This window comes from Streptomyces sp. NPDC096324 (assembly GCF_044763015.1).
Classification (GTDB): domain Bacteria; phylum Actinomycetota; class Actinomycetes; order Streptomycetales; family Streptomycetaceae; genus Streptomyces.
In genome coordinates this window covers 570018-683033 of the sequence record NZ_JBIWFK010000002.1, presented here as the reverse complement: position 1 = coordinate 683033, position 113016 = coordinate 570018, and the positions used below count along the sequence as shown (strand labels likewise).

At 70.6% G+C, this 113016-nt stretch carries 103 protein-coding genes, 1 pseudogene and 1 riboswitch (2 of these 105 running past the window's edge); of the genes and pseudogenes, 40 read left to right on the top strand and 64 right to left on the bottom strand.

Features of this window, described 5'->3' with window-relative positions; all coding sequences use genetic code 11:
• The 3 genes from ACIQ7M_RS06485 to ACIQ7M_RS06475 all read right to left on the bottom strand — a co-directional run.
• Positions 1-737: the 5' portion of an ROK family transcriptional regulator gene (locus ACIQ7M_RS06485; protein ID WP_403640375.1), read on the bottom strand. It extends 421 nt beyond the left edge of the window; the window shows 737 of its 1158 coding nt (coding positions 1-737); it begins with the start codon at positions 735-737; the stop codon falls past the left edge of the window.
• Between the two features lie 97 nt (positions 738-834).
• Positions 835-1497 (bottom strand): response regulator transcription factor, encoded by a 663-nt coding sequence (locus tag ACIQ7M_RS06480; protein WP_355769195.1) that lies wholly within the window; start codon positions 1495-1497, stop codon positions 835-837.
• A 14-nt stretch (positions 1498-1511) separates the two neighbouring features.
• Positions 1512-2675 carry a sensor histidine kinase gene (locus tag ACIQ7M_RS06475; protein ID WP_403640372.1) on the bottom strand — a complete coding sequence of 388 codons (1164 nt, stop codon included), beginning with the start codon at positions 2673-2675 and terminating at the stop codon, positions 1512-1514.
• A gap of 108 nt (positions 2676-2783) precedes the next feature.
• On the opposite strand from ACIQ7M_RS06475, the gene ACIQ7M_RS06470 reads away from it, so the two are divergent.
• The 3 genes from ACIQ7M_RS06470 to ACIQ7M_RS06460 are packed head-to-tail and all read left to right on the top strand — an operon-like array spanning position 2784 to position 4955.
• Entirely contained in the window at positions 2784-3713 is a 930-nt protein-coding gene (locus tag ACIQ7M_RS06470; protein WP_403640369.1) for an ABC transporter ATP-binding protein, read from the top strand.
• Positions 3714-3715: 2 nt separating this feature from the next.
• Positions 3716-4441 carry an ABC transporter permease subunit gene (locus ACIQ7M_RS06465; RefSeq protein WP_403640366.1) on the top strand — a complete coding sequence of 242 codons (726 nt, stop codon included), beginning with the start codon at positions 3716-3718 and terminating at the stop codon, positions 4439-4441.
• Between the two features lie 58 nt (positions 4442-4499).
• Positions 4500-4955 carry a hypothetical protein gene (locus tag ACIQ7M_RS06460; RefSeq protein WP_355769184.1) on the top strand — a complete coding sequence of 152 codons (456 nt, stop codon included), beginning with the start codon at positions 4500-4502 and terminating at the stop codon, positions 4953-4955.
• A gap of 68 nt (positions 4956-5023) precedes the next feature.
• Here the strand turns inward: ACIQ7M_RS06460 and ACIQ7M_RS06455 are convergent, their stop codons facing one another.
• The 3 genes from ACIQ7M_RS06455 to ACIQ7M_RS06445 all read right to left on the bottom strand — a co-directional run bounded on the left by ACIQ7M_RS06455 (position 5024) and on the right by ACIQ7M_RS06445 (position 8245).
• Entirely contained in the window at positions 5024-5839 is an 816-nt protein-coding gene (locus ACIQ7M_RS06455) for a nucleotidyltransferase domain-containing protein (protein ID WP_403640362.1), read from the bottom strand.
• Positions 5840-6004: 165 nt separating this feature from the next.
• Complete coding sequence (gene purB, locus ACIQ7M_RS06450; RefSeq protein ID WP_386985642.1) at positions 6005-7447, bottom strand: adenylosuccinate lyase; 1443 nt, start codon at positions 7445-7447, stop codon at positions 6005-6007.
• A gap of 285 nt (positions 7448-7732) precedes the next feature.
• The gene (locus tag ACIQ7M_RS06445) at positions 7733-8245 is read right to left on the bottom strand and encodes a hypothetical protein (RefSeq protein ID WP_355769175.1); all 513 of its coding nucleotides are present in this window, start codon (positions 8243-8245) and stop codon (positions 7733-7735) included.
• A 965-nt stretch (positions 8246-9210) separates the two neighbouring features.
• Between ACIQ7M_RS06445 and ACIQ7M_RS06440 the strand changes: the two genes are divergently transcribed.
• Together ACIQ7M_RS06440 and ACIQ7M_RS06435 are read left to right on the top strand one after the other, a co-directional pair.
• Complete coding sequence (locus tag ACIQ7M_RS06440) at positions 9211-9792, top strand: sigma-70 family RNA polymerase sigma factor (protein WP_326789111.1); 582 nt, start codon at positions 9211-9213, stop codon at positions 9790-9792.
• A complete protein-coding gene (locus ACIQ7M_RS06435; RefSeq protein WP_403640358.1) occupies positions 9789-11159 on the top strand; it encodes a BN159_2729 family protein in 1371 nt (456 codons plus the stop codon). The genes ACIQ7M_RS06440 and ACIQ7M_RS06435 overlap by 4 nt, the downstream gene beginning before the upstream one ends.
• Before the next feature lie 668 nt (positions 11160-11827).
• Here ACIQ7M_RS06435 and ACIQ7M_RS06430 read toward each other — a convergent pair.
• The 7 genes from ACIQ7M_RS06430 to ACIQ7M_RS06400 form a co-directional block, all read right to left on the bottom strand.
• Entirely contained in the window at positions 11828-12625 is a 798-nt protein-coding gene (locus tag ACIQ7M_RS06430) for an SGNH/GDSL hydrolase family protein (protein WP_355769166.1), read from the bottom strand.
• 127 nt (positions 12626-12752) lie between these two features.
• Positions 12753-13766, bottom strand: a complete 1014-nt coding sequence (locus ACIQ7M_RS06425) for a hemolysin family protein (RefSeq protein ID WP_403640355.1) — start codon at positions 13764-13766, stop codon at positions 12753-12755.
• The gene (locus ACIQ7M_RS06420; protein WP_355769160.1) at positions 13763-15088 is read right to left on the bottom strand and encodes a hemolysin family protein; all 1326 of its coding nucleotides are present in this window, start codon (positions 15086-15088) and stop codon (positions 13763-13765) included. Before ACIQ7M_RS06420 ends, ACIQ7M_RS06425 begins: the two co-directional genes overlap by 4 nt.
• Positions 15089-15340: 252 nt before the next feature.
• Positions 15341-15766, bottom strand: coding sequence for a GNAT family N-acetyltransferase (locus tag ACIQ7M_RS06415; RefSeq protein ID WP_386985649.1), 426 nt, complete (start codon positions 15764-15766; stop codon positions 15341-15343).
• An 80-nt stretch (positions 15767-15846) separates the two neighbouring features.
• Entirely contained in the window at positions 15847-16764 is a 918-nt protein-coding gene (locus ACIQ7M_RS06410) for an LLM class F420-dependent oxidoreductase (protein WP_403640351.1), read from the bottom strand.
• Positions 16765-17096: 332 nt separating this feature from the next.
• On the bottom strand, positions 17097-19661 hold the full coding sequence (locus tag ACIQ7M_RS06405) for an ABC transporter permease (protein ID WP_403640348.1): 2565 nt from the start codon (positions 19659-19661) through the stop codon (positions 17097-17099).
• 7 nt (positions 19662-19668) lie between these two features.
• Positions 19669-20598 (bottom strand): ABC transporter ATP-binding protein, encoded by a 930-nt coding sequence (locus ACIQ7M_RS06400; protein ID WP_403640345.1) that lies wholly within the window; start codon positions 20596-20598, stop codon positions 19669-19671.
• A 207-nt stretch (positions 20599-20805) separates the two neighbouring features.
• On the opposite strand from ACIQ7M_RS06400, the gene ACIQ7M_RS06395 reads away from it, so the two are divergent.
• Together ACIQ7M_RS06395 and ACIQ7M_RS06390 are read left to right on the top strand one after the other, a co-directional pair.
• Positions 20806-21045, top strand: coding sequence for a toxin-antitoxin system HicB family antitoxin (locus tag ACIQ7M_RS06395; protein ID WP_339127977.1), 240 nt, complete (start codon positions 20806-20808; stop codon positions 21043-21045).
• Between the two features lie 40 nt (positions 21046-21085).
• The gene (locus tag ACIQ7M_RS06390) at positions 21086-21424 is read left to right on the top strand and encodes a fic family toxin-antitoxin system, toxin component (RefSeq protein ID WP_403640930.1); all 339 of its coding nucleotides are present in this window, start codon (positions 21086-21088) and stop codon (positions 21422-21424) included.
• A gap of 32 nt (positions 21425-21456) precedes the next feature.
• Here ACIQ7M_RS06390 and ACIQ7M_RS06385 read toward each other — a convergent pair whose 3' ends face one another.
• The 8 genes and pseudogenes from ACIQ7M_RS06385 to ACIQ7M_RS06350 all read right to left on the bottom strand — a co-directional run.
• A complete protein-coding gene (locus ACIQ7M_RS06385) occupies positions 21457-22146 on the bottom strand; it encodes a class I SAM-dependent methyltransferase (RefSeq protein ID WP_403640342.1) in 690 nt (229 codons plus the stop codon).
• Positions 22147-22697: 551 nt separating this feature from the next.
• Positions 22698-23414 carry a dethiobiotin synthase gene (gene bioD, locus ACIQ7M_RS06380; protein ID WP_355772632.1) on the bottom strand — a complete coding sequence of 239 codons (717 nt, stop codon included), beginning with the start codon at positions 23412-23414 and terminating at the stop codon, positions 22698-22700.
• Between the two features lies 1 nt (position 23415).
• Positions 23416-24696, bottom strand: a complete 1281-nt coding sequence (locus tag ACIQ7M_RS06375) for an adenosylmethionine--8-amino-7-oxononanoate transaminase (RefSeq protein ID WP_355772634.1) — start codon at positions 24694-24696, stop codon at positions 23416-23418.
• The gene (gene bioB, locus ACIQ7M_RS06370; RefSeq protein WP_403640337.1) at positions 24689-25912 is read right to left on the bottom strand and encodes a biotin synthase BioB; all 1224 of its coding nucleotides are present in this window, start codon (positions 25910-25912) and stop codon (positions 24689-24691) included. The genes ACIQ7M_RS06375 and bioB overlap by 8 nt, the downstream gene beginning before the upstream one ends.
• Positions 25913-26578: 666 nt before the next feature.
• Complete coding sequence (locus ACIQ7M_RS06365; protein WP_403640334.1) at positions 26579-26791, bottom strand: hypothetical protein; 213 nt, start codon at positions 26789-26791, stop codon at positions 26579-26581.
• Between the two features lie 46 nt (positions 26792-26837).
• Entirely contained in the window at positions 26838-27203 is a 366-nt protein-coding gene (locus ACIQ7M_RS06360) for a hypothetical protein (RefSeq protein WP_403640331.1), read from the bottom strand.
• Between the two features lie 174 nt (positions 27204-27377).
• The gene (locus tag ACIQ7M_RS06355; RefSeq protein ID WP_403640328.1) at positions 27378-27851 is read right to left on the bottom strand and encodes a hypothetical protein; all 474 of its coding nucleotides are present in this window, start codon (positions 27849-27851) and stop codon (positions 27378-27380) included.
• A gap of 629 nt (positions 27852-28480) precedes the next feature.
• A pseudogene (locus ACIQ7M_RS06350) lies at positions 28481-28711 on the bottom strand (transposase); the annotation flags it as partial.
• A 373-nt stretch (positions 28712-29084) separates the two neighbouring features.
• Between ACIQ7M_RS06350 and ACIQ7M_RS06345 the strand changes: the two are divergent.
• The 5 genes from ACIQ7M_RS06345 (at position 29085) to ACIQ7M_RS06325 (ending at position 43928) form a co-directional block, all read left to right on the top strand.
• On the top strand, positions 29085-32765 hold the full coding sequence (locus ACIQ7M_RS06345; RefSeq protein ID WP_403640325.1) for a LamG domain-containing protein: 3681 nt from the start codon (positions 29085-29087) through the stop codon (positions 32763-32765).
• A gap of 143 nt (positions 32766-32908) precedes the next feature.
• Positions 32909-39343, top strand: coding sequence for an RHS repeat-associated core domain-containing protein (locus ACIQ7M_RS06340; RefSeq protein WP_403640322.1), 6435 nt, complete (start codon positions 32909-32911; stop codon positions 39341-39343).
• A 77-nt stretch (positions 39344-39420) separates the two neighbouring features.
• The gene (locus tag ACIQ7M_RS06335; protein ID WP_403640319.1) at positions 39421-39852 is read left to right on the top strand and encodes a hypothetical protein; all 432 of its coding nucleotides are present in this window, start codon (positions 39421-39423) and stop codon (positions 39850-39852) included.
• A gap of 1598 nt (positions 39853-41450) precedes the next feature.
• Positions 41451-41672, top strand: a complete 222-nt coding sequence (locus tag ACIQ7M_RS06330) for a hypothetical protein (RefSeq protein ID WP_403640316.1) — start codon at positions 41451-41453, stop codon at positions 41670-41672.
• 1131 nt (positions 41673-42803) lie between these two features.
• Positions 42804-43928 (top strand): 8-amino-7-oxononanoate synthase, encoded by a 1125-nt coding sequence (locus ACIQ7M_RS06325; protein ID WP_386981252.1) that lies wholly within the window; start codon positions 42804-42806, stop codon positions 43926-43928.
• Positions 43929-44027: 99 nt separating this feature from the next.
• Here the strand turns inward: ACIQ7M_RS06325 and ACIQ7M_RS06320 are convergent, their stop codons facing one another.
• Together ACIQ7M_RS06320 and ACIQ7M_RS06315 are read right to left on the bottom strand one after the other, a co-directional pair.
• A complete protein-coding gene (locus ACIQ7M_RS06320) occupies positions 44028-44252 on the bottom strand; it encodes a DUF397 domain-containing protein (RefSeq protein WP_355772641.1) in 225 nt (74 codons plus the stop codon).
• 11 nt (positions 44253-44263) lie between these two features.
• Complete coding sequence (locus tag ACIQ7M_RS06315; RefSeq protein ID WP_355772644.1) at positions 44264-45121, bottom strand: helix-turn-helix transcriptional regulator; 858 nt, start codon at positions 45119-45121, stop codon at positions 44264-44266.
• Positions 45122-45332: 211 nt separating this feature from the next.
• On the opposite strand from ACIQ7M_RS06315, the gene ACIQ7M_RS06310 reads away from it, so the two are divergent.
• Complete coding sequence (locus tag ACIQ7M_RS06310) at positions 45333-45791, top strand: ATP-binding protein (RefSeq protein WP_355772647.1); 459 nt, start codon at positions 45333-45335, stop codon at positions 45789-45791.
• Positions 45792-45995: 204 nt separating this feature from the next.
• Here ACIQ7M_RS06310 and ACIQ7M_RS06305 read toward each other — a convergent pair whose 3' ends face one another.
• From ACIQ7M_RS06305 to ACIQ7M_RS06295, 3 genes are all read right to left on the bottom strand, one after another.
• Positions 45996-46469 carry a C40 family peptidase gene (locus ACIQ7M_RS06305; RefSeq protein ID WP_355772190.1) on the bottom strand — a complete coding sequence of 158 codons (474 nt, stop codon included), beginning with the start codon at positions 46467-46469 and terminating at the stop codon, positions 45996-45998.
• Positions 46470-46472: 3 nt separating this feature from the next.
• Positions 46473-46669, bottom strand: a riboswitch (cyclic di-AMP (ydaO/yuaA leader).
• 336 nt (positions 46670-47005) lie between these two features.
• Positions 47006-47311 (bottom strand): hypothetical protein, encoded by a 306-nt coding sequence (locus tag ACIQ7M_RS06300; protein WP_355772187.1) that lies wholly within the window; start codon positions 47309-47311, stop codon positions 47006-47008.
• 7 nt (positions 47312-47318) lie between these two features.
• A complete protein-coding gene (locus ACIQ7M_RS06295; RefSeq protein WP_355772184.1) occupies positions 47319-47954 on the bottom strand; it encodes an ATP-dependent Clp protease proteolytic subunit in 636 nt (211 codons plus the stop codon).
• 188 nt (positions 47955-48142) lie between these two features.
• On the opposite strand from ACIQ7M_RS06295, the gene ACIQ7M_RS06290 reads away from it, so the two are divergent.
• From ACIQ7M_RS06290 to ACIQ7M_RS06255, 8 genes are all read left to right on the top strand, one after another.
• Positions 48143-48421 (top strand): type II toxin-antitoxin system Phd/YefM family antitoxin, encoded by a 279-nt coding sequence (locus ACIQ7M_RS06290; protein WP_384800817.1) that lies wholly within the window; start codon positions 48143-48145, stop codon positions 48419-48421.
• Between the two features lie 315 nt (positions 48422-48736).
• Positions 48737-49039, top strand: a complete 303-nt coding sequence (locus ACIQ7M_RS06285; RefSeq protein ID WP_103550668.1) for an urease subunit gamma — start codon at positions 48737-48739, stop codon at positions 49037-49039.
• Positions 49040-49054: 15 nt separating this feature from the next.
• A complete protein-coding gene (locus ACIQ7M_RS06280) occupies positions 49055-49366 on the top strand; it encodes an urease subunit beta (RefSeq protein WP_326789137.1) in 312 nt (103 codons plus the stop codon).
• The gene (locus ACIQ7M_RS06275; protein WP_355772176.1) at positions 49359-51080 is read left to right on the top strand and encodes an urease subunit alpha; all 1722 of its coding nucleotides are present in this window, start codon (positions 49359-49361) and stop codon (positions 51078-51080) included. The genes ACIQ7M_RS06280 and ACIQ7M_RS06275 overlap by 8 nt, the downstream gene beginning before the upstream one ends.
• On the top strand, positions 51080-51754 hold the full coding sequence (locus ACIQ7M_RS06270; RefSeq protein WP_403640306.1) for an urease accessory protein UreF: 675 nt from the start codon (positions 51080-51082) through the stop codon (positions 51752-51754). Before ACIQ7M_RS06275 ends, ACIQ7M_RS06270 begins: the two co-directional genes overlap by 1 nt.
• A 331-nt stretch (positions 51755-52085) precedes the next feature.
• Complete coding sequence (ureG, locus tag ACIQ7M_RS06265; RefSeq protein WP_355772171.1) at positions 52086-52763, top strand: urease accessory protein UreG; 678 nt, start codon at positions 52086-52088, stop codon at positions 52761-52763.
• Complete coding sequence (locus ACIQ7M_RS06260; RefSeq protein WP_403640927.1) at positions 52760-53518, top strand: urease accessory protein UreD; 759 nt, start codon at positions 52760-52762, stop codon at positions 53516-53518. Before ureG ends, ACIQ7M_RS06260 begins: the two co-directional genes overlap by 4 nt.
• A gap of 167 nt (positions 53519-53685) precedes the next feature.
• Positions 53686-55296, top strand: coding sequence for an alpha/beta hydrolase (locus ACIQ7M_RS06255; protein ID WP_386981244.1), 1611 nt, complete (start codon positions 53686-53688; stop codon positions 55294-55296).
• 84 nt (positions 55297-55380) lie between these two features.
• On the opposite strand, the gene ACIQ7M_RS06250 is transcribed toward ACIQ7M_RS06255, so the two are convergent.
• The 4 genes from ACIQ7M_RS06250 to ACIQ7M_RS06235 form a co-directional block, all read right to left on the bottom strand.
• Positions 55381-56106, bottom strand: a complete 726-nt coding sequence (locus ACIQ7M_RS06250) for a lysophospholipid acyltransferase family protein (protein WP_386981242.1) — start codon at positions 56104-56106, stop codon at positions 55381-55383.
• A 100-nt stretch (positions 56107-56206) separates the two neighbouring features.
• On the bottom strand, positions 56207-57457 hold the full coding sequence (rocD, locus tag ACIQ7M_RS06245; protein ID WP_355772162.1) for an ornithine--oxo-acid transaminase: 1251 nt from the start codon (positions 57455-57457) through the stop codon (positions 56207-56209).
• Positions 57454-58266 (bottom strand): dimethylargininase, encoded by an 813-nt coding sequence (gene ddaH / locus ACIQ7M_RS06240; RefSeq protein ID WP_403640301.1) that lies wholly within the window; start codon positions 58264-58266, stop codon positions 57454-57456. Before ddaH ends, rocD begins: the two co-directional genes overlap by 4 nt.
• A gap of 125 nt (positions 58267-58391) precedes the next feature.
• Positions 58392-58895 carry an Lrp/AsnC family transcriptional regulator gene (locus ACIQ7M_RS06235; RefSeq protein ID WP_151470518.1) on the bottom strand — a complete coding sequence of 168 codons (504 nt, stop codon included), beginning with the start codon at positions 58893-58895 and terminating at the stop codon, positions 58392-58394.
• Between the two features lie 98 nt (positions 58896-58993).
• Here ACIQ7M_RS06235 and ACIQ7M_RS06230 point away from each other — a divergent pair, with 98 nt between their 5' ends.
• The 4 genes from ACIQ7M_RS06230 to ACIQ7M_RS06215 are packed head-to-tail and all read left to right on the top strand — an operon-like array spanning position 58994 to position 63107.
• The gene (locus ACIQ7M_RS06230; protein WP_403640298.1) at positions 58994-59749 is read left to right on the top strand and encodes a LytR/AlgR family response regulator transcription factor; all 756 of its coding nucleotides are present in this window, start codon (positions 58994-58996) and stop codon (positions 59747-59749) included.
• An 11-nt stretch (positions 59750-59760) separates the two neighbouring features.
• Entirely contained in the window at positions 59761-60120 is a 360-nt protein-coding gene (locus ACIQ7M_RS06225) for a hypothetical protein (protein ID WP_403640295.1), read from the top strand.
• A gap of 3 nt (positions 60121-60123) precedes the next feature.
• The gene (locus ACIQ7M_RS06220; RefSeq protein WP_403640292.1) at positions 60124-61905 is read left to right on the top strand and encodes a cation acetate symporter; all 1782 of its coding nucleotides are present in this window, start codon (positions 60124-60126) and stop codon (positions 61903-61905) included.
• Positions 61902-63107 (top strand): sensor histidine kinase, encoded by a 1206-nt coding sequence (locus tag ACIQ7M_RS06215; protein WP_403640289.1) that lies wholly within the window; start codon positions 61902-61904, stop codon positions 63105-63107. Before ACIQ7M_RS06220 ends, ACIQ7M_RS06215 begins: the two co-directional genes overlap by 4 nt.
• A gap of 49 nt (positions 63108-63156) precedes the next feature.
• On the opposite strand, the gene ACIQ7M_RS06210 is transcribed toward ACIQ7M_RS06215, so the two are convergent.
• From ACIQ7M_RS06210 to ACIQ7M_RS06190, 5 genes are all read right to left on the bottom strand, one after another.
• Positions 63157-63315 (bottom strand): hypothetical protein, encoded by a 159-nt coding sequence (locus tag ACIQ7M_RS06210; RefSeq protein WP_355773678.1) that lies wholly within the window; start codon positions 63313-63315, stop codon positions 63157-63159.
• Positions 63316-63436: 121 nt separating this feature from the next.
• The gene (locus ACIQ7M_RS06205) at positions 63437-64390 is read right to left on the bottom strand and encodes a cytochrome c oxidase assembly protein (RefSeq protein ID WP_386981228.1); all 954 of its coding nucleotides are present in this window, start codon (positions 64388-64390) and stop codon (positions 63437-63439) included.
• Between the two features lie 136 nt (positions 64391-64526).
• On the bottom strand, positions 64527-65552 hold the full coding sequence (locus tag ACIQ7M_RS06200) for a 6-phosphofructokinase (RefSeq protein WP_339127949.1): 1026 nt from the start codon (positions 65550-65552) through the stop codon (positions 64527-64529).
• A 308-nt stretch (positions 65553-65860) separates the two neighbouring features.
• Positions 65861-66589: a glutamine amidotransferase gene (locus ACIQ7M_RS06195; protein ID WP_355773674.1), complete on the bottom strand. Its 729-nt coding sequence runs from the start codon at positions 66587-66589 to the stop codon at positions 65861-65863.
• A 19-nt stretch (positions 66590-66608) separates the two neighbouring features.
• Positions 66609-67847: a MurT ligase domain-containing protein gene (locus ACIQ7M_RS06190; protein WP_339127947.1), complete on the bottom strand. Its 1239-nt coding sequence runs from the start codon at positions 67845-67847 to the stop codon at positions 66609-66611.
• 153 nt (positions 67848-68000) lie between these two features.
• Between ACIQ7M_RS06190 and def the strand changes: the two genes are divergently transcribed.
• The gene (gene def, locus ACIQ7M_RS06185) at positions 68001-68540 is read left to right on the top strand and encodes a peptide deformylase (RefSeq protein ID WP_386981225.1); all 540 of its coding nucleotides are present in this window, start codon (positions 68001-68003) and stop codon (positions 68538-68540) included.
• 74 nt (positions 68541-68614) lie between these two features.
• Here def and ACIQ7M_RS06180 read toward each other — a convergent pair whose 3' ends face one another.
• A complete protein-coding gene (locus ACIQ7M_RS06180; protein ID WP_355775933.1) occupies positions 68615-69259 on the bottom strand; it encodes a TetR family transcriptional regulator in 645 nt (214 codons plus the stop codon).
• A gap of 169 nt (positions 69260-69428) precedes the next feature.
• Here ACIQ7M_RS06180 and ACIQ7M_RS06175 point away from each other — a divergent pair, with 169 nt between their 5' ends.
• Together ACIQ7M_RS06175 and ACIQ7M_RS06170 are read left to right on the top strand one after the other, a co-directional pair.
• Positions 69429-70658, top strand: a complete 1230-nt coding sequence (locus tag ACIQ7M_RS06175) for an acyl-CoA dehydrogenase family protein (protein ID WP_403640282.1) — start codon at positions 69429-69431, stop codon at positions 70656-70658.
• 220 nt (positions 70659-70878) lie between these two features.
• Positions 70879-71574 carry a transcriptional regulator gene (locus tag ACIQ7M_RS06170; protein ID WP_403640279.1) on the top strand — a complete coding sequence of 232 codons (696 nt, stop codon included), beginning with the start codon at positions 70879-70881 and terminating at the stop codon, positions 71572-71574.
• 65 nt (positions 71575-71639) lie between these two features.
• Here the strand turns inward: ACIQ7M_RS06170 and ACIQ7M_RS06165 are convergent, their stop codons facing one another.
• The 5 genes from ACIQ7M_RS06165 to ACIQ7M_RS06145 all read right to left on the bottom strand — a co-directional run bounded on the left by ACIQ7M_RS06165 (position 71640) and on the right by ACIQ7M_RS06145 (position 76767).
• A complete protein-coding gene (locus tag ACIQ7M_RS06165; RefSeq protein WP_326789160.1) occupies positions 71640-71879 on the bottom strand; it encodes a DUF6213 family protein in 240 nt (79 codons plus the stop codon).
• Between the two features lie 25 nt (positions 71880-71904).
• On the bottom strand, positions 71905-73296 hold the full coding sequence (locus ACIQ7M_RS06160; protein WP_403640275.1) for an NADP-dependent succinic semialdehyde dehydrogenase: 1392 nt from the start codon (positions 73294-73296) through the stop codon (positions 71905-71907).
• Positions 73297-73406: 110 nt separating this feature from the next.
• Positions 73407-73883: an NUDIX domain-containing protein gene (locus ACIQ7M_RS06155; protein WP_403640272.1), complete on the bottom strand. Its 477-nt coding sequence runs from the start codon at positions 73881-73883 to the stop codon at positions 73407-73409.
• On the bottom strand, positions 73880-75418 hold the full coding sequence (locus ACIQ7M_RS06150; RefSeq protein ID WP_403640269.1) for an ATP-dependent DNA ligase: 1539 nt from the start codon (positions 75416-75418) through the stop codon (positions 73880-73882). The genes ACIQ7M_RS06155 and ACIQ7M_RS06150 overlap by 4 nt, the downstream gene beginning before the upstream one ends.
• 356 nt (positions 75419-75774) lie before the next feature.
• Complete coding sequence (locus tag ACIQ7M_RS06145) at positions 75775-76767, bottom strand: NAD(P)/FAD-dependent oxidoreductase (protein WP_389837551.1); 993 nt, start codon at positions 76765-76767, stop codon at positions 75775-75777.
• Between the two features lie 89 nt (positions 76768-76856).
• Between ACIQ7M_RS06145 and ACIQ7M_RS06140 the strand changes: the two genes are divergently transcribed.
• From ACIQ7M_RS06140 to ACIQ7M_RS06115, 6 genes are all read left to right on the top strand, one after another.
• On the top strand, positions 76857-77501 hold the full coding sequence (locus ACIQ7M_RS06140; protein ID WP_355772368.1) for an XRE family transcriptional regulator: 645 nt from the start codon (positions 76857-76859) through the stop codon (positions 77499-77501).
• 236 nt (positions 77502-77737) lie between these two features.
• Complete coding sequence (locus ACIQ7M_RS06135) at positions 77738-78715, top strand: NADPH:quinone oxidoreductase family protein (protein WP_355772371.1); 978 nt, start codon at positions 77738-77740, stop codon at positions 78713-78715.
• Positions 78712-79902 (top strand): acyl-CoA dehydrogenase family protein, encoded by a 1191-nt coding sequence (locus ACIQ7M_RS06130; protein ID WP_403640265.1) that lies wholly within the window; start codon positions 78712-78714, stop codon positions 79900-79902. The genes ACIQ7M_RS06135 and ACIQ7M_RS06130 overlap by 4 nt, the downstream gene beginning before the upstream one ends.
• Entirely contained in the window at positions 79899-81005 is a 1107-nt protein-coding gene (locus tag ACIQ7M_RS06125) for an acyl-CoA dehydrogenase family protein (RefSeq protein ID WP_403640262.1), read from the top strand. Before ACIQ7M_RS06130 ends, ACIQ7M_RS06125 begins: the two co-directional genes overlap by 4 nt.
• A 267-nt stretch (positions 81006-81272) precedes the next feature.
• On the top strand, positions 81273-82136 hold the full coding sequence (locus tag ACIQ7M_RS06120) for a phosphatidylinositol-specific phospholipase C/glycerophosphodiester phosphodiesterase family protein (protein ID WP_403640259.1): 864 nt from the start codon (positions 81273-81275) through the stop codon (positions 82134-82136).
• A 104-nt stretch (positions 82137-82240) separates the two neighbouring features.
• On the top strand, positions 82241-82435 hold the full coding sequence (locus ACIQ7M_RS06115; protein ID WP_355772382.1) for a hypothetical protein: 195 nt from the start codon (positions 82241-82243) through the stop codon (positions 82433-82435).
• A gap of 39 nt (positions 82436-82474) precedes the next feature.
• Here the strand turns inward: ACIQ7M_RS06115 and ACIQ7M_RS06110 are convergent, their stop codons facing one another.
• From ACIQ7M_RS06110 to ACIQ7M_RS06075, 8 genes are all read right to left on the bottom strand, one after another.
• Positions 82475-83704: a phosphodiester glycosidase family protein gene (locus ACIQ7M_RS06110; protein WP_403640255.1), complete on the bottom strand. Its 1230-nt coding sequence runs from the start codon at positions 83702-83704 to the stop codon at positions 82475-82477.
• Between the two features lie 75 nt (positions 83705-83779).
• Positions 83780-84136: a DUF779 domain-containing protein gene (locus ACIQ7M_RS06105; RefSeq protein ID WP_355772386.1), complete on the bottom strand. Its 357-nt coding sequence runs from the start codon at positions 84134-84136 to the stop codon at positions 83780-83782.
• A 201-nt stretch (positions 84137-84337) separates the two neighbouring features.
• Entirely contained in the window at positions 84338-85327 is a 990-nt protein-coding gene (gene hypE, locus ACIQ7M_RS06100) for a hydrogenase expression/formation protein HypE (protein ID WP_403640924.1), read from the bottom strand.
• Positions 85328-85400: 73 nt separating this feature from the next.
• Positions 85401-86519, bottom strand: a complete 1119-nt coding sequence (gene hypD, locus ACIQ7M_RS06095) for a hydrogenase formation protein HypD (RefSeq protein ID WP_355774389.1) — start codon at positions 86517-86519, stop codon at positions 85401-85403.
• Positions 86516-86854 carry a HypC/HybG/HupF family hydrogenase formation chaperone gene (locus ACIQ7M_RS06090; RefSeq protein WP_328455029.1) on the bottom strand — a complete coding sequence of 113 codons (339 nt, stop codon included), beginning with the start codon at positions 86852-86854 and terminating at the stop codon, positions 86516-86518. Before ACIQ7M_RS06090 ends, hypD begins: the two co-directional genes overlap by 4 nt.
• 45 nt (positions 86855-86899) lie before the next feature.
• Positions 86900-89260 (bottom strand): carbamoyltransferase HypF, encoded by a 2361-nt coding sequence (gene hypF, locus ACIQ7M_RS06085; RefSeq protein ID WP_403640250.1) that lies wholly within the window; start codon positions 89258-89260, stop codon positions 86900-86902.
• Entirely contained in the window at positions 89257-90084 is an 828-nt protein-coding gene (gene hypB, locus ACIQ7M_RS06080; protein ID WP_403640247.1) for a hydrogenase nickel incorporation protein HypB, read from the bottom strand. Before hypB ends, hypF begins: the two co-directional genes overlap by 4 nt.
• Positions 90068-90559, bottom strand: coding sequence for a hydrogenase maturation nickel metallochaperone HypA (locus ACIQ7M_RS06075; RefSeq protein ID WP_403640244.1), 492 nt, complete (start codon positions 90557-90559; stop codon positions 90068-90070). Before ACIQ7M_RS06075 ends, hypB begins: the two co-directional genes overlap by 17 nt.
• A gap of 88 nt (positions 90560-90647) precedes the next feature.
• Here ACIQ7M_RS06075 and ACIQ7M_RS06070 point away from each other — a divergent pair, with 88 nt between their 5' ends.
• Positions 90648-91103, top strand: a complete 456-nt coding sequence (locus tag ACIQ7M_RS06070) for a helix-turn-helix transcriptional regulator (protein ID WP_403640241.1) — start codon at positions 90648-90650, stop codon at positions 91101-91103.
• Here the strand turns inward: ACIQ7M_RS06070 and ACIQ7M_RS06065 are convergent.
• From ACIQ7M_RS06065 to ACIQ7M_RS06030, 8 genes are all read right to left on the bottom strand, one after another.
• Positions 91079-91183, bottom strand: coding sequence for a DUF6893 family small protein (locus ACIQ7M_RS06065; protein ID WP_386981260.1), 105 nt, complete (start codon positions 91181-91183; stop codon positions 91079-91081). The two genes, ACIQ7M_RS06070 and ACIQ7M_RS06065, sit on opposite strands and share 25 nt — an antisense overlap.
• A gap of 17 nt (positions 91184-91200) precedes the next feature.
• Positions 91201-91761, bottom strand: a complete 561-nt coding sequence (locus ACIQ7M_RS06060; RefSeq protein ID WP_355774373.1) for a hydrogenase maturation protease — start codon at positions 91759-91761, stop codon at positions 91201-91203.
• The gene (locus ACIQ7M_RS06055) at positions 91758-93197 is read right to left on the bottom strand and encodes a hypothetical protein (RefSeq protein WP_403640238.1); all 1440 of its coding nucleotides are present in this window, start codon (positions 93195-93197) and stop codon (positions 91758-91760) included. The genes ACIQ7M_RS06060 and ACIQ7M_RS06055 overlap by 4 nt, the downstream gene beginning before the upstream one ends.
• A gap of 1 nt (position 93198) precedes the next feature.
• Entirely contained in the window at positions 93199-93840 is a 642-nt protein-coding gene (locus ACIQ7M_RS06050) for a DUF6084 family protein (RefSeq protein ID WP_403640235.1), read from the bottom strand.
• Complete coding sequence (locus ACIQ7M_RS06045; RefSeq protein ID WP_403640232.1) at positions 93837-94538, bottom strand: DUF5947 family protein; 702 nt, start codon at positions 94536-94538, stop codon at positions 93837-93839. The genes ACIQ7M_RS06050 and ACIQ7M_RS06045 overlap by 4 nt, the downstream gene beginning before the upstream one ends.
• On the bottom strand, positions 94535-95446 hold the full coding sequence (locus ACIQ7M_RS06040) for a NifU family protein (RefSeq protein ID WP_403640229.1): 912 nt from the start codon (positions 95444-95446) through the stop codon (positions 94535-94537). Before ACIQ7M_RS06040 ends, ACIQ7M_RS06045 begins: the two co-directional genes overlap by 4 nt.
• 73 nt (positions 95447-95519) lie before the next feature.
• Positions 95520-97301: a nickel-dependent hydrogenase large subunit gene (locus tag ACIQ7M_RS06035; protein WP_386981187.1), complete on the bottom strand. Its 1782-nt coding sequence runs from the start codon at positions 97299-97301 to the stop codon at positions 95520-95522.
• Positions 97302-97351: 50 nt separating this feature from the next.
• Entirely contained in the window at positions 97352-98434 is a 1083-nt protein-coding gene (locus ACIQ7M_RS06030; RefSeq protein ID WP_382786989.1) for a hydrogenase expression protein HypE, read from the bottom strand.
• 384 nt (positions 98435-98818) lie between these two features.
• Here ACIQ7M_RS06030 and ACIQ7M_RS06025 point away from each other — a divergent pair, with 384 nt between their 5' ends.
• A complete protein-coding gene (locus tag ACIQ7M_RS06025; protein ID WP_403640225.1) occupies positions 98819-100525 on the top strand; it encodes a subtype B tannase in 1707 nt (568 codons plus the stop codon).
• A gap of 156 nt (positions 100526-100681) precedes the next feature.
• Here the strand turns inward: ACIQ7M_RS06025 and ACIQ7M_RS06020 are convergent, their stop codons facing one another.
• Together ACIQ7M_RS06020 and ACIQ7M_RS06015 are read right to left on the bottom strand one after the other, a co-directional pair.
• Complete coding sequence (locus tag ACIQ7M_RS06020; RefSeq protein ID WP_403640222.1) at positions 100682-102628, bottom strand: SMI1/KNR4 family protein; 1947 nt, start codon at positions 102626-102628, stop codon at positions 100682-100684.
• A 728-nt stretch (positions 102629-103356) separates the two neighbouring features.
• Positions 103357-103653: a hypothetical protein gene (locus ACIQ7M_RS06015; RefSeq protein WP_403640220.1), complete on the bottom strand. Its 297-nt coding sequence runs from the start codon at positions 103651-103653 to the stop codon at positions 103357-103359.
• Here ACIQ7M_RS06015 and ACIQ7M_RS06010 point away from each other — a divergent pair.
• Complete coding sequence (locus tag ACIQ7M_RS06010; RefSeq protein ID WP_403640217.1) at positions 103652-104338, top strand: family 16 glycosylhydrolase; 687 nt, start codon at positions 103652-103654, stop codon at positions 104336-104338. The two genes, ACIQ7M_RS06015 and ACIQ7M_RS06010, sit on opposite strands and share 2 nt — an antisense overlap.
• An 87-nt stretch (positions 104339-104425) precedes the next feature.
• Here ACIQ7M_RS06010 and ACIQ7M_RS06005 read toward each other — a convergent pair whose 3' ends face one another.
• The gene (locus tag ACIQ7M_RS06005) at positions 104426-105658 is read right to left on the bottom strand and encodes an ATP-grasp domain-containing protein (protein WP_403640214.1); all 1233 of its coding nucleotides are present in this window, start codon (positions 105656-105658) and stop codon (positions 104426-104428) included.
• Between the two features lie 157 nt (positions 105659-105815).
• Here ACIQ7M_RS06005 and ACIQ7M_RS06000 point away from each other — a divergent pair, with 157 nt between their 5' ends.
• From ACIQ7M_RS06000 to ACIQ7M_RS05990, 3 genes are read left to right on the top strand one after another with little or no spacing between them, the layout of a single operon-like run.
• A complete protein-coding gene (locus ACIQ7M_RS06000) occupies positions 105816-106871 on the top strand; it encodes a phosphotransferase family protein (RefSeq protein WP_403640211.1) in 1056 nt (351 codons plus the stop codon).
• Positions 106868-108085: an NAD(P)-binding domain-containing protein gene (locus tag ACIQ7M_RS05995; protein ID WP_403640208.1), complete on the top strand. Its 1218-nt coding sequence runs from the start codon at positions 106868-106870 to the stop codon at positions 108083-108085. Before ACIQ7M_RS06000 ends, ACIQ7M_RS05995 begins: the two co-directional genes overlap by 4 nt.
• Positions 108082-108912: a family 16 glycosylhydrolase gene (locus ACIQ7M_RS05990; protein ID WP_403640205.1), complete on the top strand. Its 831-nt coding sequence runs from the start codon at positions 108082-108084 to the stop codon at positions 108910-108912. Before ACIQ7M_RS05995 ends, ACIQ7M_RS05990 begins: the two co-directional genes overlap by 4 nt.
• Before the next feature lie 63 nt (positions 108913-108975).
• Here ACIQ7M_RS05990 and ACIQ7M_RS05985 read toward each other — a convergent pair whose 3' ends face one another.
• The 4 genes in view from ACIQ7M_RS05985 to ACIQ7M_RS05970 are tightly spaced (at most 28 nt apart) and all read right to left on the bottom strand, a layout consistent with a single transcriptional unit that may run on beyond the window.
• Positions 108976-109779 carry a polysaccharide deacetylase family protein gene (locus tag ACIQ7M_RS05985; RefSeq protein ID WP_403640202.1) on the bottom strand — a complete coding sequence of 268 codons (804 nt, stop codon included), beginning with the start codon at positions 109777-109779 and terminating at the stop codon, positions 108976-108978.
• A gap of 28 nt (positions 109780-109807) precedes the next feature.
• Positions 109808-110815, bottom strand: a complete 1008-nt coding sequence (locus ACIQ7M_RS05980) for a glycosyltransferase family 2 protein (RefSeq protein WP_355769996.1) — start codon at positions 110813-110815, stop codon at positions 109808-109810.
• The gene (locus tag ACIQ7M_RS05975; RefSeq protein WP_403640199.1) at positions 110812-112149 is read right to left on the bottom strand and encodes a lipopolysaccharide biosynthesis protein; all 1338 of its coding nucleotides are present in this window, start codon (positions 112147-112149) and stop codon (positions 110812-110814) included. Before ACIQ7M_RS05975 ends, ACIQ7M_RS05980 begins: the two co-directional genes overlap by 4 nt.
• Positions 112150-112159: 10 nt before the next feature.
• Positions 112160-113016: the 3' portion of a glycosyltransferase gene (locus tag ACIQ7M_RS05970; protein WP_403640196.1), read on the bottom strand. The gene runs 415 nt beyond the window's last position; only the last 857 of its 1272 coding nucleotides appear in the window; its start codon lies beyond the right edge, outside the window; it ends in the stop codon at positions 112160-112162.

Sequence of the window (113016 nt, the reverse complement as noted above, 5' to 3'; positions counted from 1 at the left end):
ATCTCACCGGCCGCGCCGCCGAACCCCCGGTGCAGCCGTCCGCCGATCAACGCGCCGGCGCCCGGGCTGAGTCCCGCCAGGACGAACACGACGTCGTCGGACTCGGTCGCCGCGCCCTTCCAGTGCTCGGCGACCGCCGCCGCGTTGGCGTCGTTCTCCACCAGCACCGGGCACTTGAAGGAACGGCTGAGCCGCTCGCCCAGCGGCAGACCCGTCCACTCCGGGAGCGCCGTGCCCAGGCGTACGGTGCCGTCCGCCTCCACGATCCCGGGGCTGCCCACACCCACCGCGCGCAGGGAGCTGCGGGCGACACCCGCCCTGCGCAGCAGTTCGGCGACCGCCACCCGCAGGCGCTCCAGCCGCTCGTCGGCGGACGCCCTCTCGTCCACGTCCTTGGCCATCGCGCCCAGCACACGCCCGTCCAGGTCCGCGAGCAGCGCCGCGACGCGGTGCGGGCCGATCTCCAGGCCCAGCAGATGCCCCGCCTCGGCCCGGAACCGGAACCTGCGCGCCGGACGCCCCTGGCGCCGCGTGGCACCCTCCTCGGCCGCCTTCTCGACGACGAGGCCGTTCTCGATGAGCCCCTCGACGACCCCTTCGACCGTCGGCCGCGACAGTCCGGTCACCCGGGTGATCTCGGTGAGGGTCGCGCAGTCCGTGGCACGCAAGGCGTGCAGGACCACCGCGGAATTGATCCGTCGCAGCAGAGAGGGATCCCCGCCGGTCAACTGCCCCAACGTCCGTCCTCCCAGCTTGTACGCGTGTTGGCCGGATCGTACTCGTCGTGGGGGACCCCGGCGAGGGCCGGGGACCCTTTCGGTCCGCGGGCCGCCGTCAGCCCGGCGCCACGAACCCCGATTCGTAGGCCGCGATGACCGCCTGAGTGCGGTCCCGGGCCCCCAGCTTCGCCAGTACGGAGCTGACGTGCGACTTGACCGTCTCCGTGCCGACGATCAGCCGCCCGGCGATCTCGGCGTTGGACATCCCCCGGGCCATCAGCCGCAACACGTCCGCCTCGCGCTCGGTCAGCGCGGCCCGCTCCATGGCCGCCCGCGCAGCCGGACTGGCCCCGCCCTCCCCGTAGTCGGCCGCCAACTGCCGTACGGAGGCGGGGAACAACAGGGACTCGCCCTCGGCCACCAGCCGCACCGCGTGCACGATCTCGGCCGGCCGCGCCCGCTTCAGCAGGAACCCGTCGGCTCCCGCGCGCAGCGCCTCGTAGACGTATTCGTCGTTCTCGAACGTCGTCACCACAAGGATCTTGGGCGGGTCCGCGACCGTCCGCAGCAGCGCGCGGGTGGCCTCGATGCCGTCCATCAGGGGCATCCGGACATCCATGGCGACCACGTCCGGCCGCAACCGCCGGACCAGCGGGATCACGGCGGCGCCGTCGGCGGCCTCACCGACGACCTCGATGTCGGGCTGCGCCTCCAGAACGGCGCGCAGTCCCGCGCGTACGAGGGGTTCGTCGTCGACGAGCAGAACGGTGACCGGCATCCGGCCAGCGTAGATCAGTGCAACGGCAACTCTGCATGCACCTGCCAGTCACCTTCGTGCGGGCCCGTCCGGGCGCTGCCGCCGAGCAGCGCGGCCCGCTCCCGTATGCCGCGCAGACCACTGCCCCGCCCGGCCACCACTCTGCCGTCCGGCAGCGGATTGCGGACCTCCAGGGAGAGCGCGCCGTCCCTGACATCGATACGCACCCGCACCGGGACGCTTCCCGCGTGCCGGAGCACGTTGGTGAGCGACTCCTGGAGGATGCGGTAGCCCTCCCTGGACACCGGACCGGCCACCGTCTCCAAGGGACCCGTCACCTCGGCGTCCACCTTGGCCCCCGAGGTGCGCGCCGACTCCAGCAGCCGGTCGGCGTCGGTCAGCGTGGGGCGGCCGCTCGCCGGGCGTTCCGACTCGCGCAGCACCCCGAGCACCCGCTCCAGGTCCTCCAGAGCGGCTCGTCCGGTCTCCTCGATGGCGGTCAGGGCACGGGCGGTGAACGCCGGGTCGCCGGCCGCGCGCGCGGCGCCCGCCTGCACCACCGCGACGGTGAGCGCGTGGCCGATGGAGTCGTGCAGCTCCCGGGCTATGCGATTGCGCTCCAGGAGTTGCTCGGTGCGCTCCTCCAGCGCGGCGAGCCGCTCGGTGGGGGAGGGACCGAGGAGCCGCCGAGCGAGCGCCGTGGTCAGCTCGCCCAGGCCGACCACCGCGCCGTACAGGGCGAGCAGGGGCAGGGGAATGAGCAGCGCGCAGCTCCAGTGCGGGTCCAGGAGCCGGATCACGGGGTCGCCGGACGGCCAGTGGCCGAGGGCCGCTCGCGTGAGGTCGACGGCGAACATGGGCAGCCACACGGTGACCACGGAGGTCGCCACGCTCAGCAGCAGGCGCGCCTCCAGCCAGAGCACGGTCCGCCACCGGTCCTTCAGGCCGGCCGAGGGAGCGACCGAGAACGCCGTGTCCTCGCCGCCCCGCTCGCCCGGCGCGAGCATGTACCGGGCCTGCACCCCCTCGCCCCGCCGGACGGCCGGGAACAGCCCCAGCGGAATGAGCATCAGCGCGGGTACCCACGGCCTCGTCATGTCGATGAACAGCCACACGCTGACGAACAGCATCGGCACCCACAGGTGCAGCAAACGCGTGTACGTCGTCCCCCACAGCAGCGGGCGCAGAAATCGGGCCATTGCGCCATCCTGCCAGCGGGCACTGACAACGGACCTCCCCCGGGCGGGGGAGACGATCTCCACCCACGGGGGAGGCGAACGGCGGCCGACGGCGGCCAGGCTGGGCCCATGACCAGCATCGACGTCCAAGACCTGACCAAGGAGTACGGCGGCAAGCGCGCCGTGGACCAACTGACCTTCAGCGTTCTCCCGGGCCGTGTCACCGGATTCCTCGGCCCCAACGGTGCCGGAAAGTCCACCACCATGCGGCTCGTGCTGGGCCTGGACCGGCCCACCTCCGGCACCGCGACCATCGGCGGCCGCACGTACGCGACGCTCGACGAACCGCTCCGGAAGGTGGGCGCCCTCCTCGACGCGGGAGCGGCCCACGGATCGCGGACCGCCCGGAACCACCTGCGGGCGCTCGCCGCCACCAACCGGATCCCCGAACGCCGGGTCGACGAGGTGCTGGAGGAGACGGGGCTCGCCGAAGTGGCCCGGCGCCGGGTGAAGACGTACTCCCTGGGCATGCGTCAGCGTCTGGGCATCGCGGCCGCCCTCCTCGGCGACCCGCCCGTGGTGCTCCTGGACGAACCGTCGAACGGGCTGGACCCCGAAGGGATCATCTGGATCCGGGAGTTGCTGCGCCGGCTGGCCCGGGAGGGGCGCACCGTCCTCGTCTCCAGCCACCTCATGAACGAGACCGCCTCCTTCGCCGATCAACTCGTCGTCCTCGGCCGCGGCAGACTGCTGGCCGACATGCCGATGCGTGAGTTCATCGACGCGCGCGTGCAGCCCCGCGTCCGGGTGCGCAGTACGGACAGCCGCGCGCTGGGGGGCCTGCTCGCGGAACACGGCATCAAGGCCGTCGAGGACGAGGAGGGCCGCTGGACCGCGCACGACGCACGGCTGGAGGACATCGGGCGCCTCACCTCGGCCGCGGGCCTCTCCATCCTCGAACTCGCCGCGGAGGAAGCCACGTTGGAGCAGGCCTATCTGGACCTGACCGCCACCGAGACCGAGTTCGCCGCCGCCCCGCCCCAGACTCAGGAGGCCTGACCATGTCCTTCGCACCCGCACTCCGCGCGGAATGGATCAAGATCCGGACCCTGCGCCCGCTCCTGTGGGGCCTGCTGGCCACCATCCTGGCCACGGTCGTGTTCTCCGCGCTCGCCGGCCTCGACGACTCCGACGGCCCGGATTTCGACCCGCTGTTCTCGACGTTCTTCGGTGTCACTTTCGGCCAGATCGCGGCCATCACCTTCGGAGCCCAGGCGGTCTCGGCCGAGTATCAGAGCGGCGCGCTCCGTGTGTCGCTGGCCGCGGTTCCGGACCGGGGGCGCTGGTTCCTGGCGAAGACGGTGGCGATCGGCGTACCGGCGCTGGGGATCGGCCTGGTCACCGGCCTGCTCAGTCTCGTGGTCGGGACGTCGGTGCTCGGGTCCCGGGCGGACGCCCTGACCTGGACGGCGGAACTCCGGGGCGTGGTGGGCTGCGCGGTCTACCTGTCCTTGATGGCCCTGTTCGCGGCGGGACTGGCGGCCGTCCTGCGCAGCGGAGTCGCCACCCTGAGCACCCTGATCCCGTTCCTCCTGATCGTGTCCTTCGTCGTCGGGTCGGCGTCGGGCGGCGTGGCGGACTTCCTGCCGGACAAGGCCGGTCAGACGGTTCTGCACGCCTCGTGGGACGGCGCGCTCGGACCCTGGAGCGGGCTCGCGGTGACGGCGTTGTGGACGGCGGCGGCTCTGGGAGCGGGCGCCTGGTGCGTCCGGCGCAGGGACGCCTGACCACGGTGGCCACCTGACGCCTCACCAATTGTCAGTGGTGGCGGCTTTACTGGACGTCATGACCATCGCGCGGCAACTCGCCACGATCGACCGGCTGTGCGCCGAGGACTTTCCCACGGGGCACGGCGGGCCGGTCGCCGGGTCGTACGGCGGTCCCGGGGGACCCGGATTCCATGTCGTCGAGTTGGAGCGGAGCGGAGATTCCGCAGGGGGCCGGCACGGCGAACGGGAGGAGGCCGAGCAGTACGAGGCACTGCGCGAAGCGCTCGCGCAGCGGCTCGCCGACCGGTGGGGGGAGCCGCAGTGGACAAGCCTCGACGGCGTGTTCCTGCGCGCCCAGCAGGGCGACGAGCACATACCGGAGCCCTGGGCCTCCCTGGGCGCGCACATGAGGAACGCGCAGATGTGGCGAGCGGAGGAGACGGGGCGGTGGGTCGTCCTCGGCGTGTCCCGACTCGGGGAGGGCCAGGAGTTCAGACTGCTCGCGGTGATCACGGACATCGACCCGCCGTGACACGGGGAGCGCGCTGACGCGACGGCCGTGTCCCGCGGATACCGAGGCATGCCCGGCCGGCGGGCTGATCAGCGGTCGAGGCGATCGCGCACGTCGGCGACCAGCCGGTCGGCGTCGTCGAGCGCGGCGGCCAGCGTCTCGGGGGTGGTGCCGAGTGCGGAGAACAGCCCGTGAGCCCGCCCGGCGAAGTCCGCCGGGGCGACGGCGAGTTCTCCCGCGGCCCGAATCGCCCCCTTCTCGTTGAGCACCCAGCGTCGGGCATGGGCATGGAGGGCCTGCGCGAGAAGGCCGACCGCGCGGAAGAGACAGCCGGCGACGTAGAAGACATCACCGCGAGTGGCCCCCTTGCGGGCGGTGGCCAGGATGAACGGCGCCTCCCATCGCGCGTTGTCCATGAGCGCTTCGCGCAGCGGCTCGGGGTAGGTGCCTGTCAGCTCCCGCAGCTTCCGGAGCTCACCGCCGGGGTCGGCGAGGACCTGCCCGACGGCCACCTCACCGGCATAGGAGTGGGAGTACACGCCCAGGGGATGGCCGGGCTGGACCCCGATCTCGAACCGACCGGCCAGGCAGTCCCGCCAGACGCGGTGCACCCGGTCCAGGTCGCGGTAGATCCAGTCGACGCGGTGGCTGTCGACGGTCAGCCATCCGCCACCGTCCACCCACGGCCCCCAGCCGCCCGGCTCGGTCACCTCCACCGGGCCACCGGTCAGCCGGGCCGCGAGCAGGCGCAGCGCCGCGGTGTCCAGCGGGGGCCGGTAGTACAGGCCCAGATCGAAGTCGGAGTCAGGACGGTGCGTACCACTGGCCCGGCTGCCTCCCAGACACACACCGACGATGCCGTCGACCTCGGCCAGCCGGTTCGCGATCTCCGTCAGACGCTCCATGTCCGGGATTCTGCCGAGGCGGATCTCCGTACGCGACCCATTTCGGCGCGGCCGCACACCGCCTTGAGCGCGGCTGCACACCGCCGGAGAACGCCGGAAGGCCACCCGCGACGACGGCATGAGCCGGTCGCGGGCGGCCTCCAGGTCCGCTTTGTGCGAGGGGTGTCAGAGGATCGCGCCGGGCGTGTAGCCCGCGGCCTCCGGGTGCTGCTTCACGATCTCCTCGACACGACCCACGACGACGGCCACCTGGTCGGCCGCGGCTCCCGTGAACGACAGCTTGTCGGCCATCAGCTCGTCGAGCTGCGCGCGGTCCAGCGGGATCCGCTCGTCCGCCGCGAGCTTGTCGAGCAGCTCGTTGCGTTCGGTGCCCTGCTCACGCATGGCCAGGGCGGAGGCGACGGCGTTCTCCTTGATGGCCTCGTGGGCGACCTCGCGGCCGACACCGGCGCGCACCGCGCCCATGAGGACCTTGGTCGTCGCGAGGAACGGCAGGTAGCGGTCCAGCTCGCGGGCGACGACGGCCGGGAAGGCGCCGAACTCGTCGAGGACGGTCAGGAAGGTCTCCAGCAGACCGTCGAGCGCGAAGAACGCGTCCGGCAGAGCGACCCGGCGCACCACCGAGCACGACACGTCGCCCTCGTTCCACTGGTCGCCGGCCAGCTCGCCGGTCATCGACGCGTAGCCGCGCAGGATGACCATCAGACCGTTGACACGCTCGCAGGAGCGGGTGTTCATCTTGTGCGGCATCGCGGAGGAGCCGACCTGGCCGGGCTTGAAGCCCTCGGTGACCAGCTCGTGCCCGGCCATCAGCCGGATGGTCTTGGCGGTCGAGGACGGGGCGGCCGCGACCTGCACCAGCGCGGTCACGACGTCGTAGTCCAGCGAGCGCGGGTAGACCTGGCCGACGGAGGTGAAGGCCTGCGAGAAGCCGAGGTGCCCGGCGATCCGCCGCTCCAGGTCGGCGAGCTTGGCCGCGTCGCCGCCCAGCAGGTCGAGCATGTCCTGGGCCGTGCCGACCGGGCCCTTGATGCCGCGCAGCGGGTAGCGGCCGAGCAGCTCCTCGACGCGGCCGTACGCGACGAGCATCTCGTCCGCGGCGGTCGCGAAGCGCTTGCCGAGGGTGGTGGCCTGCGCGGCCACGTTGTGCGAGCGGCCGGCCATGACCAGCTCGGCGTACTCGCCGGCGAGCTTGGCCAGCCGGGCGAGGACCGCCACCGTACGGTCGCGCGTCAGCTCCAGCGAGAGCCGGATCTGAAGCTGCTCGACGTTCTCGGTGAGATCGCGGGAGGTCATGCCCTTGTGCACGTGCTCGTGGCCGGCGAGGTCGTTGAACTCCTCGATCCGCGCCTTCACATCGTGCCGGGTGATCTTCTCGCGCTCGGCGATGGAGGCGAGGTCGACCTGGTCGAGGACCCGCTCGTAATCGGCGATGGCGGCGTCCGGCACCTCGATCCCGAGGTCCTTCTGGGCCCGCAGCACGGCGAGCCAGAGCTGACGCTCCAGCTTGACCTTCTGCTCGGGCGACCAGAGCGTGGCGAGCTCGGCGGAGGCGTAGCGTCCGGCGAGAACGTTGGGGATACGGGGCTTAGCAGGCGCGGTGGTCACGTGTATGGAGCATACCGGCAGTCCGGCGGGGCTCCTGTTATGTCCGCGGCGTCCCGGATGCGCAGGTCGTCGCGGAGCGGCACCCCCCGGCGGACCGGGGCGTGCGTGAGGAGTGCGGGGACGGGACGGCGGTGTCGCGCTCGGGTGCGCACCACAGACCGCGTCGTCGCTCCTGCGCCCGCCGGTCATCGCGGCGGATTGACGCTCAACTCCTTTGAACGGAGGGGAGTTGTTCTCCGTATGAAGGGATGGATGGCTCGGTGGAACGTTTTCGCAGGGTGGTGCTCATGATCCGGAACGCGGGGGGCGGCTTCCGTAGCCCGCCTGCGCGTGCGGATCGGGGTGGGGCTGCTCGCTGCCGACTACAGCGCGCAGACCCCCGTACGTCTTCGACGTGAAGCGGTCGTGGGCGAAGGTGAGCTCTGCCGTGATCAGTTGGTTGCGCTCGTCGTTGACTTCCTCGATCTCCTGCATGAGCTGGGAGTTCTTGGCGCGCAGTGCCGTGTTCGCGTTGCGCGCCTCGTCGAGGGCTCGGGCATGACTGCCGAGTCTGATGGCGGTGATGGTGGCCCGGCGGGCCATGGCTTTCTCTCGCTGGGCCAGGTCCAGCTCGCGTTTTTGGATGTCCAGCTCGAGGCGTCGTCGGTGTTCCGCCAGGACGCTGAGATCGTGTCGTGTCCGGGTATCGACCTGCGTCACCGTGTGACGGAGCAGGGCCGCGAGTGCCCCGGCCACGCCCATGGTCAACAGGCCGATCCCGACTGTCGCCGCTTCCCATGCATGGTGCCAGACGCCCACGCCCACGAATGTCCAGCCGGCTGTGCAGCTGGCGGCGGACGCGGTTGCCAGTCTGTACGCCACGTTTTGTTACCCCCTTGCAGTGGCCCCCCGGCTGTCGTCGGCATCGAGATCCTTTTGAAGCTCGATAGCTTGGACGATGTTCCCGCTGAGCATTGTGCGGATTCTGAGATCAGTGATTCCCCATGCGTCCATGGCCTCCTCCGGGGTGAGTGTTACTGAGGCTACCCTCCGTGTCGCAGGCTGAGGCCCCTGTTCCGGCGGAAGCATGCCGCTGTTCACCAACATCTCTCGCTGGTCGAGGCCAAGTACTGACGCCCATGTGGTCAGTTGCGAGGGAAGGGGGAGGGTCTTTCCTTCCAACGTTCTGCTGATCGTCGTCAGGCTCACTCCTATCGCGATGGCCAGTTGAGCCCGGCCACCGGCTCGTGGGCGTACGTCGTACCCGGCCGCTGTCGCGGCATTCGTGAGGTACTCGCCCACCTTCCTTGCGAGAGCTTGTCGCTCACCGCGGGACTCGTGGGGGGACTCTTCCATGCTCCGCATGTTCCGGAGAGTAGCGCGCGTGTATGCAACTTGCACGCGACTTGCATGCGTGCATCTTCGCAGGTCAATTGGCGTTTAACAGTCATGGCAGGCCAAGGGGGACGGGTCGCACGTCAGTTCCCCACAAAAAGTCTCGTCTTCATACCGGCGAAGCAACTTGCGTACGTGTACGCAAGTTGCATATGTTGCATGACTGTGAGTTAGTCGCACGTATGCAAGTCCCTTTGAGGGGACCCTATTTGCACCGCCTCGGCATCAGCTCGACCAGGCTCCGGAGCTGCGAGGCAACCGCGGGGGGGCGCCTCGAAACCTTCGGACACGACGACCCGGTCATCCGGCGCCCGAGCCCGGCCATGGCCGGAGCGGACCGTCGCAGCACCTGCCCACCACAGTTCATCCACTCATGAACGGAGTAGGCCTTGATCGCCGAGGCTAACGCCGCCACACCGCGGTTCGACACCAGAGAACCGGCCCTTATCGCCCGCGCGCTCGCGGGCGACCGGGACGCTTTCGGGGAGCTCTACGCCCTGCATCACCCCGCGGTACTGGCTTACGTACAACGCCGTGTACGCAATCGGCAGGTCGCCGAGGACATCACCGGCGAGACCTTTCTCAACGCCTGGATGAAACGCGAGACCTTCACCTATCGCGGCATCGGTTTTGTCGGGTGGCTGATCACCATCGCCCGGAACAAGGTCATCGACCATTGCAAGAGTGCCCAGCGCCGCGAGTTCGTCGTCGAGGACATGCTCGGCTTCGACGAAGATCTCACGGTCAGCACCGAGGACACCGTATTGATCAGTCTGGACGAGGAGTTGCTGCGCCGGGCTCTGGAGCAACTGCGGCCACCGCAACGCGAAGTCCTCACGCGACGCTTCTTGATGGAGTTCTCGGTGCTGGAGACGGCACGCCAGATGTCACGGTCCGAAGGCGCGGTGAAGACCCTGCAGTTCAGGGCTCTGGCCAAGCTGCGCAGCGAGTATCTGGGGGTGGCGGCATGACCACAGTGCCCGAGATCCGTTCGGTCGTCGAAGCCAATCTTGCCGAGCAACTCAGCGCGCTCGCACGGGAGTTCGTCGCCGACCTGGAGGCGCAGGGGCGTCTGGTGGAGGCCGGCGGGGCCGGTGTCCTCGAACGGCTGCGGACACAGGTCGAGGCCGTGCAGAACTGCCCGGAGGCCTACCACGCGGCCGTGGACACGATCGTGGAGGACTGCGGCTACCCGAGCGAGGTCGCGATGCGGATCGCCACCGCGCTGAACCGCAAGGGGCTGATCCCCGGCGACGACGTCGAGCCGCGCCAGCAGGGTGTGTCCGCCTCCGAGCCGAACGGCGCGGGACGGATCCCCGGCGACGACATCGAGCCGCGGCACGACCGGGCGCCCCTGCCAGTGCCAGTGCCAGTGCCCGCGTCCACGCCCGCGTCCGTGCCCGCGTTCCTGCCCGCGTCCGCGTCGGAGTCCGCGCCGGATCGCGAGGAGCGGGGTCTCGGCGCCGGCGGTCCCGAGCCGCGCCACGACCACGCCCCGGCGGCAGGGCCGGACCGTGCGGAACCCGTGCCCGTCGGCGAGGAGTCCGAGCCGCGGCACGATCGTGCCCCGGCGTCCGTGCCGGACCACCCGGAGCCGGGCACCGGCGCCGAGAACCCCGAGCCGCGGCACGACCGTGCCTCCCTGTCCTCGCCGCTCGTGCCGCCCGCGCGCGGTGCGATCGTCCTGCATCTCGCCGACCGCGGCGCCGGACGGGTCATGGCGGAGCACGGGGTGGCGCCGGTGCCGCAGCGCGTCGACGGCCAGGTTCCGCGGGTGCGGCCGGTCGCCGCCCGGTCGCGCCAGGTCGGATGGGGCAGCGCCTCCGCCCGCGCGGTCTCGGTCGCCGCGAGCCTGCAGTCCGACCACCTCGCACGCCTGGAGGCCATGCAGATCACGGCGGACGGCGAGCGGGTCACGGTGGCGGTCAAGGCCACCTGCCTGGACGACTGGGAGTACTGGCTCGACGCGATCGGCGCTCCCCGCAACGTCCGGACCAGGACGGCCGGGCACGCTCAGGTGGCCGCGGGAACCCTCGACGGAGTCGCCGTCCACCTCACCGCGCACGGTGTCCCCGAGCTCCTCCAGGAGGCGAGCGACACGGCCGCCGATCCGTTCTTCCTCTGGGGGCGGATCTACGACCTCGGGGTGGGACAGGTCGACCGCACCGACCGGATCTGGCTGTCGCTCGGGCGGCGCCAGGACGAGCGCGGGATGCCGCTGCTGGTCCTGCGCGGCACGGACGGACCCCCGTATCCACTCGCCTCGATCGTCATGGCGCACGGCCCGTTGACGCCGACCCCCCTGCCCTCCGGCGGAATCACCGGGGACAGTGCGTGATCGTCGCCGGGGGCGCCGCCTCGACTGGCTGTTTCTCACTCGTGACGCCCCGCGCCTCTGCATGAGGCGAACCAGGGCGACGCGTCCACACATGCTCACGTTCTGTGTACTGAACCTGGCGCAGAGCGATATCGGCCGGTAGTAGGCGCGGCCCTCGGGGATGGCCGGTTTCCCACCCTGTCGGCAGTCCGCCGCAAGGGTGCCGATGGGGCACATCGGCCCTGATCGGTCCACCGGTGGCGTGTCGGTGCCAAAAGGTACGCACGTGCCTTTGACCCGGCCACGCCCATGGGCGGGCACCCGCAAGTTCCCCGGTTGGTGCTCTGGGGCGTACTTCTCAGGCCAAGGCTCGAGTGCTTTGATGTTGATTCCAGCGGGAACTCCCGGCTGGCCTGTTACTTGCCATCCCCGCGGGATGGCAAGACGGCTCCTCTCCATGCTCCGCAAAGCTGGAGGAGTCGTCGGCGGGGCCCGGCGTACGCGCCGGGCCCCGCCGTACTTACGGGCGCGTGAGCGGGCGCGTCAACTGCATACCCGCGCTGTCGAGCGCCCCCCGTGCGCCCTGTGGCGACCGAGGGACGATCCGGTAGCGTCCTCCTCCATGCGGAGCATGGGCCGCCGTGCCACTCGAGAGAGCGACACGGCGGAAGCCGCCCCTTCGGGTCGGCTCAGCCGAGGTGCCCGCCCGTGACAGGACCCTCGTAGGGCAGGAGCTCCGGGCGCTTCGCCGGCAGTCCGTCGCCGGACGAGCGGCCCGTCAGCCGTCGCCCGATCCACGGCAGCAGGTGCTGCCGGGCGAAGCGGGCGTCGGCCGTGCGGCGGGAGACCCACCCAGGGGGTGCGGTGGGCGCCGACGGGACGCGCCAGTCCGGGTCCTCGGCCTCGTATCCGAGGGTCTGCCACACGGCTTCCGCGACCCGGCGGTGTCCGTCGGCGGTCAGATGCAGCCGGTCGACGTCCCATGAACGCGGGTCGGCGAGCGAAGGTGCCCCGTAGAGGTCCACCACCAGCGCGCCGTGCCGCTCGGCGAGCTCGTCGACGACGGTGAAGAGCTCCTCCATGCGAGGCCGGAATCGTTCGAGGACCGGGCCGTTGCGGCCGGGGCTGCGCATCAGGACGAGTTGCTCGCAGGCCGGGGCGAGCCGCTCCACGGCCTCCTCCAGGAGACCGCGCACGCGTCCCATGTCGACCTTGGGCCGCAAGGTGTCGTTGAGGCCGCCGACCAACGTGATCACATCGGGCCGCATGGCGGCGGCCACGTCCACCTGCTCGTCGACGATCTGTCCGATCAGCTTGCCGCGCACCGCGAGGTTGGCGTAGCGGAAACCGGGTGTCCGGGCCGCCATGCGGCTCGCGAGGAGGTCGGCCCATCCTCGGTAGGAACCGTCGGGCAACAGGTCCGACATGCCCTCGGTGAAGGAGTCGCCGACCGCGACGAGGCTGGTGTGTGAGGCATTCATCTGCATGGCGTGAAAGATGGTAACCCGAACACATACCCATCGGTCGGTCGGACCGTCCTGCCGGGGCCGCGGCTCCCCCGAGCCCCCCGCGGCGGCCCCCGAACGTCCCCCACGCCGGCTGCCCGAACATCCCCTACGCCGGCTGTCCGAACAGTTCTCTCAGGACGTCCTCCATCGTCACCAGTCCCGTGAGCCGTCCGTCGCTGCCCATGACCGCGGCGAGATGGGTGCGGCTGCGGCGCATCGCGGTCAGGACGTCGTCCAGGGGGGTGCTCTCGCGGACGCGGGCGATGGGCCGCATGTCCTCCACGCGGAACGGCACCTCGCGAGGGGCCGCGTCCAGGGCGTCCTTGACGTGGAGATAGCCGACGATCCGGCGCCCCTCGTCGACGACGGGGAAGCGGGAGAACCCCGAATCGGCCGACAGCCGCTCCAGTTCCTCCGGGGTGACGCCCACGCGCGCGTAGACGACGCGTTCCACCGGGAGCACGACGTCGTGCACGGGGCGGCGGCCCAGCTCCAGGGCGTCCCGCAGCCGCTCCTGGGCACGGTGGTCGATGAGCCCCGCCGCACTGGAGTCCTTGACCAGGCGGGAGAGTTCGTCGTCGGAGAAGGTCGCCGCGACCTCGTCCTTCACCTCGACCCGCAGCAGCTTCAGCAGCCCGTTGGCGAAGGCGTTGACCGCGAAGATCACCGGGCGCAGCGCGCGGGAGAGCGCGACCAGCGGCGGCCCGAGGACCAGCGCCGTCCGCACGGGCTCCGCGAGTGCCACGTTCTTCGGCACCATCTCGCCGAGCAGCATGTGCAGATACGTCGCCAGGGTGAGCGCGATGACGAAGGAGACCACGTGACCCGCGCCGGAGGGGACACCCACCGCGTGGAACACCGGCTCCAGCAGGTGCGCGATGGCGGGTTCGGCCACGATGCCGAGCACCAGGGTGCACAGCGTGATGCCGAGCTGCGCGGTCGCGAGCAGCGCCGAGACGTGTTCGAGGCCCCAGAGCACACTGCGCGCCCGCCGGTCGCCCCGCTCGGCGTGCGGTTCGATCTGGCTGCGGCGCACCGAGATCAGCCCGAACTCGGCGCCGACGAAGAAGCCGTTCACGACGAGGGTCGCGAGTCCGATCAGCAGTTGCACGACGGTCATCGCGTGCTCTCCTCGGCGTCGTCCGGGGCGTGCAGCAGCACCCGCGCTGCTCGCCGCCCCGAGGCGTCCACGACGTCGAGCCGCCAGCCGTCGGCCTCGACGCTGTCCCCCTCGGCGGGGATCCGGCCGAGCTCGGTCGCGATGAACCCGGCCAGGGTCTCGTACGGTCCGTCGGGCACCCGCAGTCCGACCCGGGCGAGCTGGTCGGTACGGGCGGACCCGTCGGCCGAGTACAGCGTCCGGCCGGCGGCGTCCGTGCCGGCCGGGGCGAGGTCGGGCGTCTCGTGCGGATCGTGCTCGTCGCGCACCTCGCCGACGACCTCCTCCACGATGTCCTCCAGGGTGGCGACGCCGGCCGTGCCGCCGTACTCGTCGATGACCACGGCCATGGTGCGCTTGCCGGCCAGCCGGTCCAGAAGCCTGTCCACGGTCAGCGACTCCGGTACGAGCAGCGCCTCGCGCATGATCCGGGAGACGGGCGTCTGTGTCCGGCTCGTGGCGTGCACGGTCAGCACGTCCCTGATGTGCGCGACGCCGACGACCTCGTCGAGGCTCTCGTGGTAGACCGGGAAGCGGGACAGACCGGTCGCCCGGGTCGCGTTCGCCACGTCCTCGCAGGTCGCCTGGACGTCCAGCGCGATGACCTGGACGCGCGGTGTCATGACGTTCTCCGCGGTCAGGTCGGCGAGGTTCAGGGTGCGCACGAACAGCTCGGCGGTGTCCGCCTCCAGGGCGCCCTCCTTGGCGGAGTGCCGGGCGAGCGCCACCAGCTCCTGGGGTCCGCGGGCGGAGGCCAGCTCCTCGGCGGGTTCGAGGCCGAAGCGGCGGACGACGTGGTTCGCGGTGTTGTTCAGATGGGCGATGAAGGGGCGGAACGCGGCGCTGAACCAGCGCTGCGGCGTCGCCACCCGTTTGGCCACGGCCAGCGGTGCCGAGATCGCCCAGTTCTTGGGCACCAGCTCGCCGACGACCATCAGGAAGACCGTCGAGAGCGCCGTACCGATGACCAGTGCCACCGAGTTCGACGCGGAGGGCGGGACGCCCAGTGATTCCAGGGGGCCCGCGATGAGCTTGGCGATCGACGACTCGGAGAGCATGCCGACCACAAGGTTCGTCACGGTGATGCCGAGCTGGGCGCCGGAGAGCTGGAAGGTGAGGTTCCGTGCGGCTTTGAGGGCTCCGGAGGCGCCCCGCTCGCCGCGCTCCACGGCCCGCTCCAGCTCGCTGCGCTCGACCGTGGTCAGGGAGAACTCGGCCGCCACGAACACGCCGCACATCAGCGACAGCAGAACTGCGACCAGCAGGAGGAACACTTCGGTCATCGGGTCACCTCCGTCCCATGATCGGCCAGGGACAGGGGGATCGCGCGATGTCCGCTGCCACCGTGCGCAACACGGCCGCGGGTACTGGGAGGCTCGCCCATGGGCGGACGCTCACACCTTTCGTCGGAGGAACGATGGTCGGGTCCAACAAGGGTAAAGGATCGGCAAAGCAGTCTCCTTGAGGGTGCCGCCGCCGTCCCCTGCCGCCGCTCGGTGCCGGCCTCCCCCTGACTCCCGACGCCCCCGGGAGCCCTAGTCGGTGAGCGGCTTCACCCAGCGCCGCCAGTGCTCCTCCGGCGTATACCCGGCGGCCCGCCAGGCATGGTGGGCGGTTTCGTTCCGTGCCAGCACCATCGCGTCACCACGCCGACCGCCCAGCCGTACGAAACGTTCCTCCGCCGCGGCCAGCAGCGCGGAGCCGATGCCGAGGCGCCGCCGGTCCGGACGGACCGCCAGCCGGTACAGATGGCAGCGCCAGCCGTCGAAGCCGGCGATCACCGTGCCCACCAGCTCTTCCTCGCGCTCCGCGAGCAGCAGCGCCCCGGGATCGCGGTCGACCAGACGCTCCACACCGCTCCGGTCGTCACTGATGCTGGTGCCCTCGGCGGCCACCTTCCAGAAGGCGAGCACGGTGTCGAGGTCCTCGGGCCGCGCGGCCCGTATCCGCAAGTCGGTCATGCTCCGATCCCATCACGGGGGACCAGGTGCCGGAACGGGATTTCCGACATGCGGACGATCAACGGCGAGCAGGGCGACGATCACCGGCCGCGCAGGGCGCGGACCACGGGAGCGAAGACCTCCAGGTTCGGCTCCAGCACGGTCAGATACGAGAATCCGAAGCGTTCGCGCAGGTCCCGGACCTGACCGGTGATCTGTTCCACGGAACCGATCAGGACGATGGGCAGGTCCAGCACCTCGCGCTCGGTCAGGTGCGGGAGCCGGGACAGCCACGGCCGGACGGCGGCACCGCGGTCGTCGGTCACGGCTACGATCTGGATCAGCAGGTTGAGCTCGGCGGGTTCCTCGCGTCCGGCGGCCGCCTTCCGGTAGAGCGTGACGCGTCCGTCGAGCTCGCCGGCCGAGAGCGGTTCCAGGGTGCCGTTCCGCCCGGTGCGCGCTCCCGTGAACGAGGCGATGTCCGCGTGCTCCGCTGCGACACGGAGCATCCGGTCGCCGTTGGCCCCGATCAACAGGGGCACCCGCGGCGGTCCGCCGCCCGATGTCTCCGGCGCCTTCCCACCCGGCCACGGGGTGCCGTGGGAGAGTCCGTCCGGGCCGAGCAGGCGCTCCAACTCCTCGACCGCGCGCAGGAGATGGTCGACCCTCTCGCGCGGGGTGCCGAAGGGCAGGCCCGCCGCCTCGTGTTCGGCCGGTACGTATCCGGTGCCGAGGCCGAGTTCGAGACGGCCGCCCGTCAGCGCGTCCGTGGTGGCCACCTCGCGGGCGAGCGACGCGGGGTTCCAGAAGGCCGCGTTGAGGACGAACGTGCCGAGCCGGGGCCGCCGGGTCGCCTGCGCGGCGGCGACCAGCGAGGGGAAGGGGGCGGGCATCCCCAGATGGTCGGCGACGGTGATCACGTCGTAGCCGAGCTCCTCGGCACGGCGGCACCTGGCGGCCCACTCGGCACCGGTCGCGGGAGCGATGAGGCTGACACCGAACCGGAACGGGCGTGACATCGGCTGTTCCTTCCAACGGGCGGACCCACCCCGGCCCGGCGCGGGCCTGAGCGGGCGAACGGGCGAGCGGGCGAGCGACCCGGCCCGGGGACGGGGGCAGGGGCAGGGGCGGGCAGGTGCCCGGCTCCTGGCCCCGGCGGACCGGGGAGAACGGTCGTCGCTTCCCGGCCCTGGGGACCGGGGGAGGCGGTCGATTGGGCCCGGGGGACCGGGGGGAGAGACAGTGCCGTTCGCCGGGCTCCGGGCGGGTGCGTGATCCGCTTCCGCCCCGCGGGTCGGGGGTGGGCAGGAGTCCGGCTCGGCCCCGGGGTCGGGGCCGAGCCGGGGTGTGGTCACTCGTGCGCGATCGCCGCCAGGACGTTCATGCGCGAAGCGCGCAGGGCCGGGAGCAGTGCCGCGACGATGCCCACGACGGCCGAGCCGATCACGACCGCGACGATCGTCGTCCACGGGATGGCGAGCGCCTTCATGCCCTGCAGCGCGAGCACCTGCTGGACACAGACACCCCAGATGATCCCGAGCGCCAGCCCGAGCACCGCGCCGAACACGGCGATCACCACGGACTCCAGACGGATCATCCGGCGCAGTTGACGCCGGCCGAGACCGATGGCGCGCAGCAGCCCGATCTCGCGGGTGCGCTCCACGACGGACAGGGCGAGGGTGTTGACCACGCCGAGCACGGCGATGACGATCGCGAGCCCGAGCAGCGCGTACACGAGGTAGAGCAGCACGGCGATCTGGTCGTGGACGAGCTTCTTGTAGTCGGCCTGGTCGCGGACCTGAACCTGAGGGTACGGCTCGAGGGTCTTCTCCAGAAGCGGGCGTAGCCGGTCCGGGGCCGTGCCCGGGGCCGCGTTGACGTACAGCGCCGAGTCCTGCCCGCCGGGCACGTACTTCTCGATCGTGCCGAAGCCGAAGAAGAGTCCGCCCTGCGTCCCGAACCCGCCGCCGTCCTGGTCGGTGAGCGCGCCCACGGTCAGGGTCGTCGTGCGGCCGGCGGGGAACTCGACGGGAATCGTGCTGCCGACCCGCACGTCGTGGTCCTCGGCGAACGTCGCGTCCATCGCGATACGCCCCTCGCCGAGCGCCGCCGCCGAGTCGCCCCGCGTGTACGTGAGGTGGGCGACGTCGTCGAGCCGCGGATCGTAGGCCGAGGCGGTCGTCTCCACCCGCTTGCCGTCGGGCAGCTTGACCGCGACCGGGGTGAACCGCTGCCGGACGACCAGCCCGACCCCCTCGGTGGCGCGCACCTTGTCCGTGACCTCGTGCGAGAACGGCACGTAATTGGCGTTCTGGAGCACGAAGTCGGCGCCGAGCGTTTTGTCGATCTGCTGGTCGAAGGACTTGCTCATGGACGCGCTGGCCACGGACATCCCGCCGACCAGGGCGAGACCGACCATCAGGGCTGCCGCGGTGGCGCCGGTGCGCCGGGGATTGCGCAGCGCGTTGCGCTGGCTCATCCGGCCCACCGGACCGAAGATCGCCGGGAACGCGCCGCCGAGGACCCGGATCACGGGCCGTACGAGCAACGGACCGGCGATCACCGTGGCGATCAGGGTGAGGACGACACCGAGTCCCAGCAGCGAGGCCGAGGTCGAGGTCTTCGACGAGGCCGCGCATCCCGCCAGGGCCGCGGCCCCGGCCGCGCCGACGACCCCGCCGACCACGGCCCGTACCCGCAACGGCCGTCCCACGCCCGCGACTTCGGCGTCCGAGAGGGCCGCCATGGGGGAGACGCCCGCCGCCCGCCTGGCCGGAAGATAGGCCGCGATGTACGTGACGCCGACGCCGACGACGTACGCCGCCACGGGGGTTCCCCAACCGACCACCATCTCCGTGGACTTGAGGTTCATGCCGAAGGCGGACATCAGCTTGATCAGCCCGATCGCCAGCCCGATCCCGGCCGCGAGGCCGAGCGTCGAACCCACCAGGCCGAGGAGCAGCGCCTCGGTGAGCACCGACCGGCGGACCTGCCGGCGGTCGGCGCCCAGCGCCCGCAGCAGCCCGAGTTCACGGGTGCGCTGGGCGATCAGCATGGAGAAGGTGTTGACGATGAGGAATATGCCGACGAGCACCGCGATCCCGGCGAAGCCGAGCATCACGTACTTGATGACGTCGAGGAAGCCGCCGAGCTGCTCGGCGGACGACTTCGCCTGCTCCTCGGCCGTCTTCACCTCGTAGGGCCCGGCGCCGAGTTCCGCGGAGACGCGCTTCTTGAGCACGGCGTCGTCGACACCCGGCGCGGCGTCCACGGAGATGCTCGTGGCGGCGTCGGGGCGGCCGAGCAGCCTGGACTGCGCGGTCGGGGTGTCGAGGAAGATCAGCGCGGCACCGGGGTTGGTGGTGGTGAAGGTGGCGATGCCGACGATCCGCACCTTGAAGGAGCCGGGCTGCGCCTGCACCGTGAGGGTGTCGCCGATGCCGAGGTGCTTCTTGTCGGCGGTGTCCGCGTCGAGCAGTGCCTCGCCGGCGCCGTGCGGTTCGTGACCGGAGGTCAGCTTCACCGGACTGCGTTCGGTGAGCTCCCAGTTGGTGACGATCGTGGGGGCGCCCGTCGTCGGTCCGACCGACTTGTTCGCGCTGTCGACGACCGGGGCGTTCTCCACCGACGCGTCCACGTGGGTCGCGGCGACCCCGTCGACGCCGGCGAGCCGGTCCGTGAGGGAGGCGGGGACGGTTTCGGTGGCGCCGGTGGGCAGTTGGGACGTCAGGTCGTTCTTCGGTTCCACGGTCACATCGGCCGCGGTGGAGGCGAAGAGCCGGTCGAACGTACGGGTCACCGTGTCCGAGAAGATGAGACTGCCCGCGACGAAGGCCACGGACAGCACGATGGCCAGGGCCGAGAGCAGCAGTCGCCCTTTGTGCGCGAAAAAGCTTCGCAGTGTCGCCTTGAGCACGACCGCCTCAGTCCTTGTCGGGGGTTGCGTCGCCGGAGCCGCCCTGGGCCGTGTCACCGGTGACGGGAGCCGTGTCACCCGCGCCGCGGGCGTCCGCCGAGGGACCCCCGTCGCCGTCGGCGGCCGCTCCACCGGGCTCGCCGCGCCCGCCGTCGAAGGTCACGCGGACGGTGTCGAAACGCTTCATCCGTTCCAGCACGGCGTCCGCGGAGGGCCGCTCCATCTCGTCGACGATCCGCCCGTCCGCGAGGAAGAGCACGAGGTCGGAGTGGGCGGCCGCGCCGGGATCGTGGGTGACCATGACGACGGTCTGGCCCAGCTCGTCCACGGCCTCGCGCAGGAATCCGAGGACTTCGAGGCCCGCCCGCGAGTCCAGATTGCCGGTCGGCTCGTCCGCGAAGATCAGCTCGGGCCGGGAGGCGAGCGCCCGCGCGCAGGCGACGCGCTGCTGCTGTCCTCCGGAGAGCTGGGCGGGCCGGTGCTTCAGCCGGTCGCGGAGCCCGAGGGTGTCGATGACCTGGTCGAGCCACTTCTGGTCGGGCTTCTGGCCCGCGATGTCCATGGGCAGCGTGATGTTCTCGGCCGCGTTGAGGGTGGGGATCAGGTTGAACGACTGGAACATGAAGCCGATCCGGTCCCGCCGCAGCCGGGTCAGCTCGCGGTCCTTCAGCCCGGTGATCTCGGTGTCGCCCAGCCACACCTGCCCCGCCGAGACGGTGTCCAGGCCCGCGAGACAGTGCATGAGGGTGGACTTCCCGGAGCCCGAGGGACCCATGACGGCGGTGAACCGGCCGCGCGCGATGTCCACGTCGACCGAGTCGAGGGCCAGTACCGCGGTCTCGCCGGAACCGTACGCCTTGGTCAGGCCGCGGGCGCGGGCGGCGATCCCGTCCCCTTCCGCGCGGCCGGGAATCTGCTCGGCAGCAGCTGTGGACAAGACCGCCTCCTCCTGGGATGGATGTCCGGACACATGGTCGGCCCGAGCGTAGTGTGATCGGACGCACACCCGGTATCCCCCCGAGGTGCCACACGGTCTCCGTCCCAGGGTGTGGCCCTGATATCGATGTAAGGGGCAATCTCCACCGCGGTTCTCCACCCCCGGCCCCTCTTGCCTGTGCTAGCGATATCGCGCTAGCTTCGAAGGATGGCGAAGACACAGCTGAACGTCCGGGTGGACGAAGGCACCGCGCGCGCCGCCCGGGAGAGAGCCCTGGAACGGGGGATGAGCGTGAACCGCTACATCGAGGAACTGGTCCGCCAGGACACCGGGGAAGTGGGCCACACTTTCGTGGAGGCCGCCGCGGACTTCATGAAGCAGTACGAGTCCGTCTTCGCCGAGGAGTTCGGCGCGGAGCGTGAAGGCACCAGCGAAGGTCGTCGTTGATCCCTTGAGCAGTATCAGAGTCGACCTTGCCTGGCTCCTCATGATCGCCGAACAGAAGACACCGGGAGACCCCCCGGTCACCGACTGGGGAGCCCTCGTCGCCGCGGTCAGCCGGCACGAGGCGGAGATCCTCGGCATTCCCGTGTACGACAGTCCGCACGCCCGCGCCGCCGCGCTGCTCCAACTCCTGCTGCACGTCCCGGCGCTCGAACGCTCCAACGCGATGTTCGCCTCGGCCGTCGCCTACGCCTATCTCGTCGCCAGCGGCCTGAAGGTCGTCACCTCGCCCGAACAGGTGAGGGAACTGGCCCGCCTGGTGAAGAACGGTCAGGCGACCGTGCACGACATCGCCCACGAACTGCGCCGCTGGAGTCTGTGACCCCCGGCGCGAGAGGCCCGGGGGCGCGCTCGTCAGTCGAGCGGCCGACGGGCCGTGCCCAGGACGCAGTACGACGTGGGCAGGCGCGGGCCCTTCTCGGGCAGCGACAGCCGCCGGTACGGGCCCAGTTCGAATCCCGCCGCACGCAGCGCGGCGATCGGGTCGCGGGCCACGTGGCAACCGCCGCACAGTCGCGGCCACACCGTGGCGTCGAGGCCCCGCTGGACGGCACCCATGACCCGTCCGCCGCCCCGGCCGTGCTCGAAGAACCGCACCGTGCCGCCCGGGCGGAGCACCCGCCGCGCCTCGGCGAGCGCCTTCGGCACGTCCCGCACGCTGCACAGCACGAGTGAGAGCACGGCGGCGTCGTACGCCTCGCTCTTGACCGGCAGGGCCTCCGCGGCGCCCGGCGCCACGTCGACGGGCACCTCGCAGCGCAGCGCCGCCTCCATCGCCAACTGCCGCAGCAGTCGCTCGGGTTCGATGGCCACGACCTCCGACACGGTGCCCGGATAGTGCGCGAAGTTCAGGCCGTTGCCCGCGCCGATCTCGATCACCCGCCCGGACAGTCCGTCGAGCAGCCGTTCGCGCAGCCCGCCGATCCCCATCCGGGTCTCGGCGCCGACGCTGAGACGGGCGTAGTAGCGGGCGAACACCGGATGGTGCACGGCGTCCGCGGAGATCTTGCCGGAGTCGGCCGACCGGAGCGGCTTGAACGGCATCTCGGACCTCCCGGGAGACAGGGTTCACCGGAATTGTCCCCCTCGGGAGCCCGCCGCACGCCCGGCGCGTCGCCCGGAGGGCGAGTTCACCCGGCGGGAAGCCACCCGGGCCGTCCCACCCCGGCCGAGCCGTGACGGCTCCCGGGCCCGCGGTGGCCGGAGGCCGATGGGCGGAGACCGGTGGCCGGGGACCGGCGCCCAATGAGCGGCGAGCGGCGACGGGCGCGGGCCACGGGGGTGCGTCGTGCCCCCGTGGCCGGCGCGGCCGTCCAGCACCGGCGTCCGGCTGCCGGCATCCGATGGCCGGCGTCCGAGTGCCGACGGGCAAGGGGAGTTCGGCCGGCGGCCCCGGCCGGCGACGCGGGGCGGCGTGCCTCCACCGGCGGTTCGGTGAGCGGCAGTTGGAGGCCGGGAGAGGCGCCTTCCCCGGCCGGCGTCAAGCCCTGCGTGTCGGCGAGGCGTCTGCCGGGGCCGGGGCCCGTGCCGGGTGAGGTGCCTGCCGCGACCGGGGCCTGTGCCGGGCGAGGCGCTTGCCGGGGCCTCGCCCGATGTCAGGCCGTGTGCGCCGCCGCGAAGACCCCGGCGTTCCAGCGTCCGCCCAGCCGGTGATCCAGCCAACCCGGCGCCCCGGCACGGAAGTCGGCGGGCGAGAGGCCGCCCACGCCCGCCGGGACGGCACCCAGCAGGGGCGCCCCGGACACCGCCGGCAGGTCCGCGAGATTGCACCGCATCGCCAGATCGGGGGAGTCCGGCCAGCTCCCGATCACCACTCCCGCCAACTCCAGCTCCCGAAGCCGCAGTTCACGAGCTGTCAGTTCCGTCGTGTTGAGCGTTCCCAGCCCCGCCGAAGCGACGACCAGGACGGGCGCGTCCAGCATCCGGGCCACGTCCGCGAGCGTCCCGTCCTCGTGGTCGAACCGGACGAGCAGACCGCCCGCGCCCTCGACCAGCACCAGATCGTGCTCGGTGGCCAGCTTCGCCGCGGCCTCCGCCGCCGACTCCGGCGACACGGGCGGCAGTCCGGCCCGCCGGGCGGCCGTCGCGGGTGCCAACGGCTCGGGATAGCGGCCCAGTTCGAGCGTCGTGACGGCACCGGCGAGCCGGGCCACCTCGTCCGCGTCGCCGCGCTCGTCCGGTCGTACACCCGTCTGCGCGGGCTTCAGCACGGCCACGGACCGTCCGGCCGCGAGGGCCGTGGCGGCGACAGCGGCCGTGACGACCGTCTTGCCCACCTCCGTGCCCGTACCCGTGATCACCAGTACCGTCATCTCAGCCCTCCCGCGCCGCGGCGCACACCGCGCGCGCGATCCGTACCAGGTCCGTGTCGCCGGTGACGTACGGCGGCATCGTGTAGACGAGGTCGCGGAACGGCCGCAGCCACACGCCCTCGCGTACCGCGGCCGCCGTCGCCGCCTTCATGTCCACCTCGTGGTCGAGCTGGACGACTCCGATCGCGCCGAGCACCCGAACGTCCCGCACGCCCGGCAGCGTGGCGGCCTCCGCGAGGCCCTCCGTCAGTCCCGCCTCGATCCGCTTCACCTCGGTCCGCCAGTCCTGTCCGAGCAGCAGGTCGACCGAGGCGCAGGCCACCGCGGCGGCGAGCGGATTGCCCATGAACGTCGGGCCGTGCGCGAGCACGGGCACCTCGCCGCGCGAGATGCCGTCGGCCACCCGCGAGGTGCACAGCGTCGCCGCCATCGTCAGATAGCCGCCGGTCAGCGCCTTCCCGACACACATCACGTCGGGGGTCACGCCCGCGTGGTCCGCCGCGAACAGCTCACCCGTGCGGCCGAAACCCGTCGCGATCTCGTCGAAGACGAGCAGGACGTCGTGCTCGTCGCAGGCCTCGCGCAGCACCCGCAGATACGCGGGGGAGTGGAAGCGCATCCCGCCCGCGCCCTGCACCACCGGCTCCACGATGACGGCGGCGAGCTCGTCGGCGTGCCGCCCGATCAGCTCGCGCAGATGGTCCGCGTACGACTCCTCGTACGCGGCCGGTGGCGCGTCGGCGAACACCTGGCGCTGGAGCACGCCCTGCCACAGCTCGTGCATCCCGCCCTCGGGGTCGCACACCGACATGGGCTGCCAGGTGTCCCCGTGGTAGCCGCCGCGCCAGGTCAGCAGCCGCTGCTTGCCCGGACGGCCGAGCGAGCGCCAGTGCTGGAGGCACATCTTGACGGCGACCTCGACCGAGACCGAGCCGGAGTCGGCGAGGAAGACGTGCTCCAGACCGTCCGGCGAGATGTCGACCAGTCGCTTCGCCAGCCGGACGGCGGGCTCGTGGGTGAGCCCGCCGAACATCACATGGCTCATCCGTTCGAGCTGACCGCGTGCCGCGTCGTTCAGGACCGGGTGGTTGTAGCCGTGGATGGCCGACCACCAGGACGACATGCCGTCGACCAGCTCGCCCGTGCCGTCGGCCAGCCGCAGCCGGACCCCGCTCGCCGACTCCACGACCAGCGGCTCCTGGCGGCCGGGCATGGGCCCGTACGGATGCCAGACGTGCCGCCGGTCGAGGTCGAGCAGTTCTCGCACGGACAGATCAGGCATTGGGCGCGAGATCCGTTCCGGCGCCGCGGCGGCGCACGGAGACCAGGTCCGTACGGGCGTCGGCGGGCGCCTCGACCGGAGCCACGGGCGCCGAACCGCACACGCCGCCGCCCTCGTGGGACCCGCAGCCCGCCTCGGCGTGCGATCCGCATCCCGCCGCCTCGTGCGATCCGCACCCCGCTTCCGCGTGCGAACCGCAGCCGCCGGACGGCGCCCGGTGCTCGGGCAGCGTCACCTCGCCCGCGTTCTCCACCTCGAAGCCGGCGTCCGCGATCATCTCCAGGTCGGCCTTGCCCGCCTGGCCCTCGCTGGTGAGGTAGTCACCGAGGAAGATCGAGTTGGCGAGGTTCAGGGCCAGCGGCTGGAGGGTGCGCAGATGCACCTCGCGGCCGCCCGCGATGCGGACCTCGACGTCCGGGCAGACGAAGCGGACCATAGCCAGGATGCGCAGACAGCGCTGCGGGGTGAGGTTCCACTCCTTGGCGAGGGGGGTTCCCTCGAACGGGATCAGGAAATTCACCGGAACGGAGTCGGGGTCGAGCTCGCGCAGCGCGTAGACGACGTCGACGAGGTCCTCGTCCGACTCGCCCATGCCGGCGATCAGGCCCGAGCAGGCGGACAGTCCCGCCGCGTGCGCCTTCTGGACGGTGTCCACCCGGTCGGCGTACGTGTGGGTGGTCGTGATCTCCCCGTACGTCCCCTCGGACGTGTTCAGGTTGTGGTTGTAGGCGTCCGCGCCCGCCTCGCGCAGCCGCTCGGCCTGGCCGTCGGAGAGCAGACCGAGGCAGGCGCACACCTCGACGTTCTCGTTCTGCTCCTTGATGGCCTTGATCGTGTCGGACACCCGGTCCACGTCACGGTCCGTCGGGCCGCGCCCGCTGGCCACCAGGCAGACCCGCTTGGCGCCCCCGGCGAGCCCGGCCGCCGCGGCCTTGGAGGCCTCGTCGGGCTTGAGCCAGCTGTACTTGAGGATGCCGGCCGTGGAGCCGAGACGCTGCGAGCAGTACGAGCAGTCCTCCGGGCACAGGCCCGACTTCAGGTTGACGAGATAGTTCAGTTTCACCCGTCGGCCGAACCAGTGCCGGCGTACCTTTCCGGCCGCGGCCACCACGTCGAGTACGTCGTCGTCGGAGGTGGCCAGTACGGCCAGCGCCTCGTCGCGGGTCGGCAGCTCGCGCCGAAGCCCCTTGTCCACCAGCGTGTTCAGCAGGTCCATGAGGTCCGATCCTGGACCATGCGACCGCTCCCGGCCAAGGAGAGTTTGCACAACAGAGATGGTTCGACGTGTGGGGTATGTAACACGAGCACCACCGCACGTAGGGTCCACAGAGAGCACGGAAGACCAGGTCAGAGGCCCAAAATCCGCATCTTGCCGCCGATTTGGTGAGAGACGTGAGTGAGACGAAAGGGCCAGTGGATCAGTATGGAGGGTTCCTACAACACCCCCGAAGGGGCTGTTCCCTCAAACGCCGGGCGTGACGTGGTGCGGCTGTTCCGGAAGCTCCCGGCATCCCCACCCTGCGATCGTAGGGGACCGCGAGGCGCACGACCGGATCTTGAGCGACCGGGCCACGCACGCGCCAATCACGCTCCGCAGCACGCTGGACGGGTGCCCCCTCGGAATCGAGGTGACAACCGGATATCTGCGGGAACGGCTCGCTGAGCATCCCGCTACCGGCTATGGCTGGCGGGCTGGTCGGTAGCCACAGAGGCTCTGTACGACTCTCTGAGACGCAGAGGAACCCCTGCTTTGCCCCGCTCTGGGGGTTCCTCTGCGTGAAGTCCCTGCAGGGGCTCTCCAGGCCCTTGGGCCCCGGTACGGCGTTATGCCGTGCCTGCTGAGCACGGATGGTTGGAGCGTCGTTCGTCGTACGGTATTCCCCTACTGCTGGTGCCGGGTGGCGGAGTCGTCGATCTCGTTAGTTGCCGAGAGATGTCCGTGCTGCTGGTAGGGCATATCGTCTGGGTGCTTGTCGAGCCTGGTGCGCCGCCACGCTGCGTCGAAGGACAGGTTGCCGCGGCTGGCCCGTGCCTGCTGCCACGCCCGCCAGCTGGTCCAGGGCGAGAGCAGCCATCGCCAGATTGACGTGCTCACCGGCCCACCATGCTTTCGAGGCTGAGGAGGCCAGCCGCCGCTCTGCTTACGACGCGCCCTCCGGTTCCGCTGCGGCGTGACCATTCACCAAGGCTTGTGCTTTCGCGGAGTGGTGCGGCCGCTGGGCGCTGTCCATTCCCGCGGCCATAAGGGTGTAGAGCATGCGTTTCTGGGTGTGGTCAGGGAAGCTGGCAAGGAATTCACGCAGCACTTCGACGGCCTCGTACTCGACGCTCCGCTCGTTCTCGGGGCGATGCCGGATGAGGTGCGTCAGTTCCGCGGCAAGTGCATCGGTCTTCTGCTGCCGCAGTATGTCGCTCACGGACTGCCGCCTCTGAGCGGCCAACAGCGCAGCCACTGCGGCGCGGTCGTCCGGCAGCAGCTCGAGTGCGAGCTGGGCCGTGAACTCCACGGGAGGCTCTGTAGGTAGTTGACGCAGTCGGGCGAGGTGCTGGCCGCAGACATCCCGCGCCGAGGCGAGGCCGGGCCGGGTCGTACGTTTTCGAGACCTCGTTCGCAGTATCCCTGAGCGTGGTGCGCACCGCCCCAGTGATCTCCTCGACGGAGCTGGGATAGGGCGGCTCCGTTAGCACTGTGGCTGTGATCCGGGCGGTGAAGCCGATCCCCGGACAGGGACTGCGCAGCCGGACCTCGAAGCGGATAGGCGCCGCCGTACCGCTTTGCGCGCACGGCGGCGCGCCCGTCGTGTAGAGGCCATCGATCGGAACCCCGCCGAGGCGTGCTCGTGCCCGGACACGAGGGAAGACAACGCCGGCGGCAGCCGGAGATTCTTGCGCAGGTCGATGACGGCCTCACCGTCGGCCACTCCCGGCTCACCGAAGATGAGGGCCGAGACCGGAGAAGCAACCAGGTGCCCCAGGATGATCTGGTTGAGGAAATCTGTCAGCAGCTCGGTTGGCATGTCCGTTGCTTTCCGAGCCTCGGCCCAGGCCGTCAGCAACTGCCGGCATTCGGCCTCGACCCGGGTGTCGGCCAGGGCGGCGTTCCAGCCGTCCGACAGCGCTTCCCGGACGTCGCGCTGCTGCTCGGCTGCCGCCATGCATGACCTGCAGAAGGTACGGGTCCACGCGTGGATCTAGCAGCGACAGGAAGGCTCGATGCCCCGCCAGGTGCATTCTCTCGGTGGCCCATCTGATGATCGTGCTCCATACCCGTGGCAGCTGGCCGTCGCGAGCGGCGATGTCCCGTAGTGCCTCTTGCGCTGTCTGTACGGCCTCGTCCGGCTCGGGCCGATCGAGGATGTGCCGCAACCGGACGAGGGCCTGCTGCGGATAGTGATCCGCGAACTCCCCCTGGCAGAACAGGGCGACGACGGTAGCTACTGCTTTCGAAGGCTCCTTGCTCCATGTCCGGCACGTACTTCCTCACCGAGGAGCGCACGGCGGCAGGGCATCACCGCAGCCCGCTGCACCATCGAGCGTCTCGTGCGCAAGGACGGCCTGGGCCCTCGCCTCGCAGGTGGCGGTGGATCCGTCGGGCTCCCGGGCTCCGTGGGTCTCACCGGATGCGTCATGGATGCGGTGGATGTGCTGGATGGGCTGCTCGTCGAGCTGTCGCCGGACAGACTTCGGGCGTCGGCGGCGGGCGTTGTATGCCGAGACCGAAAGGTCCAGTTCCCGGCATGCGGGCTCGACCCCGTCGTCGTCGCGGAGGTGGTTGATCACCGCATCAGCCTCGTGCGGACTGGTCGAGTTCCTTCGCGAAAAACACCGAAGCGGCTTTGAGGATCTCGTTCGCCCGGCGCAACTCGGCTACTTCCTCACGGAGTTGGCCCAGCTCGGCCCGTTCGGCGGTGGTCAGCAGATCAGGCCGGTCACCCTTGTCGGCCTCGGCCTGGCGGACCCATCCGCACAGAGCCTCCTTTTGGATGCCCAAGTCCTTCGCGACGTGAGCCACCGGACGGCCGGAGTTCTGGACTCACGGACGGCTCGCTCGCGGAGCTCGTCGGGGTACTTCCGTCGTGCAGGCATCGGACCTGTGTTCTCCCACCTGCCGAGGCGATCATGCCTGGCTTCAAGGCCGCTACAAGATCCGGTTCAGCTCACAATGCGTCAGGCCTGCCCAGCACAAGGCGAAGAGACCTGTGCGTGAGCTGTGACACGTCCGGTTGACCGCCCCCGTAGCGTGAACATTTACTGTCCGGGACCGCTTATCAAAATTCCATATATGGGGGAACTCCGTGAAACCGGAGTGGGGCTCCGTGGCGCCCGCGTACAAGCCGCGAAGAACCCGCAGACTCGTAGGAGGCGTAGCCGCTACGTTCGTCCTGTCGATGCTGCCGACGTTGCCCACTGTGATGGCACACCAGGCGGCTGCGGCCGGCGCCTCAACCGTTCCGGTGGACGCAACGACTGCCTCGGCTCGGGCGCACGCTTCCGGCGAACCGGTGGAGGTGACAGCTGACCGCTCGGAATACTCCACGACCAAGGCGAATCCGGACGGCTCGTTCACGCTGACGCAGTCCACAACGCCTAAGCGCGTAAGGGAGGACGATGGGCGTTGGGGTCCCGTCGACCCTGTCCTGGAAGTTCGGGCCGACGGACGGATCGCGCCCAAAGGCGCTGTTGTGGACCTGTCGTTCTCCGGTGGTGGCTCGGGATCGGACATGATCCACCTGGGAAGGAGCGGCCGATCCGTCACCCTCGGCTGGGAGAACTCCCTTCCCAAGCCGACGTTGGAGGGTCCGACGGCAACCTACGCAAACGTCTTCGACGGGGTAGACCTTCAACTGACGGCCACGGCCGAGGGCTACCGCGAAGTCCTGGTGGTCAAGACACCTGATGCCGCACAGAACCCCGCACTTGAGCAGGTACAGCTTGCGGCATCGGGCGATGGGCTGACAGTTGCGCCAGGTTCCGGAGGTGGTTTGCGGGCCGTGGACGAAGACGGCAACGCCGTCTTCCGCGGTCCGGCCGGACAGATGTGGGACTCCGCCGGTGACGACACGTCAGGTCCGGCAACGCAGCTGATGCGTACTGCGCCCGCGACGCCGAGCGACGGGCAAGGACCAGACGATCCATCGCAGCCCGGACAGGGCGATGCTACTGCGGTTCTGCCCGTAAGGGTCGACGACGGCGCTGTCGCCGTGCATCCCGATCTCGGCCTGCTGCGCGGCAAAGACACCGTTTACCCCGTCTATATCGACCCGTCGGTCGGCCTCGGTGTCTCGGAGCGTACGAAGCTGTCTTCTGACGGTGACAAGTTCTGGATGTTCGACGGGAGCAAGGGCGTCGGCAAGTGCGGCACCGCAGACGGCTACTACTGCGGCGGCGGCTATGTCGACCGGATGTACTTCGAGTTCGCGCCCACCAAACTGGCTGGCAAGCGCGTACTCGATGCCACGTTCCGAGCCCACGAGACCTGGTCGTTCAACTGCAACAAGCATCCCCTCGACTTGGTGCGCACCGAAAACATCTCGGAGGGAACCCGCTGGCCAGGACCCAAGCAGCTGGACCTGATGGGTGACCAGGACGTGGCAGCCGGTCGCGGTGATCTGTGCAGCCCGGAACAGCCGGACAAGTGGATCGAGTTCAACGACAACGCGAAGGAATCGGACGAAAACCTGACCAGCACCGTCCGGTCCTTCGCGGACGGCAAGTTCAGTCGTCTCACGCTCATGCTGCGGGCCAAGGATGAGAGCGATCCGCGCGCCTGGAAGCGATTCGACGACAGCGCCGAACTGCAGGTGGTCTTCGCCTACAAGCCGGGCCTACCTGGCGACGTCGGTCTCATCCCGGGGGATGGAAGGACAGGCTACTGCAACAAGTCCGCCTCCAACCCCCTGGTCGTAACCCGCAAGGACCCGATGGTTCAGGCCCGTGTCGAGACACAGGTCGAATCGCACAAGGGTGATGAGGAAGGCTCATTGCAGGCCGAGTACGTTGTCGAGCGGGGTGACGACGCGGCCTGGCACCCGGTGTGGAGCGGGCACATGCCAGATACTGGCTGGCACTCTGACGGGACACTGGAGAAGATGCGTACCAGCGACCGTGCCGACAAGGGCCTGTACCGCTACAAGGCACGCACCCAATCCCACTGGTCCTACGCCGGCAAGAGCGGCGATCTGTGGTCCTCCTACAGCCCATGGTGCTACTTCAAGATCGACTCTTCGGCGCCGAAGGCTCCGCGAGTCACCCCCGGCTCCCCATACACCGAGTGCGACGCGACGGTGTGTGAGGGCAAGGGTGGTCCTGGCATCCCCGGATCCTTCACCTTCCAGCCGAATACCGCGGACATCGACACCGCCGGGCACACCGACATCACTGGCTACGAGTACAAACTCCTCTCCACACGAGCAAAGACGGTCACCACCAGTCCCCTCAAATCCCAGGTCAAGGACGTGACACCGCCCTTGGGAGGCACGCAGGTGCTGTCGGTGCGGGCCAAGGACGTGCACGATCGGTGGGGGACACCCCAGGAGTTCGTCTTCAAGGTGTCACCCGCCCAGGAGGCGGTGGGCCGCTGGCACCTCGATGGCGTCCCCGGTTCAGGCACCATGACAGCCAAGGACACCGCCACCGAAGGCACCCGTCACGACGCCACCCTGGTGGGCGCGGCAGGGACGGGCTGGTCGACACGCGCCCGCCGCGGCGAGTCCGACTACTCGCTGCGCCTGAACGACAACACCACAGATCCTGCTCAGCAGACGGGATACGCGGCGACCGCCGCCCCGGCGATCAACACGCAGGACTCGTTCACCGTCTCGGCCTGGGTGCAGTTGGCGAACGCCTCCGCCAGCCGAGTCGTACTGTCCGAGCCCGGCAGCGACGGCAGCTCGTTCACCCTGTACTACTCCGCCTCCTACAAGAAGTGGGTGTTCAACCGGACGGACAAGGATTCGAAGAGTCCCGTCTATGTGCGCTCGCTCGCGGACCGCGACAACCCGCCGCTCAACGTGTGGACACACGTGGTGGGGGTCTTCAAGACCGAGGGTGACGACAACCTTCCCGACAGCGACCCGACCAACGACACCATCCAGTTGTTCATAAACGGCCAGCCGCAAGGAGACCCGGTACTGCTCTCCAAGGCGGCTCCCGACTACACACCGTGGGCGGCCACCGGCGGCCTGCAGTTCGGCCGCTCGAAGACAGGAGGCACGTACGGCGACTACCACTTCGGCCTCCTCGACGAAGTTGCCGTGTGGCAACGCGCCCTGCAGCCCGCCGAGGTGGCCGACGAGGCCCAGCTGCGCCAGAACGGTGTACCGGTCAGTGAGCTGGTCGCTCAGTGGGATGCCACTTCGGCCAAGGGCAGCGACATCCCAGAGAGCACGGCCTACCCACTGCCGCCCATGAAGCTGTCGCCCAGCGGAGCCACGGTGAACGAGGACGACAACGCCCTCTTCCTGGACGGCGCAACGCAGTACGCCGCCGCTACAGGCCCCGCGGTGGACGAAACCGGATCGTTTACGGTGTCGGCCACCGTACGTCTGGACTCGAAGGCGCTTATGGCGAAACCTGCCGGCTATCAGGCCCAAGTGGCTGCTCAGCGCATGGGTGGGGAATCGTCATGGGCTTTGTGGGTGGTCAAGCCTGCCGATGAGACCTACCAGTGGAAGTTCACCCGCACGTCAGTGGACTCGTCCGGCAAGGTGACCCAGCAGGCCGACGTACCCGCCGCAGACGCGGCGGTCACCGACTCATGGGTCCAGATCACCGGCGTCTTCGATGCTCAGGAGCCCTGGGAGTGGACCGATCCTTCCGACGGCACTAAGACGGAGACCCGCTACGGCAAACTCCACCTCTACGTCGGTGAATTCGACCAACCTGCTGACGCGGCCGCGTTTGCGACACCGCAGCAGGGCAGCGGCGAGCTCAGCCTGGGACGCGGTACCACGGGCGGCAAATCCGGCAACTACCTACTCGGTGGCCTGCAGGAACTGAGGATCTGGGCCGGAGCCATGACCACCGACCAGATCCGGTCCCAGGTTCTGGACAGCCCCGACACCACCTGACGCACAACGCTTTGGCACAGGCGGCCCGCTCACCGAGCGGGCCGCCCGGGCCGCCCTGCTCCAGCGCGGTCCGATCTGTCCCCCTCGTTTCCAGCCGCACGCGTCCGAACCGACCGGTCAGACGCTGTGCAGGAAGAACCACGATGAATCTCTTTGGCACACCCAGGCCTCCCGCAGGCCGCAGCGATAGGCCCAGACGACGCTGGCCTCGCCGCATCGCCGCATCCACAGTCCTCGCACTTCTGCCCGGCCTGCTCACACCCGTCGCCTTCGCGACGAACACCGACCCGCTGGGCCGCCCGCATCTCAGGGCCCCGCACTCCACCAAGGTCAGCCCGTTCACCGCCCAGGTCAATAAGAAGACCGCGGCTGTGGTCGCGAAAGCAGCCGCCGCCGACCGGACCGCTGCCGCCCGGGCTCGTCATGACCAGCAGCGCGACGTCACCTGGCCGAAACCGGGCACGGCTTCGCTGGTCGTCCCGCGCAAAGGCACCAGCAAGGCCAGTCCCGGATCACTGCCGATCACCGTTACCGCCCCGGGCAAGGACAAAGCAGTCGGCTCCGTCACTGTCGAGGTTCTCAGCCAGAAGACGGCCGCCGAACTCGGCGTCAAAGGCGTGGTCCTCCAGGTCACTTCCACCAGGAACAGGACTGGTGGCAAGGTGAGGCTCGGCGTCGACTACTCGGCCTTCGCCGCCGCCTACGGCGGAGACTGGGCCGGTCGGCTCCAGCTGACGCGCCTGCCCGACTGCGCGCTGAAGGAACCATCCGCCGCGAAGTGCCGTAACCGCAGCGGTCTGAACGCCGTCAACAACCGCGCGAAGGACAGCATTTCGGCACCGCTGAGCCTGGCTGCGCATGGGCGTTCATTGATGCTGGCCCTTGCAGCGGGCGCCCAGTCGGGCGCTGGCTCCTACAAGGCCACACCACTGTCAGCCTCCTCCACCTGGGAAGCCGGCGGCTCGTCGGGCTCGTTCACCTGGTCCTACCCCCTACGGATGCCGTCGGCTGCTGCGGGCCCTCAGCCGGACCTGTCCATCTCGTACGACTCCAGTACTGTCGATGGGCAGACAGCCAGCTCCAACAACCAGGGCAGCCAGATCGGCACCGGCTTCGATCTGACATCGTCCTACATCGAGCGCAGGTACGGCTCCTGCGACGACGACGGCCAGGAAGGCAAGGACGACCTGTGCTGGAAGTACGACAACGCCTCTCTCGTCCTCAATGGCAAGGCCAGCGAGCTCGTCAAGGACGACACGACTGGCAAGTGGCACCTGAAGGACGACGACGCCTCCACCGTCACCAGGTCCACGGGCGCCGACAACGGTGACGACAACGGCGAGTACTGGACGGTCGTCACGGGCGACGGCACGAAGTACGACTTCGGCCTGAACAAACTGGACGGGGCTGGCAACACCGACCGCACCAACTCGGTGTGGAGTGTGCCTGTGTTCGGCGACGACGAGGGCGAACCCGGATACGTGAACGGCAGCTCCTTCTCGGAGCGTGGCAAGACCCAAGCCTGGCGCTGGAACCTCGACGAAGTCGAGGACATCCACGACAACGCCATGTCCTACTGGTACACCGCTGAGCACAACAATTACGACAAGCTCGGCGACGACAACACCGGCACGGACTACGTGCGCGGCGGCTACCTGAAAGAGATCCGATACGGACAGCGCGCCGATGCACTGTTCTCCGGTTCCCCTACTGCCTCGGACAAGGTGGTTCTGAGCTACGACGAGCGCTGCCTGGCTGCCGGCACGGGCTGTGACTCGCTGACCGAGGACACCCGGGACAGCTGGCCGGACGTGCCGTTCGACGCGATCTGCAAGGACGGCGACAAGTGCACGGGCAACGTCGGACCGTCCTTCTTCACCCGTAAGCGGCTGACAGGCATCACCACATATGCATGGAATGCGGCTGCTTCCGCGCCCGCCTTCGAGCCAGTGGACACCTGGGCGCTCAAGCAGATGTACCTCGACCCGGGCGACACGGGTGACTCCACCGACCAGTCTCTGTGGCTGGACGAGATCAAGCACACCGGCAAGCGTGGCGCCGACCTCTCGCTCGACCCGGTCCAGTTCAGCCACGTCATGCTGGCCAACCGCGTCGACGGCAAAGCCGACAACATCCTGCCGCTCAACAAGCCCCGCCTGAAGACAGTCACCTCGGAAACCGGCGCGCAGACCATCGTCACCTACATGGACGCCGACTGTACAGACGCTGGCACCAAGCCCAGGGTGGACGAGAACACCAAGCGCTGCTATCCCGTGTACTGGGCACCCAACGGGGAGAAGGAACCGATCCTCGACTGGTTCCAGAAATACCCGGTCAGCTCGGTATCCACCACCGACCCACAGGGCGGCTCCGAGGCGGTCCAGCACAACTACCGGTACTCAGGCGGCGGAGCCTGGCACTACGACGACAACCCGCTGACGCCGACCAAGGAGCGCACTTGGTCCATCTGGCGGGGCTTCCAGCAGGTCAGCCACCTCACCGGCATCTCCACCGGCACGCAGAGTAGGGAAGTCACTGTCTACCTGCGCGGTATGAACGGCGACCGTGTCCTCGGCTCCGACGGGAAAACCCTGGATCCGGACAGGCACAAGAGCATCAAGGTCGCCGGCGTCAAGGCAGACGAGATCACCGATGCCGACCAATACGCGGGCTACACCCGTGAGTCGGTGACGTACAACGGTGACACGGAAGTCGGCGGCACGATCAGCGACCCCTGGTCGAAGCGGACGGCGACCCAGCACAAGTCGTACGCGGACGCCGAGTCGTACTACGTGCGCACCGCCGACACCCACACACGCACCAACGTCACCAGCAGGGTCGCTCCCTTTGACCGCGTGCACAGCGTAAAGACGACCTATGACGACTACGGGATGGCCGCTACAGTCGAGGACGAAGGCGATGACGCGGTCAAGGACGACGAGAAGTGCACCCACACCTGGTACGCACGCAACGACGACGCGGGAATCAACACCCTCGTCTCCCGCACCCGCACAGTGACCGCCACCTGCGCCACCGCGGACTCGGCACTTGATCTCCCCGCCGACGTCAAGCGAGCCGGTGACGTCATCTCCGATGTCGCCACCGTCTACGACGACGCGACGGCCACGGCCTGGTCGGCCTCACAAAAGCCCACCAAGGGCGACGCCAACTGGACCGGTCGGGCGAAGGGATACGGCGGCGACAACGCCCCGATCTGGCAGAAGGTGTCCACGACCACGTACGACACCCTCGGCCGCCCGAAGACAGTGAAAGACACGCACGACCTGCCGGTATCCTCCACCACCTACTTCCCCACGGGAGTCGGGCCTCTCACCTCCGTGGCAGTCAGTGACGCGAAGACGTACAAGTCCACCACGGCGCTCGACTTCGCGACCGGCGCTACGCTCAAGGTCACCGACCCCAACAGCAAGGTCACCGAGAGCGAGTACGACAGCCTCGGCCGCGTCACCAAGATGTGGCTCCCCAACCGCCTCAAGGCGCTGGGCAAGACACCGAACTACGTCTACGACTACCACGTCACCAGTGCGGACCTGTCCTGGACCTCCACTGCGGCCCTCAAGAACGACGGCTCCGGCTACAACACCGCCTACGAGTTCTACGACTCCCTCCTGCGCCCCCGCCAGGCGCAGGTGCCGACACCACAGGGCGGACGGCTCGTCTCCTTGTCGCTCTACGACGCACGAGGCCTGGTAGTCAGCCAGCAGTCCGAGATCTGGGACAGCACGTCGCTGCCCAGCTCCAAGGCCACTGAGATCTCCGGAAGCCAGGCGCCCCTCCAGACCGACACGACGTATGACGGCGCAGGCCGGGCCACGAAGGCCGCGACCAAGGTCCACGGCATCACCCGCTGGGCCATCGACACCACCTACACCGGCGACACCGTCGCCACCACCGCTCCGAACGGCGGCCAGGCGACCGCTGTGGTCACCAATACGCTCGGCCAGACAACACAGCGACGTGAATACGCTGGTGCGACGCCGACCGGAGCGGACTACACCACGACCGATTACACCTACACCCCAGCCGGTCAACCGGAGTCGGTCACTGGACCCGACCAGACGAAGTGGTCCTACACCTACGACTTGTTCGGCCGACAGACCACAGCCACAGACCCTGACAAGGGCAAGAGCAGCACCGAGTATAACGATCTCGACCAGGTCGTCAGCACCACCCCGAGCAACGATGCCTCGAAGAAGCTGCTTTTCGCGTATGACGAGCTGGGCCGCAAGACCGGTATGTGGCAGCTCGAGAAGACAGACGCCAACAAGCTTGCCGCCTGGGGATTCGACTCGGTGGCAAAAGGACAGCCGGACACCGCGACCCGATACGACGGCGGCGTATCCGGCAACGCATACACCAGCAAGGTCACGTCCTACGACCCGATGTACCACGTGACCGGCAGCCAGCTACTCCTGCCCGACACCGACCCCCTGGTCTCTGGCGGTTACGTCCCGAAGGCACTGTCGTTCAGCACGGGCTACAACCTGGACGGCACAGTCAGCCAGTACTCCGTACCCGCTGCGGGTGGCCTGGCGGCCGAAACGATCTCCTACACCTCCAACGCCCTCGGAGGACAACTCACCGCGAAGGGCACCACCGGCTACCTGCAAGGGGCCACCTTCTCCCCACAGGGCGACCTGCGTCAGCTCACTCTGGGCATGGACGGCGCGTCGTCGGCGAAGAAGGCATACCTCAACTGGGACTACGAGGAGGGCACCGGTCGCCTGATCCGCTCCTACGCCACCGATGACGTGCACGGCTACATGCCGCAGGAGCTGAAGTTCACCCAGGACGACGCAGGCAACGTCACCTCCATCTTCGACGCCACCACGCAAGGCGGCACCGGCAAGGCCGACCACCAGTGCTTCTCCTACGACGGCAACCGCCGCATGACCGAGGCCTGGACACCGAAGACCGCCAACTGCGCCGCCTCCGGTCGTACGGTCGCCAACCTTGATGGCGCCGCCCCGTACTGGACGTCGTACACGTACAACGATGCTGGCCAGCGCAAGACCGAGACCAAGCACACCACGTCGGGCGACGAGGCGACCGCATACACCTACGACGACACGACGGACACCAAGCCACACACACTGGACAAGACGACAGGCGCCCGCGCCGGCACTTACCACTACGACAGCAGCGGCAACACCACCTCCCGCCCCGGACCCGATGCCCAGCAAACACTGGCCTGGAACACCGAAGGCGACCTGAGCAAGCTCACCGAAAACAAGAAGGAGACCAGCTACCTCTACGACGCCAACGGCGAACTACTGATCCGCAGGGCCAAAGGCGACGGAAACACGATCCTCTACCTGGGCGCCGGCACGGAACTCCGCCTGACCACCAAGGGCACGACGAAGACCGCGTCCGGCACGCGCTACTACACCGCGAACGGTCAGACCATCGCCGTCCGCACGGCAACCTCCGGAGTCCCCAGCGCGACGCTCAGCTTCCTGGCCGGCGATCACCACGGCACTTCGAACATCACCCTGGACGCCAGCACATACGCCGTGGCAAAGCGCTACAGCACGCCGTTCGGGGGCCCGCGCAGCACCAAGCCCCCAACGTGGCCGGACGACAAGGCGTTCCTCGGCAAGCCGGCCGACGACGCGACAGGCCTCACCCATGTGGGCGCCCGCGAATACGATCCCGGCATCGGCCAGTTCATCAGCGTGGACCCGCTCCTCACGCTCGACCAGCACCAGTCGCTCAACGGCTACGCCTACGCGAACAACACACCGGTCACTTCCAGCGACCCGTCCGGTGAGGCCGTTTGCCTGCAGGACGGCGTGTGCGGTGGCACTAAAACTGTCGAAGAATACGCAAAAAAGCAGAAGAAACTCAATCCCAAACAATATGACGGAATAGACGACCTAACCGGGAAGCCCATCAGTTGGGCCAACGGGTTTAGCTACTACAGCGTCTCCTCCGATACCCCGATTTTCATGGGCGCGGCTGCCCCTGAGGGTGTGCCGGCCCTCAAGGGTTGGGACAAACCGGAACATCGAACCTGGCTGCAGTACCTCTTCGGCGGCGACGTCAAGAAGTCCTTCAAGAGCTTCATGGGGGAAGTGACCGGACCGCCTTGCTCTCCCGAAGTCGCATGCGGAATCGTCATGGCCCCGGATGGCCCATCCGGCGGTCGCCCTGGGGCCGGCAAGCAGGGGCCAGAGGCTCCTGTGTCCAGAGGCCGTCTGCAGCAATTGAGCGGTGACGCTTACGAAGTTTCTCTGATGGAGCGCTTTGGTGGAAAGGCTGGGCCGGACGGGAAGCCGGGGTTCAAGGTGGGCAAAAGGCAGTTCGATGGACGTTACACTCCCGAGGGGTCTCCGCGAGAGGTGTGGTATGAGGCAAAGAGCGGGGAATACTGGGACCGCCTCAATCGCGACCCCGACGAGATGCTCACCTTCAAGTCGAAACTTGGCGAATCTCGGAAGATCGCGGCAGAAAATAGTGCAGATTTCCGAGTGATTTCCGAGAATCCGGTCCCGCAAAACATGCAAGACTATTTCAACAAGAAGGGGTTTGAGTGGGAAGTCGTTTCCCGGGGATGACGTGGGAATTTAGTTAGAGTGCAACCCGGAGGGGTGCCGTCGGCGCCCCTCCGGTGTTCTAGTGGGGAGCGGTTTTCATGAGCAGGCGTGTCAGTATTAAGTTCGAATTCAGCAACAGACTGTCAATCCCGGAAATCATCGAATCGCTCACGCGGGGTGCTTGGCGATTGGATGACGGCGGTCGTATCAACTACCTCGTAGAATCGGATATGACTGATTGGGACACCAAGCCCCTTGATGCCGCCCCTACTGTTGTCCAAGAGATGGAACGAGCTCGACAGGCTCATGGGGCCTGTGCAGTGATCCTCACCTGGGGGGCCACGGGGATCGGAGGCTCCTTCCTCATTCTGTCTGGCGGGCAAAGAATCATAGTGGATCCGAGAGTCGACACTGTTTACCGCAAGGATGCCGACAGCTATGTCGATTTCGAGTGGTACCTCGCGAAAATCCTTCCTCTGGTCAGTGGCCTCGGACTAGTCGGCTACACAGCCACAGATTTGCCAACTTGACCATGACGCCATCTCGCTTGGCCAGTCTCCCCGCGTGTGCCCCTCTTCGCAGGCCGCCCGCCGCTGAGTAGCGGCCATCCTCTGACCCGGCACACCGGCTCGGAGGATGGCAAAAACAGGGTGCCCCCGGCGCTCTTCGCGCCGTCGGGCGAATTGCATTGGGGATGCCTGCCTCCGTCGGAGCCAGGCATGGGAAAGCCTCCAGAACAGGAATCCTGGAGGCTTCGCTGGCACCGCTTGGAGGTCGGTTCCGGGCGCCACCCATGGTCTTTTGCGGGTCTGGGTGGTGTCCGTGTCTTTGCGAGACGGCTCCCAGAATTCCAAATGATGCACGCTCTCCGCACGACTCCCAGAAGACTTCAGGTCCAGCAAATCCCCAACCAGAGGCGGTCACAGGGGTTCAGACCGGACCGCTGGGGCTCGTCAAGGTCCAGCCGACCACCGCTGAGCTGATACTTCTCGGTGACCTAACGCGTCGCCAAGCGGCCGACTGCCACAGGAAGCTCGATCGTGACGGGCAGGTCGCCCGGTGGGAGGAACGGGAGGGTCTTGCCGAACACGGGCATCGCATCACCGTAGCCATAGACTGCCACTTGGCCCGCGTCGGCGGCAGCGGCAACCAGTCGGCGCACCGGCATGAGGGTGGGTGGCCACTCAGAACATGTCGCGGCGCTCCGGACCGGCACGCGCTCCCTTCCAACGTCCATCGGGTCTGGGAGAGCCTGTGTGCGGCGGTGGTTGGCGCGGCAGGGGTGGAGTCCCGCCAGCACCCCGTGAGGTATCGGCGGCCGTGCGTGACCGCATTGAGGTCACGCCGTGGCGTGGGGAGCGAAGACGCGCACTGCCTCGCGGGTCTACGCGCATACCTGACATTTGCTGAGACCGGGGTGGTCGTCTCCGCGAGCGAGCGCCAGACAGCGCAGGAGGCCGGGATTCCCGGCAGGCGCTGCGGCTTGGGTACGAGGCTGTTCTGAAGCCGGGTGGATGGCTTCGCCGGCTGCGGAGAGGTCATCGCAGGGAGGGCGCTACCTGGTATTTCGGTTGCGGCCCCGGAGCAGTCACAGTTCGTCCTTTCTCATCACCAGACCGCGCAGTTCGCCCGGCTGGGCACTTGAGGAGTGGTCGCCTTTCGAGGCGACTGTCTCGGGAGGCATCGACTCCACTGTCATGTCTGTGTGCTTGGGACAGTGCATCGAGCGCGGCTCCGGCCGCTGTGGCGCAGCTGTCGGCGTCGGCGGCCTCGAGCAGCACCGTGGCCGCCTCCAGCTGTGCCGCCTGCAACTCCGCGCGGGCTTCCGTAGCGGCCTCTTCGAGGTTGGTCAGGGGCCATTCTCGTTCCCGGATCACGTCAGCTTCGTCGGAGACGTCGGGCTCGACGAGGTCTGCCCGCCGGGCGTCGACGTTGCCCGCTACCTGAACTACCACGAGGATCCGGGAGGGCTCTCGCTCGCGTTGGGGAGGGACGCGATCACCAGCGTTCAGCGGATCGCTGTTCCGCTCCCCGGCACCTGGGATGGCGGCTGGGTGTGCGATGTCGTTACGGCTTTCGAAGGCGTGAGAGCGGCACCGTCGTCCCGGCGACCGGCAAGCTGGGCCTCTTGCTGCAGTCGTCGCCACGCGTAGTTCTGGGCCGAGAGCTCAGTGCGTCCCTGGCCGACCGGTTGCCGGCCGACCTTCGGGGCCAGTTCGCGTCGGCTGCGGCGTTCGCTGAGGGGGATGCCAAGCAGTGGGCGCGCTGCACGAGCAGCCTATTCGACCTGATCGACGATCCGACTCGCGTGCTGGCTGCGCTCGACCAGCAAGATCCCTGGGATGTCTGAGAACGGCCTCGTCCGCTCCTGAGGGGCGGGAACCGGAGGTCACTGTCGGTCTTCCAGGTTGGACTGCCCTGAGTCGGGAGAGCGGGAGCAGGGGCTTTGGGGCTGGCTGCCGTCCCGAGGAACCAGGTTGAGCTCTGCCGCGCTTGCCCGACCCGCAGGCGCCGCAGCCAATCGCTGGTTGGAGGACCGTCTCGTAGACGGCCGGGAGTGCCGTCCGGGAGATGCTGGCTTCTTCCGCGGTCTGCCGCTCACCGGCGTGATGCAGGAGGCCGCCCGCTATCTCCGCGAGGTTCAGGCGCGCTCGCAGTACCCGCAGCGCGGTGAGGACCTCGTAGGCGCGCTCGAGCCTCTCCGCGGTTCTTGTACTGGTGACTGAGGATGAGGAGCTGGCCCACACCCCGGTGGATAGTCCAGATGGAGGCCGATGCGTGTCCCGGCTGGTGCACTTACGGATCTCAGTGGTGTCCTCTTGGGGTTTCAGTCATCAGCGGCGTTGTCACGTCCGGCCGATGGCAGCAAAGGGTCTCCTCAGGGACACCACCGGGACTCGAAGATGTCCATGTCGGCAGAAGAGCAGGTCAGGCTCAACTTCCGAGAAGCATCCTGCGCGGTCATCCACAGCGAGGACCCAGGGGGCGACGGTCGGCGATTCCGGGTCGGCGAAGAGCGCGACGACACCGACGGCCTCCGCTGACCTGAGCGCGCACAAGGGAACACCCCAGTGGGCGTCAGGGAAGTCACAAGGGTCGCCCGGGCCTCGCAGGGCGACTGTCCGCAGGCTCGTTCCTAGCGGCCTGTACGGGTCGGTGCAGGGACTGCCTCGACGGCGTCCTGGGTGGCTGGCGCGCAAAGTGCGGCTGCAGCTGGTGCGCCGGTTATAGGCGCTTGGCTGTGCGGTCGCGCAGCAGCAGCCACTGAGTCGCGTCGGAGCTCCCCGGGCGCACGGCCGTCCGTGCTGTGAGAAACGATCTTCAGGCCAGGGCGTGAAACGGCCTCTGACCTGCGCTGATCCGGTGCTTGATATTTCTACGTGTGGGTATTGCCACATCATGCGCCGTCGGGGCGACCGCTAGGGTCTGTTCACTGCCTACAAATCACCGCCACCGCACCGCAGCGAGACCCGGAGGACACATGGCGTTCGGCTGGATCGACGAGCAGGCCGAGGCGCGCCGCCGGGCCGGACTCGTGCGTACGTTGCGCCCGCGCCCCGCCGAGTCGCCGCTCCTCGATCTCGCGAGCAACGACTACCTCGGGCTCGCCCGCCATCCGGAGGTCACCGAGGGCGCGGCCGCGGCAGCGCGCCGGTGGGGCGGCGGCGCGACCGGTTCCCGGCTCGTCACCGGCACCACCGAACTCCACGGCGAGCTGGAACGAGAACTGGCCGACTTCTGCGGTTTCGAGTCCGCGCTCGTCCTGTCCTCGGGCTACGCGGCCAACCTCGCCGCCGTCACCGCCCTCGCGCCGCACGGCTCGCTGATCGTCTCGGACGCGGGCAACCACGCCTCCCTGATCGACGGCTGCCGGCTGGCCCGCGGCACGACCCAGGTGGTCTCCCACGTGGACCCCGACGCCGTGCGCAAGGCGCTCGGCACCCACGACGGACCTGCCGTCACCGTCTCCGACACGGTCTTCTCGGTGGACGGTGACGCGGCCCCGCTCGCCGAACTGGCCCTCGCGAGCCGGGAGTACGGTGCCGGTCTGATCGTCGACGACGCGCACGGGCTCGGGGTCCTGGGCGACGGCGGCAGGGGCGCTCCGCACGCCGCTGGGCTCGCGGGGGACCCGGACGTCGTCGTGACCGTCACGCTGTCCAAGTCGCTCGGGAGTCAGGGCGGCGCGGTCCTCGGCCCGGCGGCCGTCATCGACCATCTGATCAACGCGGCGCGCACCTTCATCTTCGACACCGGCCTGGCGCCGGCGGCGGCGGGCGCGGCACTCGCGGCCCTGCGCCTGCTGCGCCGTGAGCCCGAGCGGGCGGCGCGGGCACGCGAGGTGGCCAGGGCGCTGCACACGCGGCTGACGGCGGAGGGTCTCTCCGCGGTACGACCGGACGCCGCGGTCGTCTCCGTGCGGGCACCGTCCCCCGAACGGGCGGTGCGATGGGCGGCCGACTGCCGCGAGGCGGGCCTCGCCGTCGGCTGTTTCCGTCCCCCGTCGGTGCCCGACGGTGTTTCGCGGCTGCGGCTGACGGCCCGCGCGGACCTCACGGAGGAGCAGATCGAGCACGCGGTGGACGTGATCAGCCGGAACCGGTGAACCGGTGGAGCGATCGGTCGACGAGCGGGTGGGGCGATCGGCCGGTGGTCCGCAGGGGCGGCCGGCCGGTTGTGCGGTGGAGCGGTGAACCGTGCGGGGTCAGTTCAGCCCGGTGATGAACCCCTCCCAGACGTCCGGGGTGAACAGCAGGGCGGGGCCCGCCGTGTTCTTGGAATCGCGCACCGCGACCATTCCGGACCAGGGTCCGGTGCCCGGGCGTGCCGTCTCGACGCAGTTGTTCATCCCGGTACTGCGGCTGCTGCGCAGCCAGCGCACATGGCGCAGTGAAGTACTGGAGGGTACGTACCGAGGCATTGCAGACATGACGTGCCTCCTTACGTGTCGTCGCCTATCGCGGCGATGTAGTCCAACGAGTCCTCGGGTGAAAGGGCGTGGAACTGAAGGGCGTTGAAGGCCTCGGCGTAGGCCTGGAGGTCTTCTTTCCGTTCGAGATAGAGGCTACTCGTCAAGTGGTCGAGAACAACCACATCCAGATCGGTTGTGTTCGGAAATGAGAAAATAACGAAAGGACCGGTCACGCCGATGTGTGCGCCGGCGGCGAACGGCAGCACCTGGAGCCGTACTTGAGGCAGGACGGCGGCCTCGCGCAGCCGGCGGAGCTGGCGTGCCATGACATCGGGGCCGCCCACCTCCCGGCGCAGCACGGCTTCGTCCAGGACGGCGGACAGTTCGAGCGGCGGGTCCGAGCGCAGCACGTCCTGCCGGGCCAGGCGCACTTCGACCAGGGTGTCGAGCTTGCTCTCCTCCAGTCCGTCCACGGCGGCCCGGGTCACCGCGCGGGCGTACTCCGGCGTCTGCAGCAGACCGGGTACGACAGAGGTCTCCAGGGTGCGCATGGCGCTGGCGCCGGACTCCAGGCTGATGAAGTCGCGGTACTCCGGCGGGAGCACCCCGCGGTACGCGTGCCACCAGTGGTGCCGGCCGTTGACCTCGGAGCCCGCCAACACGACCAGAAGTCGCCGCAGTTCGGGGTCCTCGACGCCGTACGCGTGCAACAGGCGTTCCACATCGGCCGGTTTCACCCCGCTGGTGCCGGTCTCGATGCGGCTCACCTTCGACTGGTGCCAGCCGAGGAGGCGGGCCGCCTCCCCGCTCGTGAGACCCGTGCCCGCGCGCAGCGCGCGCAGTTCGGCACCGAGCTTGCGGCGGCGCACCGCGGGACCGTGCTGCATGGCTGTTCTCCTTACTCCTTCCAAGTCGTCCGAATACGCTCTGCCGACGCAGAGTTCACCGCATCGAGCGACAGATATATGCATTACTCGGTGGATCGCACCCGCGACCGGCCCGGTAATGGCAGTCTGGCGCAAGCACCAGTCCGGGACCGTACTCGAACCATCCGCTCGGTGTCGGGCTCCGGTCCCGTGGAAAGGGACGAACGTCGCCATGGCAGACCATCAGGAAGCATCCGTCACCCTGCCGAGCGAACCGGTCTCGGTTTCCGTGGCCCGAACATTCGTCGCCGATGTGCTGTCCGAATGGGGCCTGCCGGGGGACTGCGAAGTCGCCGAGACCGTGCGGCTGATCGTGTCCGAACTGGCCACCAACGCGGTGCAGCACACGTTCGGGCAGTCGCCCACCTTCACGGTCGGCGTGCGTCTCGACCGGGAGGAGCGGCTGCGTATCGGTGTCACCGACAGCCATCCGCGCTTCCCGAAGAGGCTGCCCGCGGCTGTCCAGCAGGACAACGGCCGCGGCATGGTGATCATCCGCTGGCTCACCGCCGAATGCGGCGGCAGGCTCACCGTCGTACCGACCCGGGAGGGCGGCAAGACGGTCTCCATCGAGCTCCCGTGGACGGTCCCCGCCCAGCCGGTGCCGGCCGGGGTGCCCCAGGAGCCCTGAGCCCCGACACCCCGAAGCGACCGGTCGTCATCAGCGCATGAGGGCCGTGCCGGTCGTCATCGGCCCGCGGGACCGCGCCGGCCGTTGCCGGTCCACGAGGGCCGCGCAGGCCCGGTAGGCCCACGAGGGGGCCGGGAGGGCGTCACAGCGGCCCTGAGAGGGCTCGCGCCGGGGCGGCGAGGTCCGCCGCCCCGGGCGAAAGGGTCAGCCGACCCTGCCGTACCAGACGCTTCTCGTCCAGATCTTCTGCAGCTTCACCACTTCCCCGGTCTTCGGGGAGTGCCAGATCTTTCCCTTACCGGCGTAGATGCCGACGTGGTACACGTTCCGGCCCGAGTGGAAGAACACGAGGTCACCGGCCTTGCGGTGCGAGGCCGAGACATGGTGTGTCTTGTTGTACTGCGCCGCGGCCGTACGAGGCAGCTTCTTGCCCGCCTTCTTGTACGAGTAGAGCGTGAGCCCCGAGCAGTCGAAGCGGTGCGGTCCGGTGGCGCCCCACTGGTAGGGGGAGCCGTGCTTCGACGCCGCGACCTGGAGTGCCCTCGTCGCGAGGGTGGCGGCCTCGGCATCGGGTGCGATGCCGGGAACCACCAGGCTGCCGCCCACGGCGGCGAGAGTGAGCGCCGAGGCCGTACCGGCCCGGGTCCACAGCGACGGGACACGATTGAGCGCAGTCATGCGCAACCCTTCGTCAGCCGCCTGTGAAGGATGACCTGTCGGATTCGGGCTGGCGAAGTTGCCCGGCCGCTGCTGCGGCTTCACCCCAAGGACCGCCCGGAACTGATCCGGCGGCCCGTCTAGCTGGGTCCTCCACTCCTGCCGATGCACTCCTGTCGACCGGGCATCCGGGAGGCGGCAGGACTCGGCGTCCACCCGGACCGCCCCGCCGCTGTGGCGGGGGCTTGTCGTCGGAAGGGATCTTCACTCATCAGAGTCGGAAAATCCGAGCGGAACCGGTGTTTTGTGGGCTTACTCACCACTCGGCTGTTCGAGTGAACACCCCTCTGTTCGAGCACGTGTTGGAGACACCGATGAGGCCCGCACCTGCGGCGACGGGTCCCATCCGGCGTCCGGACTCCGCGTGTTGCGCAACTCGGAGGGGTCGCAAAAAGGACCGATGAATACGCCGTCGGGGGGTACCCCATCCGGTCCGTTTGAGTCGCGGACCAGACGTCGCGGAGCTTTTCGCGTACCGGGTCGGCGGTGGGGGTCCGTCAACTTCCGGACTCGGGTGGCACGGTGACCCGGGCGGCCCGCCGCTCTCCGTCGAGCACCCGCAGGGCCTGCGCGAGCGTCGGGGCGTGCACCTCGCTCTCGCCCCGCTGATGCATCAGCGCGAGGGCGTCCCGCAGGGCCTCCGCCTTGCCGACGAGTGCCTGAGCCGCCCTCAGGCCGCGATAGGTGTCTCCGGGGCGGGACGGGTTGATGCGGCCGACCAGGTCGACCACGTCGAGATAGCGGTCGATCAGCTCGGCCTCGGCGCGGGTCAGCGCGGGCAGCGGGGGGAGGTCCGGGATCATCGGCCGCTCACCTCGCGCCGGACGTGTCGAGCGCGGCCCTGCGGCTCGGGACGATCCGGTCGATCAGCCCGTAGGCCCGGGCCGCCGGGGCGTCGAGGACCATGTCGCGCTCCAGGTCCGCCGCGACCCGTTCCGGGCTCCGGCCCGTGTGGCGCCCGAGCATCTCCTCCAGCGTCCGGCGGGTCCGCAGCAACTCCTCGGCCTGGATGAGCAGGTCACTCGTCCGTCCCTCGAACGGCTCGGCCGCCGACGGCTGACGCAGGAGAACGCGGGCCCCCGGCAGCGCGAGCCGCTTGCCCGGAGTCCCGCAGGCCAGCAGCACCGCGGCCACCGAGGCCGCCTGACCGAGGCAGACCGTCTCGACGTCGCAGGTGACGAACCGCATCGTGTCGTAGATCGCGGTCATCGCACCGAAGGAGCCGCCGGGGGAGTTGATGTACAGCGAGATGTCCTGTTCGGGCGCCTGGTGTTCGAGGTACATGAACTGGGCCGTCACGTCGTTCGCCGAGGTGTCGTCGATGGGCGTCCCGAGGAACACGATCCGTTCGCCGAGCAGCTTCGCGTACGGATCCAGGGTCCGGTGTCCCGCGCTCGTGCGTTCCGTGAACTCGGGCAGGACATAGCGGGCGGACGGGCTGTCCATGGCGCGCCTCCTCAGATCGACGTCTGTAAAAAATGTACAGGACGTACGTCTCTGGGGAAGGGGGCCATGCTGAGAGCAGAAACGGCGGCACGCCCGGCCGGGAAGGTGGCCGAGGGGTGCCGAGCGGCGTCGGCCGGCGGGATCTCGCGCCCCGCGGGGTGCGGGAGGCCCGGTCTAAGCTGGACGTCATGGCCTACGAGATTCCGGTGACGCAAGCCAGGGCTGAGCTCGCCGAACTGATCAACCGCGTCGTGTACGGCGGTGAGCGCGTCGTCGTGACGCGGCACGGCAAGCCACTCGTCGCCCTGGTCTCCGCGGCCGACCTGGAGCGACTCGAAGACCTCCCCGAGCCCGCGGACGACCAGGTGGTCAGCTCGCTGTCCAGCGTCCGTGACGTGGCGTCCGCGCCCCGCGAGCACCAGCGGTTCGGCATCGCCGCGGAGCACCGGGGGCCCAGCGCCTCCTGACCGCCGCGTGACCGTCCGCGCGGCCCCGGCTTCCCGCGACTCGGCGCCTCGCGCCGCACGCCGTATACGGTCCGGCCCCCGACGGCCGCACGGCGCCCCGGGGTGCCGCCAGGGGCCGGGCCGGCGGAACGGGGCAAGCGGGGCGGCATCGCGGGCCAGGGAGCGTTCCTCGGCCGGACCCGAAAGGGATCGTGGGCCGGTTAACGTCCTCGAAACTCCGGCCAACTAGCGTGCCCATCCACGCCACCAGGGGTTTCGGTGGCCGCGGCCGCCGGGCCCCGCACGGCCCGGAGCGAGGATGTGAGGTGGTACGCCGTGCAACTGACCCCGCACGAGCAGGAGAGGCTGCTGATCCATGTGGCGGCCGATGTCGCCGAGAAGCGCCGGGCCCGCGGACTGAGACTGAACCACCCCGAGGCCGTCGCCCTGATCACCTCGCACATCCTCGAAGGCGCCCGTGACGGCCGTACCGTCGCCGAACTGATGTCCTCCGGGCGCAAGATCCTCACCCGGGACGACGTCATGACGGGCATCCCCGAGATGATCCACGACGTCCAGGTCGAGGCCACCTTCCCGGACGGCACCAAGCTCGTCACCGTCCACGACCCGATCGTCTGACGGAGGGGGAGCGCCGTGATTCCCGGAGAGTTCCTGTTCGCCGACGAACCCGTCGTGTTCAACGAGGGGCGTGAGGCCACCCGGCTGACCGTCCTCAACGCCGCCGACCGCCCCGTCCAGGTCGGCTCCCACTACCACTTCGCCGAGGCCAATCCCGGTCTGGACTTCGACCGCGCCGCAGCCCGCGGGAAGCGGCTCAACGTCGCCGCCGGGACCGCCGTGCGCTTCGAGCCGGGGATCCCCGTCGAGGTCGAACTCGTCCCGCTCGCCGGCGCCCGCGTGGTGCCCGGACTGCGCGGGGAGACCGGAGGTGCCCTCGATGCCTGAGATCTCGCGTGCCGCGTACGCCGATCTGTTCGGTCCGACCACCGGTGACCGCATCCGCCTCGCCGACACGGACCTGCTGATCGAGATCGAGGAGGACCGCTGCGGCGGGCCCGGTCTCGCCGGTGACGAGGCGGTGTTCGGCGGCGGCAAGGTCATCCGGGAATCCATGGGCCAGGCACGCGCCACGCGCGCCGAAGGCACCCCGGACACCGTCGTCACCGGCGTCGTGATCGTCGACCACTGGGGGATCGTCAAGGCCGACGTCGGCATCCGTGACGGCCGGATCTCCGGCATCGGCAAGGCCGGCAACCCCGACACCATGGACGGCGTCCATCCCGACCTGGTGATCGGCCCCGAGACCGAGATCATCGCGGGCAACGGACGGATCATGACCGCGGGCGCCATCGACGCCCACGTCCATCTGATCTGTCCGCAGATCGCCGACGAGGCCCTCGCCTCCGGCATCACGACGCTCGTCGGCGGCGGCACGGGTCCCGCCGAGGGCTCCAAGGCGACCACCGTCACCCCCGGCCCCTGGCATCTGGCCCGGATGCTGGAGGCGATGGAGGGCTACCCGCTGAACTTCGGTCTGCTCGGAAAGGGCAACACCGTCTCGCACGAGGCGATGCTCTCGCAGATCCGGGGCGGCGCGCTCGGCCTGAAGATCCACGAGGACTGGGGCTCGACACCCGCCGCGATCGACGCCGCGCTCACCGTCGCCGACCGCACCGGCATCCAGGTCGCCATCCACACCGACACCCTGAACGAGTCCGGGTTCGTCGCCGACACCCTCGCCGCCATCGCCGGACGCGGGATCCACGCGTACCACACGGAGGGCGCGGGCGGCGGGCACGCGCCGGACATCATGACCGTGGTCTCCGAGCCGTACGTCCTGCCGAGTTCGACCAACCCGACCCGGCCCTACACCGTCAACACGGCCGAGGAACACCTCGACATGCTGATGGTCTGCCACCACCTGAACCCGGCCGTGCCCGAGGACCTGGCCTTCGCCGAGTCCCGCATCCGGCCGTCCACCATCGGGGCCGAGGACATACTCCACGACCTCGGAGCCATCTCGATCATCTCCTCCGACTCCCAGGCCATGGGCCGCGTCGGCGAGGTGATCCTGCGGACCTGGCAGACGGCCCATGTGATGAAGCGGCGCCGGGGCGCCCTGCCGGGTGACGGCCGTGCCGACAACCATCGTGTACGTCGCTATGTCGCCAAATACACGATCAACCCGGCGCTCGCGCAGGGACTCGCCCGTGAGATCGGCTCGGTGGAGACCGGCAAGCTCGCCGACCTGGTCCTGTGGGAGCCCGCGTTCTTCGGGGTCAAACCGCACCTGGTCGTCAAGGGCGGAATGATCGCGTACGCGCAGATGGGCGACGCCAACGCCTCCATCCCGACACCGCAACCGGTCCTGCCCCGGCCGATGTTCGGGGCGATCGGGCGGGCTCCCGCCGCGAACTCGTTCAACTTCGTGGCACCGCTGGCCATCGAGGACGGGCTGCCGGAACGGCTCTCGCTGGGCAAGCGGTTCGTCGCCATCGAGTCCACGCGGGCGGTGACCAAGGCCGACATGCGGGAGAACGACGCGCGGCCCGACGTACGGATCGATCCCGACAGCTTCGCCGTGCACATCGACGGGGAGCTCGTCGAGGCGACTCCGGCCGCCGAACTGCCCATGGCCCAGCGTTACTTCCTCTTCTGATGTCCAGGGCTGCACTTCTCGTCCTGGCCGACGGCCGCTTCCCCGCCGGAGGGCACGCGCACTCCGGCGGGGCCGAGGCCGCGGTCAGGGCCGGGCGGATCACCGGGGCGGCGAGCCTGGAGGACTTCTGCAGAGGCCGGCTGCACACGAGCGGACTCGTCTCGGCCGCGCTGGCCGCGGCGGGCGCGCTCGGGGTCGATCCGGTGGCCCTGGACGGGGCCGCCGACGCCCGCACGCCCTCGCTCGCCCTGCGGGTCACCGCGCGCCGTCTGGGCCGACAGCTCCTGCGGGCCGCCCGGGCGACCTGGCCGTCCGACGAACTCGACGCGCTGGCGCGGGAGTTCCCCAAGGGGGCGCATCAGCCGGTCGTGCTGGGCGTCGCCGCGCGGGCCGCGGGTCTCGGGCCCGAGGACGCCGCGTACTGCTCCGCGTACGAGTGTGTCAGCGGGCCCGCGTCGGCGACGGTCCGGTTGCTGAGCCTCGACCCGTTCGACGCGACGGCCGCGCTGGCCCGGCTCGCGCCGGAACTGGACATGGTCGCCCACGCGGCGGCGGGTGCGGCGCGGCGGGTCCTCGACGACGGGGTCGAGGCGCTTCCCGCCGCGTCGGCCCCGCTCCTGGAGATCGGCGCGGAGGCGCACGCGGCCTGGCCGGTACGGCTGTTCGCGTCCTGACGGCCGCACGCTCCCGGACCGCGGGAAGCCCGCGAACCTCGCCGTGGCCTGGTAGCCCGCCCGGGGCCGACTGGCTGGCCACCAGCCCGGTCGCCCGGGCACCCGGCAACCTGGGCACCCGGCAACCCGGGCACCCGGGTACAGGTCACTCGGGCAACCCGAGAGACCCGGCGACCCGGGCACCCGAACGACCCGGGTGACCAGGGCAACCCGAACGCCCCGGGTGACCGCGGTGTCCGCTCGCCGGATTCCTGGCCTCCGAAGCACCAGTTGCCGACCCGCCACCCGAACTCGATCACCCCGCCCCGCCTAACGAAGTTGGAGTCGTATCGTGCATCTCGATCACCTTCACCACGGACCGTCCGCCGTCAGTGCCGACGCCCGGCGGCCCGACGGAAGGCGCCGTGCCCTGCGTATCGGGCTGGGCGGCCCCGTCGGCTCCGGGAAGACCGCGACCGTCGCCGCCCTCTGCCGGGCGCTGCGCGACGAACTCTCCCTCGCCGTCGTCACCAACGACATCTACACCCGCGAGGACGCCGAGTTCCTGCTGCGGGAGGCGGTACTGCCGCCCGAGCGGATCACCGCCGTCGAGACCGGTGCCTGCCCGCACACCGCGATCCGGGACGACATCTCCGCCAACCTCGAAGCGGTCGAGGACCTGGAGGACGAGGTCGGCCCGCTCGACCTGATCCTCGTGGAGTCCGGCGGCGACAACCTCACCGCGACCTTCTCCAAGGGGCTCGTCGACGCCCAGGTCTTCGTGATCGACGTCGCGGGCGGGGACGACATCCCCCGCAAGGGCGGGCCCGGGGTCACGACGGCCGACCTGCTCGTGGTGAACAAGACCGACCTGGCGCCGTACGTCGGCTCCGACCTCGGGCGGATGGCGACCGACGCCAAGGCCCAGCGGGACGGACTTCCCGTGGTCTTCCAGTCGTTGCGCACCGAGGCCGGCGTCGCGGCGGTCGCCGACTGGGTGCGGGAGCGGCTCGCGGCGTGGACCGCGTGACGACGGCGGGAGTCCGCGCCACCGCGCGGATCGAGGCCAGGGACGACGGCCGGGGCGGGACCTCGCTGCCCGTGCTGGACGGAGAGGGACCGCTCGCCCTGCGCCGGGTGCGAAGCGGTGGGCTGGAGGCGCGCGTGATGCTCGTCGGGGCGATGAGCGGACCGCTCGGCGGCGATCGTCTCGCCGTCGAGGCCCGGGTCGGTCCGGGCGCGCGCCTGCGGGTCGGCTCGGCCGCCGCCACCATCGCCCTGCCCGGACAGGCCAAGGGGGAGGCCCGCTACGACATGCGCCTCGACGTCGCCGACGGAGGTGAACTGTGGTGGCTGCCGGAGCAGTTGATCTCAGCGGGAGGCAGTGACCTGTCCGTCTCCTCGCACATCGAGCTCCGGGGCGGTGCCCGCCTGGTCTTCCGGGAGGAACAGGTGCTCGGACGGGTGGGCGAGGAACCCGGGCGGCTGACCAGCCGTCTCACCGTGCGGCGCGACGGACGGACCCTGCTCGACCAGGAGTTGGCGTGCGGTCCCGGTGCACCCGGCGGCTGGGACGGGCCCGCCGTCCTCGCCGGGCATCGGGCACTCGGCCAACTCGTCATCGTGAAAGCGGAGTTCGAGAAGGATCCCCCGGCGGCCCGGCCGCTCGGGGAGTACGCCGCGCTCACCCCGCTCGCCGGACCCGCCGTGCTCGTGACGGCGCTCGCGCCCGACGCGCTGCTGCTGAGGAGGGTACTGGACGAAGCGCTCAACGAACTGACGTAATGTCAACTATGTTTGCCGGTAGACCTGTTCACACCGGCTGACCGCTCACCGGAACAGGCCGTACCGGCTATCGGATTGGTAAAGAACACCGGTCGCGTCTGTCCTCAGGGACCTCACAGCCGAAAGGATCCTCGTACCAATCGCAATGATGTACGGGGAGGTCACACTTGAGGTCCAAGAGACCGACGAAACGGGTGGCGGCACTGGGTTCGGCCGGTGTGCTCGTCACGGCGACCCTCATAGCCGGGGCCGTCGCGGCGCCGTCGGCCACCGCCGACTCGCGGCACGGGCAGGGCTACGGGCAGAGCCGCGAGCAGCGCGGCGCGGCCGTCGCCGCCGAGCGGGCCGCCAAGGCCGGGATCGACTGGCAGGACTGCCCGGCCGACTGGGGCTTCGAGAAGCCGATCCAGTGCGGCTGGGTGAGCGTGCCGCTGGACTACGCACACCCCCATGGCAAGCAGCTCAAGCTGGCCGTGGACCGCATCGGGAACACCGGTACCAAGGAGGAGCGCCAGGGCGCGCTCGTCTACAACCCGGGCGGCCCCGGCGGTTCCGGCATGCGCTTCCCGCGCCGTGTCACCACCAAGGCCCCGCTGTGGGCGAACACCGCCAAGGCGTACGACTTCGTGGGCTTCGACCCGCGCGGAGTCGGCCACTCGGCGCCCATCTCCTGCATCGACCCGCAGGAGTTCGTCAAGGCGCCCAAGGCGGACCCGGTCCCGGGTTCCGAGGCCGACAAGCGGGCCCAGCGCAAGCTGGCCGCGGAGTACGCCGACGGCTGCGCCGAGCGCAGCGGCAAGGCCGTGCTGGCGCAGATGACCACGCCCAACACGGCTCGCGACCTGGACGTCATCCGGGCCGCGCTCGGCGAGAAGAAGCTCAACTACCTGGGCGTCTCGTACGGCACCTACCTCGGGGCCGTCTACGGCACGCTCTTCCCGGGTCACGTGCGCCGCATGGTCGTCGACAGTGTCGTCAACCCGTCGCGCGAGAACATCTGGTACCAGGCCAACCTGGAGCAGGACATCGCCTTCGAGGGCCGCTGGAAGGACTGGGAGGACTGGGTCGCCAAGAACGACGCGACCTTCCACCTCGGTGACACCCGCGCCAAGGTGCAGGACCAGTGGCTGAAGCTGCGTGCCACCGCGAAGAAGGCCCCGCTGGGCGGAGTCGTCGGCCCCGCCGAGCTGATCTCCTTCTTCCAGAGCGCCCCGTACTACGACTCCTCGTGGGTGCCGACCGCCTCGGTGTTCAGCAAGTACGTCGCCGGTGACACCCAGGCGCTCGTCGACGCCGCGTCCCCCGACCTGTCGGACACGGCGGGCAACATCTCCTCGGAGAACGGGAACGCCGTGTACACGGCCGTCGAGTGCACCGACGCGCAGTGGCCCACGAGCTGGAGGAAGTGGGACCGCGACAACACGCGGCTCAACGCCCAGTACCCGTTCATGACCTGGGCCAACGCGTGGATGAACCTGCCGTGCGCCACCTGGCCGGTCAAGCAGCAGACCCCGGTGGAGGTGAGGACCGGCAAGGGCCTGCCCGCCGTCCTCATCGTCCAGTCCACCAATGACGCCGCCACGCCGTACGCCGGCGCCGTCGAGCTGCACAAGCGGTTCAAGGGCTCCCGCCTGATCACCGAGCAGGGCGCGGGCTCGCACGGTGTGACCGGACTGGTCAACCCGTGCATCAACGGGCGGGTGGACTCCTACCTGCTCACCGGCAAGACGGACGCCGCCGACGTGACGTGCACGCCGCACGCCACGCCGCAGCCGTAGTCCCGACAGCACGAGGGGGCGGCCGGAATCCCGGCCGCCCCCTCCGCCGTGCCCGGGGCGTCGTACGAGCCCGCCCCGGCTGCGTCAACTCAGGGGCATCCGGGGGAACTTGCGCCCCGCCTCGGCCTTCTCCGCAGCTTCCTCCGCCTTGGCTACGGCCGCGTACTGGTCGACGTACTCCTGCTCGGAGAGGGACAGGATGGCGTACATGATCTCGTCGGTGATGGCCCGAAGCACGGCCTTCTCTCCCTCCATCCCGGCATAGCGCGAGAAGTCGAGCGGCTTGCCGAAGCGGATCACCACGGGGTGGATCCGCGGGAGCTTCCGGCCCGGCGGCTGGGCCTCGAAGGTGCCGATCATCGCGCACGGGATGACGGGGGCCTCAGCCCGCAGGGCCATCACGGCGACGCCGACCTTGCCCTTGTAGAGGCGGCCGTCGTGCGAGCGGGTGCCCTCGGGGTAGATCCCGAGCAGCTCGTCCTTGTTCAGTACCCCGAGTCCCTCGCGGATCGCCGCCTGGCCCGCCTCCTTGCCGGAGCGGTCCACCGGAATCTGCCCGATGCTGCGGAAGAACGCCGCGGTCAGCCGCCCCTTGATGCCGGGTCCGGTGAAGTACTCGGCCTTCGCCAGGAAGGTGATCCGGCGCTTCAGGATCGCCGGCATCAGGAAATGGTCCGCGAAGGACAGATGGTTGCCGGCGACGATGGCGCGGCCCGACGACGGAACGTGCTCAAGGCCCTCGATCCGAGGCCGGAAGGTCACTCTCAGCAGCGGACCCAAAAGCACATATTTGAGCACGTGATAAAACACTGGGGCACTCCTCGTTTTCCCCGGGGAGCGATCAGTGTAGGCGCGGCCGTCGCCGGGCGTAACCATCGAGGTGTCACTCTCTGTGGCCTCTTGGCCGGTATCAGACCCCTTGCGTCAGCACTTTCTCAAGAGACCCGAGAGCCGACAGGAGTTCCTCCGCCGTGATGGTGAGCGGCGGCGCCAGCCGGATGGTCGAGCCATGGGTGTCCTTGACCAGAATCCCCTCGTGCATGAGGCCCTGACTGATCTCCCGGCCCGTGCCGATGGACGGGTCGATGTCGACGCCGGCCCACAGTCCCCGTGAGCGGAAGCCCTCGACGCCCCGGCCCACCAGGGCCGTCAGCCCGTCCCGCAGCAGGACGCCCAGCTCGGCCGCCCGTCGCTGGTACTCGCCGGTCTCCAGGAGGCCCACGACCGCCGAGCCGACCGCCGCGGCCAGCGGATTGCCGCCGAACGTCGAGCCGTGCTCGCCCGGACGCAGCACGCTCAGCACGTCACGGCGGCCGACGACCGCGGAGACGGGCACGATGCCGCCGCCGAGCGCCTTGCCGAGCAGCAGCAGGTCCGGGACGACCGACTCGTGCTCCACCGCCAGAGTGGCGCCGGTACGGCCGAGGCCGGACTGGATCTCGTCCGCGACGAACAGACAGCCGGTGCGGCGGGTGAGCTCGCGGACGCCGGCGAGATAGCCGTCGTCCGGGATGATCACGCCCGCCTCGCCCTGGATGGGTTCGAGCAGCACCGCGGCCGTCGTCTCGTCGATCGCCGCTTCGAGCGCGGCCAGGTCGTTGTACGGCACGACCCGGAAGCCGGGCGTGAAGGGGCCGAAGCCGGAGCGGGCCGTCTCGTCGGTGGAGAAGCTGACGATCGTCGTCGTACGGCCGTGGAAGTTGTCGGCCGCGACCACGATGGTGGCCGCACCGGGCTCGACGCCCTTCACCTCGTACGCCCACTTGCGGGCCACCTTGACGGCGCTCTCCACCGCCTCGGCGCCCGTGTTCATCGGCAGGACCATGTCCAGGCCCGTCAACGCGGACAGGGACTCCGCGAAACCGGCGAGCTGGTCGTTGTGGAAGGCCCGTGAGGTCAGGGTGAGCCGGTCGAGCTGGCGGTGCGCCGCCTCGATCAGCACCGGGTTGCGGTGGCCGAAGTTGAGCGCCGAGTAACCCGCCAGCATGTCGAGATAGCGGCGGCCCTCGACGTCCTCGACCCAGGTGCCCTCGGCGTGCGCGACGACCACGGGCAGCGGGTGGTAGTTGTGCGCCAGGACGGGGCCCTCGGCCCGGATCAGTTCCTCGGAGCTGCGGGCACCGGCGCCGGCGGGCGTGGTCGCACGGGCGGGAGCGGTCATGAACGGATCTCCTGTGTGCAGCACTTGATGCCGCCGCCGGCCTTGTGGAACTCGGACAGGTCGACGGGGACGGGGACGTACCCATGGTGGACGAGTTGCGCGGCGAGGGCCTCGGCACGCGGCGCGATGAAGACGTGACGGCCGTCCGAGACGGAGTTCAGGCCGAAGGCGAGGGCGTCCTCACGGGTGGCGATCACCGCGTCCGGGAACAGCCGGCCCAGCACCTCGCGGCTGCCCGGCGAGAAGGCCTCCGGGTAGTACGCGATGTTGTCGTCGTCGAGGACGAAGAGCGCGGTGTCCAGGTGGTAGAAGTGCGGGTCCACCAGGCGTAGGCCGATCACCGGGACGCCGAAGAACTCCTGGACCTCGCGATGGGCCTCGGGCGTGGTGCGAAATCCCGTACCGGCGAGGATGTGGCGGCGCGTCGGGACGAGGTCGCCCTCGCCCTCGCAGACCGACTCCGGGCGGTAGACGTCGAAACCGGCGGTCTTGAACCAGGTCTCGTACGCGGTGGACTCCGGGCGGCGCTCCGGTGCGTGGAAGGACGAGCCGAAGACGCGGCCCTCCAGGACGAGCGCGCAGTTCGCGGCGAAGACCATGTCGGGAAGGCCGGGGACCGGCTCGACGGAGTCGACGGTGTGGCCGTGGGCGCGATAGGCGCTGATCAGCGCCTGCCATTGATCGCGCGCGAGATCGACGTCCACGGGGGTGTCGGGACGCATCCAGGGGTTGATCGCGTACTGCACGGCGAAGTGTCTGGGTTCGCAGACGAGAAAGCGCCGGGGGCGCGGCACACGGCTTTCGGACACAGAGAGGTTCCTCCGCTTCCTGCGGTGTCATCTGGTGGGATGTCTCAACGGTAAGAAGCGGGGGACACGGGCGACAAGCGACGAGAGCTGCGCGTATACGCAGCACTGCTGCGTGATCGGCCGGGTCAGCGCACGTTTCCTGCGTCGTCCGGGGCGGCGTGCGTCGCCCCGGCCTCCGGGGCCTCGGGCAGCAGATGCGACAGCACCATGTAGCTGATCGTCTTCCGGATGAACGGCTCCACCCGGATGCGCTCCAGGACCTCCTCGAAGTGCTCCACATCGACGGCCCGCACGTGCAGCAGCGCGTCCGCGCCGCCGGTCACCGTCATCGCCGCGGTGATCTCCGGATGGTTGCGGACCACCTCCGCGAGCCGCCTGGGGGGCGCCGCGCCCTCGCAGTACACCTCCACGTAGGCCTCCGTGCGCCAGCCGAGCGCCGCGGGCTTCACCGTGGCCGTGAAGCCGGTGATCACCCCCGTCTCGCGCAGCCGGTCGACCCGGCGCTTGACCGCCGTCGCGGACAGTCCGATCGCCGCGCCGATCTCCGCGAAACTCGTCCGGGCATTGGCCATCAGGGCTGTGATGATCTTGCGATCGAGCTCGTCGAACATCGCGGGCTTGCTGTTCATGGCCGCACTGTATCCAGCGGCGGCCACCGGCCGGCCGGGGACGACGGCCGTGTCCGGCACATGTCCAGTCGTGCGATTGGCTCCTACACTCCACTCTCATGCTGCGCGCGCTCGCCGTCGACGACGAACAACCCTCCCTCGAAGAGCTGCTGTATCTGCTCAACGCCGATCCCCGGGTCGCCGGCGCCGAGGGAGCGAGCGACGCGACCGAGGCGCTGCGCCGGATCAACCGGGCCCTCCAGTCGGGCCCCGGCGGACCCGAGGCCATCGACGTCGTCTTCCTCGACATCCACATGCCCGGCCTGGACGGGCTCGACCTGGCCCGGCTGCTCGGCGGGTTCGCGCAGCCGCCGCTCGTCGTGTTCGTCACCGCCCACGAGGGATTCGCCGTGCAGGCCTTCGAACTCAAGGCCGTCGACTACGTCCTGAAGCCCGTACGCCGCGAACGGCTCGCCGAGGCCGTCCGCAGGGCCGCCCAACTCCGGGACACCGCACCCCTCATCCCCGTCCACGAGCCCGACCCCGACCACATATCCGTCGAACTCGGCGGAGTCACACGCTTCGTGGCCGTCGAGGACATCACCCACGTGGAGGCCCACGGCGACTACGCCCGGCTGCACACCGCTCAGGGCAGCCACCTGGTGCGCATCCCGCTGTCCACCCTCGAGGAACGCTGGCGCTCCCGCGGCTTCGTCCGCATCCACCGGCGCCACCTGGTCGCCCTGCGCCACATCGGCGAACTCCGCCTGGACGCGGGCACGGTGAGTGTCCTCGTCGACTCCGTCGAACTCCAGGTCAGCCGCCGGCACACCCGCCAACTGCGCGATCTGCTGCTGCGCCGGACCACGAGCTGAGGAGCACCCGCGTGCCGCAGGACCCCACCGAACGCCGCGTGGTCGTCACCGGAGTGCCCCGGCACACCCGCCGGACCTCCCCCTACTACCGCCCGAGGACCGAGATCGACGAACAGACCACCCTTGGGCACACCTACGTGCGCTCCCTGATGCGCAGTCAACTCCGGGCGGCCTGCCTCACGTTCGCCGTCCTGGTCCTGCTCGTCGGACCGCTGCCGCTGGTCTTCGCCGCGATGCCGGACGGAGCCACCCTGGAATGGGCCGTCCTAGGCTTCTGCCTGTATCCGCCGTTGGTGCTGCTGGCCCGCTGGTACGTACGGCGGGCGGAACGCAACGAGAAGGACCTCGTGCGCCTGGTCGAGGACCGCTGAACCGTGAACGAGAACTACTCGGTCCCCGCCGTCGCCCTCGTCGTCCTCGCGACCGTCCTGGTCGGCGCGTTCGGGCTGCGCATCTCCCGGACCACCTCCGACTTCTACGTCGCCTCGCGCACCGTAGGCCCCCGGCTCAACGCGGCCGCGATCAGCGGCGAATACCTCTCCGCCGCCTCCTTCCTCGGCATCGCCGGCCTCGTGCTCGTCCAGGGTCCCGACATGCTCTGGTACCCGGTCGGCTACGCCGCCGGCTATCTCGTGCTGCTCCTCTTCGTCGCGGCGCCCCTGCGCCGCTCCGGCGCCTACACCCTGCCCGACTTCGCGGAGGCACGGCTCGGCTCCCAGGCCGTCAGGCGGCTCGCCGGGGCGTTCGTCGTCGGCGTCGGCTGGCTCTATCTGCTGCCCCAACTCCAGGGCGCGGGGCTGACGCTGGCCGTGGTGAGCGACGCGCCCGACTGGTTCGGCGGGGTGCTGGTCGCCGCTGTCGTGGTGGCCACGGTCGCCGCGGGCGGCATGCGCAGCATCACCTTCGTCCAGGCCTTCCAGTACTGGCTCAAGCTCACCGCCCTGCTCGTCCCCGCGCTCTTCCTGATCCTCGCCTGGCACTCCCACGGCGCCCCGCGCGACGCCTTCGAGGAACCACCGGCCTTCCGCGAACAGCGCCTCGTCCAGGTCGATTCCACGCTCGACCTGAAGCTGTCCCGGCCGCTCACCGTCACCGCGACGGGCACCGTCGACGGCAGGCGGTACGAGGGCACGCGCGTCCGGCTCCCGCGGGGCACCCACCGCGTCGACGGCGGCACCCGGCTGACCTTCGACCGGGGAACCCCGGTCCCGGCGGCCGAACGCGGCAGCACCGACGCCCTGTCCACCTCACCGGCCGCCGGCCGCGAGGAACGCCCGCTCTACGCCACGTACGGACTGATCCTCGCCACCTTCCTCGGCACGATGGGCCTGCCGCACGTCGTCGTCCGCTTCTACACCAGTCCCCACGGTGTCGCCGCCCGCCGCACCACCGTCGCCGTCCTCGGCCTCATCGGCGCCTTCTACCTCCTGCCGCCCGTCTACGGCGCGCTGGGCCGGCTGTACGCCCCCGAACTCAGCCTCACCGGCGACGCGGACGCCGCCGTCCTGCTGCTGCCCGACCGGATGATCGGCGGAGTCGGCGCGGACCTGCTCGGGGCGCTCGTCGCGGGCGGCGCCTTCGCCGCGTTCCTCTCGACGGCGTCCGGGCTCACCATGGCGGTCGCGGGCGTGCTCACCCAGGACGTCCTGCCCTCCCGCGGAGTACGGCACTTCCGGCTCGGCACCGTCCTGGCGATGGCCGTACCGCTCGCCGCGAGCGTGCTGGTGGGCGGGCTGCCCGTCGCCGACGCGGTGGGGCTCGCGTTCGCCGTGTCCGCGTCCTCCTTCTGCCCGCTGCTGGTCCTCGGCATCTGGTGGCGGCGACTCACCCCGCCCGGGGCGGCGGCCGGGATGCTCGTCGGCGGCGGCGCGGCACTCGTCGCCGTCGGCGCGACCATGGCCGGCTACCCGGGGACGGCGGGCACGCTGCGCGCTCTGCTCGCCTGGCCGGCGCTCTGGTCGGTGCCGCTCGGCTTCGTGACCATGGTGCTGGTGTCGCTGGCCACCGCCGCCCGCGTACCGCCCGGCACGGCGGCGATCCTCGCCCGCTTCCACCTCCCGGAGGAACTCACGGACGACCAGGTCCGCGCGGCGGTCGGCGCCCCGGCGGGCACGACCGCGGGCACGAAGGAGACCGGCGGGGTGGTGGGCGGGTGAGCGGGTTCGTCGCCGGGCTGTGCGTGGCCGTGCTCCCCCTGCTGGCGGCAGGGTTCTGGCTCGGCCGGCGTACCGCGCGGCCCGAGAGCCTCGGAGGACTCGGCACCCCGGTCGAGCACGCCACCTTCCAGACCCTGCACACCGCCTCGCTCGCCGCGCCCCCGCTCCGCGCCGGACTCACCGAGGAGACGGCCCGCCGGTCCGCCCGCCGGCTGCGCACCCTGCTCGGCACGGACGCCCTGTGCCTCACCGACCAGGAGACGGTCCTCGCCTGGGACGGCGTCGGCGCCCACCACCGCACCGAGGTCATGGAACGTCTCGCGGCCCCGCTGGAGACCGGCCGGGGCGAGGCCTTCCGGCTGACCTGCGACGAGCCCGACTGCCCGCTGCGCTGGGCCGTCGTGACCCCGCTCACCGTCGACGAACGGGTGCACGGAGCGCTCGTCGCCTGCGCGCCCCGCGAGTCCGCGGTCCTGGTGCGCGCCGCCGGTGAGGTCGCGCGCTGGGTCTCCGTCCAACTGGAACTGGCCGACCTCGACCGGTCCCGGACACGGCTGATCGAGGCGGAGATCAGGGCGCTCCGCGCGCAGATATCCCCGCACTTCATCTTCAACTCGCTCGCCGTGATCGCCTCGTTCGTCCGCACCGATCCGGAGCGCGCCCGCGAGCTCCTCCTGGAGTTCGCCGATTTCACCCGCTACTCGTTCCGCCGGCACGGCGACTTCACCACCCTCGCCGACGAGCTGCACGCCATCGACCACTACCTGGCGCTCGTCCGGGCCCGCTTCGGCGACCGGCTGTCCGTCACCCTGCAGATCGCGCCCGAGGTGCTGCCGGTCGCGCTGCCCTTCCTCTGCCTCCAGCCCCTGGTGGAGAACGCCGTCAAACACGGTCTGGAGGGCAAGACCGACAAGAGCCACATCAGCATCACCGCGCAGGACGCCGGCGCGGAGGCGCTGGTGGTCATCGAGGACAACGGCGTCGGCATGGACCCCGAACGGCTGCGCCGCATCCTGTCGGGGGAGGTCGGCCCCTCCGGGGGGATCGGACTGTCCAACGTCGACGAACGGCTGCGTCAGGTGTACGGCGACGATCACGGCCTGGTCATCGAGACCGCCGTGGGGGCGGGAATGAGGATCACCGCCCGGCTCCCCAAATACCAGCCGGGCGTCCACTCGGCGACCCGCCGCCCGCGGCAGTGAGGCTTGCGGGGGCCCACCGGTGCGGCGGGCTCGCGGTCAGGTGCTGCGATCAGGTGCTGCGGGAGGCCACCATCCCCAGCGTGATCAGGCCGAGCACGACCCAGCCGAACCACAGCCAGCCGTTGCTGCCCAGCGCCACCGTGTAGGCCGTCACCACGACGAGCCCGCCCACGGTGAGCACCCCCATCGTCTTCGTCGAACCGGGCATCGCAGCACCCTCCTCGAGGCGGGTCCGCGACGCGGGCCGTGGCCTTTGGGGCCATTTTCACCCGGAGGGAGGCGCTTCGCCAGGGCCGTGCGCCCCCCGGGCCCCGGGCGCGGACCGTGACTCAGTGACTGCGGGCGTTCAGCGAGGCCAGATAGGCGTTGTAGGCCTCGAGCTCCTTGTCGCCGTCCCGGTCCGCGGCGCGGTCCAGGCGCCGGGCCTGGCGCTGCTCGGAGTTGTACCACTGGAAGAGCAGCGCGAGCAGGACGAGGACGGAGGGGATCTCGCTGAACGCCCAGGCGATCCCGCCGGCGGCGGTCTGGTCGGCGAGCGCGTCGAGGCCCAGGGAGGCGGGCGGGTTCTTGTACGACTCGACCATCGGCCCCGAGGCCATCATCAGGGAGATGCCGAAGAACGCGTGGAACGGCATTCCCGCGAACAGCTCCAGCATCCGCATCAGATGGCCCGGACGGTGCGGGCCCGGGTCCACGCCCATGATCGGCCAGAAGAAGAACAGGCCGACGAGGAGGAAGTGGCACATCATCACGATGTGGCCCGCGGTGGAGCCCATCAGGAAGTCGAAGAGAGGGGAGAAGTACAGCCCGTACAGGCTCGCGATGAACATCGGGATCGTGAACGCGGGGTGCGTGACGATCTTCATGTACCGGCTGTGCAGGAACATCAGCAGCAGTTCGCGCGGGCCCTTGGAGCCGCGCTTCGCCGCCACCGGCAGCGCGCGCAGCGCCAGCGTGATCGGTGCCCCGAGCAGGAGCAGGATCGGCGACAGCATGCTGATCACCATGTGCTGGACCATGTGCACGCTGAACATGACCATGCCGTAGTCGTTCAGCCGGGTGCACATGACGAGCATGACCGTCAGCACGCCGGTCACGAAGGCGGCCGTACGGCCCCACGACCAGGCGTCGCCGCGCCGGGCCAGCCGGACGACTCCCCAGCCGTACAGTCCGAGCCCGAGCAGGCACGCGACGAGGAAGAACGGGTCCGCGGACCACTCGAGCCCCCGCCCCAGCGTGAACGGCGGCAGATCCATGGTCATGCCGTGCCCGCTGTGATCCATCCGCCGGCTCCTGTTTCTGGGGATATCTCCCGGACCTTTTACGGCACTGGGGGAGGTTGTGCGCTGTCTGTCCGCACCAGAGTAGAACCGCCCCCGGCCGCGACCGCGACCGGGGGCGGTTCCGACGGCGTACGGCTCAGAGCACGCACTCCGCCTCGGCGTAGCGCTCGTCCGGAACCGTCTTCAGGGTCTCGACGGCCTCCGCGAGCGACACCATCACGATGTCGGTGCCGCGCAGCGCGGTCATCATCCCGAACTCGCCCCGGTGCACGGCCTCCACGGCGTGCCACCCGAACCGGGTCGCGAGCACGCGGTCGTACGCGGTCGGGGTTCCGCCGCGCTGCACGTGTCCGAGGATGACGGGCCGGGCCTCCTTGCCGAGCCGCTCCTCCAGCTCGATGGAGAGCTGCCGGGCGATGCCCGCGAAGCGCTCGTGCCCGTAGATGTCCTTGCCGCCCTCGTCGTAGCGCATCGAGCCCTCGCGGGGCTTCGCGCCCTCGGCGGCGACCACGATGGCGAACCGCTTGCCCGCCTCGAACCGCTCGCCGACCCGCGCGGCCAGCTCCTCGATGTCGAAGGGGCGCTCCGGTACGACGATGGCGTGGGCGCCCGCGGCCATGCCGGAGTGCAGCGCGATCCAGCCGGTGTGGCGGCCCATGACCTCCACGATCAGGACGCGCTGGTGGGACTCGGCGGTGGTCTTGAGACGGTCGAGGGCCTCGGTCGCGACACCGACGGCCGTGTCGAAGCCGAAGGTGACGTCCGTGACCGCGATGTCGTTGTCGATGGTCTTCGGCACACCGACGATCGGCAGGCCGCCGTCCGACAGCAGACGGGCCGCCTTCAGCGTGCCCTCGCCGCCGATCGGGATGATCGCGTCGAGCCCGAGGTCCGCGACGTGGCCCTTGGCCCGCTCCACGCCGTCACGCAGATGCGCGGGCTGGACCCGGGAGGAGCCGAGCATGGTGCCGCCGCGAGCGAGGATGCCGCTCACCGCGTCGAGGTCGAGCTTGAGGTAGTCGCACTCCAGAAGACCCTTCCAGCCGTCCCGGAAGCCGATGACCTCGTCGCCGTGGTCGACGACGGCACGGTGTACGACCGACCGGATGACGGCGTTCAGGCCGGGGCAGTCGCCGCCGGACGTGAGGACACCAATGCGCATAGCCCGAAATACCTTCTCAACGTGGTCCGGGGACCGGACCACGTTGTCCGGCGAGGATCGGCGCCAGCCTACCGGCGCGAGGGGCCCGCGCCCTACTGTGCGTCCGCCTGCTGGACGCACCCGCTCACCTGTGCGGATGCCGTTTCAGACGGGCTCCGGGCGGGGCCCCACGAGGCCCTCGCGCCAAGGTGAAACGGTTCCTCTTTGTGTTTCCCGAGACGACGGAATCCGTTCTTCCCTGGGAAACGCGAAGAGGAACCGTTCCTCCTTGAGAAACGGTTCCTCTGACCCGCGGAGGCGGGCCGGCCCTACGCGGGCTGCTGGGCGGACGCGATGCGCTCGGAGCGCAGCGCCTCGTACCAGCGGTCGTCGGTCGGCGGCAGCGCGTTGACGTCGAGGGCCAGCTTCAGCAGCAGGTCCGCGATCTGCGGGTTGCGGGCGAGGACGGGCCCGTGCATGTACGTACCGAACACGGTGTCGTTGTACGCGCCCTCGGTGCCGTCTCCCGTGCCGTTGCCCTTGCCGAGCCGCACGTTCGCGAACGGGCGGGCGGTGGGTCCGAGGTGGGTGACGCCCTGGTGGTTCTCGAAGCCGGTGAGCTGGGGCAGGCCGAGCCGCGGGTCGATGTCCGCGAGGACGTCGCCGACGCACCGCTCGCCCTCACCGCGCACCGAGACCACGTCGAGCAGGCCGAGGCCCGGCTCGCGCTGGCCGAGGTCGTTGATGAACTCGTGCCCGAGGATCTGGTAGCCGGCGCAGACGGAGAACACGATCGCGCCGTTGCCGACCGCGCGCTCCAGACCGCCGTCGCGGCGCAGCCGCTCCGCGGCGAGCCGCTGCGGCCGGTCCTCGCCGCCGCCGATGAGGTAGATGTCGCCGGAGGTCGGGACCGGCTGGTCGCTGCGCACGTCGACGCGGGCCACGTCGAGGCCGCGCTGACGCGCCCGGCGCTCCACGACGAGGGCGTTGCCCTGGTCGCCGTAGGTGCTCAGCAGGTCCGGGTAGATCCACACCAGGCGCAGGCTGTTGTCAGTCATTCTCTTCGTCCTCCGTGGCTCAGTTGCCGACACGACGCCTCAAGTCCTGGAACGCGGTGTAGTTCGCGATGACCTCGATGCGTCCGGGCGGTGCCATCTGCACGGCCTGGTCGAGGGTGTCGCAGACCTGGAACTGCTGGTTGGCGACTTCGAGGCGGACAGCGAGGTCGAGCTTGCGGTCGCCGAGGACGAAGATCGGGTGTCCGGTCAGGCGGGTGTAGTCGACGTCCCACAGCCAGGAGGTGTCGGTGCCGTCGGCGCCGCGCGCGTTCACCGACAGGATGACCGGGGTCGGCGGCGGGTCGATCAGGGAGAAGGTCTCCAGCCAGCCCGCGGGGTTCTTGGCGAGCAGCAGACGCAGATCGCGCTCCATGAACTGGACCACGTCGTAGCGTCCGGCCACCGCCTGCACCTGGTACATGCGCTCCAGGGCGACCTGCGGCGGAACCCCGAAGACGGCGGCCACGGCGGCCGACGAGGCGGCGTTCGCCTTGTTGGCGCGGCCGGGGAGCTGGAGGTGGATCGGCCACGCGGAACCGTGCGGGTCGAGAACGTGGTCACCGGACAGTGCCCAGGTCGGCGTCGGACGGCGGAAGCCGCACTCGCCGCAGAACCAGTCGTCGCCGGGGCGCTGCATCACGCCACCGCACGACGGGCAGGACCAGGCGTCTTCCTTCCACATCTGGCCGGCCGCCACCCACATGACGTTCGGCGAGGAGGACGCGGCCCAGACGACCAGCGGGTCGTCCGCGTTGGCGACGACGACGGCTTTGGAACCGGCCAGCCCCTCGCGCCAGTGCTCGGCCATCATCCGGGTCTCGGCGGCACGGTCGAGCTGGTCGCGCGAGAGGTTCAGCAGCGCGATGCACTTCGGGTCGGTGTCACGGGCGACACCGGCGAGGTACTTCTCGTCGACCTCGATGACCGCGAACTTGGCGTCCGAGCCGCCGGCCAGCGCCGAGGTGATGCCCGCGGGCATGTTGGCGCCGAGCGCGTTGGACACGACCGGACCCGCGGCGCGCAGCGCCTCCGCGATCAGCCGGGTCGTCGTGGTCTTGCCGTTGGTCGCCGACACCAGGATCACGTCCAGGTGCGTGGCGAGCCGCGCCAGCAGGTCGGGGTCGAGCTTGAGCGCCACCCGGCCGCCGATCACCGATCCGCTGCCGCGTCCGGCGGCTCGCGAGACGGCTGCCGCCGCCTTGCCCGCCGTCACGGCCAGCTTGGCCCGCGGCGACAGCGGGTCCGAGTTGCCTGACATCGTTTCTCGATCCTCCTTGCGTACGCGCCGCGCCCCTGCCCCCGGCACATGTGGGGGTCAGCCTATCGAGATCCACTCACGGGCCCGAATCGCGGCACCACCTCGGTGCCGGCGCGACATGCGCGCGCCTACCAGGACCGTACCCTTGCCGCCATGCGACACGGTTCCATCCCCGGCACGCGCGGGCGCGTCCGGCCCCTCATCCTGCTAGGTGACCCCGTCCTGCGTACAGCCTGCGAGGACGTCACGGATTTCGGCCCCCAACTCGCGGAGCTCGTCGAGGACATGTTCGCGACGATGTACGCCGCCGAGGGCGTCGGGCTCGCCGCGAACCAGATCGGCGTCGGTCTGCGGGTCTTCGTGTACGACTGCCCGGACGACGACGATGTCCGTCATGTCGGGCATGTGGTGAACCCTCGTCTCGTCGAGGCGGACGGGGTGGTCCTGCGCGGACCGGAGGGCTGTCTCTCGCTGCCGGGTCTGGAGGCCGGGACCGAGCGGTACGACCACGCGGTCGTCGAGGGCCGTACGGTCACCGGTGAGCCGGTCACCGTGCACGGCACCGGCTGGTTCGCCCGCTGTCTCCAGCACGAGTGCGACCACCTCGACGGCGGGGTGTACGCGGACCGGGTCACCGGATGGCGCCGGCGGCGCCTGCTGCGCCAGGTGGAACGGGCCTCCTGGAGCGGCTGAGGGCCGACCGGGGCCGCCGGCCGCCTCCGGCGGTCGGTGCCCCTCGCCTGACGGGATGTCCGGGTGAACCCCGGTCAGAAACCCGGGCCGCCGACCCGGTCGCCGGCCGCCGCGAGACGGCCCCACAGCAGGTCGGCCAGGCTGCGCACCAACTCGGCGCGCGTGCACGGTCGTTCGCCGAGCCACCAGTCCCCGGCCGCGTGCATCATGCCGACGATGCCGTGGCCCCACACTCGTGCCAGTTGCTGGCTGCCCGGTCCGAGGTCCACCCGTTCCTCGATGACCTCGGCCAGTTCCTCGCCCATGCGGCGCAGCACCGGCGCGGAGTTCCGGCCCACGTCGAAGCCGGCGTCGCCGGGCTGGCCGCCCTCCGCCGGATGCATCAGGAACCGGTAGACCTGCGGCCGCGCCTCGATGGCGGCCAAGTACGTATCGAGCGTCGCCTCGACGCGCTCACGCCTTTCGGCCGGGGCGTCCAGTGCCGCCCGCAGCGCTCCGAGGAGCGCGTCCGTGTGCCGCTTGGCGAGAGCGGCGTAGAGGCCGCCCTTGTCGCCGAAGTGGCGGTACAGGATGGGCTTCGTGATGCCGGCCTCGGCCGCGATGGCGTTCATGGAGGCCCCGGGGCCGTCGCGGAGCACCACTCTGTCGGCGGCTTCCAGCAGCTCGCGCCGGCGGCGGTCGGCGGACCTCTGCTGATCGGTCCGCTGTGTGGTGTCCATGTGCTCTCCCCACCCGTGGTGATTCGGTGACGCCTGCGCAAACTAACACTGATCGTCGTATGGGTATCGAACGGGATGCCGAGCAGGGCTCGGGAGTTGACTTTTCCTACTAGCCAGTAACACACTCCAGTTACCGCAAGTAACAGTTTAGTGCAGCGCTGGAGGGGACATGGCCGAGTTCACCATGGAGCTCAACGACGAACAGAAGGAGGTCCGGGACTGGCTGCACGGCTTCGCCGCCGATGTGATCCGCCCCGCGGCCGCCGAATGGGACGAGCGCGAAGAGACTCCCTGGCCGGTCATCCAGGAAGCCGCGAAGGTCGGCATCTACTCCCTGGACTTCTACGCCCAGCAGTACTTCGACGCCACCGGACTCGGCATACCCATGGCGATGGAGGAGCTGTTCTGGGGCGACGCGGGCATCGCGCTGTCCATCGTCGGCACCGGCCTCGCCGCCGTGGGCGTCCTCGCCAACGGCACCGAGGAGCAGATCGGCACCTGGATCCCCCAGATGTACGGCGACGCCAACGATGTCAAGGTCGCCGCCTTCTGCTCCTCCGAGCCCGACGCCGGCTCCGACGTCGCCTCGATGCGCACGCGCGCCGTCTACGACGAGGCCAAGGACGAGTGGGTCCTGAACGGCACGAAGACCTGGGCGACCAACGGCGGTATCGCCAACGTCCACGTCGTCGTCGCGGTCGTCGACGCGGAACTCGGCTCCAAGGGCCACGCCTCCTTCATCGTGCCGCCCGGCACGCCCGGCCTGTCCCAGGGCCAGAAGTTCAAGAAGCACGGCATCCGCGCCTCGCACACCGCCGAGGTCGTCCTGGAGAACGTCCGGATCCCCGGATCCTGCCTGCTCGGCAGCAAGGAGAAGCTCGACGAGCGCCTGGCCCGTGCCCGGGAGCGCGCCAGGGCGGGTGGCGGCGAGCGGGTGAAGAACGCCGCGATGGCCACCTTCGAGGCCTCCCGTCCGGCCGTCGGCGCCATGGCGGTGGGCACCGCGCGGGCCGCGTACGAGGTCGCCCTCGACTACGCGAAGACGCGCGAGCAGTTCGGCCGCCCGATCATCGACAACCAGGGCGTCGCCTTCCAGCTCGCCGACATGCGCACCTCGATCGACGCGGCGCGGCTGCTCGTCTGGCGGGCGTCCTGGATGGCGGTCAACGGCAAGCAGTTCACCGCGGCCGAGGGCTCGATGTCGAAGCTGTTCGCCAGCGAGACGGCCAAGAAGGTCACGGGTCAGGCGATCCAGATCCTGGGCGGCAACGGTTACACGCGTGAGTACCCGGTGGAGCGGATGCACCGCGACGCAGCTATTTACACGATCTTCGAGGGCACCAGCGAGATCCAGCGCCTCGTGATCGCCCGCACCCTGTCCGGGATGCCGATCCGCTGACACCACCGCACGGCCCGGGGCCGTTCCGATGACGGGACGCCGGTGACCACCGGCGTCCCGGGCGTCCGCGGGGTCTCGACGGCGAGCGCGGCCGCGCCGCCTCGGCGCACGGTCGTCACCCCACCGGACCTGGCACGTCGCGTCGCAGCGCGATGAATCGGGGGTGACCGTGCACTCTGGTCGCGGGGGCTCGGAGTCAGCCGGACCGAAGGAGCGTGCGATGACGCGGACGGCCAGGGAACTGCTGGAGGGCGTCACCGGGAAACTCGCCCCCGACCCCCATGCCAACCGGCTGCTCCCGCTGATCGCCCGGGGTGCCGCCCAGCTCGACACGCTCGCCGCGCTGGCCCTGGAACAGCGCCACGTGGTCGCGGCCGATCACCGCGCGTTCGTTCATCTGGCCGAACGCTCGGCGGCCGGTACGCCGACGTCGGCGGCCGACCCGGCGAGCGCCGCCTTCTTCGGGATGCTCGCCGAGGGCGAGGCGGTGGCCGGGGACCGGCTCGGCGCGTTCGCCGCCGCGGTGGGAGCCGACGAGACACGGGCGGCGGAGTACGAACCGCTCGCCGACTGCCAGGCCTATCCCGCGTACGTCGCCTGGCTCGCCCTGAACGGGGAGCCGACCGACGTGGTCCTCGCGCTCGGCGCCAGCTTCGCCGCGTGGGGCGGCTACTGCGAGACCATCACCGAGGCCCTGCGCCGTCACTACGGCTTCGACGACGAGGTCTGCGGCTTCTTCGACTTCTTCGCCGAGCCGGCGCCCGAGCTGGAGAGCAAGGCATTGGACGCCGTGCAGGCCGGTATCGACGCCGATCGGATCTCCCTGGACGACGTCCTGCGCCACGGGCGGCTGCTCCAGGCCTACGAGGAGAAGTTCTGGCACGCCCTGTGGGAGCAGGACCAGCGAGTCGCCTGAGACGGCCGGAACGGCGTCCCGTGCCGGGACGCCGTCCGTGGTCTCGCTTCGGCCGTCGCCGACGTTCAGCGTCCGGTCGGGCCGCTGCTGTGCGCGATGCAGGCCACGTCGATCCGGTCGGCCAGCTTGGCCAGTTCGATCGTGAGCGCGGCCACCGTGTCCTCGTCGAGACCGTCCTGGCCGGCCTCCACCAGATGCAGCCACCGGCCGCCCACCGTGCGCAACAGCTTGCTGACGTCGGCGGCCGCCACCTGCAACGTGCCGCGGTCGTCGACGATCAGAGGGAGGGTCACTTCGCGGTTCACACGAGGGATCGTAGCTGCGGAACGCTCACGCTCCGTGCCATACGGTGGTGATGTTGCAGAACTCGCGGATTCCGTGCCCCGACAGTTCACGCCCGTAGCCGGACCGCTTCTCCCCGCCGAACGGGAACGCCGGGTGCGAGGCCGTCATCCCGTTGACGAACACCCCGCCCGCCTCGGAATCACGTACGAAACGCTCCACCTCGGCCGCGTCACGGGTCCACAGGCTCGAGCTCAGCCCGAACGGGGTGTCGTTGGCGAGGGCCACCGCCTCGTCCAGGTCGGCGGCCCGGTACAGCGTGGCGACCGGCCCGAACGTCTCCTCCTGGTGGATGCGCATGTCGGGCGTGATGTCGGTGAGCACGGTCGGCAGGTAGTACCAGCCGCCGGCGAAACCGTCGGGGCGCTCGCCGCCGCACAGCACCGTCGCCCCGTTCTCGACCGCGTCGTCGACGAGCTCCTCCAGGTCGGCCCGGCCCTGCTCGGTCGACAGCGGACCGATCTCGGTGTCCTCCTCCAGCGGATCGCCGACCGTGAGGGCCCGCATACCCGCCGTGAACCGCTCCGCGAAGGCGTCGAACACGTCGGCGTGCACGATGAACCGCTTGGCGGCGATGCACGACTGTCCGTTGTTCTGCGCACGCGCGGTGACGGCGATCGTCGCGGCGCGCTCGACGTCGGCGGACGGCATCACGACGTACGGGTCGCTGCCGCCCAGCTCCAGCACCGTCTTCTTCACCTCGTCCCCGGCGACCGAGGCGACCGCCCGGCCGGCCGGTTCGCTGCCGGTGAGAGTGGCGGCCCTGACGCGCGGGTCGCGCAGGACGCCCTCGACCGCCCCCGAGCCGATCAGCAGCGTCTGGAAGCAGCCCTCCGGGAAGCCCGCGCGACGGAACAGGTCCTCCAGGTACAGAGCCGTCTGCGGCACGTTCGAGGCGTGCTTGAGCAGTCCCACGTTGCCCGCCATCAGCGCGGGCGCGGCGAAGCGGACCACCTGCCAGAGCGGGAAGTTCCACGGCATCACGGCGAGCACGGGACCGAGCGGACGGTAGCGCGCGAGGACCCGGGATGCCCCGGAGTCCGCGGCGTCGGCGGGGGCCGCCAGCTCGTCGGCGAGCAGATCCTCGGCGTGGTCGGCGTACCAGCGCATCGCCTTGGCGCACTTGGCGGCCTCCGCCCGGGCCTGCTTGACCGGCTTGCCCATCTCGGTGGTCATCACCCGGCCGATGTCCGCCAGGTCGTCGTCCAGGAGAGCGGCCGCGCGGTGCATGAGCCGCGCCCGCTCGGCGAACGGGGTGGTGCGATACGTACGGAACGTGGCCTCGGCGGCGGCGAGCCTGCGCTCGATCTCCTCGGCGCCGAGGGCGTCGTACGTCTTGAGCGTCTCGCCGTTCGCCGGGTTCACCGTCGCGATGGGCATGGCCGACCTCCTGAAGACTGGCTGTTCCCCGACCCTCCCGCGCGGTGCGGTACGGCGCAACGCGGGCGGGCCCCCGAGGTGAGCCGACGCTCCTGGCCGAACGCCGGCTCTCAGTGCGAGTGCTCAGCGAGCCGGTCGAGAAACACGGTCTGCGCCGTCACGAGCAAAGTCCGCGCCCGCTCCGGGCTCATCCACTCCACCCGGTCGAGCTCGGGGAACTCCTGGTGCCGCCCCGATTTCGGGGGCCACTCCATCGTGAACGTGCCGGGGACCATGGCCGCCGGATCGAGATCCGCCTCGATCGCCCAGGCGGTGACCACCTTGCCGTTCGTCTGGGTGACCTCGCCGAGGGCGATCGCCTCGCCGTCGGGCGGAGGCAGCCCGAGCTCCTCCCGGAACTCGCGGCGGGCGGCGTCCCAGGCCGTCTCGTCGGGCTCGTACTCACCCTTGGGGAGGGTCCAGGCCCCGGCGTCCCGCCGCGCGAAGAACGGGCCGCCCATATGGCCGACCAATACCTCCACGCCTTGCTCGGTGTACCGGAACAACAGCAGTCCCGCGCTCCGCTTCCCGTGCTGCCCCGCGCTCATCGCGTCACTTCCGGGTGGGCCGCCAGCAGGGTGTCCACGGTGTCGGCCTCGGCCGCCCGTTTGTCCTCGCGATAGCGCACGACCCGGGCGAAGCGGAGGGTGACACCGGCCGGGTAGCGGGTGGACCGCTGGAGTCCGTCGTACGCGATCTCGACGACGAGTTCGGGCCGTACGGTCACCACGTGGCCGTCGTCCGAGACGGCCAGCTCCCGGAACCGTTCGGTCTGCCAGGTGAGCATCGCGTCGGTCATGCCCTTGAACGTCTTGCCGAGCATGACGAAGGAGCCGTCGGCGCCGCGGGCCCCCAGGTGCAGGTTCGAGAGCTTGCCGGTGCGCCGCCCGTGACCCCATTCGGCCGCGAGGACCACCAGGTCGAGGGTGTGCACGGGTTTGACCTTGAGCCAGGCGGCACCGCGCCGGCCCGCGCTGTACGGGGCGTCGAGGGCCTTCACCACGACGCCCTCGTGCCCCCGGGCCAGGGTGTCGGCGAGAAACGTCTCCGCCCGCTCGATGTCGTCCGGCCCCGGCACGAGCGTCCGCCGCACGCGCATCGGCTCGGGAACCAGCCGGGCCAGTTCCGCGTGCCGCTCGGTGAACGGCAGATCCAGCAGGTCCCGCCCGTCGACCGAGAGCGCGTCGAAGAAGACGGGGGAGACGGGCACGGTCTCCGCGGCCGCCGCCACGTCCACGCGGGACCCCACCCGGGCGGCGGTCTCCTGGAAGGACCGCGGCCGGCCCCGGTCGTCCAGCGCGATCACCTCGCCGTCCAGGATGAACCGCTCGCCCCGCAACTCCATTGCGGCGGCGGTCAGTTCGGGAAGCCGGCCGGTGATGTCGTCGAGCGTACGGGTGTAGACGCGGACGTCCTCGCCGTCCCGGTGGAGCTGCACCCGGATGCCGTCCAGCTTCTCCTCCACCACGCAGGCGCCGAGCTTGCCGACCGCCTCCGGGACGGAGGAGGCGGAGTGCGCCAGCATGGGGAGCACCGGTCGGCCGACCGTGAGCCGGAAGCCGACCAGGGCCCCCGGACCGTCCGCCAGGAGGGCCCGCGCCACCGCCCGTAGCGAACCCGCCAGCATCACCGCCCGCCGTACGTCCTCGGCGGGCGCGCCGGTCGCCTCCGCGAGGCCCTCGACCGCGAGCGCGTCCAGCGCGCCCTGACGGACCTCGCCGGTGAGCAGCCCGAACAGGAAGCGCTGTTCCTCCTCCGTGGCCGCCGCCATCAACTCGCCCACCAGACGGGTCCGTTCGGCCTGCGAACCGGTGCCGGAGACCTCGCCGAGCGCGGTGATCCGGGCGTCCACCTCGCGCACGGTGAGGGTGGGTTCGGCGGCGGGGGAGACCGGCGCGCTCAGCACCTTCCAGCCGACGCCGATGCGGCCCTGCGGCAGCCGGCCCGCCAGATACGGGATCACGATCGGCGCGTCGTCCGCCTCGGCGTCCCGGAACAGCTCCGCGAGCAGAGCGGTCTTCCGGGACCGCGCCGAGGTGGCGGCGACCTCCTGGGACACATGGGCGAGCCGGCTCAGCAGCATGCAGCCATCGTGCAACGCGAGCGCCCGCTTCACACCCGTAGGGGAAGCGGAACGTACGCCCGGGCGGCGTGTTTCGGCCCTGCGGCGGCGTGCCCGCCGGGTGGCGGGTCCGGCGTGTGCGGCTGTGCCCCCCGACGCGGGACTCCGTCGTGTCCGGCTGTGCCGCGGGTGGCGGGTGGCGGGTCTCGGTCGTGTCCGGCTGTGCCCCCCGGGGTGCGGGTTCCGGGGTGTGCGGCCGTGCCGGGGACGTGCCTCCGCCGTGCCCGGGTGCGCCCGCGGGGGGCGGGTACCCCTGTCCGCGCGTCCCCCGGGTGGCGGGTCTCAGGCCGGTCCCGGTCTGCCACCGGGTGGCGGTCTCAGGCTCCTCCGCGCGCGATCGCCGCGTCGAGGTCGGCGAAGAGGAGTTCTCCGTTGAGCGTGGCCGCGGCGCGGTATCCGCCGCTCGCCGCGTTCACCACCTGTTCCGCGAAGCCGGCGGCGTTGCCGGCCGCCCAGACGCCGGGCACGCTGGTCAGCCCGGTCGGGTCGACGACCGGGTAGCTGCCGAACGGCGTCTCCCGCAGGTCCGCGCCCAGCCGCTCCAGCAGGCCGGTCCGCGGCACCGGGCGCGGCGCCACGAACAGCGCCGAGCGGTCGTGCGTGGTCCCGTCCGCGAGACGTACGCCGGTCAGCCGGTCCCCGGCGACCACCAGCTCCGCGACCTCGCCGGGCACCACGGCGACCCCCGCCGCAGCGAGCCGGCGCAGGTCCTCGTCGGAGAGCTCGTCCTCGGTCACCGTGTGCAGGAAGAGGGTGACGTCCTTCGACCACTGGCCGACCATCAGCGCCTGGTGCACGCTCAGCGGCGTCGTGGCCAGCACGCCGAAGGCCTGGTCGCGGACCTCCCAGCCGTGGCAGTACGGGCAGTGCAGCACGTCCCGCCCGAAGCGCTCGGCGACGCCGGGCACCGACGGCATCTCGTCCGCCAGGCCCGTCGTGACGATCAGCCGGCGCGCGTGGATCGTCTCCCCGGACCCGACCGTGACGTCGAACTCCCCGGCGCCGTCCCGGACGACGTCCGTCACCCGGCCCCGGACGATCTCCACGCCGTAGCCCTCGACCTCCCGCCGCCCCTCGGCGAGGAACTCGGCGGGCGGCATGCCGTCGCGGGTCAGGTAGCCCTGCATGTGCGCCGCGGGCGCGTTGCGCGGCTCGCCCTCGTCGACGACGAGCGTGCGGCGCCGTGCCCGGCCGAGGACCAGGGCCGCGGAGAGCCCCGCCGTGCCGCCGCCCACGACGACCACCTCGTACGTCCCGGACGATGCTCCGGCTGTTGCCTCGGTCGCTGTCCCGGTCATTGCCTCGGTCATTGCCTCGGTCATGGTGACCACCTCCACGGAGAAGGTCGCCCCGAACCCACCGGATTGACAAATGACTTTGCCGATTCTGCAATAGGGGGATGAGTGAGGCGGCCCGTGCGGGCGAGAGTGACGGTGGCGGGCGCGGGGTGACCGGCGACGCGGCGACGGACGAGGTGCTCGCCGAGGTGGGTCCGCGGCTGCGCCGGATCAGGAAGGAGCGCGGGGCGACCCTCGCGGGGCTGTCCGAGGCCACCGGCATCTCGGTGAGCACGCTCTCGCGCCTGGAGTCCGGCCTGCGCAAGCCCAGCCTGGAGCTGCTGCTGCCCATCGCGCGGGCCCATCAGGTCGCCCTGGACGAACTGGTCGGCGCCCCGCCGGTCGGCGACCCCCGGGTGCGCGCCGAGCCGCTCGTGCGCCATGGCCGCACGTACTGGCCGCTGACCCGCCAGCCCGGCGGACTCCAGGCCTACAAGGTGCTCGAACCGAAGCGCACGGCGGAGCCCGATCCGCGCACCCACGAGGGCTACGAATGGCTGTACGTGCTCTCGGGGCGATTGCGGGTGGTCCTCGGTGAACACGACGTCGTGATGGAGGCCGGCGAGGCGGCGGAGTTCGACACCCGCGTGCCGCACTGGTTCGGCTCGACGGGGGAGGGGCCCGCGGAGTTCCTGAGCCTGTTCGGACCGCAGGGGGAGCGGATGCACGTGCGGGCGCGGCCCAAGGCCCGGTCCGAGGAGCGGTGACGGCGGACGGCGGGGCGGCAGGGGAAGGGGCGTCCCGGGCGTCGAGGCGACGGCGGGCGAGTGTCCCGGGCTGCCGGGCGGCGCAGCGGGGGTCGAGGGCGGCGGAGCAGGGGTCGAGGGCGGCGGGTGCCCGGCTTGGTGAAGACGTGGGGCGTCCGCTGTTCCCAGGGCGGCAAGCGACCGCTTAGTATGCGAAGGACCCCGGTCAGCCGACACAGCCCCCCTGGAGGCCCCGCATGCAGGCATGGCAAGTGCACCAGAACGGCGAGCCCGCAGAGGCGATGCGCCTCCTGGAGGTGGATCGGCCGACGCCCGGTGACGGCCAGGTCCTGCTCAGGGTGCGCGCCGCGAACATCAACTTCCCGGACGCGCTGATGTGCCGCGGCCACTACCAGGTCAGGCCGCCGCTGCCGTTCACGCCGGGTGTGGAGATCTGCGGCGAGACCGAGGACGGCCGCCGGGTGATCGCCAACCCCGCGCTGCCGCACGGCGGCTTCGCCGAGTACGCGGTCGCTGACGCCGCCGCCCTGCTGCCGGCGCCCGACGCCCTCGACGACGCCGAGGCCGCCGCCCTGCACATCGGCTACCAGACCGGCTGGTTCGGCCTGCACCGCCGGGCCCGCCTGGAGGCCGGCGAGACGCTGCTCGTCCACGCGGCCGCCGGAGGCGTCGGCAGCGCGGCCGTGCAGCTCGGCAAAGCGGCGGGCGCCCGGGTCATCGGTGTCGTGGGCGGCGCCGACAAGGTGGCCGTGGCCCGTGAACTGGGCTGCGACGTCGTCGTCGACCGGCGTTCCGAGGACGTGATCGGCGCCGTCAAGGAGGCGACCGGCGGACGCGGCGCGGACGTGATCTACGACCCGGTGGGCGGCGAGGCCTACACCCAGTCCACGAAGGTCGTCGCCTTCGAGGGCCGGATCGTGGTCGTCGGATTCGCGAGCGGCTCGATCCCGAGCCCCGCGCTGAACCACGCCCTCGTCAAGAACTACGGCGTGCTCGGCCTGCACTGGGGCCTGTACAACACCAAGAACCCGAAGCTCGTCCTGCACTGCCACGAGCAGCTCACCGAGCTGGCCGCACGGGGCGCGATCAAGCCGCTGGTGAGCGAGCGGGTGCCGCTGAGCGGGGCCGCCGCCGCCGTGCAGCGGGTCGCCGACGGAGTCACCACCGGGCGGATCGCCGTGGTGCCCACACTGGAGAACGGAGCCGCCGCATGACCGACGCAGCCGAACTGCGCCGCCGCACCCAGGAGTTGCTGGCCGCGTACCCGCCCGGGGAAACGGACCGGCTGGACTTCCTCGGGGCCCGCTTCGACGCCGGCCTCGCCTGGGTGCACTACCCCGAGGGCCTCGGCGGACTCGGCGCCCCACGCCGCCTCCAGGCCGTCGTGGACGCCGAACTCGCGGCCGCGGGCGCACCCGACAACGACCCCCGGCGGATCGGCATCGGCCTCGGCATGGCCGCCCCGACCATCCTCGGCTTCGGTACCGAGGAGCAGAAGCGGCGCTTCCTGCGGCCCCTGTGGGTCGGCGAGGAGGTGTGGTGCCAGCTCTTCAGCGAGCCCGGCGCGGGTTCGGACCTCGCCGCGCTCGGCACCCGCGCGGTCCGCACGGACGGCGAGGAGGGCGAGTGGGTCGTCAACGGGCAGAAGGTGTGGACCTCCAGCGCCCACCTCGCCCGCTGGGCCATCCTCATCGCCCGCACGGACCCGGACGTGCCCAAGCACCGGGGCATCACCTACTTCATCTGCGACATGACCGACCCGGGCGTCGACGTGCGCCCGCTGCGCCAGATCACCGGCGAGGCCGAGTTCAACGAGGTCTTCCTCACCGACGTCCGCATCCCCGACGCGCACCGCCTCGGTGAGGTCGGCGACGGCTGGCGGGTCGCGCAGACCACCCTGATGAACGAGCGCGTCTCCATCGGCGGCATGCGCATCCCGCGCGAGGGCGGCATGATCGGGCCGGTCGCGAAGACCTGGCGCGAGCGGCCCGAACTGCGCACCCACGACACGCACCAGCGGCTGCTGAGGCTGTGGGTCGACTCCGAGGTCGCCCGGCTCTCCGGCGAACGGCTGCGCCAGCAGCTCGCCCAGGGCCAGCCCGGCCACGAGGGATCCGGCATGAAGCTCGGCTTCGCCCGGCTCAACCAGGAGATCAGCGGCCTCGAAGTCGAACTTCTCGGCGAGGAAGGCCTGTTGTACGAGGACTGGACGATGCGCCGGCCCGAACTCGTCGACTTCACCGGCCGGGACGCCGGATACCGCTACCTGCGCTCCAAGGGCAACAGCATCGAGGGCGGGACCAGCGAGGTCCTGCTGAACATCGTCGCCGAACGCGTCCTCGGCCTGCCGTCCGAGCCGCGCACCGACAAGGACGTCGCATGGAAGGACCTCGCCCGATGAGCCAGGTGAGCACCGAGCCCGATCTGCTCTACACCGAGGAGGAGGAGGCGCTGCGCGCCGCCGTCCGCGACCTCCTCACCGACCGCTGCGCCGCGGCGGACGTCATCACCCGCAGTGAGTCGGGCACTCCGCACGACGCCGAGCTGTGGAAGGCGCTGTCGGAGGGCATGGGTCTCGCGGGTCTCCTCGTGCCCGAGGACAGGGGCGGCCAGGGTGCCACGCACCGTGAGGCGGCCGTGGTCCTGGAGGAACTGGGCCGCGCGGTCGCTCCCGTCCCCTATCTGACGAGCGCCGTGGTCGCGACCGAGGCCCTGCTGGCCTGCGAGGGGCCGGCCGCGGCCGACCTGCTCGCCGAGCTCGCCTCCGGCCGGACCGTGGGCGCCCTGGCCGTCGCGCTGAACATCGGACCGGGCGCCGCCCACCAGGCCGTACGGCTGGAGAACGGTTCCCTGCACGGGGAGTTGACGGGCATCGCCGACGCGGCCGCCGCCGACGTCCTGCTCGTTCCGGCCGAGGACGGCGGGCTGTACGCCGTCGACGCGGACGCCGTCACGATCGTCGCGCAGGTCAGTCTCGACCAGACCCGTCCGCTCGCCCGGATCACCTTCGACTCCGCGCCCGCGCGGCTGCTCACCGCGGACGCGCCGGGTGCCGTACGGCGCGCGCTGCGGGCAGGGGCCGGACTGCTCGCCTCCGAGCAGCTCGGGCTCGCCGAGCACTCGTTGACGGAGACGGTCCGCTACCTCAAGGAGCGCAAGCAGTTCAACCGGCCGGTCGGCGGATTCCAGGCGCTCAAGCACCGGCTCGCCCAGGTGTGGCTGGAGGTCGTCAACACCCGTGCCGCCGCCCGGAACGCGGCCGACGCGCTGGCCACCGCGAGCGCTGACGGTGACATCGCCGTCGCCGTCGCCCAGGCGTACGCGGCGCCCGTCGCCGTGCACGCGGCGGAGGAGGCGCTCCAGCTCCACGGCGGCATCGGCATGACGTGGGAGCATCCGGCGCACCTCTACCTCAAGCGCGCCAAGGCCGACTCCATCGCCTACGGCACGGCGGGCGCGCACCGCGAGGTCCTGGCCGAACTGGTCGACCTGCGAGCGCCGTGACAGCGTCCACCCGCGAGCGCTCCGACAGAGCCGTCCCGCAAGCGCCCTGACACCGTCTCCGGAAGAGCCCGCCCCACCCGGGGCGGGCTCTTCCCGTGTGCCCCGCCGGGCAGCGGGCGGCGGCAGGGAACACCGGATCACGCCCTGCTCCGGTGAAGTGAACGCGTCACGTCGGTCCGGCCAACTCCCCCCGGAGCACGGTTCTCCGGCCTCCGCGGGCCGCATACTCCCCAAGGTCCTGTACGGCACCCTCAGGGGAGGCAGAGCATGGCCCACACCACCCGACGCACAGCCCTCACCACCCTCGGCGCCGCCCTCGCGGGCTCGTTCGCGCTGCCCGCACCGCGAGCCCTGGCGGGCGAGGCCGAGCCCCGGACCCAGCCCTTGTGGCGAGCCCACGCGCACAACGACTACGAGCACCCCCGCCCCCTCCTCGACGCGCTCGACCACCGCTTCGGCAGCGTCGAGGCCGACATCTACCTCGTCGGCGACCAACTCCTCGTCGCCCACGACCCGGCGGACCTCGATCCCACCCGCACCCTCGAATCCCTCTACCTCGAACCGCTGGCCGCCCGCGTCAGGGCCAACCACGGCTCGGTGTACCGGGGCCACCACCGGCCGCTGCAGCTCCTCGTCGACATCAAGACCGAGGGCTCCTCGACATACCTCGAACTCGACCGTCATCTGCGCCGCCACCGGCACCTGTTCACGTCGTACGCGCACGGCAGGGTGCGCCCCGGCCCGGTCACGGCGGTGATCTCCGGGGATCGCGCCGCGCGCGTCCCGATGGAGGCGCAGCCCGAGCGGCTCGCCTTCTACGACGGTCGGCTCGCCGACCTCGGCGGCGCCGCCCCCGCCTCCTTCATCCCGCTGATCAGCGACAACTGGACCCTCACCTTCGGCTGGCTGGGCGAGGGCCCGTTCCCGGACGCCGAACGCGAGAAGCTGCGGGGCATCATGGCCACCGCCCACGCGCGCCGGCAGAAGGTCCGGTTCTGGGCCACCCCGGACCTCGCGGGCCCGACACGCGAGGCGCTCTGGCGCGAACTGCTCGCCGCCGGCGTCGACTACTTCAACACCGATGACCTGGGCGGTCTCGAGGAGTTCCTGGACGCCCACGACGGACGGTAGAAGACCACCCGTTCGGGGGACACGTCAGCCGCCCGGCCGATCCCTCCGCTGCGCCACACTTGCGGCCGAACGCCGCGAAGCGGACGTGGCGGAGGAGGTTGACGATGGCCATTTCCATCTCGGTGGTGCTGCTGCTCCTGCTGCTGGCGGTGATCTTCCTGCGCAACGGAGGGCTGAAGATCTCGCACGCCCTGGTCTGCGCCCTGCTCGGGTTCCTGCTGGCCAGCACGAGCATGGCCCCGACCATCCACAGCGGTCTCACCGCCACGGCCGACATCGTGGGCAGCCTGACCCCGTGACCCGACCCCCGTGACCCGACCCCGTGGCCGGGCCGCGCCTCACGGGCCCTCGAACACCCCGATGCCGTTGGGGACGGGACGCTCGGCGCCGCCGCTCGGATGGTTGAGGACGCTGACGGCGTCCGCCCCCGGCTGTCGGGCGACCATCGTGGTGGATCCACCGCCGTCCAGACTGAAGGCGTCCTCGGACCCCAGCCGCTTCATCTCCCGAGTGACCTCGGCGATGGTGAGCCCGGCGCGGAACCTCGGCGCGCCGTCCAGGGCGAGGAGCTGCATCCGGCGACCGTGGTCGGAGAAGCCCACCGCGGTGCGTACGGCGGCGGTGCTGTCGTCCAGACCCGGCAGCGGCACGCCGTCGGTCATCATCGGATAGCCGCCGACCGCGAACCGGTAGGGCACCTTGGAGGACTTCGCGACCAGCCGGTGCCGTACCCCGACCGTCTCGCCCACGGAAAGCTTCCGCAGCTTCCGGGCACCCGCCTCGCGGCCGACCAGCACGGTGGTGCCCCGGGAGATGGGCCCGCTGCCGGGAGTGTCGGCCGCGGACACGACCCGCCCGTGGCGGACCGTCACCTCGTAGGTGTCGGTACTGCACGGCGCGGCCCGGTCCGTGTCCGTACCGCAGGTCGCGCGGACCCGCGAGACGCTTCCCCAGTCGGCGGTGAACGCGCCGAGGGAGTCCACCGGGAGCGCGTACTGGTTGAACCCGCCGAGCGGCCAGATTCCGTCGGGACCGCGGACGGATCCGTCGAGGACCACGTCGTCCAGCCGGGCCCGGTGGTCGACGCCCACACCGAACACGTCCTCGGTGTGCGTGCCGGGCGGCAGCGCCGGTCCGAACCGCTGGCCGTCGGGCACCGCGGCCTTGAGGCCCCGGCCGCTCGCGATCGCCGGGCCCACCGTCGCGCCCGTCGCCTCGACGCCCGGATGCTGGGTCTCCGTGATGTCGAAGAAGTCGCCGTTGACCCCGGCGACCGCGCCCCGGGAGTCGGCCAGTTGCGACACGGGAGCCCGCGCCGCCACCGCGCCCGGGTAGAGGAGGTCGACCCGTACATGGGGATTGCGCAGATCGACGGTCAGCACATGTGCGTGGGCCACACCCTTGGCCGCCGGGATGTCGAGCTCCGTGTACGCGACGCCGGGCGCGATACGGGTCACGCTCTCCGCGCCGGCGGCCGGTGCCGCCCCCGTCAGGGCCGCACCGGCCAGCGCTCCCGTTGCCGTGAAGACCGCAAGTGCCGTTCCGAACCGTCTGCCAGGACGTGTCACGGTGCCCCCTGATGTCTCGTCAACTCTGCCAGGACTCAGGGGAATTGCACCAGAGACGGGGACCCGGCCCGGTGGCTAGGCGCCGACGACGCGGGAACGGATCAGAAAACGCACTCCTTCGGGTGCTTCGAGGGAGAAGCCGCTGCCCCGGCCGGGCACGACGTCCACGATGAGCCGCGTATGGCTCCAGAGTTCGTACTGGCTCTTCGAGATCCAGAAGGAGACCGCCTCCGCGACCCCCTCGATCTCCAGATCGGCCAGCAGGACGTCGGAACCGCCGGTACGGAACTCGCCCTCCGGGTAGCACATGGGGGCGCTGCCGTCGCAGCAGCCGCCGGACTGATGGAACATCAGCGGACCGTGCAGGGTCCGCAGCCGCCGCAGCAGTTCGGCGGCAGCGGGCGTCAGTTCCACGCGCGGGACGACGTCCATCGGCTCTCCCCCTCGGGTCTCACGGCTGTCGCGCACCAGCCGACCAGACCGGACGTTGCGAGAGGGTTGCACACTTCGCGGGCACGGAAAAGGGCCGGTCCCCGGTGACACCCGCGTGATGCGGGTCCGTCACCGAGGACCGGCCTCGGAGGTGTTCGTGCCGGCCGACGGGGAGTCAGCCGTGGGCGTGGAGGCGGTGGGTCAGCAGATGCGCGGGAGCTGTTCGCCGAGCGGCATGTCCACCACCCGGGTGCCGCCCAGACCGGTGGCCGCGACCACCATTCCTGGGTGGTCGGGGACGCATTGGCCGATCGCCACGGACTCCTTGCCCAGCGGGTGCGCCCGCATCGCCGCGAGCACCGCGTCGGCGTGCTCGGCCGCGACGAACGCCACCAGCTTGCCCTCGTTGGCCACGTACATCGGGTCCAGACCGAGGAAGGCGCAGGCGTTGGCGACCGTCTCCGGGACGGGCAGGGACCGCTCGTCGAGCCGGATGCCGACCCGTGCCGCCGCCGCGATCTCGTTCAGCGAGGTGGCCAGACCGCCACGGGTCGGATCGCGCAGCACGTGCAGGTCGGGGCAGACGGCCAGCATGTCCGCGACCAGACCGGCCAGCGAGGCGGTGTCGCTCTGGATCTCGACACCGAACTCGAGACCCTCCCGCACGCTCATGATCGCCACCCCGTGCACGCCGATCGGCCCGCTGACCAGCACCACGTCACCGGGTGCCGCGCGCTGCGGACGGATGTCGACGCCCTCCGGGATCAGCCCGATCCCGGCGGTGTTGATGAAGATGCCGTCGCCGTGACCGGCGTCGACGACCTTGGTGTCGCCGGTCGCCACCACCACTCCGGCCGTCCGCGCCGCCTCGCCCATCGCCTCGGCCACGCGTCCCACGACGGAGAGCTCGACGCCCTCCTCCAGGATGAACCCGCAGGAGAGGTAGGCCGGTACGGCCCCCGCCATGGCCAGGTCGTTGACCGTGCCGTTGACGGCGAGGTCCCCGATGCTGCCGCCGGGGAAGAACAGCGGCCGTACGACGAAGGAGTCGGTGGAGAACGCGAGCCGGGCGCCGCCCAGCAGCAGATGGGCGGAGTCGCCGAGCTCGGCCAGCACGTCACTGCCGAAGGCGGGCGCGAACAGGTGCTCCACCAGTTCGGCGGAGAGCGTGCCGCCGCCGCCGTGCCCCATCACGATCCTGTCGTGGTCGCGCAGCGGCGCCGGACAGGTCCAGGAGGAGAAGTCGACCGGGGCGTATGCCGAGTCAGCCAACGGAGCTCGCCTCCTTGTCCGGGGTCTCCAGCCGCCGGTAGAGGTAGTAGGCGGCACACGCGCCCTCGCTGGAGACCATGGTCGCGCCCAGCGGATTGCGCGGGGTGCACTCCTTGCCGAACGCGGCGCACTCATGCGGCTTGATGAGGCCCTGGAGCACCTCGCCGCTGCGGCAGACGGTCGACTCCTCGGTCTCGATGTCCGTGACCGAGAAGCGGTGCTCGGCGTCGAACTCGCGGTACTTGGGCGACAGCCGCCAGCCGCTCCGCGGAATCATGCCGATCCCGCGCCAGGCCCGGTCGGTCACCTCGAAGACGTCGGAGAGCATGGCGCGGGCCGTGGGGCTTCCCTCGGGCTGCACCGCGCGCGGATAGGCGTTCTCCACGGTGTGCTCACCCGCCTCCAGTTGGCGCACCGCCCGGCGGATGCCCTCCAGGATGTCGAGCGGCTCGAAGCCCGTCACCACGATCGGCACCCGGTGCCGTTCGGCGAGTTCGGGATACTCGGCCATGCCCATCACCGTGCAGACGTGCCCGGCGGCGAGGAACGCCTGGACCCGGCAGTCGGGCGAGTTCATGATGGCGTCGATGGCCGGGGGCACCTTGACGTGCGAGACCAGCAGGCTGAAGTTGGGGATGCCCAGCTTCTTGGCCTGATAGACGGTCATCGCGTTGGGCGGTGCCGTGGTCTCGAAGCCGATGCCGAAGAACACGACCTGCCGGTCGGGGTTCTCCTGCGCGATCTTCAGCGCGTCCAGCGGCGAGTACACGACACGGACGTCCGCGCCCTCGCTCTTGACCTTGAACAGATCGCGTCCGCTGCCGGGCACGCGCAGCATGTCGCCGAAGGAGCAGAAGATCACGTCCGGTCGGGAGGCGATCTCCAGCGCCTTGTCGATGATCTCCAGCGGGGTCACGCAGACCGGGCAGCCCGGCCCGTGGATCAACTGGATCTCCTCGGGCAGGAGCTGGTCGATGCCGTGGCGGATGATCGAGTGCGTCTGGCCGCCGCAGACCTCCATGAGGGACCAGGGCCGGGTGGTGACGGCCCTGATGTCGTCGAAGAGTCGTTTGGCGAGGGCCGGGTCGCTGAACTCGTCCAGGTACTTCATGACCGCGCCTCCTTCTCGGCGCCCTCCAGGGGCGGTAGTCCGGTTCCGGCGGGGCGTTCGGCGCCGGCGTCCCGGGCGGCCTTGCCCCAGGCGTCGCCGAACTCCTCCTCCAGCACCCCGAGGTTCTCGAAGAGTTCCAGGGTCTGCTTCGCCGATTCCTCGTCCAGCCGTTGCAACGCGAATCCCACATGGACGATGGCGTAGTCACCGACCTTCATGTCCGGCACGTATTCCAGACACACATCCTTGACGACACCGCCGAAGTCCACCTTGGCCATCCGCGTCGCGTCACGTTCCTCGATCTCCAGCACTCGGCCGGGTACGGCCAGACACATGACTTGCTCCTGCCTCGCTCGTGCGCTTCGCCGCGCGGCCGCGGCCTAGTCCATCGACCGGGCGGCGACGACGAGCTGACCGAGGGCCAGTCCGCCGTCGTTGGGGGGAACCCTGTGGTGCCTCAGCACGGTGAAGCCGTCCCGTTCCAGGACGGCACCGCAGGCCTCGGTGAGCAAGGCGTTGCAGAACACCCCGCCGCTGAGGGCGACGGTGTCGATGCCGGTCCTCCTCCGCGCCACCGTGCACACCTCCAGGACCAGACCGGTCACGGCCCGATGGAACCGACGGGCCATCGGACCGGGTCCGGCGCCGGCTTCGGCATCCGCGACGGCGGCGGCCAGGACCGGCGCCGGATCGGCGATCAGCGGCGCTTCGGGGTCCTGACGGACCGCTCTCAGCATGAACCGGTACGCGTCGTTCCGCTCGTCGTCGGCGAGCGGCCCCGCCAGGTCGCCCACCGCCGCGTTCTCCAGCTCCATGGCGGCCTGCGCCTCGTACTCCACCCGGTGACAGACGCCCGAGAGCGAGGACACCGCGTCGAAGAGGCGTCCCATGCTGGACGTCGGAACGCAGTTGAAGCCCCGTTCGAGCTGCCGTTCGAGCAGTCGGCGCTCCTCCGGTGTGGCCGCCGCGACGCACGGCAGCGCGTCCCGCCAGGGCAGTCCCGCGGCCCGCAGATGCGACAGGGCCATCCGGTAGGGATTGCGTACGGCCGCGTCGCCGCCCGGCAGCGGGACATAGCCCAGATGGGCGAACCGCCGGTATCCGTCGTAGTCGGCGAGGAGCACCTCACCGCCCCACACCGCCCCGTCGTCGCCGTAGCCGGTCCCGTCGAAGGCGATCCCGATCACCGGCGCCGAACCGTCGAGCCCGTGCTCGGCCATCGCCGAGGCGACATGGGCGTGGTGGTGCTGCACCTGGCGCAGCGTCAGTCCGCGGGCCTCGGCGGCGCGCCGGGCCCACTGGGTCGCGCGATAGCCGGGATGCCGGTCGGCGACGAGCAGGCGCGGTGTGACGGCGGTGAGGTCCGTCAGATGGCCGGTGGCCCGCTCGAAGGCGCTCAGGGTGGCCAGGTCGTCCATGTCCCCGACGTGCGCGGACAGCCAGGCGTAGCGGCCGTCCCCGGCGCAGAAGGTGTTCTTCAGGTCGCCGCCCACCGCCAGCGCCGGGACCACCGGCACCGGAAGCGCGATCGGGAAGGGGGCGTAGCCGCGCGAACGCCGCACCGGGAGCTCGGCTCCCGCGCAGACCCGGACCACCGAGTCGTCGCAGGGCACGTGAATGGGCCGGTCGTGCGCGAGCCAGGCGTCGGCGAGCCCCGCCAGCCGGGTCAGCGCCTCGGCGTCGTCGGTGACGATGGGTTCGCCCGAGCGGTTCCCGCTGGTCATGACCAAGACGGCGGGACCCGGGGGGTCACCGGGCAGACCGAGCAGCAGCCGGTGCACCGGCGTGTACGGGAGCATGAAGCCGAGGTCGGGGCTGCCGGGCGCGACGCCCGCCGCGATCTCGTCGCCCGTCCCCGCCCGCCGCCGCAGCAGGACCACTGGTTTGCGCGGCCCGAGGAGCAACTCCCGCTCCTCGGGCCCGACATGGGCCAGCCGCCGGACGGTCTCCAGTGAGCCGGCGAGCACCGCGAAGGGTTTGCCGCCGCGGTTCTTGCGCTTGCGCAGGGTGCGTACGGCCGCGGGATCCCCCGCGTCGCACGCCAGGTGGTAGCCGCCGATGCCCTTGACCGCGACCACGGCGCCCTCGGCCAGCAGCCGGCGGGCCTCGGCGAGTGCCTCCCCGCCCCGCAGCTCGCCCGGATCGTCCGCTCCCGTGCGCAGTGTGAGCCGGGGACCGCAGGCGGGGCAGGCGATCGGCTGGGCGTGGAAGCGCCGGTCGGACGGGTCCGCGTACTCGCGGGCGCAGTCCCCGCACATCGGGAAGCCCGCCATGGTGGTGCTGTCCCGGTCGTACGGCAGCGCGGTCACGATCGTGAACCGCGGGCCGCAGTGCGTACAGGTGATGAAGGGATGCCGGTGGCGCCGGTCGGCGGGGTCCGCGAGTTCGCGCAGACAGGCGTCGCAGGTCGCGGTGTCCGGGGAGACCAGGGTGCGGCCCGGCCCCCCGGAGGAGGGCCGGATGGTGAACACCGAGCCGTCGTTCTCCAGCGGTACGGCCCGCTGCTCGACCGACTCGACCACGGCGAGCGGCGGCGGTCGCGTCCCGACCCGCGCGCAGAACTCCGCGACGTCGGCGGCCGGGCCCTCCACCTCGGCCTCGACGCCGCGCGCGTTGTTGGTGACCCAGCCGCTCAGCCCCAGTTCCTCCGCGAGGGTGTACACGAAGGGCCGGAAACCCACCCCCTGGACCACACCCGTGACCGTGATGTGCCGGCGCTCGCGCCCCGGGGCCCGCTTCACCGCGCCTGCCCGTCCACGGGCGCGTGCCCGCCGGAGCGTTCGTGGCTGTGCTCGTGCGCGTGGCTGTGCTCGTGCTCGTGGTCGTGGTCGTGCTCGCGGCCGTTCCCGTTCTCGTGGCTGTGCAGGTACCGCTCGTGCTGCCGCGCCAGGACCGGTACGTGCGCCTCCTCGCCGGCCGCGCAGCGCAGGACGTGCGCCAGCAGGGCGTCGACCCCCTGGCCGGTGCGCGCCGAGGTCTCCAGGACCGGCACTCCGGGATTGACCTGCCGGACACCTCGCAGGAACGCCTCCCGGTCGAAGCCGACGACGTCCCCGATGTCGGTCTTCGTGACCACGACCAGGTGCGCGAGTCCGAAGGCCGTCGGGTACTTGACCGGCTTGTCCTCGCCCTCGGTCACCGACGCGAGCGCGATGCGCAGGGTCTCCCCGAGGTCGTAGGAGGCGGGGCAGACGAGATTGCCGACGTTCTCGACGAACAGCAGGCGGGTGCCCTCCGGCAGCCAGTCCTCGAGCCGCCGCTGGAGCATGCCCGCCTCCAGATGACACAGCCCGTCCGTGAGGATCTGCCGCACCGGTGCCCCGGAGCGGGCCAGCCGTGTCGCGTCGTTCTCGGTCGCCAGGTCGGCGGTGACGGCGGCCGCCGGGACACCGCCCGCCACGGCGCGCGCGAGCAGCAGTTCGAGCAGGGCCGTCTTGCCGCTGCCGGGACTCGACAGCAGGTTCACCGCCACCGTCCCGCGGTCACCCAGATAGCCCCGCAGGGCCAGCGCGTTCTCGTCGTTCTTGGCGAGCACGGCCTGATGCAGGTCAACGGTGCGGCACATGGCTCGCCTCCTCGTCGCGTACCGGCGGCCCGGACGGCGCGGGCCGAGGCCCGTCGTCCGCGCCCTTCCCGTCCGGGCCCGGCTCGCCCTTCCCGTCCGGAGCGGCGTCCGCGGGCCCGTTCGGATGCGGTGACCCGTCGGCCAGCGTCACCCGGACGATCTCCAGCTCCCGGCCGCCGAGCAGGGTCAGCGGCGCCCCGCACCCGGCGCACCACAGCACCGGAGGCATCCCGGTCCGCGCCTCGCGGCCGCAGCCCTCGCAGCGGCCCCGGGCATCGACAGTCTCGATCAGCAGGCGTGCCCCCGCCAGCGCGGTGCCCTCCGTCGCGAGCCCGAACGAGAACTCCAGTGCCTCGGGCACCACCCCCGCCAGCTCGCCGATCCGCAGGGTCAGCGATTCGACCGCGCGGCCCCGGTCCCGCACGGCCTCCTCGACCTGTTCGACGACCGCCACCGCGATCGACAGCTCATGCACGGCCCTCACCTCCCGCCGCCGGCCCGACGCGCGGCGCCGCCGCGCCCGGATGTGAGGCCCGCGCATGGCTGGTTACCCTGAGACCACGATGACCGGGCAAGAGGTCGAGAGACGCGCTCTGCTCACCCCGGTGCTGCTCCTGTTGCTGGCCGAACGCCAAGGTCATGGCTATGAACTGGTGCAGCGCCTGGGCGCTTTCGGCTGCGGCGACGCGGACCAGGCGCATGTGTACCGGCTGCTGCGGGGCATGGAGAGCAGCGGTGAGGTCACCTCGCACTGGCGCGCCTCGGAGAGCGGCCCCGCACGCCGGGTCTACGCGATCACCCAGCAGGGTGCCATGAACCTCGCGCTGTGGTTCGTGCGCCTGGGTGAACTCCACGGCACCCTGCATCTCTTCCTTGAGCGCTATGTGCAGCTCGAGGACGTCGGTGGTCGCGCGGGGCGCGACGGCGGCGGTCCGCGCGCCGGAGCGCACCCGCCGGATCACGCACGTCCGCCGGATCACACGCATCCACCGGATCACATGCGCCGGATGCGCAAGTAGCGGCGGATGTCCGACAGGTTCCTCGCGACTCCGTAGGCCACTACGAGGCCCGCGGCCAGGCCAACCCATTGCCATTCCATCCTTGCCTCCATCGTGGTCAGCTCCTCCGGGACACGGAGGGAGCGCGGCGTACGAGGTCGAGCACCAGGTCGGCGGCGGCGTCCACGGCACCGGCCACCGGGGGAGTCAGGCCCATGCCCTCGCCGGTGTCGAGGGGTTCGCAGCCGATGACGTACACCTGCTCCGGGAGGGTGCCGCCCGCGCCGGCGTGCAGATCGTGCAGCAGGGCCAGCACGGTGGCGGGGTCCATGGCGTGCGTGTCCAGCGGGCCGGGTCCGGGACGCGCCGAGGGCGGTTCGGGGCCGACGTCGATCGTGTACAGCGTGCCCGGTGGACCGTCGCGGCTGACGAGGTCCACCAGGACGAGCGTCCGGTAGCCCTCCAGCAGCCGGTAGGCGAGGTGCACCCCACGGATGCCGGCGTCCATCAGCTCGACGCCGGGCGGCGGTCCGGGCACGCGGGCGGCGAGCCGTCGTACGGTCTCCACCCCGAACCCGTCGTCCTGGAGGAACACGTTGCCGACTCCGGCGACGAGAGTCCGGCCGGTCCCGTGCCCTTCGGCGGGACCGGACGGGCCGGTGTACGCGGGTCCGGTCATGTCGCCTCCTCCTCCCGCTCCTTGAGGGGTGCCACCTCGTCGGGCTTGAAGTAGAGGAAGCGGCCCTGGGCCCGGCGTACGTCGGTGCCAGGGTCGTCGTCCACGACGACGGCGAGATGCGTCTCGCCGTCCAGGTCGCCGACCACGGCCTCGACCGTGGCGTGCCGGCCGTGCAGGAACGAGTCCTGGGCGTCCGAGCGCCGGGCGCCGGGGGTCAGCCTGACCCTGCTCCCGGCCCGTACCGTCTCGCCGTCGACGACGACGGCGTCGGGCACCTCGGCCACATCGGCGTCCTGCGCCGGGTCCCACCAGGGGTGCCCGGGACCCTGGGGCAGACTCAGCCCGGTGTCGGGGGCGGCGGCGGGCGGTTCGCCCGCGGTGTCGTCGCCGGTGACCTCGCGCAGCCCCCGGATCGCCCCGTGGAGCCGTTCGCGGACCGCGCCCGGCATGGCGTCGACCAGGTCGATGACGTCGGCGGCGCGGGCGTCCGTGCCGCGGGCCTCGCGCTTCTCCCGGTCGGTGAGCGCGGCCGTGCGCAGCGAGAGGATCTCGTCGATCTCGGTGGCGTCGTAGAGGGGCCCCGGGCTCTCCTCGGCGACGGCGGGATGATCCTCCAGGATGATCGACGAGGACAGCATGACGTCGTCCGCGCCGGGCGGGCCCGCGAGCACGGGCCAGGTACGGTCGTTCCGGCAGCTCGCGGCGGCCGGGCGGGCCCACTCCGGCGGGTCCGTCAGCGACAGGAACCGGCCGCCGGGAACGCCGAACAGCAGATGGGTGCCGATCAGGCTGTGGGCGAGCGCGGTCTCGCGGTCGGCGCCGGCCTCCTCCGGGACGGTGGTGGTGTTGTGCACGCTCACCGTGAGCCGCAGCACCCGGTACGGTCCGGGCAACTCCTCGACGCGCGGGCGCAGTTCGCCGGTCAGCCGCTTTCTGCGCCGCACGAGACGGCCCAGCGTCCGGCCCTCGTCGTCGGTCACCGGCTCGTACTCCACGGCGTCGGGGAGGTCGAACCGTACGGCGTGGACCGATGCCTGATCACCCGTCAGTCCGTCGAGCGGTTCATGGATCAGGACGCGTTCCTCGTGTCCCTCGTCCCACGGAACCAGCACCCGGTCGGGCAGGTCGAGTTCGGGGACCTCCGTGTATCCGCCGTCGGCGTCGAGCCGTTCGACCGTGCGCCGCCTCACGTGCAGGAAGCGCAGTTCGGCGTGGAGCCGGTCGCCCTTGCGGGGCTCCAGCAGGCACTCCGTGCGCTGGACGGAGTGTTCCCCGGTCGTGGCGGTCCAGGCGGGCGGCACCAGGACGCCGAACTGCCAGCGCAGTTGGTTCTTCGCGGCGGAGGCGCGGTAGGGGTAGAGGACGTAGCCCTCGAACAGGACGGCGTCCGCCACCGCGCGGGCCCGCTCGAAGCGGTCCTCCAGCGGATTGCTCATCTCAGTCGGCCCCCTTCGCGTCGGCGGTGGCGAGGAGTTCGTCGAAGACCCGCTCCCAGGAGGGCAGGGCGTGCGCGGACCGGTAACGGCGCAGCGCGTCGAGGACGTCCAGCCGGACCCGCAGCCAGCCCGAGTTGGGGAAGTACTGCTCGATCATGTTCCGCCACACGTCCACCGGCATCCGGTACGACGTCTCCTTGTGCCAGGGCACGGGCTCGGCCCGGAAGCCGTCGCGGCCGGTGAACACCGTGCCGGAGAACAGCAGGAGCAGCGGGACCTCGCCACGGGTCAGCGCCCGGAAGTACGACGCGGACGCGACCTCGGTGTCGTAGGTGCAGGGCACCGGGAGATCGACCTCCGCCGTGCCGGTGAATCCCGGGACCGTGATGGAGGTGTGGGCGAACTGGAGTGGCTTCAGCGTGCTGTTCCAGCGGCTCGGCTCACCGAACAGGTCGCCCAGCATGCCGACCTCCTCCGGCTCGTACGACCGTCCCGCGGGCTCGATGCGGATCTGGCAGCGCAGCGCGAGGGCGTGCACCGGCTGGTGGTCCGCCTCCTCGATGCGCAGCCCGAAGAGCAGTGTGGGCCCGGCTCCGTACGGTTCGGGGCGCACACCGGTGCAGGTGAACTGGAGATCGGTCACGGGGCGCCCCCGGGGTTCTCCGTGTTCCCGGCGCTCGCCACGCTTCCTGCGGTCCGCGTGCTCCCTGAACTCTCCGCGCTCCCCGTGTTCGCCAGAGGCCGGGCGGCCGCGGTGATCCGTTCCAGGAACTCCGCGATGTCCGCGCGTGCCTCGGCACCGCCGTCGAAGCCCTTCCAGTGCAGCCGCATCCGTCCGACCAGTTCGTAGCAGACGTCGACCGGGACGAGGGTGCAGGTCACCGCCCCGCTCCGGCCGCGGTGCAGCAGCAGCGCCTCCACATCGGGTTCCAGCAGCTCCGCCAGCCTGCTGCGGCCGAGCACCGCGTCCCAGGTCGCCGGGTCGAGTTCGCTCTCGGTGGCGCCCGCCGGGCTCGGATAGAAGGCGGCGAGCCGGCCGAGCTCGGAATTGCGGAAGAAGAAGGCGAGCGCGACGGGGATCTGCAGCCGGTTCCAGCCGGCCTCGTCCAGGACGAACCCGGGATCGGTGAGATACCGGTCCGGGACCGCCCGGAAACGGCCCTGTCCCGCGCCCGGCCGGGTGAACAGCAGATGGCAGGGCGGGCAGGAGCACTTCAGGGACCGCCGGGAGGTGTCGACGAGATGCCGGTGCTCGGCCGGCAGCGGCTCCCCGCACAGGTCGCAGCGCTCGCCCTCGGGCGGCGGCCGCCGGGTGAACTGCCTGAGGACGTCCGCGGTCATGGCCCGGCCCCCAGCAGCTCGCCGGGCAGCGCCACCCGCACCGACCCGTCCTCCTCCAGCAGCGGTACGGGTTCCAGATGGCCCTGGTCGCCCCGGCCCGCCCGGCGGACGTCGAACCCGGCGCCGCAGCCCGCGCAGACCAGCAGTTCGCCGTCCAGGACGGCCGCGGCGAGGCCCGCCGCGCACAGGGGGCAGCGGTCGCGGTAGGCGTACAACTGCCCCGGCAGGCGGATCAGCAGCAGGGTGTGGCCCGCGACCTCGGCGACCCCGGTGGCGCCGTCGCCCGCCGGCAGCGAGCGTGGGCCGAGTTCGTACCAGCGCGCCGCCTCGCCCGGTTCCCCGGACGGTGCCGCCTCGCCCGGGGTGTCCTCCGGGCGGTGCGGCAGGATCTGGAGGAGCGCCGGTTCCGGACTCCCGTCGGCCATGCCCTCGACCTCGATGTGCGCGACCTCGGGGGCGATCCGGGCGACCGCCTCCTCGATGGTCCACCGCACGGTCTGGGTGGAGGAGGGACAGCCGTCGCAACTGCCGCGCAGCCTGAGCCGCAGCGTCGGACCACCGGCCGTCTCCAGTTCGAGCCCGGCCACCTCCACGTCACCCGCGTGCGAGCCGAGGTAGGGGCGGACCTTGTCGAGGGCCCGGCCCACCCGGGTCGCGGTGTCCTCGGGGTGCAGATCGTGCAGGATCAGCAGATCGCTGACGAGTTCGTCGGCGGTGAGGACGGCGAGGGGGTCCGCGCCGTCCGGGGCGGAGCGCAGCAGGCGTACGGTCCGAGCCAGGCCCTCGCCGTAGAACTCCATGAGGCAGCGCACCAGTTCGTCGGCGATGTCGCGCGCCTCCGGTCCCGCCCGCTGCGCCAGCTCGTCGAGCAGCGCGCCTATCCGCTCGCCCGTCTCCTGTCCGGCCATCGGCTAGCCCCTCTCCTGAGGAAGGTCGATCGCGAGGAAGGTCGGATCGCGATGAACGTCGGATGCCGGAAGGTCAGCCGGCCAGTCCGCTCAGCCCCGTCGGCAGGTGCGTCTGTTCCACGGTCCGCCCGCCGCCGACGTACATGTGCACTCCGCACGGCAGACACGGGTCGAAGCTGCGGACGGCCCGCATGATGTCGATGCCCTTGAAGTTCTCGGGCGGGTTCTCCTCGAAGATGGGCGTGTTCTGCACGGCGTCCTCGTACGGGCCCGGTGTGCCGTAGGAGTCGCGCACACTGCCGTTCCACGGGGTCGGCGGGTACGGGTGGTAGTTGGCGATCTTGCCCTCCCTGATCACCATGTGGTGGGAGAGCACACCTCGTACCGCCTCGGTGAAGCCGCAGCCGATCGACTCGTCCGGCACGTCGAACTTCTCCCAGGTCTGGGTGCGTCCGGCCCGTACCTCCTCCATCGCCTGCTCGGCGAAGTGGAGGGCGGCAGCGGCGGCGTACGCCTGGAAGTAGGTGCGGGCCCGGTTGCGTTCGAGGGCGTTGCTCCACTGCGGGATCTTCCACTCCAGCGCCATCTCGGGCTTGGTCATCGTGCGCGGCAGGTTGATCTGCACGCTGTGCCCGGTGGCCTTGATGTAGCCGATGTCGACGAGACCGGACAGCGCCGTGGACCACAGCCGGGCGATCGGGCCGCCACCGGTGTCCAGGGCCAGATGGTCGGTGCCGTCGAACCAGCGCGGCGACATGACCCAGCTGTACTTGTCGTCGAAGTCCCGCTTCTGCGGGGCCGGGATGGTGTGCTGGTTCCACGGGTGCCGTTCGTCGATGGGGTTCCCGAGCGGGTCCTGCTCGACGAACTTCTCCATGCCGGACCAGTCCTCGTAGTACGAACTGCCGAGCAGGATGCGGATGCCGAGGTTGATGTCGACGAGGCTGTTGGTGACCAGCTTGCCGTCCACGACGACGCCCGGGGTGACGAACATCCGCCGGCCCCAGTTCTCCATGTTGGCGTACTGGAAGTCGCAGTACTCCGGGTCGTTCAGAGCGCCCCAGCAGCCCAGCAGCACCCGGCGCCTGCCCACCTCCTCGTACCCGGGCAGGGCCTCGTAGAAGAAGTCGAAGAGGTCGTCGTGGAGCGGGACGACCCGCTTCATGAACTCCACGTAGCGGGTGAGCCGGGTCAGGTAGTCGGTGAAGAGCTGGATGGTCGCGACCGTGCCGACACCGCCCGGGTAGAGCGTGGAGGGGTGCACATGGCGTCCCTCCATCAGACAGAACATCTCCCGGGTGTAGCGGCTGACCTGGAGCGCCTCACGGTAGAACTCGCCCTCCAGCGGGTTCAGCGAGCGCATGATGTCGGCGATGGTGCGGTAGCCGTGGTCGGCCGCGTGCGGGGCCTCGGTGCGTTCGGCCTGTTCGAGCACGCCGGGATTGGTCTCGCGGACCATCCGCTCGCAGTAGTCCACACCGACCAGGTTCTCCTGGAAGATGTTGTGGTCGAACATGTACTCCGCGGCCTCACCGAGGTTGATGATCCACTCGCCGAGGTGCGGGGGAGCCACGCCGTACGCCATGTTCTGGGCGTAGACCGAGCACGTGGCGTGGTTGTCGCCGCAGATGCCGCAGATCCTGCTGGTGATGAAGTGCGCGTCACGCGGGTCCTTGCCGCGCATGAACACGCTGTACCCGCGGAAGACGGACGAGGTGCTGTAGCACTCCGCGACCCGCTTCGCCTTGAAGTCGATCTTGGTGTGGATGCCGAGACTGCCGACGATGCGGGTGATCGGGTCCCACGACATCTCCGTGAGGCCGTCACCGGCCGGCTTGTTCGTCGCCGTCGCCATGGTGCCGCGCCACCTTCCTGTCGAGTGTCCTGCTCAGCGGGTGTCCGTGGTCACCACGGGGCCTTGTAGCCGGTCGTGAGCTCCTCGCCCTTGCCGCGCCACTTCGGTTCCTTGTCGACGGTCTTCGCGGTGATGTTCCGCAGGCGTCGTATGACGGATCCGTAGATGCCGCTCGCCGTCGCGGACACATGGCCGCCCGGCGGCTCGTCCATGAACGGCATGAACTTGTCGGGGAAGCCCGGCATGGTGCAGGCGATGCAGATCCCGCCGACGTTCGGGCAGCCGCCCACGCCGTTGATCCAGCCGCGCTTGGGTACGTTGCACTTGACCACCGGGCCCCAGCAGCCGAGCTTGACCAGGCACTCCGGGGATCCGTACTCGTTCGCGAACTGTCCCTGCTCGTAGTAGCCGGCGCGGTCGCAGCCCTCGTGGACCGTGGCCCCGAACAGCCAGGTCGGCCGCAGCTCCTCGTCCAGCGGGATCATGGGCGCGGCGCCCGCCGCCTGGTACAGCAGATAGAGCAGGGTCTCGGAGGCGTTGTCCGGGTGCACGGGGCAGCCCGGGATGCAGACGATCGGAATGCCCGCCTTGGACTTCCACTCCCAGCCGAGGTAGTCGGGCACCCCCATCGCGCCGGTCGGGTTGCCGGCCATCGCGTGGATACCGCCGTACGTCGCGCAGGTGCCGATGGCGACCACGGCGAGCGCCTTGGGGGTGAGCCGGTCCAGCCACTCACTGGTGGTGATCGGCTGACCCGTCTCCGGGTCGTCCCCGAAGCCGCACCAGTAGCCCTCGGGCTTGACCCGCTCGTTGGGAATGGATCCCTCGACGACCAGCACGAAGGGCTCCAGCTCGCCCCGGTCGGCCTTGAAGAACCATTCGACGAAATTGTCCGCGCCCTCCACGGGCCCGCACTCGAAGTCGATCAGGGGCCAGTGCACCGCCACCTTGGGCAGTCCCGGCAGGGCGCCGAGCGCCAGTTCCTCGATGCTCGGCTGGGTCGCGGCGGTCAGGGAGACCGAATCTCCGTCGCAGCTCAGCCCCGCGTTGATCCAGAGAATGTGGACGGTCGGGTCCTCCTGCGCGTCGTCCTGCGCGGCCGGGCCCGCCGTCGTCGCGGTCGGGGCGTCCATGAGCCCTCCTGGGATCAGCTCATTCAGGTCATAGCTGGCCAAACGGCCTTTCCCATGGTTACCGCCAGGGAGCGTCGGCGGTAAGTGCGAACGGGCCCTATCGCCGCCCCGCACCCGTGTCCGTGGCGGCGGCGGGCCGTGCGGCGGTCGCCGGATGGCGCGAAATGTTCGCAAAATTGCTGGGTATTTTGTTAACAATCTTGTAGCGTGCGTGACGCCTTGGGCCCGAGGTGCCAGTGGATCACTCGATACGCAGCAACTCGATATGCAACAAGAGGAGACCCCATGCAGTCGCTCTCGGAATCCTCCGATCGAGCAGCCTCCACCCGTCCGGCGGGTGGAGGGGAAGGACGCACCCCAGGCCGTGGGCGTCGTGTGAGGGGCATGGCGATAGCGGGCTCACTCGCCCTGACGGCGTTCGCGGTGCCCTCGTCCGCGATCGCGTCCCAGGGACAGACCGCGTCGCACGCGCACGCCGTGGACCCGGAGGACGCCGCGCTGGCCTTCGACGCCGGCGCCTACACGACGCTCACCGTCACCGTAGACGGGCAGCCGGTCGAGGTGCGCTCCTACAAGGAACTCTGCTACGTCGCCGACCCGGTCGCCGCGGCCGCGCAGCAGTCCGGCATCAACGGTTCCACCACCATCGCGAACACGCGCTGCGGCTACGAGAGCATGAACGTCTTCGTGCCCGAGAGCGCCTTCGACGACCAGCGCGCGCCCGTCTACTTCGCGGTGAACAACGCGGGCTGGATGGCCAGTTACATCAAGGCGAGTGTCACCGACGGCGCGTCCTACAACAGCGCGACGAGCAACGTCGGCGCGGCGCTGAAGGCCGGTTACGTCTTCGTGGACGTCGCCAACCGCAGCCGCGGGCTGGCCGGCGCCGACGGATCCTCGCCGGGCAAGGCCCCCGCCGCGGCGGTCGACGCCAAGGCCGCGGTGCGCTACCTCCGTCTCAACGACGCCGCCATGCCCGGCAGCGCCGAGCGGATCGTCGTCAACGGCACCAGCGGAGGCGGCGCGCTGTCCTCGATCCTCGGCGCTTCGGGCAACAGCGCGGAGTACGACACCTACCTCGCCGCGATCGGCGCCGCGGGCATCGACTCCAAGGGCCGCAGCACCCTGCGCGACGACGTGTTCGCGGTCAACGCGTACTGCCCGATCACCGACCTCGGCAACGCCGACACGGCCTACGAGTGGCTCTACAACGTCCTCGGCACCCGTGACGCGACCGGCTCGAACGCCACGCCCGAGGACGCCGCCGAGATCGCGGCCGGGTTCCCCGCGTACGAGAAGAGCCTCAAGCTCCGCAATCCTGACGGATCGAGGCTCACCGCCGACGACATGCTCGACACGATCAGGAAGGAGGTGATCCGCTCCGCGGAGACCTATATGAGGGCCGACCCGGCCAACACCGTTCCGGCGCTCGGAGCCACCTTCGACATCACGTCCGGCGGGCCCGGCGGGACCACCACCAAGTCGTACGTCAACGACTGGATCGACGTCGACAACGCGACGGACAAGGTGGTGTCGGTCGAGATGGCGAAGTACCTGAAGTTCGTCGCCACCCAGGCCACGCTGAAGACGACGCCCGCCTTCGACGCCGTGGGCGTGCACGGGAACACCACCAGCCGGACGGAGACCAACCTCTTCGGCCCGTACACCCAGACGTACATGAACTACACCGAGTGGAGCTGGAACCACAACGACGTCGCCGGTGACGGCAGCGGCACCGACGACACCGGGCTGACCTGGGACCAGTACACCGGCAAGCGGAGCACGACCCTCGACGACCAGATCCACCTCGTCGACCCCATGGACTTCGTCGGCACGAGCGCCGACACCGCGCCGAACTGGTACGTCCGCAACGGCACCCGCGACCGGGACACCTCCTTCATCATCTCGGTCAACCTGGACCGGGTGCTGGAGGCGGACAAGCAGGTCAAGAACGTCGACTACCGGCTCGCCTGGAACCAGCCGCACGCCGGCAACTACGACGTGCCCGAGGCGATGGCCTGGATCGCCGAGGTGGTCGGAAAGGCCGGCGATCCGCTCGCCGGCCCGCACCACGGCTCCGTCTCGCACTAGCCGCGCCGACAGAGCCACGTGAGCCGAGGGGGCCCGCCCGGGCGGGCCCCTGTGCCGGCGGGAGCGCCCCGGCCAACGTGACGGCCCGTGCGGGCCGGAGGCTCCGTGCCGGCCGGAGGGCCCCGTGCCGGCCGGAGCCGTCGGCCCGGACGTTCGCTACTCGGTCACCGGTCCGTCGTCTCCCGCCGGTTCGTCGTCCGCCGGTAGCGGTGCTCCCGCATTCATCTGGATCACCATGTACCCCTCCCCGTCCCCGGGCGGCCGGGTCCACGAACGGGTGGTGAACGAGTGCAGCCGCCCGCCCCGGATCGCGTGACGCGGCAGATGGACGCCGAACTCCGCGGCCACCGCTTCCAGTAGCCGCCGTTCCACCTCGGCGCCGCCCTCCGATCCGCCGAAGAACCGGTCGGGGTCCAGCGTCTCCGGTATCTCCCCGCTCCTCCTGACCTTCCCCTCCGCGTACGTGAACGCGCACCGCTCGGTACCGTCCCGCGCCACCGAGAGGTGGAAGAACGGCTCCCCGTGCCGTGCCCCGAGGCCGCTCCACACCACCACCGCGCGGGTGGCCGCGCCGACGCGTGTCGCGGGGGAGACGAACCGCTGCCGGTTGAAGGGGGCGGGGGCGCCGTCGTAGGCGAAGCTCCAGCCGTCGCCGGCCCGGCCGACCGCCACGAGGGCCTCGTCGTCGTAGGAGGAGAACTCCCGCTTGCCGCGCAGGGATCTGCTCCGTGCCTCCCAGAGGGTCATGGGTTCGTCGAGCCCGGAGCCGCCGTCCGCGAGACGTCCGGGCATCTCCCGCGGTTCCACACCCTCCACCAGGACGAAGCGGTAGGACCTGCGGTTGTCGCCCCGCTCCGGCTCCGCGAGCCACGCCAGGCCGCCGGGGTCGAGATCGGGCGTCGGATCAGGGACCTCACCGGCCTGCCCGCCCCTCGGCGTGGACAGCAGCTCGCGGCCCCGCTCCGGGGTCAGCAGCGGCCCGAGCACGGGGTCGGCCACCCACCCCAGTGGTGCCAGATGATCGGGTCCCAAGGGCTCCCACAAGGGCACGGCGTCCCGCAGTGTCCGCCACGCCCCGTCGGTGTCTCCCCACCGCGCCGTCTCCCGCGCCCGCTCGACAGCCTCCCCGAACGCACCGCCCGGTGTGTACCGGTAGGTCCCGCTCCTCACCTGATCCAGCGTCGCGTAGGCGAGTGTCACCAGGTCGTCATCGGCGCCCCGCAGATGGAACTTCAGCGTCGAGTCGTCCCCGTACGAGTTCGCCGCGTGCTCGGCGACCAGCGGCGGCAGCAGATCGGACGCGTACCGAGGGTCCGTCACCAGGTCCTCGTAATACACCATGGAGGTCTTGCCGAGCAGACGCCGTATCTGGTCACCCAGACCGGCGGCCCGGGGCCTGCCGTAACTCCTGGCATCGTCCAGCGCCGCCACGGCCCGCTCCCAGCCGCCGCCCAGCGTCTCCAGCCGCGCCTCGGCCACCCGGGCGTCCTGCTCCCGTGTCGTGTCGTTGACGAACACCGGCTCCCCGTCGCCCCCGTGCGCCCGCAGACTGTGGAACTCCCGGTGCATGTCCCGCATGAACTCGAGGAAGTTCGCGTGCCGTTCGGGCGGCTCGGCGCGCCAGCTCGCCCAGGTGTACACGGCCCACTCGCCGTCCTCGTCCACGTCCTCGGGATCCATCAGGACGTAGGTGGCGTCGGACTCCACGTCGAGCTGCAGTCCGCGCCGCCAGATGTCCACTTCCCTGCGCTCCTCGGGCCCGGCGTCCTCGTCCAGATACTCCTCGAACGACTCCCCGAGTCCCGACGCGTCGTCGTGCCAGTCGGCGCCCCGGGTCCCCGCCAGCAGCCACACGAACCCGCCCGCGTGCCGCCAGCCGTCCGTGACCTTGAGGAACTCCCGGTACGACGGGGGCATGCGCCGGCCCAGGCGCTCCTCCATGGCCGCGATCCGTTCCTCGGACGCGGGCGGGAAGCCCAGCCAGCGCGCCTGCCGGGCGCTCGCGTCCTCGTCCCGTGTCTCGTCCTCGGGCAGGGAATCCGCCCACTCCCCGCTCCAGGTGAGCAGGAAGGGCCGCCAGGCGAACGTCGTGGTCTCGGTCATGAATCCGATGCTGCCACCCGCCACTGACAGTGGCCCCGCGCACGCCGTCGGTGATGCGGCCCGCAGTGACGCGAGCCGCGGTGCCCCGCAGTCGCCGACTGGGGCCGAGGGCAGGCGATTTGGAGTGTATGACCGAATTGCCCCCCAAAGTGTCGGACATCACTGGGCCGGGCTCCACCCGGCCAACTCGACTGCGAGACATGAGTTTCCCCTGAGGAATGCGGTGCCCGCCGTCGGTCGGGTACTTGCGGATCGAGTTCGCCTCCCGCAGAGTCCAGGACCGTTCAGTCCGCCATTGCCCACCGGCTTTGCGTGGCACACCTGTGTCGCATGGGGGCGAAAGGTCACGCGTACATGCCAATGAATCGTACAATTGATATGCGTAAACATCGTCGTCCTCGCGCCATGCGAACGAAATTGGGTGCGCTCGCGGTCGCCACCGCCGCGGTCGCCGGAGGCGTCCTTACGCAAACGGATCAGGCGGAGGCGTCCACTCCCGCCGTCGTGGTCGATTCCCTTTCCGTGTCGGCGGCCTCGAACGGTCAGTCCAAAGCCGCCGCCGCGGTCCACAGCGCCAAAACGATCAAACTGCAGTCGCTGACCGTCGCCGTACGGTCCGCCGACGGTGGTAAGTACGACTTTCCCGGAGCCGCCGCGGCCACTCTGGGAACCCGGCCCACCGCGTACACGTCGGGCTCCCGCGCATTTCCGGCCGGCACCTACACGTATTATGTGGCGTACAAGTTCCACGACCGCTGGCACAGCGTCTCTCCGGTGAAATCCTTCACCGCCGGCACCACGACGGGTACCGGCTCCTCCGCGACACCGACCGCGACGCCGACCGCGACACCGACGTCCTCCGTGACGCCGACACCGACGTCCGCGCCCTCGTCGGCTCCGGCCTCGACCCCGGCGTCCACGCCGACGTCGACACCCGCGACCACGCCCGCCTCGACACCCGCCTCGACTCCGGCGTCCACGCCGACGCCGAGCACGTCATCCTCGACGCCGTCCGGCGCCGCCATGCCTGTCGGTATCGGTGGAACCTGGCACCAGGTGTTCGGCGACGAATTCAACGGCACCGGTCTCGACACGTCCAAGTGGAACGCGAACTGGTTCGGTTGTCCTACGTGTGTCACCAAGCCGCCGAACTCCGCTGAAGCGTCCGCCTATTCCCCGTCGCAGGTCACCGTCGGCGACGGATCCCTCCACCTCAACCTCATCGAGAAGCCGACCACCGTCGACGGCAAGACGTATCCGTACGTTTCCGGGATCGTGACCAGCAACAAGAAGGCCCAGTTCACCTACGGCGCTTTCGAGGCCCGCATCTACACGCCCTCGTCCGGGTCGCAGATGGCCAACTGGCCCTCGTTCTGGGCGGACGGGCAGAACTGGCCGACGGACGGCGAGCTGGACGTCCTGGAAGGCCTGGGCGGCTCCGCCTGTTATCACTTCCATTCCACGGCGGGTGGTCCCGGAGGCTGCGCTTCCGGCAATTACTCCGGTGGCTGGCACACGTTCGGCGCCGAATGGAAGCAGGGCTCCGTCACATACTTCTACGACGGAAAGCAGGTCGGTCAGATCACCTCCGGGATCACGTCCGCCCCGATGTATCTGATCCTCAACAACGCCATCAACCCCAGTCACAGCGGAACCAACGTGGCTCCCGCCGACATGAAGGTCGACTACGTGAGGGTCTGGCAGCACTGATGTGAGGTCCGGCAGTACCGACCGCACCCTCGCGCCCGGGCGCCGACCGCTTCACGCGGCCGGTGCCCGGGCGCGACGTGTGTCCGGTCAACGACAACTCGCCGGGCCGGAACGCCCCGGCCGCAGCAGACGCCAGGTCACCAGCGCCGTGAACCGGACCGCCTCGGCCGCGGCCGGCAGGGGATCGTCCCGGCAGAGCCAGGCCCGCTCGGAGGGCCGCTCGTTCAGGAGGTCGGGCGGCAGCCGGCGCTCATGGCGCAGCCATGCCGCGACCGACGCGAAGTCCAACTGGCCGGCGACGAAGACCCGCCCCTCGACCTGGGCGCCGTCCGGCACGGTCCGGCCGGTCAGGTCCAGATGCATGGCGCGGACGACATCCACTCCGTGGACGTTCTCGAACAGGCGGAACTGGGCACCGGTGCGCGGGTTGAAGTCGACGAGTTTGTACTGCCCGTCGCGACGGTCGTAACGCCAGTCGAGGTCCGCGAGTCCGCTGTACCCGATGCGGCGGCACAGTCGCTCCGCCAGCCCGGCCAGTTCGGAGTTGCGCAGCGCCACCGCGCGGGCGGTCATGCCCGCGTACGGAGGCCAGGAGCGCAGTTTCAAGCCGGTGAACAGGGCGCGCGGCACACCGCCGGCACCGGAGTAGATGTGGGTGATCCAGTCCTCCGCCTGCTGTCTGGGGATGTACTCCTGCACGAGGACAGGTGGCGGCGCGGCCCCCGGGAAGCGGTCGAGGAGTGCCCGCTCGTGGGGCACCACGATGGTGGTGCCGCTGACGGCCGGGGTGCGGAGCCGGCTGAACGGCGCCAGATTCTTGAGCACCAGCGGATATCCGAGCTCGCGGCCCGCGTCGACCAGTTCGTCACGGCTCGTCGGCGCCCGTGACCGCGGCGAGGGGACGCCGACCTCCGTACAGATCCGGTGCAGGCTCGCCTTGCAGGCCAGCAGCCGCGGCAGACGGGCCGGCACGGGCGGAATCAGGAAGCACTCCTTCAGCAGGTCCGCGTACTCCGCGAGCACGATCGCCGCCTCGTCGTCGGTCGGCACCGCCACACACCGGGCGCCGATCCTGCGGCCGATGGACAGCAGGCCGTCCGCGAGCCGTTCCGGTTCCTCGCGGCCGGTCGTCGGCCACACGAACCCGCTCGTGAGGTGGCGCGAGAGAGCGACCGGGGTGAAGCGGTCCTCGACGACGGCGTGGACCGGGACGCCCAGCCGCCCGAGCGTGCGCACCACGCCCAGACTGCCGTGGTGCAGCGGATAGTTGCCGATCCGGGCGAGGAGTACGGGCACTTCGTCGTCCAGCAAGAAGACCACCCGCCCCTCTCCGGGAAGCTTCTCCCGAAAGGAACTAATATGGATGAAGCTCGTAGATCCACTTATGCTTGTAGATCCATTCATATGTGACAGATCGCCGTAATCATTATCCCCGGCAACCGCGGGTCGTGCCGCTGACGGCCCGGCGAGGTCTGGTATGAAGCCACCCGCCACGATGTCCTCGCTCTCCGGTTTGCTGCCCCTCTACTTCCCACGGGCGCTGGCCGGCCTCGATGACCGCCTCCGGGCCCACTGGCTCGTCCGCGGCGCCGGCGCCAGGGACATCACCGTCGTCCGGCGGCCCTCGCTGCCCGAGGCGGGCCTGCTGATGTTCGAGCTGCGGCGCGGCGCGGGAAGCCTGGTCGTCAAACACCCCAGGAACGAGGCAGGGGCCGCCGTCACGGCTCGGGAGCGGGAAGTCCTCCGGGAGCTCGACGACGACAGCCGGCTCGCTCCCTGGCGTTCCCTCCTGCCGCGGGTCGTCGGATCGCCCGGCCCCCAGGGGACCTTTGCCCAGAACACGCTCCCGGGCGTCCCGGCCGAGCGACTGATCATGGACACGCCCGACGAAGCCCAGGCGATCGTGACTCCCGCCCTGCGACTCCTGGCGGATCTGCGGGCCGCCACGGGGCGACGCCGTGCGGCGGCCGACCGGACGCCGGCCTGGTGCGAGTCGCAGCTCACGGCGCTCTCGGCCGGGATGCCCCGCTACCGGTCCGGCAGACGAGCCGCCGCGTTCGAGGCCCTGCGCCAGCGGCTGGACGCGGCCCTGGCCGGTGCCGTGCTGACCGAGGGCTGGACCCATGGCGACTACCATCCCGGCAACGTGCTGCTCGGCCACGTCCCCCTCCGGGTCACCGGTGTCTTCGACTGGAGCAGCGGCCGCGTCGACGGGCCCTGCGAGATCGACGCCTACGCCTTCGTGGTGGCCCTGCGCAGTACACTCACCGGGCGTCCGCTGGGCGGCCTGGTCGCCGAGACGCTGCGCGTCGGCCGGGTCCCGGACGCAGACCGCGCCCTGCTCGCGCTGGCCGGCCTCGACCCGGACCGCGACGTCGCCGACCCGGTGGCCATTCCCCTCCTGAGCTGGCTGTGGCACGTGGCGAACAACGTGCGCAAATCGCCGAGGTTCGGTCACAGCTACGGGTGGCTCACCCACACGGTGGCACCCGTGCTCGACGAATGCGCCCGCTGGGCCGGTGCGCGGCCGTGACGGCGTCGGCGCCCACGGTCGTCATCGGAGCGGGCCCCTACGGGCTGGCCACGGCCGCCTGGCTGAGCGCGTCAGGGACGCCACGGAGGGTGTTCGGTGAGCCCATGGAGTCCTGGCACACCAACATGCCCATGGGCATGTATCTGAAATCGGTTCCCGCCGCCTCCTCCATCTCCGCGCCGGAGTCCGGGTACCGCCTGGAGGACTTCCGGACCGCGCGGGGACGGGGACCCGTGGGCGACCGGTACCCCATCCCGGTCGAGGAGATGATCGCGTACGGGCGGTGGTTCCAGGAGCGCCGCGTGCCGGAACTGGAGCGCCGGAGCGTCCGAGGCGTCGAGCATGTGGACGGGCTGTTCGGTGTCACCCTGGACTCCGGGGAGGAGTTCCTCGCCGAGAACGTCGTGATGGCCGCCGGGCAGGTCCCCTTCGCCCACGAGCCCGCGGAGCTGACGAGCCGTCTCCCCGGGGAACTGGTCTCCCACACCAGCCGGCACCGTGATCTCTCCCGGTTCTCGGGGCAGCGGGTCGCCGTCCTCGGAGCGGGGCAGTCGGCGCTGGAGAGCGCCGCGCTGCTGCACGAGGCCGGGGCCCTTCCCACCGTGATCGCCCGCGCGCCGTCCGTCACGTTCGGCAGCCCGCCCGACACCGACCGGCCGTCCGACCGGCCGCGTCCGGTACGGCTGCTGAAGCCGGGTTCGCCGCTCGGACCGGGCTGGTCGCTGCTGGCGTGCTGCCACGGCGGCGGCGCCATCCGCCATCTGCCGCCGGGGCTGCGGAGGCGGCTGCTGCACGAGGTGCTCGGACCGTCCGGTGGCTGGTGGCTGCCGCCCCGCATGGACGACATTCCCGTGCTGTGCGGCCGTACGGTCCGCTCCTCGGGGGTCGAGGACGGCATGGTTCGCCTCGATGTCGTGGACGCCGACGCGCGGACGAGGGTGCTGCGGGCCGGCCATCTGCTGCTGGCCACGGGATACCGGGTGGACGTCGACCGGCTCCGACTGCTGGCACCCCGACTCCGCCGGGAGATATGGACGGTCCACGGCGCACCAAAACTGTCCTCCGGGTTCGAGTCCTCCGTGCCCGGTCTGTTCTTCACCGGACTGGCCGCCGCTCCCGCCTTCGGCCCCGTGCTGAGGTTCGTCGCGGGCACCGGATTCGCCGCGCGCCGGGTGGCCCGCTCCGTCGCGGACGGGACACGTACCCGCCGATGAGGGTGCGAGGCGTGGTGCTCGGGGCGCTCATGCTGCTGCTGGTGGCATGCGGCGCAGGCGGGCCCGCGCCCGGGGCCACTTCAGGGACGGCGACGCCCCGGCCCCCGGCACAGGGCGACTGGCGACTGGTCCTCCACGACGACTTCGACGGCTCACGTCTGGACAAGGACCGCTGGGCCACGTGCTACGACTGGAACGACCACGGCTGCACCATCAGCACCAACCACGAACTGGAGTGGTACCAGCCCGGCCAGGTCACCGTGAGTGGTGGGAAACTGAGCCTCGACGCCCAGCGCCGGTCCGTCCGCGGCGGCGACGGAAAGGTCTACCCCTGGGTGTCCGGCATGATCTCCACCGGCCGGGACAATTGGTACGCCCAGCCGCGGAAGACCTTCACCTACGGCTACTTCGAGGCGGCGATCCGCATTCCGCCACAGGGCGGGATGGCACCGGAGTTCTGGATGATGCCCGCGAGCCGCTACACCCCGCCCGAGATCGACATCATGGAATTCCTCGGTACGCCGCGCACACTGTCGATGTTCGTGCACTGGCGGAACGCCGAGGGCGAGGAGAGGAAGCAGCGGGGGACCTTCACCTCGGACGGCTTTCCCGACGGCTATCACGTCTTCGGGCTGCTCTGGGAGAAGGACAGACTGGTCTGGTACGTGGACGGGATCGAACGGTTCCGGGTGAGTGAGCCCGAGCGCATTCCCCACGAGCCCATGGAGGTCATCCTCAACCTGGCCGTCGGCCTCCCCTACACCCCGCCCCCGGGCACCGACGCGGCGCGGATGCTCGTGGACTGGGTCCGGGTCTGGCAGCGTTGACGCGCCGTCAGGGGTCGGTTCCGGCCGGGGCGTCCCACCGAGGGCCGCGGGCCGGTGAGTGAGTCAGGCCGGGATCGCCCGGTACGGCAGGCCGACCGCCGCCCTCGCCCGGCGGTACGCTCGCCAGCCTCTGGTCCGGGGCCCCTCGGCGAACGGTGCCACGGGGGCTCCCGCACCGCTCGTCCAGAGCGCGAAGCGGTCCCGGCCGGTGTCGGCCCGGACCATGAGCCGGGCGAACCGCAGAGGGTCGTCCCGCTCCGAACTGAAGGCCGAGGCCGCCCGGATGGCGGCGGCCGACGTCCAGTCGGCCTCCCGTACCAGCGCGCGCACGGTACGGCTGGAATAGCCGTGCGGATAGGCGAAGGAGCCGACGGGGTGCCCGAGTTCGTCCTCGATCCGCCGCTTGCAGCCGGCCACCTCGTCCCGCACCCAGGTCCGGGGCAGCGTGTCCAGTTGCGGATGCGTCTCGGTGTGTCCGCCGATCTCGACCCCGGCCGCGTCCAACTCCCTGACCTGGGCCCAGGTCAGGGTCGCCGCGGACGGGAACGGCGTGGTGTCCGAGGGCCGCAGGGCGCCCGTGGTCACGTACAGGGTCGAGGGAAGGCCTCGTGCGGCGAGCAGGGGAGCCACCGTCGAGGCGAAGTCCGCGTATCCGTCGTCGAAGGTCAGCACCGCCGACCGTGCGGGCACCGAAGGGCCGCCCAGCAGAGCCGCGACCAGTCGCCGCAGGGGGATCACGCGCAGTCCGCTGTCGGCGATCATGTCCAGGTGCTCCACGAACGTGCCGGGACTCACCGTGAACTGCGCCAGCCACGGCGGTGAGTCGTCCGACACCGCGTGGTACAGGAAGACGGGTACGACGCTCATGACCGGGCCTTCGTGGTCGCTTCCGTGCTCATGACCGGGCCGTCGTCGTCGGCTCCGCCGCTTCTCGGGGACGGCGGGAGGAGTCCCGGGAACCCAGCGGACGGATCGATCCGACGAGGTACCCGGTGACGGTCGCGCCGACACCCCCGGACAGCGCCGCGATCGTGCGCAGCGCGCCGGGGCGGCGGATCCGGGTGAGGTTGCGGGCGAGGGCACGCGGGATGACCGACCGCACGTACACGCGTTCGCTGGACAGCGCCGGTCCGCTGCCGCAGCGCCGTGCCACCAGCGCCTTGGACAGTCCCTCGATGTAGCAGCGGTTGCGGAAGTACGCCCAGCTCGTGCGGGACTCGGGGACCCGGTGTCGTATCTCGGCCCGCGGCTCGTACAGCAGGACGGCCTCCGGGTCGCGGGCGGCGATGCGCAGACACAGGTCGGTCTCGTCGCAACTCGCCGCGGGACGGCTGCCCACGCGTCCGAGGGCGTCGAGAAAGCCGCCGACGGCGATCAGTTCGCTTCGGCGGAAGGACATGTTGGCGCCGATGAAGTTGCGCACGTGGGCCGCCTTCAGGGGCTGTCCCCGATAGGAGCAGCCCACGACCCAGTCGAACTCCGGAGGGAACCACGGGGGGCGCTCGGTGGCCCACCACGGCCGGACGAAACCGCCGACTCCCCTCACCCGGGGGTCGCCGTAGGGCGCCAGCAGACGGCCGGTCCATCCCGGTTCCGCGGTGGCGTCGTCGTCGAGGAAGGCCACCACGTCGGCATGGGAGACCGTCACTCCGGTGTTGCGGCCCCCGGACAGACCGCGGCGCCGCTGGTTCGGCACCACGCGGACGCCGGACAGCTCCCGCTCGGCCCGCTCCAGAAGGGTCCGGTTGTGGTCGATCACCAGTACGACCTCGTCGGCGGGCGGGTCCTGGGCCAGCACCGAGGCGATCGCGGCCCGCAGGTCCTCCCAGCGGTCGAGCGTGTAGGCGCAGATGACGACCGCCAGGGTGGGGACGGTGCGTTCGGCGGAGAGTGCGCTGTTCATGACGATCCTTCGGTGACGGGGACGAGCCAGCGGGACCGGGACACGACCAGGAAGCCGGCGATCAGACACTGGGCGACGAGCCAGGCGACGCCCGCGCCCGCGAGGCCGGCCACCGGCAGCAGCAGATGGGTGAGCCCGAGCACCAGGACGCACATCGCCACCTGGAGCCACACCGCCCAGCGAAGGCGTCGCTGCGCCCGGGCCACGTCGATGGCCACGCTCAGCAGCAGGTTCGGCAGCGCGGACAGGGCCAGCAGCCGCAGCAGCGTGGATCCTTCGGCGGCGTACGAGGCGCCGAAGATCGACAGGATCTGCGGGGCCGCGACGACCAGGACGACGGTGACGGCGCCCAGCAGCAGACCCGAGTGGCGCAGGACGCGCAGGGAGTGCTCCACGAGCCGTTCGGGCCCGCGGGCGGACTCCGCGAGCAGCGACGTGCCCATGTTGCGGGCGATGAGGTAGGGAACGTAGGCGACGCCCCAGGCGACCGAGTAGAAGGCGCTCGCCTCGGCACCGCAGTTGTTCAGCACGATCAGTGGGACCAGGGTGTATCCGGCGACCCGGAACAGGGAGCCGACATAGTCGGCCGCGGCGTACCCGAGCATGCGGGGCGGTGGCGGCGCGGTCCTCGTCTCCCGCTCGTGCCGGGGTATGCCTTTGCCCATCAGGACGAAGTTGGCCACGACCAGCGACACCAGGAGAGCGCCCGCCCACGACAGCAATATCCCGGAGAAGAAGCCCAGGGCCGCGCCGAGTGCGAGCAGCAGTATCTTCACGACGGCGAAGATCAGGTTCTCGCCCACGACCCAGCCAGGCATGCGGACCGCGGTGAGCGCGCCGTCCTGGAGGACGAAGACGGCGTATCCGGCGGTCGCCACCACGAAGCAGGTCGCGGTGACCGGTGTCAGCAGGAAGCCGAGCCTCGGTGAGATCACCGGAACCAACGCGAGGAACACCAGGGCCGCCACCACGCTGAAGGCCGTGCTCGCCGCGTAGCAGGTGAGGACCAGACGGCGGCTGCGGCGGCCGGCGGTCGGCACGAACCGCACCAGGAAGTCGTTCAGGTTGAGCTGCCCGATGCCCGTGAGCAGCAGCGACGCCATGAGTGCCGAGTAGCTCAGGCCCACGGTCCGCTCGTCGTACCAGTGGGTCGCGAAGGTCCAGAAGAAGAAGCCGAGGCCGGCGTTGACGAGGGAACTCACCGCGAGGACGTGCCCCGTGCGGAGTACGGGTTCGCCCGGGAGCACCGCGGCGACCCCCGCTCGCAGCATGACCAGGGGGCGTCGCCGCAGGGCGCCTTTCGCGGCGGAGTCGGTCACCGGCGTGGTGTCCAAGCCGTTCACCTCATCGGGTTCCGGCGCCGGTGAGACGTCCGCGGAGGTAGCCGCAGGGCCCGTAGACCATGCCCCTGGTCTCCAGGAGTGCCAGGTGCCGTGACCAGCCGGACTCGGGATCGGCGCCGCGGGCGCGTGATCTGGTCATGGCGTAGTGGATGCCGCGGGGCAGTCGCCGCAGCAGGGCGGGCAGCCGGCGGGGGTTCCTCAGCAGCGCGCCGGTGAGATAGGCGCCGAGTCCGGCGCCGTAGCCGAAGGCCTGCGCGGCCACGGCGTCCCGGGTGCGGCGATGACAGTGCCAGACGATGGCGCTCGGCTGGTACGCGAGGGTGTGACCGGCCGTCAGGATCTCGAAGAAGGCGAGCAGGTCGTCACCGCCGCGGCCGGGGGTCCCGGCACCGGTCGCGGTGTCGAAGCCGCCCAGCGAGCGGAGCGCGTCGGTACGGAACGCCATGTTGGCGCCGGAGCCGAAGCGGCCGGCGGTGAACGGGAACAGCGGGTCCCCCGGCGGATCGGCCAGGGACCAAGTGACCGGCACGTACCCCTTCGCGAATCCGCCCTGCCGTTCGAGGGCGTCCTGGGCCGGGGTCTCCAGTTCGGCGGGCACGATCAGCCCGGTGACGCATCCGATCCGTACGTCGCGGGCGAAGGTCCCGGCCAGCGCCGGCAGCCATCCGGGGTCCACGAGCGTGTCGTCGTCCGTGAACGCGACGACGGATCCGCGGGCCCGGGCGAGCCCCGTGTTGTGGGCGCGGGCCAGCCCGGCCACGGGCTCGCGGACGTAGCGGATCCGTCCGGCGAAGTCTTCGCGGATCAGGGCCTCGGTCGCACCGTCGGCCGGGGCGTTGTCGACGACGATGACCTCGA

Bases quoted from the DNA above. Each gene is read 5' to 3' on its own strand.
- ACIQ7M_RS06210 (WP_355773678.1), bottom strand. From the start codon at position 63,315: ATGCCCGGTTCGACGAAGACGATGGGGGTGCTCACCGTGGGCGGGCTC.
- ACIQ7M_RS06055 (WP_403640238.1), bottom strand. From the start codon at position 93,197: ATGAGCAATCCGCTGGAGGACCGCTTCGAGCGGGCCCGCGCGGTGGCG.
- ACIQ7M_RS06455 (WP_403640362.1), bottom strand. From the start codon at position 5,839: ATGGAGCGTCTGACGGAGATCGCGAACCGGCTGGCCGAGGTCGACGGC.
- ACIQ7M_RS06195 (WP_355773674.1), bottom strand. From the start codon at position 66,589: ATGACTGACAACAGCCTGCGCCTGGTGTGGATCTACCCGGACCTGCTG.
- ACIQ7M_RS06345 (WP_403640325.1), top strand. From the start codon at position 29,085: ATGCTGCCGACGTTGCCCACTGTGATGGCACACCAGGCGGCTGCGGCC.
- ACIQ7M_RS06235 (WP_151470518.1), bottom strand. From the start codon at position 58,895: ATGAACAGCAAGCCCGCGATGTTCGACGAGCTCGATCGCAAGATCATC.
- ACIQ7M_RS06425 (WP_403640355.1), bottom strand. From the start codon at position 13,766: ATGACCGTCGTGCAACTGCTGATCGGACTCGCGACCCTCGTCGTGAAC.
- ACIQ7M_RS06290 (WP_384800817.1), top strand. From the start codon at position 48,143: ATGGCCTACGAGATTCCGGTGACGCAAGCCAGGGCTGAGCTCGCCGAA.
- hypB (WP_403640247.1), bottom strand. From the start codon at position 90,084: ATGTGCCGCACCGTTGACCTGCATCAGGCCGTGCTCGCCAAGAACGAC.
- ACIQ7M_RS06140 (WP_355772368.1), top strand. From the start codon at position 76,857: ATGAGTGAGGCGGCCCGTGCGGGCGAGAGTGACGGTGGCGGGCGCGGG.
- ACIQ7M_RS06175 (WP_403640282.1), top strand. From the start codon at position 69,429: ATGGCCGAGTTCACCATGGAGCTCAACGACGAACAGAAGGAGGTCCGG.
- ACIQ7M_RS06465 (WP_403640366.1), top strand. From the start codon at position 3,716: ATGTCCTTCGCACCCGCACTCCGCGCGGAATGGATCAAGATCCGGACC.
- ACIQ7M_RS06045 (WP_403640232.1), bottom strand. From the start codon at position 94,538: ATGACCGCGGACGTCCTCAGGCAGTTCACCCGGCGGCCGCCGCCCGAG.
- ACIQ7M_RS06160 (WP_403640275.1), bottom strand. From the start codon at position 73,296: ATGCCCATCGCGACGGTGAACCCGGCGAACGGCGAGACGCTCAAGACG.
- ACIQ7M_RS06125 (WP_403640262.1), top strand. From the start codon at position 79,899: ATGAGCCAGGTGAGCACCGAGCCCGATCTGCTCTACACCGAGGAGGAG.
- ACIQ7M_RS06390 (WP_403640930.1), top strand. From the start codon at position 21,086: ATGATCGCCGAACAGAAGACACCGGGAGACCCCCCGGTCACCGACTGG.
- ACIQ7M_RS06410 (WP_403640351.1), bottom strand. From the start codon at position 16,764: ATGTCACGCCCGTTCCGGTTCGGTGTCAGCCTCATCGCTCCCGCGACC.
- ACIQ7M_RS06340 (WP_403640322.1), top strand. From the start codon at position 32,909: ATGAATCTCTTTGGCACACCCAGGCCTCCCGCAGGCCGCAGCGATAGG.
- ACIQ7M_RS06105 (WP_355772386.1), bottom strand. From the start codon at position 84,136: ATGGACGTCGTCCCGCGCGTGGAACTGACGCCCGCTGCCGCCGAACTG.
- ACIQ7M_RS06275 (WP_355772176.1), top strand. From the start codon at position 49,359: ATGCCTGAGATCTCGCGTGCCGCGTACGCCGATCTGTTCGGTCCGACC.
- rocD (WP_355772162.1), bottom strand. From the start codon at position 57,457: ATGACCGCTCCCGCCCGTGCGACCACGCCCGCCGGCGCCGGTGCCCGC.
- hypE (WP_403640924.1), bottom strand. From the start codon at position 85,327: ATGGGGCACGGCGGCGGCGGCACGCTCTCCGCCGAACTGGTGGAGCAC.
- ACIQ7M_RS06270 (WP_403640306.1), top strand. From the start codon at position 51,080: ATGTCCAGGGCTGCACTTCTCGTCCTGGCCGACGGCCGCTTCCCCGCC.
- ACIQ7M_RS06310 (WP_355772647.1), top strand. From the start codon at position 45,333: ATGGCAGACCATCAGGAAGCATCCGTCACCCTGCCGAGCGAACCGGTC.
- ACIQ7M_RS06015 (WP_403640220.1), bottom strand. From the start codon at position 103,653: ATGGCGGCGCCGGACGGCGTCGAGGATGACGTGCTCGGCGTCGGCGTG.
- ACIQ7M_RS06430 (WP_355769166.1), bottom strand. From the start codon at position 12,625: ATGCAGATGAATGCCTCACACACCAGCCTCGTCGCGGTCGGCGACTCC.
- ACIQ7M_RS06325 (WP_386981252.1), top strand. From the start codon at position 42,804: ATGGCGTTCGGCTGGATCGACGAGCAGGCCGAGGCGCGCCGCCGGGCC.
- ACIQ7M_RS05990 (WP_403640205.1), top strand. From the start codon at position 108,082: ATGAGGGTGCGAGGCGTGGTGCTCGGGGCGCTCATGCTGCTGCTGGTG.
- ACIQ7M_RS06355 (WP_403640328.1), bottom strand. From the start codon at position 27,851: ATGGCGGCAGCCGAGCAGCAGCGCGACGTCCGGGAAGCGCTGTCGGAC.
- hypD (WP_355774389.1), bottom strand. From the start codon at position 86,519: ATGAAGTACCTGGACGAGTTCAGCGACCCGGCCCTCGCCAAACGACTC.
- ACIQ7M_RS06295 (WP_355772184.1), bottom strand. From the start codon at position 47,954: ATGGACAGCCCGTCCGCCCGCTATGTCCTGCCCGAGTTCACGGAACGC.
- def (WP_386981225.1), top strand. From the start codon at position 68,001: ATGCGACACGGTTCCATCCCCGGCACGCGCGGGCGCGTCCGGCCCCTC.
- ACIQ7M_RS06420 (WP_355769160.1), bottom strand. From the start codon at position 15,088: ATGACCGAAGTGTTCCTCCTGCTGGTCGCAGTTCTGCTGTCGCTGATG.
- ACIQ7M_RS06030 (WP_382786989.1), bottom strand. From the start codon at position 98,434: ATGGACGCCCCGACCGCGACGACGGCGGGCCCGGCCGCGCAGGACGAC.
- ACIQ7M_RS06435 (WP_403640358.1), top strand. From the start codon at position 9,789: ATGACCACAGTGCCCGAGATCCGTTCGGTCGTCGAAGCCAATCTTGCC.
- ACIQ7M_RS06170 (WP_403640279.1), top strand. From the start codon at position 70,879: ATGACGCGGACGGCCAGGGAACTGCTGGAGGGCGTCACCGGGAAACTC.
- ACIQ7M_RS06010 (WP_403640217.1), top strand. From the start codon at position 103,652: ATGCCTGTCGGTATCGGTGGAACCTGGCACCAGGTGTTCGGCGACGAA.
- ACIQ7M_RS06020 (WP_403640222.1), bottom strand. From the start codon at position 102,628: ATGACCGAGACCACGACGTTCGCCTGGCGGCCCTTCCTGCTCACCTGG.
- ACIQ7M_RS06120 (WP_403640259.1), top strand. From the start codon at position 81,273: ATGGCCCACACCACCCGACGCACAGCCCTCACCACCCTCGGCGCCGCC.
- ACIQ7M_RS06145 (WP_389837551.1), bottom strand. From the start codon at position 76,767: ATGACCGAGGCAATGACCGGGACAGCGACCGAGGCAACAGCCGGAGCA.
- ACIQ7M_RS06415 (WP_386985649.1), bottom strand. From the start codon at position 15,766: ATGACCGACTTGCGGATACGGGCCGCGCGGCCCGAGGACCTCGACACC.
- ACIQ7M_RS06300 (WP_355772187.1), bottom strand. From the start codon at position 47,311: ATGATCCCGGACCTCCCCCCGCTGCCCGCGCTGACCCGCGCCGAGGCC.
- ACIQ7M_RS06190 (WP_339127947.1), bottom strand. From the start codon at position 67,847: ATGTCAGGCAACTCGGACCCGCTGTCGCCGCGGGCCAAGCTGGCCGTG.
- ACIQ7M_RS06135 (WP_355772371.1), top strand. From the start codon at position 77,738: ATGCAGGCATGGCAAGTGCACCAGAACGGCGAGCCCGCAGAGGCGATG.
- ACIQ7M_RS06150 (WP_403640269.1), bottom strand. From the start codon at position 75,418: ATGCTGCTGAGCCGGCTCGCCCATGTGTCCCAGGAGGTCGCCGCCACC.
- ACIQ7M_RS06230 (WP_403640298.1), top strand. From the start codon at position 58,994: ATGCTGCGCGCGCTCGCCGTCGACGACGAACAACCCTCCCTCGAAGAG.
- ACIQ7M_RS06180 (WP_355775933.1), bottom strand. From the start codon at position 69,259: ATGGACACCACACAGCGGACCGATCAGCAGAGGTCCGCCGACCGCCGC.
- ACIQ7M_RS06460 (WP_355769184.1), top strand. From the start codon at position 4,500: ATGACCATCGCGCGGCAACTCGCCACGATCGACCGGCTGTGCGCCGAG.
- ACIQ7M_RS06475 (WP_403640372.1), bottom strand. From the start codon at position 2,675: ATGGCCCGATTTCTGCGCCCGCTGCTGTGGGGGACGACGTACACGCGT.
- ACIQ7M_RS06155 (WP_403640272.1), bottom strand. From the start codon at position 73,883: ATGAGCGCGGGGCAGCACGGGAAGCGGAGCGCGGGACTGCTGTTGTTC.
- ACIQ7M_RS06315 (WP_355772644.1), bottom strand. From the start codon at position 45,121: ATGCAGCACGGTCCCGCGGTGCGCCGCCGCAAGCTCGGTGCCGAACTG.
- ACIQ7M_RS06395 (WP_339127977.1), top strand. From the start codon at position 20,806: ATGGCGAAGACACAGCTGAACGTCCGGGTGGACGAAGGCACCGCGCGC.
- ACIQ7M_RS06200 (WP_339127949.1), bottom strand. From the start codon at position 65,552: ATGCGCATTGGTGTCCTCACGTCCGGCGGCGACTGCCCCGGCCTGAAC.
- ACIQ7M_RS06090 (WP_328455029.1), bottom strand. From the start codon at position 86,854: ATGTGTCTGGCCGTACCCGGCCGAGTGCTGGAGATCGAGGAACGTGAC.
- ACIQ7M_RS06480 (WP_355769195.1), bottom strand. From the start codon at position 1,497: ATGCCGGTCACCGTTCTGCTCGTCGACGACGAACCCCTCGTACGCGCG.
- ACIQ7M_RS06375 (WP_355772634.1), bottom strand. From the start codon at position 24,696: ATGCCTGATCTGTCCGTGCGAGAACTGCTCGACCTCGACCGGCGGCAC.
- ACIQ7M_RS05980 (WP_355769996.1), bottom strand. From the start codon at position 110,815: ATGAACAGCGCACTCTCCGCCGAACGCACCGTCCCCACCCTGGCGGTC.
- ACIQ7M_RS06025 (WP_403640225.1), top strand. From the start codon at position 98,819: ATGGCGATAGCGGGCTCACTCGCCCTGACGGCGTTCGCGGTGCCCTCG.
- ACIQ7M_RS06205 (WP_386981228.1), bottom strand. From the start codon at position 64,390: ATGGATCACAGCGGGCACGGCATGACCATGGATCTGCCGCCGTTCACG.
- ACIQ7M_RS06060 (WP_355774373.1), bottom strand. From the start codon at position 91,761: ATGACCGGACCCGCGTACACCGGCCCGTCCGGTCCCGCCGAAGGGCAC.
- ACIQ7M_RS06000 (WP_403640211.1), top strand. From the start codon at position 105,816: ATGAAGCCACCCGCCACGATGTCCTCGCTCTCCGGTTTGCTGCCCCTC.
- ACIQ7M_RS06115 (WP_355772382.1), top strand. From the start codon at position 82,241: ATGGCCATTTCCATCTCGGTGGTGCTGCTGCTCCTGCTGCTGGCGGTG.
- ACIQ7M_RS06065 (WP_386981260.1), bottom strand. From the start codon at position 91,183: ATGGAATGGCAATGGGTTGGCCTGGCCGCGGGCCTCGTAGTGGCCTAC.
- bioD (WP_355772632.1), bottom strand. From the start codon at position 23,414: ATGACGGTACTGGTGATCACGGGTACGGGCACGGAGGTGGGCAAGACG.
- ACIQ7M_RS06130 (WP_403640265.1), top strand. From the start codon at position 78,712: ATGACCGACGCAGCCGAACTGCGCCGCCGCACCCAGGAGTTGCTGGCC.
- ACIQ7M_RS06035 (WP_386981187.1), bottom strand. From the start codon at position 97,301: ATGGCGACGGCGACGAACAAGCCGGCCGGTGACGGCCTCACGGAGATG.
- ACIQ7M_RS06385 (WP_403640342.1), bottom strand. From the start codon at position 22,146: ATGCCGTTCAAGCCGCTCCGGTCGGCCGACTCCGGCAAGATCTCCGCG.
- bioB (WP_403640337.1), bottom strand. From the start codon at position 25,912: ATGGACCTGCTGAACACGCTGGTGGACAAGGGGCTTCGGCGCGAGCTG.
- ACIQ7M_RS05985 (WP_403640202.1), bottom strand. From the start codon at position 109,779: ATGAGCGTCGTACCCGTCTTCCTGTACCACGCGGTGTCGGACGACTCA.
- ACIQ7M_RS06320 (WP_355772641.1), bottom strand. From the start codon at position 44,252: ATGTCTGCAATGCCTCGGTACGTACCCTCCAGTACTTCACTGCGCCAT.
- ACIQ7M_RS06070 (WP_403640241.1), top strand. From the start codon at position 90,648: ATGACCGGGCAAGAGGTCGAGAGACGCGCTCTGCTCACCCCGGTGCTG.
- ACIQ7M_RS06470 (WP_403640369.1), top strand. From the start codon at position 2,784: ATGACCAGCATCGACGTCCAAGACCTGACCAAGGAGTACGGCGGCAAG.
- ACIQ7M_RS06335 (WP_403640319.1), top strand. From the start codon at position 39,421: ATGAGCAGGCGTGTCAGTATTAAGTTCGAATTCAGCAACAGACTGTCA.
- ACIQ7M_RS06305 (WP_355772190.1), bottom strand. From the start codon at position 46,469: ATGACTGCGCTCAATCGTGTCCCGTCGCTGTGGACCCGGGCCGGTACG.
- ACIQ7M_RS06040 (WP_403640229.1), bottom strand. From the start codon at position 95,446: ATGGCCGGACAGGAGACGGGCGAGCGGATAGGCGCGCTGCTCGACGAG.